The 115,343-nt window shown below is 39.5% G+C and carries 109 protein-coding genes, 3 pseudogenes and 2 riboswitches (2 of these 114 cut by a window edge); of the genes and pseudogenes, 76 read left to right on the top strand and 36 right to left on the bottom strand.

The window, feature by feature from the left end; all coding sequences use genetic code 11:
- Positions 1–527, bottom strand: partial view of an aldehyde dehydrogenase family protein gene (locus LQ203_RS10285; RefSeq protein WP_230157710.1) — the start only. 961 nt of this gene lie to the left of the window's left edge; the window shows 527 of its 1,488 coding nt (coding positions 1–527); it begins with the start codon at positions 525–527; the stop codon falls past the left edge of the window.
- Between the two features lie 273 nt (positions 528–800).
- Between LQ203_RS10285 and LQ203_RS10280 the strand changes: the two genes are divergently transcribed.
- On the top strand, positions 801–2,006 hold the full coding sequence (locus LQ203_RS10280) for an MFS transporter (protein WP_230157709.1): 1,206 nt from the start codon (positions 801–803) through the stop codon (positions 2,004–2,006).
- Positions 2,007–2,046: 40 nt separating this feature from the next.
- Here LQ203_RS10280 and thiE read toward each other — a convergent pair whose 3' ends face one another.
- Genes thiE through tenA form a run of 5 tightly spaced genes read right to left on the bottom strand, consistent with a single transcriptional unit; the run spans position 2,047 to position 5,473 of the window.
- Entirely contained in the window at positions 2,047–2,679 is a 633-nt protein-coding gene (gene thiE / locus LQ203_RS10275; protein ID WP_230157707.1) for a thiamine phosphate synthase, read from the bottom strand.
- Entirely contained in the window at positions 2,660–3,475 is an 816-nt protein-coding gene (gene thiM / locus LQ203_RS10270; protein WP_230157705.1) for a hydroxyethylthiazole kinase, read from the bottom strand. The genes thiE and thiM overlap by 20 nt, the downstream gene beginning before the upstream one ends.
- Positions 3,472–4,278 carry a bifunctional hydroxymethylpyrimidine kinase/phosphomethylpyrimidine kinase gene (gene thiD, locus LQ203_RS10265; protein ID WP_230157696.1) on the bottom strand — a complete coding sequence of 269 codons (807 nt, stop codon included), beginning with the start codon at positions 4,276–4,278 and terminating at the stop codon, positions 3,472–3,474. Before thiD ends, thiM begins: the two co-directional genes overlap by 4 nt.
- Positions 4,247–4,768 carry an energy coupling factor transporter S component ThiW gene (gene thiW, locus LQ203_RS10260; RefSeq protein ID WP_230157877.1) on the bottom strand — a complete coding sequence of 174 codons (522 nt, stop codon included), beginning with the start codon at positions 4,766–4,768 and terminating at the stop codon, positions 4,247–4,249. The genes thiD and thiW overlap by 32 nt, the downstream gene beginning before the upstream one ends.
- Before the next feature lie 15 nt (positions 4,769–4,783).
- Positions 4,784–5,473, bottom strand: coding sequence for a thiaminase II (gene tenA / locus LQ203_RS10255; RefSeq protein ID WP_230157694.1), 690 nt, complete (start codon positions 5,471–5,473; stop codon positions 4,784–4,786).
- Positions 5,474–5,570: 97 nt separating this feature from the next.
- Positions 5,571–5,675: riboswitch (TPP riboswitch) on the bottom strand.
- Positions 5,676–5,835: 160 nt separating this feature from the next.
- A riboswitch (SAM riboswitch) is annotated at positions 5,836–5,940 on the top strand.
- Between the two features lie 149 nt (positions 5,941–6,089).
- On the opposite strand from tenA, the gene LQ203_RS10250 reads away from it, so the two are divergent.
- Together LQ203_RS10250 and LQ203_RS10245 are read left to right on the top strand one after the other, a co-directional pair.
- Positions 6,090–6,302: a Fur-regulated basic protein FbpA gene (locus LQ203_RS10250; RefSeq protein WP_230157687.1), complete on the top strand. Its 213-nt coding sequence runs from the start codon at positions 6,090–6,092 to the stop codon at positions 6,300–6,302.
- 253 nt (positions 6,303–6,555) lie between these two features.
- On the top strand, positions 6,556–6,750 hold the full coding sequence (locus LQ203_RS10245) for an aspartyl-phosphate phosphatase Spo0E family protein (protein ID WP_230157685.1): 195 nt from the start codon (positions 6,556–6,558) through the stop codon (positions 6,748–6,750).
- 91 nt (positions 6,751–6,841) lie between these two features.
- On the opposite strand, the gene LQ203_RS10240 is transcribed toward LQ203_RS10245, so the two are convergent.
- Entirely contained in the window at positions 6,842–7,348 is a 507-nt protein-coding gene (locus tag LQ203_RS10240) for a GNAT family N-acetyltransferase (protein WP_230157683.1), read from the bottom strand.
- A 224-nt stretch (positions 7,349–7,572) separates the two neighbouring features.
- Between LQ203_RS10240 and LQ203_RS10235 the strand changes: the two genes are divergently transcribed.
- The 4 genes from LQ203_RS10235 (at position 7,573) to LQ203_RS10220 (ending at position 10,331) form a co-directional block, all read left to right on the top strand.
- The gene (locus LQ203_RS10235; RefSeq protein WP_230157681.1) at positions 7,573–8,274 is read left to right on the top strand and encodes an SGNH/GDSL hydrolase family protein; all 702 of its coding nucleotides are present in this window, start codon (positions 7,573–7,575) and stop codon (positions 8,272–8,274) included.
- A 262-nt stretch (positions 8,275–8,536) separates the two neighbouring features.
- Positions 8,537–9,043, top strand: a complete 507-nt coding sequence (locus LQ203_RS10230; protein ID WP_290370564.1) for a DinB family protein — start codon at positions 8,537–8,539, stop codon at positions 9,041–9,043.
- A gap of 149 nt (positions 9,044–9,192) precedes the next feature.
- Complete coding sequence (locus LQ203_RS10225; protein ID WP_230157875.1) at positions 9,193–9,657, top strand: M15 family metallopeptidase; 465 nt, start codon at positions 9,193–9,195, stop codon at positions 9,655–9,657.
- Between the two features lie 131 nt (positions 9,658–9,788).
- A complete protein-coding gene (locus tag LQ203_RS10220) occupies positions 9,789–10,331 on the top strand; it encodes an acyl-CoA thioesterase (RefSeq protein ID WP_230157678.1) in 543 nt (180 codons plus the stop codon).
- A 220-nt stretch (positions 10,332–10,551) separates the two neighbouring features.
- On the opposite strand, the gene LQ203_RS10215 is transcribed toward LQ203_RS10220, so the two are convergent.
- A complete protein-coding gene (locus LQ203_RS10215; protein ID WP_230157677.1) occupies positions 10,552–11,187 on the bottom strand; it encodes a Bax inhibitor-1/YccA family protein in 636 nt (211 codons plus the stop codon).
- 494 nt (positions 11,188–11,681) lie between these two features.
- Between LQ203_RS10215 and LQ203_RS10210 the strand changes: the two genes are divergently transcribed.
- From LQ203_RS10210 to LQ203_RS10180, 7 genes are all read left to right on the top strand, one after another.
- Positions 11,682–12,707 carry an ABC transporter ATP-binding protein gene (locus LQ203_RS10210; RefSeq protein ID WP_230157676.1) on the top strand — a complete coding sequence of 342 codons (1,026 nt, stop codon included), beginning with the start codon at positions 11,682–11,684 and terminating at the stop codon, positions 12,705–12,707.
- Positions 12,685–13,611 (top strand): ATP-binding cassette domain-containing protein, encoded by a 927-nt coding sequence (locus tag LQ203_RS10205; RefSeq protein WP_230157675.1) that lies wholly within the window; start codon positions 12,685–12,687, stop codon positions 13,609–13,611. The genes LQ203_RS10210 and LQ203_RS10205 overlap by 23 nt, the downstream gene beginning before the upstream one ends.
- 15 nt (positions 13,612–13,626) lie before the next feature.
- On the top strand, positions 13,627–14,592 hold the full coding sequence (gene opp4B, locus LQ203_RS10200; protein WP_230157674.1) for an oligopeptide ABC transporter permease: 966 nt from the start codon (positions 13,627–13,629) through the stop codon (positions 14,590–14,592).
- A 16-nt stretch (positions 14,593–14,608) separates the two neighbouring features.
- A complete protein-coding gene (locus LQ203_RS10195; protein ID WP_230157672.1) occupies positions 14,609–15,514 on the top strand; it encodes an ABC transporter permease in 906 nt (301 codons plus the stop codon).
- Between the two features lie 19 nt (positions 15,515–15,533).
- Positions 15,534–17,297, top strand: coding sequence for an oligopeptide ABC transporter substrate-binding protein (opp4A, locus tag LQ203_RS10190; protein WP_230157670.1), 1,764 nt, complete (start codon positions 15,534–15,536; stop codon positions 17,295–17,297).
- A gap of 112 nt (positions 17,298–17,409) precedes the next feature.
- Positions 17,410–17,598, top strand: coding sequence for a hypothetical protein (locus tag LQ203_RS10185; protein WP_230157668.1), 189 nt, complete (start codon positions 17,410–17,412; stop codon positions 17,596–17,598).
- Positions 17,599–17,858: 260 nt separating this feature from the next.
- A complete protein-coding gene (locus LQ203_RS10180) occupies positions 17,859–18,899 on the top strand; it encodes a M42 family metallopeptidase (RefSeq protein WP_230157873.1) in 1,041 nt (346 codons plus the stop codon).
- A 202-nt stretch (positions 18,900–19,101) separates the two neighbouring features.
- Here LQ203_RS10180 and LQ203_RS10175 read toward each other — a convergent pair whose 3' ends face one another.
- Positions 19,102–19,524 carry a pyridoxamine 5'-phosphate oxidase family protein gene (locus LQ203_RS10175; RefSeq protein ID WP_230157666.1) on the bottom strand — a complete coding sequence of 141 codons (423 nt, stop codon included), beginning with the start codon at positions 19,522–19,524 and terminating at the stop codon, positions 19,102–19,104.
- Positions 19,525–19,707: 183 nt separating this feature from the next.
- Between LQ203_RS10175 and LQ203_RS10170 the strand changes: the two genes are divergently transcribed.
- Together LQ203_RS10170 and cphA are read left to right on the top strand one after the other, a co-directional pair.
- Entirely contained in the window at positions 19,708–20,520 is an 813-nt protein-coding gene (locus tag LQ203_RS10170) for a cyanophycinase (protein ID WP_230157664.1), read from the top strand.
- Positions 20,517–23,138: a cyanophycin synthetase gene (gene cphA / locus LQ203_RS10165; RefSeq protein ID WP_230157661.1), complete on the top strand. Its 2,622-nt coding sequence runs from the start codon at positions 20,517–20,519 to the stop codon at positions 23,136–23,138. Before LQ203_RS10170 ends, cphA begins: the two co-directional genes overlap by 4 nt.
- A 199-nt stretch (positions 23,139–23,337) precedes the next feature.
- Here cphA and LQ203_RS10160 read toward each other — a convergent pair.
- The 6 genes and pseudogenes from LQ203_RS10160 to LQ203_RS10135 all read right to left on the bottom strand — a co-directional run.
- Positions 23,338–23,484: pseudogene (locus LQ203_RS10160) on the bottom strand (IS5/IS1182 family transposase); the annotation flags it as partial.
- A gap of 352 nt (positions 23,485–23,836) precedes the next feature.
- Positions 23,837–24,115: a hypothetical protein gene (locus tag LQ203_RS10155; RefSeq protein WP_230157659.1), complete on the bottom strand. Its 279-nt coding sequence runs from the start codon at positions 24,113–24,115 to the stop codon at positions 23,837–23,839.
- A 93-nt stretch (positions 24,116–24,208) separates the two neighbouring features.
- Entirely contained in the window at positions 24,209–25,168 is a 960-nt protein-coding gene (locus LQ203_RS10150) for an amidase domain-containing protein (RefSeq protein ID WP_230157656.1), read from the bottom strand.
- Between the two features lie 911 nt (positions 25,169–26,079).
- The gene (yidC, locus tag LQ203_RS10145) at positions 26,080–26,865 is read right to left on the bottom strand and encodes a membrane protein insertase YidC (protein ID WP_230157653.1); all 786 of its coding nucleotides are present in this window, start codon (positions 26,863–26,865) and stop codon (positions 26,080–26,082) included.
- 27 nt (positions 26,866–26,892) lie between these two features.
- Positions 26,893–27,180: a hypothetical protein gene (locus LQ203_RS10140; protein ID WP_230157652.1), complete on the bottom strand. Its 288-nt coding sequence runs from the start codon at positions 27,178–27,180 to the stop codon at positions 26,893–26,895.
- 299 nt (positions 27,181–27,479) lie between these two features.
- On the bottom strand, positions 27,480–28,304 hold the full coding sequence (locus tag LQ203_RS10135) for a glycerophosphodiester phosphodiesterase family protein (RefSeq protein ID WP_230157650.1): 825 nt from the start codon (positions 28,302–28,304) through the stop codon (positions 27,480–27,482).
- Positions 28,305–28,548: 244 nt separating this feature from the next.
- Between LQ203_RS10135 and LQ203_RS10130 the strand changes: the two genes are divergently transcribed.
- Entirely contained in the window at positions 28,549–29,865 is a 1,317-nt protein-coding gene (locus tag LQ203_RS10130; protein WP_230157649.1) for an MFS transporter, read from the top strand.
- 56 nt (positions 29,866–29,921) lie between these two features.
- Here LQ203_RS10130 and LQ203_RS10125 read toward each other — a convergent pair whose 3' ends face one another.
- A complete protein-coding gene (locus tag LQ203_RS10125; protein WP_290370563.1) occupies positions 29,922–30,338 on the bottom strand; it encodes an organic hydroperoxide resistance protein in 417 nt (138 codons plus the stop codon).
- Positions 30,339–30,532: 194 nt separating this feature from the next.
- Between LQ203_RS10125 and LQ203_RS10120 the strand changes: the two genes are divergently transcribed.
- The 3 genes from LQ203_RS10120 to LQ203_RS10110 are packed head-to-tail and all read left to right on the top strand — an operon-like array spanning position 30,533 to position 33,727.
- Positions 30,533–30,895 (top strand): GntR family transcriptional regulator, encoded by a 363-nt coding sequence (locus LQ203_RS10120; protein WP_230157642.1) that lies wholly within the window; start codon positions 30,533–30,535, stop codon positions 30,893–30,895.
- Positions 30,892–31,791, top strand: a complete 900-nt coding sequence (locus tag LQ203_RS10115; protein WP_230157640.1) for an ABC transporter ATP-binding protein — start codon at positions 30,892–30,894, stop codon at positions 31,789–31,791. Before LQ203_RS10120 ends, LQ203_RS10115 begins: the two co-directional genes overlap by 4 nt.
- Positions 31,766–33,727, top strand: a complete 1,962-nt coding sequence (locus LQ203_RS10110; RefSeq protein WP_230157638.1) for a DUF6449 domain-containing protein — start codon at positions 31,766–31,768, stop codon at positions 33,725–33,727. Before LQ203_RS10115 ends, LQ203_RS10110 begins: the two co-directional genes overlap by 26 nt.
- A gap of 116 nt (positions 33,728–33,843) precedes the next feature.
- Here LQ203_RS10110 and LQ203_RS10105 read toward each other — a convergent pair whose 3' ends face one another.
- Positions 33,844–34,047 carry a cold-shock protein gene (locus LQ203_RS10105; protein ID WP_230157636.1) on the bottom strand — a complete coding sequence of 68 codons (204 nt, stop codon included), beginning with the start codon at positions 34,045–34,047 and terminating at the stop codon, positions 33,844–33,846.
- A gap of 449 nt (positions 34,048–34,496) precedes the next feature.
- Between LQ203_RS10105 and LQ203_RS10100 the strand changes: the two genes are divergently transcribed.
- From LQ203_RS10100 to nhaC, 10 genes and pseudogenes are all read left to right on the top strand, one after another.
- Positions 34,497–34,640: a hypothetical protein gene (locus tag LQ203_RS10100; protein ID WP_230157634.1), complete on the top strand. Its 144-nt coding sequence runs from the start codon at positions 34,497–34,499 to the stop codon at positions 34,638–34,640.
- A 312-nt stretch (positions 34,641–34,952) separates the two neighbouring features.
- Positions 34,953–36,527 (top strand): peptide chain release factor 3, encoded by a 1,575-nt coding sequence (locus tag LQ203_RS10095; protein WP_230157632.1) that lies wholly within the window; start codon positions 34,953–34,955, stop codon positions 36,525–36,527.
- A gap of 1,221 nt (positions 36,528–37,748) precedes the next feature.
- On the top strand, positions 37,749–39,350 hold the full coding sequence (gene dcuS / locus LQ203_RS10090) for a DcuS/MalK family sensor histidine kinase (protein WP_230157630.1): 1,602 nt from the start codon (positions 37,749–37,751) through the stop codon (positions 39,348–39,350).
- The gene (locus LQ203_RS10085) at positions 39,347–40,054 is read left to right on the top strand and encodes a response regulator (protein ID WP_230157628.1); all 708 of its coding nucleotides are present in this window, start codon (positions 39,347–39,349) and stop codon (positions 40,052–40,054) included. The genes dcuS and LQ203_RS10085 overlap by 4 nt, the downstream gene beginning before the upstream one ends.
- Before the next feature lie 295 nt (positions 40,055–40,349).
- A complete protein-coding gene (locus LQ203_RS10080; protein ID WP_230157626.1) occupies positions 40,350–42,044 on the top strand; it encodes an NAD-dependent malic enzyme in 1,695 nt (564 codons plus the stop codon).
- 121 nt (positions 42,045–42,165) lie between these two features.
- On the top strand, positions 42,166–43,113 hold the full coding sequence (locus tag LQ203_RS10075; protein ID WP_230157624.1) for an AEC family transporter: 948 nt from the start codon (positions 42,166–42,168) through the stop codon (positions 43,111–43,113).
- Between the two features lie 317 nt (positions 43,114–43,430).
- Positions 43,431–43,718 (top strand): annotated as a pseudogene (locus LQ203_RS10070) (peptide chain release factor 3); the annotation flags it as partial.
- Between the two features lie 740 nt (positions 43,719–44,458).
- The gene (locus tag LQ203_RS10065; protein ID WP_230157622.1) at positions 44,459–48,658 is read left to right on the top strand and encodes a S8 family serine peptidase; all 4,200 of its coding nucleotides are present in this window, start codon (positions 44,459–44,461) and stop codon (positions 48,656–48,658) included.
- A 69-nt stretch (positions 48,659–48,727) separates the two neighbouring features.
- Positions 48,728–49,990 (top strand): helix-turn-helix domain-containing protein, encoded by a 1,263-nt coding sequence (locus LQ203_RS10060; RefSeq protein WP_230157621.1) that lies wholly within the window; start codon positions 48,728–48,730, stop codon positions 49,988–49,990.
- 205 nt (positions 49,991–50,195) lie between these two features.
- Positions 50,196–51,575 (top strand): Na+/H+ antiporter NhaC, encoded by a 1,380-nt coding sequence (gene nhaC / locus LQ203_RS10055; protein ID WP_230157619.1) that lies wholly within the window; start codon positions 50,196–50,198, stop codon positions 51,573–51,575.
- A gap of 126 nt (positions 51,576–51,701) precedes the next feature.
- On the opposite strand, the gene LQ203_RS10050 is transcribed toward nhaC, so the two are convergent.
- Positions 51,702–52,895 (bottom strand): FtsW/RodA/SpoVE family cell cycle protein, encoded by a 1,194-nt coding sequence (locus tag LQ203_RS10050; RefSeq protein ID WP_230157617.1) that lies wholly within the window; start codon positions 52,893–52,895, stop codon positions 51,702–51,704.
- Positions 52,896–53,544: 649 nt separating this feature from the next.
- Between LQ203_RS10050 and LQ203_RS10045 the strand changes: the two genes are divergently transcribed.
- The 4 genes from LQ203_RS10045 to LQ203_RS10030 all read left to right on the top strand — a co-directional run bounded on the left by LQ203_RS10045 (position 53,545) and on the right by LQ203_RS10030 (position 58,803).
- Positions 53,545–55,104 (top strand): aldehyde dehydrogenase family protein, encoded by a 1,560-nt coding sequence (locus tag LQ203_RS10045; RefSeq protein WP_230157616.1) that lies wholly within the window; start codon positions 53,545–53,547, stop codon positions 55,102–55,104.
- Between the two features lie 260 nt (positions 55,105–55,364).
- Positions 55,365–56,138, top strand: coding sequence for a TerC family protein (locus LQ203_RS10040; protein ID WP_230157614.1), 774 nt, complete (start codon positions 55,365–55,367; stop codon positions 56,136–56,138).
- A gap of 656 nt (positions 56,139–56,794) precedes the next feature.
- Entirely contained in the window at positions 56,795–57,541 is a 747-nt protein-coding gene (sigI, locus tag LQ203_RS10035) for an RNA polymerase sigma factor SigI (protein ID WP_230157612.1), read from the top strand.
- On the top strand, positions 57,538–58,803 hold the full coding sequence (locus tag LQ203_RS10030) for an anti-sigma factor domain-containing protein (protein ID WP_230157611.1): 1,266 nt from the start codon (positions 57,538–57,540) through the stop codon (positions 58,801–58,803). The genes sigI and LQ203_RS10030 overlap by 4 nt, the downstream gene beginning before the upstream one ends.
- A gap of 56 nt (positions 58,804–58,859) precedes the next feature.
- Here the strand turns inward: LQ203_RS10030 and LQ203_RS10025 are convergent, their stop codons facing one another.
- Entirely contained in the window at positions 58,860–59,054 is a 195-nt protein-coding gene (locus tag LQ203_RS10025) for an alpha/beta-type small acid-soluble spore protein (protein WP_230157610.1), read from the bottom strand.
- A 232-nt stretch (positions 59,055–59,286) separates the two neighbouring features.
- Here LQ203_RS10025 and LQ203_RS10020 point away from each other — a divergent pair, with 232 nt between their 5' ends.
- From LQ203_RS10020 to LQ203_RS09955, 14 genes are all read left to right on the top strand, one after another.
- Positions 59,287–60,639: a TrkH family potassium uptake protein gene (locus LQ203_RS10020; protein WP_230157609.1), complete on the top strand. Its 1,353-nt coding sequence runs from the start codon at positions 59,287–59,289 to the stop codon at positions 60,637–60,639.
- Between the two features lie 141 nt (positions 60,640–60,780).
- Positions 60,781–62,175: an ATP-binding protein gene (locus LQ203_RS10015; RefSeq protein WP_230157608.1), complete on the top strand. Its 1,395-nt coding sequence runs from the start codon at positions 60,781–60,783 to the stop codon at positions 62,173–62,175.
- A 125-nt stretch (positions 62,176–62,300) separates the two neighbouring features.
- The gene (locus LQ203_RS10010) at positions 62,301–63,530 is read left to right on the top strand and encodes an acyl-CoA dehydrogenase (protein WP_230157607.1); all 1,230 of its coding nucleotides are present in this window, start codon (positions 62,301–62,303) and stop codon (positions 63,528–63,530) included.
- The gene (locus LQ203_RS10005) at positions 63,527–64,300 is read left to right on the top strand and encodes an SDR family oxidoreductase (protein WP_230157606.1); all 774 of its coding nucleotides are present in this window, start codon (positions 63,527–63,529) and stop codon (positions 64,298–64,300) included. Before LQ203_RS10010 ends, LQ203_RS10005 begins: the two co-directional genes overlap by 4 nt.
- 37 nt (positions 64,301–64,337) lie before the next feature.
- Positions 64,338–65,948, top strand: coding sequence for a long-chain fatty acid--CoA ligase (locus LQ203_RS10000; RefSeq protein ID WP_290370572.1), 1,611 nt, complete (start codon positions 64,338–64,340; stop codon positions 65,946–65,948).
- A 71-nt stretch (positions 65,949–66,019) separates the two neighbouring features.
- Positions 66,020–66,583, top strand: a complete 564-nt coding sequence (locus LQ203_RS09995; RefSeq protein WP_230157602.1) for a TetR/AcrR family transcriptional regulator — start codon at positions 66,020–66,022, stop codon at positions 66,581–66,583.
- A gap of 44 nt (positions 66,584–66,627) precedes the next feature.
- Entirely contained in the window at positions 66,628–67,512 is an 885-nt protein-coding gene (locus tag LQ203_RS09990) for a 3-hydroxyacyl-CoA dehydrogenase family protein (protein ID WP_230157599.1), read from the top strand.
- Entirely contained in the window at positions 67,512–68,291 is a 780-nt protein-coding gene (locus tag LQ203_RS09985) for an enoyl-CoA hydratase (RefSeq protein ID WP_230157597.1), read from the top strand. The genes LQ203_RS09990 and LQ203_RS09985 overlap by 1 nt, the downstream gene beginning before the upstream one ends.
- A 15-nt stretch (positions 68,292–68,306) precedes the next feature.
- On the top strand, positions 68,307–68,708 hold the full coding sequence (locus LQ203_RS09980) for a thioesterase family protein (RefSeq protein ID WP_230157596.1): 402 nt from the start codon (positions 68,307–68,309) through the stop codon (positions 68,706–68,708).
- A gap of 30 nt (positions 68,709–68,738) precedes the next feature.
- On the top strand, positions 68,739–69,800 hold the full coding sequence (locus LQ203_RS09975; RefSeq protein WP_230157595.1) for a phosphotransferase family protein: 1,062 nt from the start codon (positions 68,739–68,741) through the stop codon (positions 69,798–69,800).
- A gap of 4 nt (positions 69,801–69,804) precedes the next feature.
- Positions 69,805–70,563, top strand: a complete 759-nt coding sequence (locus LQ203_RS09970; protein WP_230157594.1) for a 2-phosphosulfolactate phosphatase — start codon at positions 69,805–69,807, stop codon at positions 70,561–70,563.
- 29 nt (positions 70,564–70,592) lie between these two features.
- The gene (locus LQ203_RS09965) at positions 70,593–71,372 is read left to right on the top strand and encodes an SDR family oxidoreductase (protein WP_230157593.1); all 780 of its coding nucleotides are present in this window, start codon (positions 70,593–70,595) and stop codon (positions 71,370–71,372) included.
- A 19-nt stretch (positions 71,373–71,391) separates the two neighbouring features.
- On the top strand, positions 71,392–72,171 hold the full coding sequence (locus tag LQ203_RS09960; RefSeq protein ID WP_230157592.1) for an enoyl-CoA hydratase: 780 nt from the start codon (positions 71,392–71,394) through the stop codon (positions 72,169–72,171).
- Between the two features lie 16 nt (positions 72,172–72,187).
- Positions 72,188–73,165: a quinone oxidoreductase gene (locus LQ203_RS09955; protein WP_230157591.1), complete on the top strand. Its 978-nt coding sequence runs from the start codon at positions 72,188–72,190 to the stop codon at positions 73,163–73,165.
- A gap of 85 nt (positions 73,166–73,250) precedes the next feature.
- On the opposite strand, the gene LQ203_RS09950 is transcribed toward LQ203_RS09955, so the two are convergent.
- On the bottom strand, positions 73,251–73,586 hold the full coding sequence (locus LQ203_RS09950) for a DUF3905 domain-containing protein (protein WP_230157589.1): 336 nt from the start codon (positions 73,584–73,586) through the stop codon (positions 73,251–73,253).
- 121 nt (positions 73,587–73,707) lie between these two features.
- On the opposite strand from LQ203_RS09950, the gene LQ203_RS09945 reads away from it, so the two are divergent.
- Both LQ203_RS09945 and LQ203_RS09940 read left to right on the top strand, forming a co-directional pair.
- On the top strand, positions 73,708–73,866 hold the full coding sequence (locus tag LQ203_RS09945; RefSeq protein ID WP_230157588.1) for a hypothetical protein: 159 nt from the start codon (positions 73,708–73,710) through the stop codon (positions 73,864–73,866).
- The gene (locus LQ203_RS09940) at positions 73,866–74,012 is read left to right on the top strand and encodes a hypothetical protein (RefSeq protein WP_230157587.1); all 147 of its coding nucleotides are present in this window, start codon (positions 73,866–73,868) and stop codon (positions 74,010–74,012) included. The genes LQ203_RS09945 and LQ203_RS09940 overlap by 1 nt, the downstream gene beginning before the upstream one ends.
- A gap of 41 nt (positions 74,013–74,053) precedes the next feature.
- On the opposite strand, the gene LQ203_RS09935 is transcribed toward LQ203_RS09940, so the two are convergent.
- Together LQ203_RS09935 and LQ203_RS09930 are read right to left on the bottom strand one after the other, a co-directional pair.
- Entirely contained in the window at positions 74,054–75,814 is a 1,761-nt protein-coding gene (locus tag LQ203_RS09935) for a B12-binding domain-containing radical SAM protein (RefSeq protein ID WP_230157586.1), read from the bottom strand.
- 204 nt (positions 75,815–76,018) lie between these two features.
- The gene (locus LQ203_RS09930) at positions 76,019–77,044 is read right to left on the bottom strand and encodes an acyltransferase family protein (protein WP_230157585.1); all 1,026 of its coding nucleotides are present in this window, start codon (positions 77,042–77,044) and stop codon (positions 76,019–76,021) included.
- A gap of 275 nt (positions 77,045–77,319) precedes the next feature.
- Between LQ203_RS09930 and LQ203_RS09925 the strand changes: the two genes are divergently transcribed.
- Positions 77,320–79,482, top strand: coding sequence for a PAS domain S-box protein (locus tag LQ203_RS09925; protein ID WP_230157583.1), 2,163 nt, complete (start codon positions 77,320–77,322; stop codon positions 79,480–79,482).
- Positions 79,483–79,902: 420 nt separating this feature from the next.
- Positions 79,903–80,145: an aspartyl-phosphate phosphatase Spo0E family protein gene (locus LQ203_RS09920; protein WP_230157581.1), complete on the top strand. Its 243-nt coding sequence runs from the start codon at positions 79,903–79,905 to the stop codon at positions 80,143–80,145.
- Positions 80,146–80,413: 268 nt separating this feature from the next.
- Here the strand turns inward: LQ203_RS09920 and LQ203_RS09915 are convergent, their stop codons facing one another.
- From LQ203_RS09915 to LQ203_RS09905, 3 genes are all read right to left on the bottom strand, one after another.
- A complete protein-coding gene (locus tag LQ203_RS09915; RefSeq protein WP_230157579.1) occupies positions 80,414–81,145 on the bottom strand; it encodes a ZIP family metal transporter in 732 nt (243 codons plus the stop codon).
- 135 nt (positions 81,146–81,280) lie between these two features.
- Positions 81,281–82,504, bottom strand: coding sequence for an MFS transporter (locus LQ203_RS09910; RefSeq protein ID WP_230157577.1), 1,224 nt, complete (start codon positions 82,502–82,504; stop codon positions 81,281–81,283).
- 109 nt (positions 82,505–82,613) lie between these two features.
- Positions 82,614–84,110 (bottom strand): ATP-binding protein, encoded by a 1,497-nt coding sequence (locus LQ203_RS09905; protein ID WP_230157574.1) that lies wholly within the window; start codon positions 84,108–84,110, stop codon positions 82,614–82,616.
- Between the two features lie 157 nt (positions 84,111–84,267).
- On the opposite strand from LQ203_RS09905, the gene LQ203_RS09900 reads away from it, so the two are divergent.
- The 3 genes from LQ203_RS09900 (at position 84,268) to LQ203_RS09890 (ending at position 88,043) form a co-directional block, all read left to right on the top strand.
- Positions 84,268–84,705 (top strand): MarR family transcriptional regulator, encoded by a 438-nt coding sequence (locus tag LQ203_RS09900; RefSeq protein ID WP_230157572.1) that lies wholly within the window; start codon positions 84,268–84,270, stop codon positions 84,703–84,705.
- A 263-nt stretch (positions 84,706–84,968) separates the two neighbouring features.
- Positions 84,969–86,663 (top strand): M3 family oligoendopeptidase, encoded by a 1,695-nt coding sequence (locus LQ203_RS09895; RefSeq protein WP_230157570.1) that lies wholly within the window; start codon positions 84,969–84,971, stop codon positions 86,661–86,663.
- A gap of 339 nt (positions 86,664–87,002) precedes the next feature.
- Positions 87,003–88,043 carry a hypothetical protein gene (locus LQ203_RS09890; protein WP_230157568.1) on the top strand — a complete coding sequence of 347 codons (1,041 nt, stop codon included), beginning with the start codon at positions 87,003–87,005 and terminating at the stop codon, positions 88,041–88,043.
- 46 nt (positions 88,044–88,089) lie between these two features.
- Here LQ203_RS09890 and LQ203_RS09885 read toward each other — a convergent pair whose 3' ends face one another.
- Together LQ203_RS09885 and LQ203_RS09880 are read right to left on the bottom strand one after the other, a co-directional pair.
- Positions 88,090–88,716: a hypothetical protein gene (locus tag LQ203_RS09885; protein ID WP_230157567.1), complete on the bottom strand. Its 627-nt coding sequence runs from the start codon at positions 88,714–88,716 to the stop codon at positions 88,090–88,092.
- A gap of 195 nt (positions 88,717–88,911) precedes the next feature.
- On the bottom strand, positions 88,912–89,088 hold the full coding sequence (locus tag LQ203_RS09880; RefSeq protein WP_064505160.1) for a DUF2187 family protein: 177 nt from the start codon (positions 89,086–89,088) through the stop codon (positions 88,912–88,914).
- A 442-nt stretch (positions 89,089–89,530) separates the two neighbouring features.
- On the opposite strand from LQ203_RS09880, the gene LQ203_RS09875 reads away from it, so the two are divergent.
- Positions 89,531–89,725, top strand: coding sequence for a hypothetical protein (locus tag LQ203_RS09875; RefSeq protein ID WP_230157566.1), 195 nt, complete (start codon positions 89,531–89,533; stop codon positions 89,723–89,725).
- A gap of 45 nt (positions 89,726–89,770) precedes the next feature.
- Here the strand turns inward: LQ203_RS09875 and LQ203_RS09870 are convergent, their stop codons facing one another.
- Together LQ203_RS09870 and LQ203_RS09865 are read right to left on the bottom strand one after the other, a co-directional pair.
- Positions 89,771–90,265, bottom strand: a complete 495-nt coding sequence (locus tag LQ203_RS09870; protein ID WP_230157565.1) for a sigma-70 family RNA polymerase sigma factor — start codon at positions 90,263–90,265, stop codon at positions 89,771–89,773.
- A gap of 725 nt (positions 90,266–90,990) precedes the next feature.
- Complete coding sequence (locus LQ203_RS09865) at positions 90,991–91,815, bottom strand: thermonuclease family protein (RefSeq protein ID WP_230157564.1); 825 nt, start codon at positions 91,813–91,815, stop codon at positions 90,991–90,993.
- Positions 91,816–91,995: 180 nt separating this feature from the next.
- On the opposite strand from LQ203_RS09865, the gene LQ203_RS09860 reads away from it, so the two are divergent.
- From LQ203_RS09860 to LQ203_RS09830, 7 genes are all read left to right on the top strand, one after another.
- A complete protein-coding gene (locus tag LQ203_RS09860) occupies positions 91,996–92,625 on the top strand; it encodes an ATP-binding cassette domain-containing protein (RefSeq protein WP_230157870.1) in 630 nt (209 codons plus the stop codon).
- On the top strand, positions 92,625–93,410 hold the full coding sequence (fetB, locus tag LQ203_RS09855) for an iron export ABC transporter permease subunit FetB (protein WP_230157563.1): 786 nt from the start codon (positions 92,625–92,627) through the stop codon (positions 93,408–93,410). The genes LQ203_RS09860 and fetB overlap by 1 nt, the downstream gene beginning before the upstream one ends.
- A 214-nt stretch (positions 93,411–93,624) precedes the next feature.
- Positions 93,625–93,891, top strand: a complete 267-nt coding sequence (locus LQ203_RS09850; protein WP_230157562.1) for a phosphocarrier protein HPr — start codon at positions 93,625–93,627, stop codon at positions 93,889–93,891.
- A complete protein-coding gene (ptsP, locus tag LQ203_RS09845; RefSeq protein WP_230157561.1) occupies positions 93,891–95,606 on the top strand; it encodes a phosphoenolpyruvate--protein phosphotransferase in 1,716 nt (571 codons plus the stop codon). The genes LQ203_RS09850 and ptsP overlap by 1 nt, the downstream gene beginning before the upstream one ends.
- Before the next feature lie 316 nt (positions 95,607–95,922).
- Positions 95,923–96,708: an SDR family oxidoreductase gene (locus LQ203_RS09840; protein WP_230157560.1), complete on the top strand. Its 786-nt coding sequence runs from the start codon at positions 95,923–95,925 to the stop codon at positions 96,706–96,708.
- A gap of 37 nt (positions 96,709–96,745) precedes the next feature.
- Positions 96,746–97,618 (top strand): NAD(P)-dependent oxidoreductase, encoded by an 873-nt coding sequence (locus tag LQ203_RS09835; RefSeq protein ID WP_290370560.1) that lies wholly within the window; start codon positions 96,746–96,748, stop codon positions 97,616–97,618.
- Between the two features lie 65 nt (positions 97,619–97,683).
- Positions 97,684–98,049, top strand: coding sequence for a hypothetical protein (locus tag LQ203_RS09830; RefSeq protein WP_230157559.1), 366 nt, complete (start codon positions 97,684–97,686; stop codon positions 98,047–98,049).
- A gap of 92 nt (positions 98,050–98,141) precedes the next feature.
- On the opposite strand, the gene LQ203_RS09825 is transcribed toward LQ203_RS09830, so the two are convergent.
- Positions 98,142–99,284, bottom strand: coding sequence for an aminotransferase A (locus LQ203_RS09825; protein ID WP_230157558.1), 1,143 nt, complete (start codon positions 99,282–99,284; stop codon positions 98,142–98,144).
- A 159-nt stretch (positions 99,285–99,443) separates the two neighbouring features.
- Between LQ203_RS09825 and corA the strand changes: the two genes are divergently transcribed.
- Both corA and LQ203_RS09815 read left to right on the top strand, forming a co-directional pair.
- The gene (gene corA, locus LQ203_RS09820; protein ID WP_230157556.1) at positions 99,444–100,418 is read left to right on the top strand and encodes a magnesium/cobalt transporter CorA; all 975 of its coding nucleotides are present in this window, start codon (positions 99,444–99,446) and stop codon (positions 100,416–100,418) included.
- A 556-nt stretch (positions 100,419–100,974) separates the two neighbouring features.
- Positions 100,975–101,880: pseudogene (locus LQ203_RS09815) on the top strand (chemotaxis protein).
- 51 nt (positions 101,881–101,931) lie between these two features.
- On the opposite strand, the gene LQ203_RS09810 reads toward LQ203_RS09815, so the two are convergent.
- Positions 101,932–102,438, bottom strand: a complete 507-nt coding sequence (locus LQ203_RS09810) for a YkyB family protein (RefSeq protein WP_230157555.1) — start codon at positions 102,436–102,438, stop codon at positions 101,932–101,934.
- Between the two features lie 294 nt (positions 102,439–102,732).
- On the bottom strand, positions 102,733–103,074 hold the full coding sequence (locus tag LQ203_RS09805; protein ID WP_230157554.1) for a hypothetical protein: 342 nt from the start codon (positions 103,072–103,074) through the stop codon (positions 102,733–102,735).
- A 119-nt stretch (positions 103,075–103,193) separates the two neighbouring features.
- Between LQ203_RS09805 and LQ203_RS09800 the strand changes: the two genes are divergently transcribed.
- Positions 103,194–103,574, top strand: coding sequence for a CrcB family protein (locus LQ203_RS09800; RefSeq protein ID WP_230157553.1), 381 nt, complete (start codon positions 103,194–103,196; stop codon positions 103,572–103,574).
- Positions 103,571–103,933, top strand: coding sequence for a fluoride efflux transporter CrcB (gene crcB / locus LQ203_RS09795; RefSeq protein ID WP_230157552.1), 363 nt, complete (start codon positions 103,571–103,573; stop codon positions 103,931–103,933). The genes LQ203_RS09800 and crcB overlap by 4 nt, the downstream gene beginning before the upstream one ends.
- A 170-nt stretch (positions 103,934–104,103) precedes the next feature.
- Here crcB and LQ203_RS09790 read toward each other — a convergent pair whose 3' ends face one another.
- On the bottom strand, positions 104,104–104,970 hold the full coding sequence (locus LQ203_RS09790) for a metallophosphoesterase (protein WP_230157551.1): 867 nt from the start codon (positions 104,968–104,970) through the stop codon (positions 104,104–104,106).
- A 163-nt stretch (positions 104,971–105,133) separates the two neighbouring features.
- On the opposite strand from LQ203_RS09790, the gene LQ203_RS09785 reads away from it, so the two are divergent.
- From LQ203_RS09785 to LQ203_RS09770, 4 genes are all read left to right on the top strand, one after another.
- On the top strand, positions 105,134–106,990 hold the full coding sequence (locus LQ203_RS09785; protein WP_230157550.1) for an SLC13 family permease: 1,857 nt from the start codon (positions 105,134–105,136) through the stop codon (positions 106,988–106,990).
- 198 nt (positions 106,991–107,188) lie between these two features.
- Complete coding sequence (locus LQ203_RS09780) at positions 107,189–108,394, top strand: EAL domain-containing protein (RefSeq protein ID WP_230157548.1); 1,206 nt, start codon at positions 107,189–107,191, stop codon at positions 108,392–108,394.
- Positions 108,395–108,468: 74 nt separating this feature from the next.
- Positions 108,469–108,696, top strand: a complete 228-nt coding sequence (locus LQ203_RS09775; protein WP_230157546.1) for a hypothetical protein — start codon at positions 108,469–108,471, stop codon at positions 108,694–108,696.
- 185 nt (positions 108,697–108,881) lie between these two features.
- Entirely contained in the window at positions 108,882–109,355 is a 474-nt protein-coding gene (locus LQ203_RS09770; protein ID WP_230157544.1) for a DUF3993 domain-containing protein, read from the top strand.
- A gap of 102 nt (positions 109,356–109,457) precedes the next feature.
- On the opposite strand, the gene LQ203_RS09765 is transcribed toward LQ203_RS09770, so the two are convergent.
- Both LQ203_RS09765 and LQ203_RS09760 read right to left on the bottom strand, forming a co-directional pair.
- Entirely contained in the window at positions 109,458–109,691 is a 234-nt protein-coding gene (locus tag LQ203_RS09765) for a glutaredoxin family protein (RefSeq protein WP_061462251.1), read from the bottom strand.
- A 92-nt stretch (positions 109,692–109,783) separates the two neighbouring features.
- Positions 109,784–110,743: an MBL fold metallo-hydrolase gene (locus LQ203_RS09760; protein ID WP_230157542.1), complete on the bottom strand. Its 960-nt coding sequence runs from the start codon at positions 110,741–110,743 to the stop codon at positions 109,784–109,786.
- Between the two features lie 183 nt (positions 110,744–110,926).
- On the opposite strand from LQ203_RS09760, the gene LQ203_RS09755 reads away from it, so the two are divergent.
- The 4 genes from LQ203_RS09755 (at position 110,927) to LQ203_RS09740 (ending at position 113,627) form a co-directional block, all read left to right on the top strand.
- Entirely contained in the window at positions 110,927–111,166 is a 240-nt protein-coding gene (locus LQ203_RS09755) for a YkuJ family protein (RefSeq protein ID WP_034314086.1), read from the top strand.
- Positions 111,167–111,289: 123 nt separating this feature from the next.
- Positions 111,290–111,436 (top strand): hypothetical protein, encoded by a 147-nt coding sequence (locus tag LQ203_RS09750; RefSeq protein ID WP_230157541.1) that lies wholly within the window; start codon positions 111,290–111,292, stop codon positions 111,434–111,436.
- Between the two features lie 123 nt (positions 111,437–111,559).
- Positions 111,560–111,997, top strand: a complete 438-nt coding sequence (gene cbpB, locus LQ203_RS09745) for a cyclic-di-AMP-binding protein CbpB (protein ID WP_230157540.1) — start codon at positions 111,560–111,562, stop codon at positions 111,995–111,997.
- 130 nt (positions 111,998–112,127) lie between these two features.
- Positions 112,128–113,627, top strand: a complete 1,500-nt coding sequence (locus LQ203_RS09740; RefSeq protein WP_230157539.1) for an MDR family MFS transporter — start codon at positions 112,128–112,130, stop codon at positions 113,625–113,627.
- Between the two features lie 51 nt (positions 113,628–113,678).
- On the opposite strand, the gene LQ203_RS09735 is transcribed toward LQ203_RS09740, so the two are convergent.
- Entirely contained in the window at positions 113,679–114,416 is a 738-nt protein-coding gene (locus LQ203_RS09735; RefSeq protein WP_230157538.1) for a sulfite exporter TauE/SafE family protein, read from the bottom strand.
- A gap of 112 nt (positions 114,417–114,528) precedes the next feature.
- On the opposite strand from LQ203_RS09735, the gene LQ203_RS09730 reads away from it, so the two are divergent.
- Positions 114,529–115,343 carry the 5' portion of a LysR family transcriptional regulator gene (locus LQ203_RS09730; RefSeq protein ID WP_230157535.1) on the top strand. Its footprint extends 70 nt past the window's final position, so 815 of the gene's 885 nt are visible here — the first part of the coding sequence; the start codon lies at positions 114,529–114,531; the stop codon falls past the right edge of the window.

Genomic DNA, 115,343 nt, shown 5'->3' with positions numbered 1-115,343 from the left:
CACATCGCCATAAGAAGCGGGAAGTTCCAAGGGATGATTTGGCCAACAACACCAACGGCCTCGTGTTTTGTGTAGTTAAAATAGTTTCCGCTTACCGGAATGGTCTGTCCAACGATCTTGGTGGACCAGCCAGCAAAATATCTCATATGTTCAATAGCTAAAGGAATGTCAGCGTTGGTAGTTTCACTGATTGGTTTTCCATTATCCAAAGTTTCTAATTGAGCGAGTTCAGTTTTATTTTCTTCCATTAAATCTGCTAGTTTGTACATTAGCCTACTGCGGGTAGCTGCGCTCATTCTTGACCAAGGTCCTTCATCGAATGCTTTGCGTGCGGCTTTAACGGCTAAGTCAATATCTTCTTTATCTGCTTCATATACATCGGCAAGTTTTTGTCCTGTAGCAGGATTTGGTGTGGAGAAGGTCTTTTTTGAAGCACTTTCTACAAACTGACCATTAATAAAAAGTTTCTTTGGTCCTGTTAAAAATTTTTGCAGCTTTCCACTTACTTCTAACGTTAGATTTGTCATAAGTACCCTCCTGAATATAATAATTATCTTGGGCAAAACATGATGACTTATTGATAACGCTATGATTTATGCCAACTTTTATAATAAATGAAAAAAAAGGAATATTCAATCTTTATTATTCGACATAATATTTCAAACTGATTCATTCACCATTTAAAAAAGGTGAAGTTTTTTGTCTTGACATGTGTAAATACTATAGCAAAAATGAAAGTTAATAGTTAAAATGAATAAGGATAAAATAACTAGAAGGTCTAAAAGTTTCAGGAGGATCATATGGGAAATAACGCTAAAACGATATCGCAGCGTAAATTACTTGGTGTTGCGGGTCTTGGATGGATGTTCGATGCACTAGATGTCGGCATGCTTTCTTTCATTATTGTTGCTTTGAAACAGGAATGGAGCTTAACCAGCGAGCAGGTTGGCTGGATTGGGAGCATTAACTCCATTGGGATGGCTGTTGGAGCTGTTGTCTTTGGAGCGATGGCTGACAGGGTCGGACGGAAGAATGTCTTTATCATTACATTATTATTGTTTTCAATCGCGAGTGGCCTGTCTGCAGCAGTCAGTACACTCAGTTTGTTTTTGATTTTGCGATTTTTGATTGGAATGGGACTAGGGGGAGAACTACCGGTTGCCTCGACATTGGTCTCTGAAAGTGTTGAAGCAAGTAAAAGGGGGAGAGTCGTCGTCCTTCTTGAAAGTTTTTGGGCAGTTGGCTGGATATTGGCAGCGCTCATTTCCTTTTTCGTCATTCCAGCTTATGGCTGGCGGATTGCATTGATATTAAGCGCCGTTCCCGCTTTATACGCGTTGTACCTGCGCTTGAAACTACCAGATTCACCTAAATATACGGAACTTGAAAAAAAACAGAGACCTACTGTATTGAATAATATGAAAAGTGTCTGGAAAAAGGAATATTCTCGCCAAACCCTCGTCTTGTGGATTCTATGGTTTTGCGTGGTCTTTTCATATTACGGGATGTTTTTATGGCTGCCAAGTGTCATGGTCCTAAAAGGGTTCAGTATGATTCAAAGCTTTGAATATGTTTTGATCATGACGCTTGCACAGTTACCAGGCTATTTTTCAGCTGCATGGCTGATAGAGAAGATGGGACGTAAATTCGTTTTGATCACATATTTGATTGGTACGGCCATCAGTGCTTTTTTCTTTGGTTCAGCAGATGGGTTAGTACCACTGATCGTATCGGGAATGTTCCTATCCTTCTTCAACTTAGGGGCATGGGGGGCGCTTTATGCGTATACTCCTGAGCAGTATCCAACCGCAGTTCGTGGTACAGGCGCTGGTTTAGCTGCCGGTATAGGCAGGATTGGCGGTGTCCTGGGGCCATTGCTTGTCGGGTATTTAGTTGCTGCAGGCACCTCGATTTCAACCATTTTCACTGTATTTACAATTGCTATTCTAGTGGGGGCTGCTGCCGTTGCTTTTGGGAAAGAAACTAAGAATACTGTTTTGACATAAACAAAAGGGAGGGGACTGAAATTCAGTCCCCTCCCTTTTGTTACTTAAAGTCTTTAATTATTTCTAAAAGGAATTCCGAGGCATTCTTCGGATTATCTGCATTCATGATGGCTGAAACGACTGCGGTACCCGCTAGCCCTCTATCAGAAAGTAAGGAAATATTATCAGCCGTAATACCTCCGATGGCTACGGCAGGAATTGAAACGCTGCGGCAAATTTCCTCCAAATCCCCAATTTCCATAAGGGTTGCATCTTGCTTCGTCTTTGTAGGGAAAACGGAACCAACCCCGATATAGTCCGCTCCATTTCGTTCGGCTCTCTGAGCTTCTTCCAGGGTGGAGACGGAGACACCGATAATCATATGGTCAGGAACCATTTGTTTGACGACAGGAAGTGGAAGGTCATCTTGCCCAATATGAATTCCGTCCGCTCCAACAGCAAGTGCTATATCCACCCGGTCATTAATGATAAGGGGAATGGACATTTCGTTCAGTAACTGTTTTAATGCAGCAGCTTTTTTATAAAAGGAGAGGGAGGAATTGTTTTTCTCTCGAAGTTGTACGATCGAGACTCCTCCTGAAACCGATTCTGCTATGATTTTGGTCAAATTTTCTATGGAGATCGATTCTTCTGTAACTAAATATAGGCTTAAATCAATTTGGGACTTCTTCATTTATTTTCACCTCATTCAGCCAAATTTCCTTATCCATTCTCGATATTGCATCGATTAATCGCACACGAAACGTTCCAGTTCCTTCATCTTTTTGAAGCTTTGCAGCAGCTAGTTCCCCTGAAATGCTCATGGTCGAGATCCCTGCAACTGCTGCAGAATAGAAATCGTCCGTAACTCCGGAAAAGGTGCCTATAAGAGCAGTGGCCATGCATCCCGTACCTGTAACATTAGTTAAAAGTAGATTCCCGTTATGGATAATAGACGTATTTTTCCCATCGCTGACAGCATCCATTGCTCCGCTGACTACGATAACACTATTTAGTTTATTTGCAGCGCATGCAGCCAGCTCTGCATTGCTAATCTGAAGTTCCCCTGAATCCACTCCGCGTGTAACGATATCCCCACCCATCAATCGAAGGATTTCACTAGCATTTCCGCGGATGATTTGGAAGGTAACCTTCTTCAGGAGCTCTGCGACTTTCTCTGTACGATAGGAGGTGGCACCAACTCCTACCGGGTCCAAAATAACCGGGATATTTTTGGCATTTGCCGCCTTACCGGCTATCTCCATTGCCTCCAAGGCTTTATCATCTATCGTACCGAAATTCAGGACCAATGCATCTGCTAAATTGACCATTTCCTCCACTTCTCTAGGGCTGGATGTCATTACAGGTGAACCACCGATGGCAAGAGTGGCGTTTGCACAGTCGTTGACCGTAACGAAGTTGGTGATTTGGTGAATGAGTGGTTTTCTTGCTCTTACCTTCCCGAACAAGTCAGCTGCTGAAACCTTCATATTAAGTCACTCCTTTCTTTTTTTGAAAACGAATGAAAATGGTGGACAGGTCCATGACCCTTACCGATTGAAAAGCTATTACGTATCGCTTCAGAAATGTAGGTTTTGGCCTGTTCAATCGACTCTTCCATTGATAGTCCATTTGCCAGGTTGGATGTAATGGCGGAAGATAGGGTACAACCTGTTCCATGTGTGTTTTTTGTATGAATGCGTTCTCCCTCGATCCAGTGGAAGTCCGTCCCATTATAAAAAAGATCGTTTGGATTACCTGCTGCATGGCCTCCTTTAAGTAAAACGGCTTTAGGCCCTAGTTCTTGTATGGACATGCATGCCTTGTAAAAATCTTGCTTCGTTCGAATCGACAAGCCAGTAAGAACTTCAGCTTCAGGTACATTAGGGGTTACAAGTGTTGCAATTGGAAGCAATTCGGTTTTTAGAGCAGTGACAGCCTTTTCGTCGAGCAAATGGTGGCCGCTTTTGGAAATCATGACAGGATCAAGGATAACGATGTCAGGTAAGAAGGTTTTAAGAGAAGCAGTGACTGTTTCCACAATTTCTTTTGAGCCTAGCATGCCTATTTTTACTGCATCTACATGAATATCTTCAAAAATAGCTGCGATTTGATCTGTGATGATAGCGGTTTCGATAGCCTGAACTGAACGCACTTCCATTGTGTTTTGTGCCGTTACGGCTGTAATGACAGACATGCCAAAAACCCCATGTGCAGAAAATGTTTTTAAATCTGCTTGTATTCCGGCACCGCCCCCTGAGTCAGAGCCTGCGATGGTTAATGCTGTTTTCATAAAAAAACCCCTTCATATAATTATTTTTGAATAGTATTTTTAGTAATATGAAAGCTAAAATGGCACCCGCAAAAGAACTAAGCATAAAAGCTGGCAAAAACCCAAAAAGGGCTGCTTTATCTCCCAAAATGAGAACCGCCAGTGGATAGCAAGCTAGGGACCCAAGAATCCCAGTTCCTATCACTTCCCCTAAACAAGCGAATTTTAAGCTTTGAGTTTTTCGATATAGAACGGCAGCCAAAAGTGCACCGATCATGCTGCCCGGAAAGGCGAAAATTGAACCGGTACCAGATATGTTTCTAATGATGGAAACTAAAAAAGCTTGTGTTACAGCATAAGCAGGTCCCAATAAAACGGCTGTCATGACATTTGCGAGATGCTGAATAGGAAAGATTTTTGCAAATCCGGCAGGGATGTATATAAAGGAACTGGTTAGAGTCGTGATGGCCGTGATCATGGCGGTCAGCGTCATTTTCTTGATTGGATTCATCATCATGTTAACGACCTACAGTGGCCAATCCTGCTCGTTTTGAACCATTTCCCAAAATAAATATTCATAGCGGGAAGTCACCAAAAAGTGCTTTTCTAATCTAAGAAGTTCATTTTCAGGCATGCCTTCGATTAATTCTTCCAACAAAGCAATCAGCCACTTGTGTGCTTCACCGAATTCAGGAGATGAATAGGATTTAATCCAATCGGCATAACGATTATTATCCAATGCTTCACCATTTTGTGCTTTTAATTTCAAACCGATTTCATAATAATCCCAAGCACATGGTAGGAGACAGGCGATCAGGTCTGCCAAAGTCCCATGCTGCGCGGCATTTAGCATGTAACCTGTATAGGCTAGCGTGGTTGGAGTTGGTTCTGTATTTTCTAATTCCTTTGAACTGATACCGAATTCCAAAGCATATTGTCGATGGATGTCCATTTCCACTTGAAGGGTTTCATTCAAGATACTCGCAAACTTTGCCATGGTTTCGACATTATGAGCTTTAATGACACCTAAGGCAAAGAGCTTGGAATAATCCATGAGATAGATATAGTCCTGCTTCAAGTAATAGGCAAATTTCTTTTCAGGAAGAGTGCCGTTGCCAATTGCCTGGACAAAAGGATGTGAATGGTTCCTTTTCCAAATTCCTTTTGCACGTTCGTGAAGTCTATCACTGAAGGTTCCTAATTTAGTATTCTCCATTGTTCATCCTCCTTTAGAATGGTCCCCTTTGCTTTAATCCAATAAAAAAACCCGCTCCTGAATAACGGAACGGGGTAGATGGATAAAGTCAGTGTACGGACGATATCATCCACTTCCCTCCGCCGGTATGAGCCGGTTCAGGTTCAAAGGGTCCGGAACAATTTCCATCTCAGTCTTAAAAAAGACTCCCCTAGTGGTGTGAATTGTATGTAATTACTGACATCATATCAGAAAGCGAAGAAAATGCAACCCGAATTTGCATGAAGAAACCATATATCGCCTTGAAATAAGGGAAAACAGGGCAATTGACTTTTGTTGATAATTGGGATAAAATCATGTCTACATCAATTATATATAAATAATTCTTATCCAGAGAGGTGGAGGGACTTGGCCCAACGAAACCTCGGCAGCAGACCCATTTTGGGAACTGTGCTACTTCCAACAAGCTAACGCTTGGAAGATAAGAAGAGCCGTACGGACACTGCAGCCTCTTCTTGAATTAGAAGGGGCTTTTATTTTTGTGAAATAACGTTTAGTGACATAATAGAAAAGGTATATATAATTTGGTGATAATGAAATCTGTTACATTTTAGCTCAATTTGAAGCAGGCTCTAAGATGAATAAGAAAGGAGCCATTTACATGGCAGAATTAATTAAGAGGATCGAACAGAGGAAGACATTGCTGATAGAAGCGTTATTGGCAAAGGGAGTATACAAAACCTCTGATGAAAGGCACCTTTATGATGCCCCGTTAAAAGTACTGGAAGATGAATATAAAATTGTTATAAATAGACCTAATAACGAGACACCTTCGGAATGGATGACATAGTAAACGATAGATTATCTTGGGATAAGGGATATTTGAAAGCATTCGCAGTGTAACAAGGGGTGAATGCTTTTTTATTTATGTCTATATAGAGGGATGTCACAAAAAATACATATATTAAGAAAAAAGTAGGCTTTTTGTCACATTTAACATACAAAATAACACATTTAAATTCCCAAAAATGGTTGATTTTAACTATAAGTTTCATTATAGTGATAAGTGTAAAAAAATTGAATTAATGGGAGGTGTGTATAGAATGCATTGTCGAAAGGTAACTGTTGAAAGAATAGAAGAGAAGAGACAGGAAATGATTAAATTGGCAGCAATTTATGGATTTACCAGTTTTCTAACTATTCAAGCAAGTCAAGAACTGGATACCCTGTTAAATGCATTAGCCAAGAAAAGAGAATCTGAATATTTCGCGCTTCAGAATGTTTATAAGCATTTTTAAACTCGCCGTTTGGGGTTAAGCTTCATAATAGACTCCTGCGTTTAAACTAAAAAAACTACTGCTGAAGGCAATAGCTTTTAAATAATTATATTTAAATATCGATACGTTTACCAAGAATGACCAAGTCCCGTTCAATGCCATCCAGCTCGGCAACTTGTGGTAAGTTTGCCCATTTTTCAAAACCAAATTTTGAAAAAAGCTTCAGGCTCGGTATATTGTGAGCAAATATGAAACCTAATAGAGTCTTCACCCCTAATTTTGGGCTCACTTCTATTGCCTTTTGAATCGAAGTTCGTCCAATTCCTTTTCCCCGGAAATAATCATCAATATAAATGCTGATCTCTGCCGTAGAATTATAGGCGGGCCGACCATAGAAAGATTGAAAGCTCATCCATCCTGCAGTTTTTCCTTCTATAGTAATGATATACAGCGGTCGACTTTCTGAGTTATGATTCTCAAACCATTCAATCCTCGATTGTACGGAAACAGGTTCCGTATCTGCAGTAACCATTCTTGAAGCAATTGTGGAATTATATATTTCTACAATTTTGGGTAAATCCGACCGTTCTGCTTCCCTAAACTCTATGTACTCGTCCATCATTTAAACTCCTATCTATCATATATTTTCAATATCCGGAATAAAGAGTCATCATCTCACAAATTATGAAGGAAAGGTGAGCGAAACCTAATCCATTGAAAGTTTTATATTATCATACACTTTTTACTCTTTATCTGACAATTTTTTTTATTGTTAATAATGCAGATTTTTGGGTATTTAAAAAATGAAATACTTCATAGTGAATATACAAAGGAGAAACACAAATGAAGAAAATGGCAGGTTTATTAATTATTGTACTAGGTATTTGTTTTGTTGCATATAAATTTCAAGCTTCCGAGTCGAAGGATGTGCAAAGGGTGATGGCTTTTGGAGATTCATTAACCTATGGAAAAGGTGATAAGGATGGGGAAGGCTATGTAGAGGGTCTGGAGGATGAATTGAATAATCCTGACTCCAAACAAAAAGTGACTTTTTGGAATTACGGTATAAAGGGACAGGAAACGGATGGTGTTATTAAACAGCTTGATGACTATCGCATTAACACGAAACTTGATAAAGCAAGTACTTTCATCGTTTATATTGGAACGAATGACTTTATCAATAGTAACGGTGGGAACTTGGAGAAAATAAGTGATTGTAAAATCGATAAGGGTAAACGGGAGTACATCAAGCACCTGAATAAAATTACCTCAACTCTAATGAAGGAAAACGATAAAGCGAATATACTAGTGGTAGGACTCTATAACCCATTTAAAGACAATCAAAAACTTGAAAAGCACATCCAGGACTATAACCAATCAATAAAGAGGATAGTGGAAAAGGATAAGAACATGATATACATTTCTACCAATGATCTTTTTGAAAATAAAAAGAAATCGGAGTATTTCAGTGATAAGATTCATCCGAATGAAAAAGGGTATCAGGTCATTACGAATCGGATTTTGGAAAGTTACGATTTCAAGTAATTCCATGAACAGAATTCTTTCTGTGTATTTGCCGCTTTTGCTAGTTCAATGATCTCCTCATCTGTATCAGTTTTTTCTTTTACGATGTTATCACGAATTCAACCAGTAAATAAATGGATAGTTAGTGGAGGTTCAAAGGAATCTCCTTTGTCACTGAGTTTTGGTTGTTTCTTCAAATTTCAGTGATCCGCTCTAAGGCGCAAAAAAGTATTATTATTTTACACATTCATATATAACATGGAATAATTAATGCAGACTAACCATGCCTAGAAAAGGGGATGCTAAAATGAATGAAAATGAAAAAATCAGAGAAGAACTGTTAAATACTGTTACCGGACTATCGGATGAACAGCTGAACGCCCATCCAGAAGAAGGCCGCTGGAGCATTGTACAGGTATTGGATCATTTATATTTAATGGAGAGGGCCATAACAAAAAGCATTGCCGATAAATTGCAAAGCGATGAGAGGATTCCTGCTGGAGATAAACCGATCGAGCTCACTTTAAATCGCGAAGTGAAGGTACAGGCCCCGCCATATGTCATTCCGTCAGAGTCATTTCAAACTTTGAATGAGGTTAAGGATAAGTTATCTGACTCCCGTAAAGCATTTCTACATGTCGTTGACCATGCAAAAGAAAATGATCTCGAACAAAAGTCTTTTCCCCACCTGCTGTTTAAAGAATTAAGCTTGAAGCAGTGGATTCCATTTGTGGGACTGCATGAAAAAAGACATTTAAAGCAAATAGAAGAATTGAAATCAAAGTTATAAAGGAAGAAAAACTCATCCGTCTTTGGTTGAGTTTTTCGCTTTCAGACAGTTATTCGTAAAGGAAGGATCATTCAGTGAATGTTAAATGGTTAAGGGCCTGTCTTGTATTGGGGTTATTCGGATTGTTGTTGGGACTCTTGATCAAGTTTATGCTGCCACCTGATCTAGATGATATCAAACTTACTGACGAGCTGCAGCCGATCGTTGCCGAAAAACAAGATGAACTCATTCAACAGGCTAATGCATTAGGCATCACGGTAATCATTACAGCAGGGTTCCGTTCTTTAGACGAGCAAAATGCACTCTATGAAAAAGGTCGTTTAACGAAGGGGAACATCGTAACAAATGCAAAAGGAGGGGAGTCGCTTCATAATTTCGGCTTGGCAATAGATTTTGCCCTCCTAAACAAACAGGGCGAGGCCATTTGGGATATGGAATATGACGGCAATGATAATGGGAAATCGGATTGGATGGAAGTCGTCACAATCGCTAAAGGGTTAGGTTTTGATTGGGGTGGGGATTGGGCAGGGTTTAAGGATTATCCTCATTTACAAATGACATTTGGTTTGAGCCTGCGAGAGCTGCAGCAAGGTAAGCAGCCAAATGGACAGTGAGTTAGGGGCTGCTTTATTTTATTTCGAATAAATATGACTGAAAGCAGGAAAATAAGCATGTGAATTGCTTTACAGGTAAGAATTCGATAAAGTGGACTAGTGATAAATAGACATAAAGGAGTGCAGTCACCATGGAAGAAATAAAAAATTGCCGGGACTCTTTGGTCATAAAAACAAGCCTTGTCCTCCCGCCTGATACAAATAATATTGGTACGATGTTCGGAGGCAAATTAATGGCATACATTGATGATGTAGCAGCTATTTCCGCCATGCGTCATGCGAGAAGCAACGTTGTTACGGCATCAACTGATTCTGTCGATTTCCTGCACCCTATTCACGAAGGAAATGCAGTTTGCCTGGAAAGCTTCGTGACTTATACGGGCAGAACATCAATGGAAATCATCGTAAAGGTGATTGCAGAGGATTTAGTTACAGGGGACCGGAATTTATGCGTCATTTCCTTTTTGACCTTTGTGGCCATAAATGAAGAAGGTAAACCAATACCGGTTCCACGTTTGGTTCCTGAAACAGAGATGGAAATGAACTTAAATGAATCGGCAAAACAACGGGCACAAGTAAGGAAAAAGAGAAGAGAAGAAACACAGTTCATTGCAAGTACCTTCGGTGTGAAACTGCCGTGGACCGATCAATCAAATCCAGGATTATATAAATAAGAGACGCACATTTCTTGTTTAATGAAAGAAACCGTACCAATTGAAGACCAAATTGTATTGTGATTTGGTCTTTTAATCTTGTCATGGTAAGTAAAATGGCTTGATGGATATTCTTATCAAAGACGGATGCTTGGCCAGTATTCGAACATTTACGTGAAAAGACGCTTGGTTACAGTCCAAGCGTCTTTACTTACTATATCCTTTATCATTCACTTCGTATTTAGTCATCGCTTGCTAAAATACCAAAGAAACGTAAGATGTTAATGAAAAGGTTAATGAAATCAAGATATAGATTCAAGGCCATGAGCGGCACTTCTTCAGCTGTTACTCCGTAATGCTTCATTCGATTGAAATCGTATAAAATATATCCACTGAAAACTAATATCCCAATAAATGAAAAGATCAGCATCGCGGTGGAGCTTAAAGGCGAGAAAATGTTAAAAATACTAATGACCACTAAAGCAAGCAAGGCCGCAAATAACATTCCTCCCAAGAAAGAAAGGTCCCTTTTGGTGGTTGTAGCATAAATGGCTAGACCGCCAAATACAACAGTCGTCGTAATACCGGCTAAGATAACCACATTAGCCCCTGCAGCTGCTAAGTAATGTGCAATTATCGGATAGGTGGTAATTCCTGAAATAAATGTAAAGCTATACAAGAATGTGTAACCGATCGCTTTTTTCCTCCGCATGATGAATGCTCCGATCAACATGGCGATTTCGAGGATCGCTAAGGGAAGAAACAAAGATGGCGGAACAATAGTGCCTAGTGCCATCCCTAATACGGATACTGCAAGAGATAAAGCGAACGTCCGCATGACGGAGGGCATATATGTTTGTACAGTTTGAGAATACATTCAATCACCTCATCATTTATTTTATACCGTTTTCTACGAATTAGTTTTAAAAAGGTTTCATTGCCTGTAATGAAATAAAGGTGTTTTTTTCTAAGTCTTGAAATATATATGAAAGAAATATTTATTTATGTTTATCCTACCTTCGAACTAATTTTTCTGAAATATTAAAATATTTGATCAGTTTTTATATTAATTGCAGAGGGAGCAACAAGTTCAATTGGTTCATGCAAAGAGTGTTTTTTAATATCTTAAAATATTAAATTTAAAAATATTTATTCTATGCATTTTTTATGACTGCATAACTTTACTGTATAACAGTTATAAAGGAAACGATTTTTTATATCAGAAAATTATTCCTAAAGTTATAAAAAATGAAATAAATGTAATTAATTTGCATAAAAACTATTGTGTAAATGTTAAAAATTGATTAAAATCTTAACTAATTATCAGAAGATTAATTATTTTCCCGATAAAATAGTTTAGGGGGAGCAAGGATGAATAAAGCTATATTGCAAATAGAAAACTTAACTACCTCTTTTCGAATCCGGAACAAATATCATGCAGCGGTGGATGATGTTTCGTTTACGGTGAATGAAAATGAAATTGTAGCCGTTGTTGGAGAATCAGGTTGTGGAAAGAGTGCATTGGCCTTATCTATCATGCAATTACACAATAAACAAAGGACCAAATCCGAAGGAACCATAAAGTATAAAGATCAAAATCTACTAACGTTGAATGAAACGCAAATGAATAAGGTCCGGGGGAAGGAAATGGGGATGATATTCCAGGAACCTTTAACGGCTTTGAACCCACTAATGACAATCGGAAAACAAATCGAGGAAAATCTCGATTATCATACTGACCTTTCCGGGGATGAAAAAAAGAAAAGGACGATCGGACTTTTAACACAAGTAGGAATTCCTTATCCTGAGCGGACTTACAAGCAATATCCCCATGAGCTCTCGGGTGGCATGAGGCAAAGGGCAATGATATCGATTGCCATTGCTTGCAATCCAGCCCTGGTCATTGCCGATGAACCAACAACAGCCCTGGATGTAACGATTCAAGCGCAAATTCTTGATTTGCTGAAAGATATCCAAAGCAGGACTAAAATGGGGATTATTCTAATTACACATGATCTGAGCGTCGTAGCAGAAGTCGCTGACAGGATTGTTGTCATGTATGCAGGTCAGGTAGTGGAAACGGGAAGTGTTAAAGAGATTTTCAACAATCCGCTGCATCCATACACGAGGTCGTTATTAAATTCAATTCCTTCAGCTACAAGTGAGAAAAATCGTTTACATGTTATTGAGGGAATCGTTCCATCAATCGCAAAAATGGATAGGGTTGGATGCCGTTTCCAAGATAGGATCCCATGGATTCCTAAACATGCTCATGAGGAGAGGCCTCAACTTCATGAAGTGGGCAAGGAACATTTTGTACGTTGTACCTGCTATAAAGAATTTTATTTCCAAGCTGAAGGAGATGCATTGACCCATGACATTACTCAAAGTAGATAATTTAAAAGTGCATTTTCCAATAAGGGGCGGTTTTTTCCGAAGTGTGGTCGATCATGTAAAGGCCGTGGATGGTGTTTCCTTTGAGTTGCAACAAGGGGAAACGTATGGTCTGGTCGGGGAATCAGGAAGCGGGAAGTCAACGACTGGTAAGGCAGTTGTCAAGCTGAATGATGTGACATCGGGACAAATCCTGTTTGAAGGCAGGGATTTAGCAGCTTTAAGTAGAAAAGAGATTAAACCATTCAGAAAAGATATCCAAATGATTTTCCAAGACCCATATTCATCATTGAATCCAAAGAAAAGGGTGCTGGACATCATAGCTGAACCGTTGAGGAACTTTGAACGGTTATCACCTGCAGAGGAAAAGAAAATCGTTCAGGACTTCTTGGACAAAGTTGGACTTAGTCCAGAATCGATTCACAAGTATCCACATGAATTTTCGGGAGGGCAGCGCCAGCGGATTGGGATTGCCAGATCATTGACATTGAAACCTAAACTGATCATTGCCGATGAACCAGTATCAGCCCTTGATGTTTCCGTTCAAGCGCAGGTATTGAATTTTCTCCAGGATCTTCAAGCTGAGTTCAATTTGACTTATTTATTTGTAGGACATGATCTAGGCGTAATCAGGCATATGTGTGATCGGATGGGTGTTATGTATCGAGGAAGATTAGTAGAGGAAGGCAGAAGTGATGAAATCTATGAAAATCCCCAACATATATATACGAAACGACTGATTGCCGCCATTCCTGATTTAGAGCCTGAAGTTCGTGGGGATAAGGTAAAGCTTAGGAAAAAACTTACGGCAGAATATGAGTCTTCCTATTCAAAATTTTTCGATGAGAATGGACGTGCTTACGATTTGAAGCCAATCTCATCAACACATAGAGTCGCATTACTATAAGGAGGTGGAAAGAATATGTGGAAGTTTATCCTCAGACGTTTATTAGTTATGATCCCACAGCTCTTTTTATTGAGCATCATCGTTTTCATGATGGCAAAAGCAATGCCTGGAGATGCCTTATCAGGCCAGGAAATCAATCCTAGGGCAAATCCTGCCGAACTTGATAGGATCAGGGAAGAGCTGGGTTTGAATGACCCTTGGTATCAACAATATTTAAGGTGGGCATCCAATGCTGTACAGGGGGACTTCGGTATTTCCTATACACATAAAACACCTGTTATGGATGTTATCGAAGACAGGCTTTGGAACACGGTGTTCCTGGCGTTGGTCACTCTGATCTTTACATATATGCTTGCTATTCCATTAGGCATACTCAGTGGTAGGTATAACGATACCTGGGTGGATAAAACCGTTACAGGATATAGTTATGTAGGGTTTGGCACACCGATTTTCATCTTTGCGTTAATCATGTTATTCATTTTCGGCTTTGCCCTGGATTGGTTTCCCTCTGGTGGCAGTGTCGATTCAAAAGTGGATGAAGGAACATTCGCCTATGTTGTTAGTAAGATCAATCATTTGATTCTACCAGCTTTAAGTACAGCGTTAATTGCAACAACAAGTACGATCCAATACTTACGAAATGAAATCATCGATAATAAAATCAAGGATTTCGTAAGAACTGCGCGTTCAAAGGGAGTACCTGAATCAAAAGTATATTCACGTCATATTCTTAGAAATTCCTTTTTACCGATAGCAGCATTTTTGGGGTATGAAATTACTGGATTGATCGGGGGCGCTGTCATAATCGAGACCATTTTCAGTTATCCGGGACTTGGGCAGCTTTTCCTTAGTTCAGTCAGTCTGCGGGATTTCAGCGTTGTCACGGCTATCGTCATGATGACGGGATTTGCCACTCTGCTTGGCACTCTTCTTTCAGACATCATACTTAGTGCGGTCGATCCGCGCATACGGATAGAATAGGGGCGGGGTGAGTCGTATGGAAATGAAAGTAGAAACCGGAAAGAACATACAAGTGAAAGATGTGAGCCCTTCAGGAATGAAAATCATTTGGCAGGAAATCAAAAAGGATAAACTTGCCATGGGCTCATTGATTATATTAGTGGCTATATTGGTTTTCGTTTACGGTGCCTCATTCTTCATGGATGCCAAGGAAATTGCTAAGGTCGATTTCCTCTCCATTTATTTGGAACCATCTTCAGACTATTGGCTCGGTACCGATTATGGTGGACGGGATGTATTCGGTCAATTGATCATCGGTACAAGGAACTCATTCACGATCAGTTTGTTCATCACCTTATTCACGGCAATCATCGGTTTAACATTAGGGCTTCTATCTGGTTACTTTGGCGGGGCCACCGATAATGTGATCATGCGTATTATCGATTTCGTGATTGCCCTTCCGCAAATGATGTTCATCATTGTTGTAGTCACGATTGTACCAGTCTTCAACGTATATGTTTTCATCATGATCATGACGCTGTTTTTATGGACAGGAAAGGCACGGCTGATTCGTTCAAAAGCTTTATCAGAGCGTGAGTTGGACTATATCCATGCCTCAAAGACACTTGGGACGCCTCATTGGAAAATCATTCTTTTTCAGCTTCTGCCCAATGTCAGTTCACTGATCATCGTTAACTTTATTTTGAACCTCGCAGGCAATATTGGCCTAGAATCCAGTTTGACTTTCTTAGGATTCGGTCTTCCAGAGAGCACACCGAGTTTAGGGACGCTCATCAGTTATGCTCGTAATCCAGATGTTCTGGAAAACAAGTGGTGGATATGGGTACCCGCATCACTCATGATATTAGTGTTGATGCTGAGTATAAATTTCGTTGGTCAAGCGTTAAAACGCGCCGCCGATGCAAGACAAAGAAGAGGATAAAAAAAGGGGAGTGTATGATTTGAAGATCAAAAGCTATAGTAAGGTATTAAGTGCATTGGCCATTTCGTCTCTACTGCTTGCAGCATGTTCGGATGATACGGAGAAATCGTCAACGAAAGAGAAAAAAGGGAAAGCTGTCGAACAGGTCGATGCTTCTAAATTCCCGACAAAGACAACTAATCAAGGAGAGCCGATCAAAGGCGGCCACCTGACATATGGATTGGTATCAGATACCCCGTTTGAAGGGATATTAAACAAAGTTTTCTATCAAGGAGAACCGGATAACCAAGTTATCACATTCTTTGATGAAGATCTATTGGATACAGATGAAAACTATGTGTTCACGAATGATGGTGCCGCTACTTATGAGATTTCAGATGATCATAAAACGGTGACGCTGACGATTAAGGATAATGTAAACTGGCATGATGGGAAACCTGTGACAGGTGAGGATTTAGAATATGCATATCTTGTCATGGGAAGCAAGGATTACAAAGGTGTACGCTATGATGAACAAATGGCTTTAATCGAAGGTATGGAAGAGTATCATGAAGGCAAAGCGGATAGCATTTCAGGCATTAAGGTGGACGGAAAGAAAATCATTTTCACATTCAAGAAAGCGAATCCTTCCGTTACGACTGGATTGTGGACATACCCGCTTCATAAAGAATACTTAAAAGATGTTCCTATAGCAGATTTGGAATCTTCGGATAAAATCCGTAAAAATCCGATTGGTTTTGGACCATTTAAAGTGAAGAAAATCGTTCAAGGGGAAGCGGTCGAATTTGAAGCGAATAAGGATTATTACCGCGGTGAACCTAAATTGGACAGTATCACATTGAAAGTCGTGAATCCGTCAGTCGTCGTTAAGTCACTTGAAAATGGTGACCTCGATGTAGCCGAGGTCTTGGCTGAGCAATATGATCAGGCTAAGGAATTGGATAATATCGAGTTATTGGGGAAAGTTGAATTGGCTTATTCCTATATTGGTTTCAATTTCGGCTACTATGATAAAGAAAAAGAAGAAAATATTATGGATGAGAATCCTAAATTCGGTGACAAACGCCTTCGTCAGGCGATGGCATATGCCATCAATAATGAAGAAGTGGGCGAAAAGATGTACAAGGGCCTTCGTTTCCCTGCCAACTCGGTCATTACACCAAACTTCAAATATAACAATAAAGATGTAAAAGCCTATGAATATGATCCTGAAAAAGCAAAAAAACTTTTGGATGAAGCAGGATTTGTGGATACAAATAAAGATGGCATTCGTGAAGATGCGGATGGGAAAGAGTTTAAAATCAATTTTGCTTCCATGAGCGGTTCCGATGTTTCCGAGCCGCTTGCAAGGTATTATATCCAACAATGGGAACAAGTAGGTTTGGACGTTGAATTGCAGGATGGTAGGCTGCATGAGTTCAATTCATTCTACGACCTATTGAAAAAGGATAATGATAAAGTGGATGTTTATTCAGCTGCATGGGGAGTCGCTTCTGATCCGGATCCATCAGGTCTATGGGCTAGGTCTGCGGAATTTAACTATACTCGCTGGGTGAATGATAAAAATGATGAGCTTCTGGCGAAAGGGATTTCAGAGGAAGCATTTGATGATCAATATCGGATCGATACGTATAATGAGTGGCAAGAATTGATCCATGAAGAGGTTCCAGTCATTCCGACATTATTCCGTTATCAATTGGCGGGAGTGAATGAACGGGTTACGGGTTATGATTACCTTGCAGGTCGCCAATATCAATGGCATAATGTGGGCGTAACCAAATAATATTATTGAATGATTTCAATCGGCTGCCTGTATAGGTGGCCGATTTTTTGCATTTCAAAGGTGTGGTTTAAGGCTATATACATAATAGTAAGTAATTGGAAGGGTGATGTGGTTGGAAGTGAGAAATCCTAATGAAACAAAGAGAGAGTTAGAAATATTGTTTACTGAATCGATTGGTCGATTGCTGAAACCTCTTGAAGAGGAAATCATTGCAGACATTGTAGCCTATCCAGACGAAAAGAGAATTGCCTTCTTGGAATATATGAAGGAAATGTCCAACAACCAAAGACAGTTAAAGTAAATTGAACGTTCGTCATGGAGGAGGTTTCTTTATGAGTAGTGAAGAAATGAGCAGATATAAGGTATGGCGTGAAAAGTGGAAAAGGAATATGGAGAATGAGGCGTAATATGGAATTTCAACATAAGTTATGGCCATCATACCTGTTCTGGCCCATATGAGATAATTCAATCAAAGGACCGTCTTTTGGCGGTCCTTTGTATGTTAAAAGTTGGCATGAAAAGATATAATAAACAAAAGAGGAAAGGAGAGATAGCATGAGTATAATCAAAGAAAAGGAAATCGTATCATACATAAAAGATTTAGTATCCATACCTAGCCCCTCCGGCTATTCGGAGCAAGCCATTAAATATGCAGCCGAATTCTTGGAGAAAAGGCAAGTTGCATACAAGATTACGAATAAAGGCGCACTACTTGCCACATTAAAAGGCGAAGATGATAGCAGACATCGATTGCTGACTGCACATGTCGATACTCTAGGAGCGATGGTCAAGGAAATTAAGTCGAATGGCCGCCTGAAGTTGACCATGATCGGAGGTTTCCGCTGGAATTCTGTTGAAGGGGAGTATTGTAAAATCCATACGGCTGACGGGACAACTATCACCGGGACCATTTTAATCAATCAGACCTCTGTTCATGTATATAAAAATGCAGGAGATGCCAAGCGTGATGATGAGACAATTGAAGTCCGTATAGATGCTGTCGTGAAAACTAAAAAGGAAACGGAGGCCATTGGTATTTCTGTTGGCGATTTTGTCTCTTTTGAACCAAGAGTGGAGGAGTCGGATACAGGCTTTTTGAAATCAAGGCATTTGGATGATAAAGCAAGCGTTGGCATCCTCCTTCATATCATTGACCTTATTTCTGCAGGAAAGATAAAATTGGCATATACGACCCATTTCTTGATATCCAACAATGAAGAAATCGGTTATGGAGGAAATTCCAATATCCCAGAGAAAACAGTCGAATATCTGGCCGTCGACATGGGAGCGATCGGTGATGGACAATCAACGGATGAATTTAGCGTTTCAATTTGCGCAAAAGACTCCTCAGGTCCGTATCATTATAAATTACGTCAGCATCTTGTCGCACTTGCCCAAGCCAATGCTGTTGACTACCGCGTCGATATATATCCGTATTATGGATCGGACGCCTCTGCTGCGATCCGGGCAGGATACGATGTCGTACATGGTTTGATCGGACCGGGAATTGATGCTTCCCATGCCTTTGAGAGAACTCATATCTCTTCATTAAAGCATACAGCCAATCTGATTTTGCATTATATCCAATCGGAGTTGGTGTAATCGTGAAAAAACCCGCACTCATTTATGAGTGCGGGTTTTTAATTCGCTTTTTCATCAATATTTTTATTATAGTCGTGAGTTTTTAGCATAATACCAGTGAATTTCGGCGTTTTACTCGTAAGTTAAGGCGTTTTACTCGTGAATTTCGGTCATTTACTCGTAAGTTTTGCCTTATTACTCGTGAATACTAAATAATAGTAATTTATAATGATAATTCTTGTGGAGGTTCACCATTGTTGTTCATCAATCGGATGCTTTCAGGCTTAATCTGAAGAAGAATATAGTTTGGATCCTTCGGACCGTCAAACCAATTTTCAAATGACTCATTCCATAATTTATCCTTCAGTTCCTGTGAATCGTTAATTTTAGATGTCCCTGAGATTTCTAAGTAAGAATCGCCTAACCCTTCATTTTCGTAGCCAATCAGGATGTGAACATTAGGGTTCTTTTCAATTTCATCAATTTTTTCCGTTTTAGCACTCGTTGGTGTGTATAAAGTTAATTCGTCGTTAAAAAAAGTCATATAGCGTGAATGTGGTTTGTTATTTTCTACAGATGATAAAACTCCTATTTTATGATCACCGATGATGTTCAATGCTTTTTCTTTTAATTGGTTTTGGCTCATCTTTGCACACTCCTTATATTTTTTACTCTATTACTTTTCCTCTATTTTCATTAAGTTAAACAAATTTCTACAGTTTGCCAATTTTATGAATGAAGACTAAGACAAGATGCCATACTAGTCATTATGTGTTCTTTAAAGAGCCATTTAATGATCTTAATCCATATGTAAAGGTGAGTATGAGGAATGAATTGTGGTGAGTTACTTATCATTGGCGGGGCAGAGGATAAGTGCCTTGAGGGTGAAGTATTAAATAAATTTGTCGAGCTTTCAATCCGCTCAGATGGCGGAATAGGAATACTGCCGACAGCAAGTGAAATTCCTGAAGAAGTGAGTATGGAGTATATCAAGATTTTTAGAGAATTAGGCGTGGGAAGGGTGGAAGTAATCAAGTTGGATTCTAGGAAAGATGCGGATGATCCGGCACTTTGTGAACAGCTGATTTCTTATTCCGCCATCTTCATTACAGGAGGAAACCAAAGCCGGTTATCTGAATTGATCGGACAATCCAAATTCCACCATGCCCTTTCTAGAGCTTGGCATAATGGAATGGTGATAGCGGGAACTAGTGCGGGTGCTTCCATTTTAGGTAAAGATATGATTGTCGCCGCTGATACGATGCTGAATGATGATAAGTTAAAGGTTGAGCTTGGGCAAGGTTTCGGATTCCTGGATGGCCTGATCATTGATCAACATTTTTCACAGCGTGGACGCTTTGATCGTCTATTAAGCGCAATAGCGGCAAATAAAGAAATTATGGGTATTGGCATTGATGAAAATACAGCTATTTTAGTCAATGACGGCCATTTTGAAGTATTTGGACAACATCAAGTTTTAGTGCTTGATGGCAGCAAAAGCAATTATATCAATATCACATCTTCTGAAAATGGCAGTGAAGAGCTGACTCTCTCGGGATTTAACCTTCATGCACTTACCAGGGGCTATCGTTTTGACCTGCTTACCAGGAAATTGTTGATGAAAAAGGGGAGCCAACCATGATAATCAATCGAGTCCGTTATTTAAAAGGACCCAATTATTTTGCTTATACACCAACGATTTGCATTGAATTGGATATAGGGGAACTGGAAGAGAAACCATCTGATACCATTCCCGGGTTCAATGAAAAATTGTTAAAGATTCTCCCTAATATTGGAAGTCATACATGTTCAAAGGGGTATCGAGGAGGGTTCGCTGAAAGGCTCAGAAACGGTACATGGATGGCGCATATATTGGAGCATATGACAATTGAGCTTCAAAACTTGGCCGGAATCGATGCCATTCGAGGAAAAACGATAATGATGGGAAAGAAGGGTCATTATTATGTTACATATGACTATCAGGAGCAAGAATGCGGTCTACAAGCTTTTTTGGCAGCTAAAGAAATCGCGGAAGCCATCCTGAATGATGAAAACCATATAAATGTACAATTATATGTAAAACAAATTGAACAAATCTATTATCAAAATAAACTAGGGCCAAGTACGGAAGCCATTTTTAAGGCAGCACAAGCAAAAAATATTCCTGTCGAACGAATGGGTGATGATAGTTTACTGCGTTTAGGAACAGGTTCAAGGCAGAAGTATGTCCAGGCGACAATTTCAAGCCAGACTTCGAATATTGCCGTGGAGAACTCATGTGATAAATCATTGACCAAAGCGATCTTGAAAGGGTGTGGCCTTCCTGTACCTGAAGGGGAAATTGCCCATTCCATTGAGGATATCTTTGACTCAGCGGACAGGCTTGGTTTTCCATTGGTTATAAAGCCGTATAACGGTAGGCAGGGCCAAGGGGTCATCACCCATATCAAGAATAAGGATGAACTCTTCAATGTAATCAATTGTTTGGAATCGCATGTAGAGAAGTATATTGTCGAACGACATTTTGAAGGACATGACTACCGGTTATTGATTGTCAACGGAGAGCTTATAGCATCCAGTTTGAGGCTTCCTCCCTATGTTATTGGAAACGGTAAAGAAACGATACGGAGATTGATAGAAAAGGAAAATCGTAATACGTTGCGGGGAGAGGGCCATGAAAAGCCGATGTCAAAAATTCCGCTTACACACACCGTGACTTGTTATTTGGAAAAGTCGAACAGGACGCTTAATACTATTCCGAAGGAAGGAGAATTGGTACAAGTTGTCGGCAATGCAAACCTTTCAACAGGTGGGAAGGCAATCGATGTAACCGATCAGATCCATCCAACCATTAAGAACATGGCGGTTGCTGCCGCAAGAGCAATCGGGTTGGATATTGCCGGAATAGATTTTATCTGTGAGGATATATCCAAACCAATCGACCATTCTCGGACAGCGATCATTGAAGTGAACGCTGCGCCAGGAATTCGAATGCATCACTATCCGAGTGAAGGGGAAAAAAGGGATGTCGGCAAAGCCATAGTCGATTATTTATTCCCGACTAGGGAAGAGGGAGCTATACCAATCATCGCAGTGACAGGAACAAATGGTAAGACGACAACGACTCGATTGGTTCATTACTTTCTTTCAAATGAAAAAACAAAGGTCGGAATGACGAATTCAGATGGAGTATATATCGGTGATGAGGTATTGGACCAAGGTGACTGCAGTGGCCCGATAAGTGCAAGGATGGTATTGGCCCATCCTGAAGTCGATTTGGCTGTTTTGGAAACGGCACGGGGAGGAATTTTGCGTGAAGGTCTGGCTTTTCGTCAATGTGATGTGGGCATCATTACAAATGTGAGTGAGGATCATCTCGGAAATGATGGAATTGATACATTGGAGGATCTTGTAAAATTAAAGCGGCTGGTTGCCGAAATCGTTCTGAAAACGGGATACTGTATACTGAATGCGGATGATCCGAATGTAGCAGCCATGGAAGCTTATACAGATGGGCAAGTCATCTACACCTCTACGGATGCCACTCAGCCACTGGTGAAGGCCGCGATTAATGAAGGATGTAAGGTATGGTATGTCAATGAGCAAGGGATGATTCTTCATGCATCAGATGGTATCATCCATCAATTTATGGATTGCAATAAGATTCCAATAACGATCTCCGGCATGGCACGTCATAATATCGCCAATTTACTTCAGGCGTTAGCCGCAGCTCATACACAAGGCATTTCCATGGAAGAACTAAGAAAGAAGGCTGTCTCGTTTATGCCTGATACGAATTTATCCAAAGGACGTTTCAATTTAAAAAAGTTAAAAGAGCGAACCATCATCATTGACTATGCACATAATGAAGCAGGATTAAAAGCCATATTCGAAACGGTCAGTGCCTATAACAGAAATCGTCTTATCACTGTTTTGGCAGGGCCAGGGGACCGAATTGATGAAGAGCTTATCAGGCTCTCTAAAGTGGCGGCAATGCATTCTGATTTGTTCATCATTAAAGAAGACGATGATCTACGGGGAAGGGAACCCTTTGAGGTAGCAAAACTGCTTCAGGAAGCTGCGATAGAAGAAGGGCTACATAAAGATCGGACTTGTCTCGTGCTTAACGAATTGGATGCCTTCGTAAAAGCCTGGGAAACATCACAACCAGGTGACCTATTATTATTCTTTTACACGGATTTCGGATATGTTGAACGGTTTTTCGAAAAAGTTTCAAAAGATCCATTGCCGAAGAAATAAAAGACCGTGCATTTCGCCATGCGGAATGCACGATTTTATTTTATAATGTCCCCATAATGAAGCAGTCAAGTTGAACAACCAAATGGATTCTACGGTACATTAGTCTAAATTGATTTATCATTTGCATTACTTTTCCTTTGTATATGTTCCTGAATGAAAAAAAGCTAATCTATTTGGATTAGCTTCAGTTGGATTTGGATGATTTGTACTCACGATTGCCGTCTTTATTTGTTGTTGTGTACTTTATAACCTCGCCCGATGGGCATAGATAACAATCAAAATGTGCGTCGTCCACATAGTCAGGTTTGCGGAAGACTCCTTCTTTTGTTTGAGAACGTGTATAGGGTAAAGCTGGTGTGATTTGTTTGCGAAAAATGTAGTTAGTATTGACTAGTGTTTTTAAGCTGCATCTGTGGCAACAGCTTCTGGTTTTCCAACTTTTTCAATCACTTATTCAAGATGCTCAAAGATCCGACTAATATGCGTAATTCGAGCGCAGGGCGCTTCTCATCAAGCAGGTCTTACCACTCAGTTGATGATACAAAATCATTTTCTGTTAACTAACGCTTAACAGGTCCTGATACTAATTTAGAAACTACCACCTTGTCATTGCTTAATCGAATAAACTTATTAACATCAGAAAAATTTCAATGATTCTAGGTTGATATATTCCCATCTTATTAGAAATATCTATTATACTACTCTTTATTGACACCGATAGATAAGTAATTTGTTTCTGCAATAACGTCAATTTTGTGATTATCTTTTTCGTAAGTTGTCAAAGCGCCCTCCTGGAAGGTTTTTTTCCATCCACTCGCTTTGATATGCAAACGATATATTAATGGAAGTCCATCTTTCTTTGTTTCAGAAACGGCTAAGCCTGAATAAGATGAAAAACCTTTGCGGCTATTAATTACTTCAGCATTTTTAGGAATTGGGAAACCATTAAATTTTTCTGACTCTTCATAAGAAAACACAGTCCAAAGTGCAAATGTAAATACACATAAAGTTAGACCTGAAATTAACCAAATACTTTTTTTCTTATTAATAATAATAATTAGCCTCCTTTATTACATTTTCACAATGCGATATGATGAATACCCTGTTATAGCATTGAAACTCCTATTCCAATAATTACTAGTATGACCTGAAAGTAAAAGATTGGATGATTGTTTTTCATAAATCCACATTGCATGAGAGTAACGGTCTGCCCCAGATTTCTTAAATTGTATCACATCTCCAGATTTCGCATTCTTAATTATGGAAGATTTACTCGTACTACTATATCCAACTTGTGTTCTAACTAGGTGAGAATACAAATCAGTTACAACCGTCCAAGATGTACTTCTACTAAAAGTATTATCTGGACGTTTCATTATAAACCAAGACTTAGTATCTGAAACTAAAGTTGCAGTAGTGGTTCCTACCTTTTTTCTCCCGCCTGCAAATAAAATTTGAGAAACAAAGTTCGTACAATCATTACTGTATTTAGGATAACTAGTATTATAACTTGAATAATACTTTTTAGCGTATGATCTGGCATTGGTCAGATTGATTGTTCCTGTCGCCGTGGGTACAATGCTTATTATTTTTTCTAGTTCTTTAACTGCTTCTTCTTGTTGTATTTCGTCTTTCATTTCCCCTAACGTTGTATCCTTTACTTCATCACTTAATTCAAAAGTAGCTGTATCAATTGTGTTATCTAGACCTTGATCGTAATTTTGAGTTTCTTCTAGAGTCAACCTATGAAGGTATTCTGCAAAATAAGCACAAATTAACTGGTAATCTTCACGGTTGGCTAACTCTTTATCTGAATCATTGTTCATTTGTTCAACTACAAAGTTAATATACTCTTCAGTTCCAACTTCAAGGTTATACCCTTTTTCATTCAGATAATCCACTAAAATAGTTTCAACTTCTCCGAAAGTATAATCATTTCTTACTTTTTCAGTAGCTGAAGCTGAGTCCTGATAAAGGAAAAAACCAATAAATAATGTAAATGAAAACATGTAAAAAGCAATTTTTTTCAAAAAAGCATCTCCTCGCAAATGAATTTTTTTACAGTACATCATTATTAATAGTTTTTCAACGTACCTCCTTTACGGTGAGTAACTACATTTTTTTTGGTACTTTTAACCTTACTCTTCGTATATTATTCGATTTTTTTGTATAAAATCCTTCTTTATTCCTACGTTAAATCTGTTTATTTGTATGAATCCCTTCTTTTTACTCAAAGGTCTAATGTTTTTGTCTAAGACCTTTGGTTTATTAGGTGCTTTTATGAAATCGGTTAAATTGAAAAAAATTGATGAAGCAAAGAGGACTTACTTCAATAAGGACAAGAAATTAAATTGTAAAAAAATCAAAATTAGTAAATAATCATAAAAGTTAAAATAAACAAAGAGATTCAATAAAGATAAGGAGTTATTGAAAATATGATGTGGCGCTTACTTAGACAAGGAGTTGGGGGGATTTTCAAGTAAACTGAAGTTTTATTATCAACAAAAGCCACCAGACAACCGTTTTAATCATTTGATCAGAAAGCATTTATCAGTCATTATATTTACCTAATTTAGTAGACATCTACCGATTAAGAGAAATAGTACACTAATAACCATAATGAGAATAATATGAATGAAATATGCTCGTGTTTCTTTATAAACGATTTTCTTTTTTAAATTTCCGCTTATGCGCACTGGCGTTCACATGTGTGGAATCAAAAAATACATGCTCTGCACTTATCGGTTTTTTCGGGGAAAGAAGGCAAAAGGAGTTCTATCTAACTGTAAAAACAGAGTTGGTGGAACGGAAGGTACAAGACTCCAGCAGAAGGTGAGTGCCTGGTGTGGAAATTAACGGTCAAATTTTAAAACCCAAAAAAAACTGTAGACAAAACTCCATTATTATCGAGTTTGTCTACAGTCTAAAGCTGATCCAAAGATTAGCTTTTTTTCAAAACCGTTTCATTCCCAGCAGGGACATTGGCGTGGTCTTTTTTATATACTCGTTGCAGTACGATGGACTGAGCAATCATGAACAATCCTCCAATTGACCAATACAGTGGCAATGCAGCGGGAGCGGAGAAAGAAATGAATAAAATCATTGCTGGTGAGAGCAGGCTCATCAGCTTCATTTGTTTCTGCTGTTCTTCCGGCATTTGTCTCATGGAAATGACCGATTGGAAATAATAGATGATACCAGCAATAATCGCCATGGCGATATTCGGCTGGCCAAGGCTGAACCAAAGAAAACTATGTGTCGCAATTTCATGGGACCCTTGAATCGCATAATAAAAGCCCATTAAAATCGGCATTTGTATTAAAAGGGGCAGACAGCCCATATTTAGTGGGTTGACTCCATGTTTTTGGTAAAGCTGCATCATTTCCTGTTGTAGGGCCTTTTGTTTAGCTGGATCTTTCGTTTCTTTAATTTTTTGCTGGATTGCTGCCATTTCCGGTTTCAGCCCATTCATCTTCGTTTTCATGCTGAGCTGTGTTTTATATTGCTTTGCAGTCAGTGGAAGTAAGACAAGACGGATGAAAAAGGTCATCATAATGATGCTTAAACCATAGTTACCATTAAATAAATCTGCATTGAATTCGAGCAATTTTGTCATAGGGTTAACCAATGCAGTGTGAAATGGGCCGCTAGTAGCTGCGGAGCATCCTGTCAAAAGGGTTGTTGCTAGAAATAGTACGGTCATTAGAAACATGTTTTTCTTCTTCAAAATAATTCCTCCTCGAATTGTTAATGATTAAACAACTAGAAGGAGGCTTGGCTCATCAGGATCATCGGGTGCATCCTTTTTCCTAATAAATGTGAAAAAGCGCTGTGCACCGCGCCAGTCAAAAATGCTGCCTGCATGAACAGGGGATTTACTTTTATCTGAATGAACGGAAGCTTGATGTCTATCGTTCAAGAGTGATTGATTTTTATTTAAGAAGTATAACGCAGCCAGTGGAAAGACAAAGGTAAATAAATAACCTGCCAATACCGCATGGCGAACGGTTTGATAATCGAACTCTAATAATAATTCCCACATAGGAATCCCTCGTTTTTTCTAAGATTAGAAAATTTAGTTCGGTTGGCCTCTGAATAATAAAACAGTTAGGGCCTGGATAACTTTCGATCTTACTGAACTTAAATCATTAAGAACACTATATCAGATTCTAATGTAAGAAAGCTAAAAAATATAGGGATATTTTCAAAAAATACACAGGTAATATTTTCTGATAGAAGAATTTGATGCTAAAAGTGCATATAGAATCAAGCTTCAAGTACTACGAGCTAAAGTGCACACATGTAAAAAAAAGCATTGTTTTTGCTTCTAATTCAAGAGTTTCAATCCAAAAGATAATCAGGGTAATCAGAAACGATGCCATCTAACTTCATCTTCTTGAACTTGCGCATTTGTTTTTTATTGTTGACGGTCCATGTATATACTTTCATTCCGTGCTCTTGGATTCGCATTTGCAGCTTTGTTTTCAAAATCGTATGTTTAGGATTCAAAAATGAAGCAAACTCTGCTATTTCTTTTAATTTTTGGTCAGTAATACGCCGCTTTATCAAAACCCCTACTTGGATGTCAGGCATTAGTTGATGGAACCTTTTCATGGATTCCATATCGAACGAATGAACCATGATCCTATTATTATTTGATGGGTACTCGTGGAATTTTCTTAATTCTTCTGCAAGTTTCTTTTCAATGCCGGGATAAAAAGAAGGATGTTTTATTTCGATCAAGATTCCAACTTCTGACCGGAAATTTTCCAATACCTCACTTAGTAAAGGAATCCTTTCGTTTTTAAAACGAGTGTGATACCAACTTCCAGCATCCAATTCCTTTAATTCGGCCGCTGTGTAATCACGGAGGTTCCCTTTACTGTTTGTCGTCCGATCCAGCGTAGGATCATGATGGACTACAAGTACACCATCTTTACTAAGGTGTATATCCACTTCCAGGAAGTCTGCTCCCAATTCAACTGCTTTATTATAAGATGCCATTGTATTCTCTGGGCAATATCCGGATGCACCTCGATGTCCAATTTTGAGGGGGGGATGTTGCTTAATGATGAAGTCCTCAGGGGAATCACGCTTCGTTCTATTAATGTAAAGAATGAACAAGCCAAGGATGATTACCAAGATAATAAGAAAAAATGTGATCACCTTTTCACACTCCTTTTAGACACATGATTGGAAACTCTTCGATATCCTATACTCTAACTTAAACGAAATAAAAAAAGTTTGTACTTTAACATCCTCACTTCATAATTTTACATGTTAGGCTGGGAAAAATCATGTTTTGATTCCTGTTTCAAGGAAATGCGGTTATCCATTTTCAGACTTAAAAGGATTTATTGGAAAGGTATGGAATACTTATAAATTAAGTATCAATAAGGGGGGAAAGCAGATGGAATTGCAAGTGAAACCGAAGTCTAAAAAGTGGAAGGGGAATCTTGGATTATATTTTTCCCTGCCCATTCTTTCTTGGGCCTTTTACGATTTTGCCAACACGATTTTTTCTTCTAATATCAATACGATTTTCTTTCCGTTTTTCCTCCAGGAACAGATTGGGGAAAATGCTGTCCTTGATCAGATTGCGAGCACCTTCATTTCTTACGCGAATGCAATTGCCAGTTTGTTTCTAGTTTTGTTTTCCCCACTTTTTGGGGTGATGATCGATCGAACGGGAAAAATGAAAAAACACATCATGATTTTCACACTCATTTCCGTTGCATGCACATTTACAATGGGGATTTTTGGGGGATATTCCTTCGATGGGAAATTTCTTGGCATTCCCATTTCGTTAGCGGTCGTCATTCTTTTATTTGTGATTGCTAAGTTTTTCTATCATTCAAGTCTTGTTTTCTATGATGCGATGATGAGTGATCTGGGAACGAAACAGCAATTGCCGCTTATTTCTGGGTTTGGGGTGGCTGTCGGTTATCTAGGAACGTTAGTAGGGCTGTCCATCTATCCATTTATAAGTAAAGGGAGTTCACATGAAGCCTTTATGCCAACAGCCATTTTATTTCTGGTTTTTTCCCTTCCCTTATTCTTTTTTTTAAAAGAGACTCCAAAACAGCAAAAAGCAAAAGAACCTTTTATTTCAGGTTATAAGGAAATTATGACAACATTTAAAGAGATGCAATCCTATCGATTGGTATTTACATTCATGATTGCATATTTCTTTCTAAACGACGCAATTGCGACCACGATTGGCATGATGGCCGTTTATGCCAAGACTGTTGTTGGATTTTCTTCAAGCGGATTCATTTTGCTTTATTTGGTATCGACAGTATCAAGTATTGTCGGATCGTTTCTGTTTGGATACATCACTCAGTCAAAGGGACCGCGGCTCGCTGTGACTTATGTGGGCATTCTCCTCTTAGTCGCTTTATTTGTAGCGGTATTTGCACAAACTGCTCTTTGGTTCTGGGTTGCGGGTAGTATGTTCGGCATTTCGCTTGGTTCGATGTGGGTGACATCAAGGACCTATATCATTGAATTGACTCCAAAGGAGAAGAGGGGACAGTTTTTTGGGCTATTTGCATTCTCTGGCAAAGTTTCTTCAATAATCGGCCCTCTTTTGTATGGAACGATTACGCTGATTTTCCATGACCTGGGTACATTGGCGAGCAGGATGGCATTAGGGTCATTGATCATCCTGGCGGTAATAGGACTGGGCTTTCTTTTGAAATTGAAAAAGTTGGAAGAAGTGAAATGAAAAAAAGGGAATGGAGCAAAGCCTAATGCCGGGTCCATTCCCTTTCATTTTAATCCTTATACCAAATTTAAGGTGACGTCAATATTCCCACGAGTTGCTTTTGAATAGGGGCAGACCATGTGAGCCTTTTTGACAAAGTCTTCGGCTTCTTCCTTGCTTAGGTCAGGAATCGAAACATCCAATCTCACAGCCAGTTTAAAGCCGCCGTCTTCCTCATCTTTACCAATTGTGACATTTGCCGTCACGGATGTATCAACTTTTTTCTTTTCTTTTTGCAGAACAAGATTCAAGGCACTGTCAAAGCAGGCCGCATAACCGGCTGCAAATAACTGTTCAGGGTTTGTTGCACTCTCGCCGGAACCACCTAACTCCTTCGGTGACCTTACATCGAAATCCAGGATTCCGTCCTCTGACTTAACATGTCCTTCACGACCACCGTGTACGGTGACTGTAGCTGTATATAATGGTTTCAATGAAAACAACTCCTTTGTCTATTCTTATTATCATTAGTTCCCCACTGTAAGTCTGATTAAACAAAATGAAAGAGAGTTTATGGAGGTTTTGCTTAAAAGTATTGTTTGAAAATGGTTTTAAATTGGAAAAATTTGCTTTATAATGAACTGTATTAGGAAGAATAATACACCCATTATATAGGGGGAGGTCGATTATGTTTGAGTTGGATGTAGAAAATAGTAAACCCATATATGAGCAACTGATGGATAAGTTTAAGGAACTAATGATTAATGACGTTTTACAGGAACATAATCAGCTTCCATCCATTCGAATATTGGCTCGGGAATTGACTATCAATCCAAATACAATCCAAAAGGCATACAAACAACTTGAATCTGACGGGTATATTTATACCTTACCAGGCAAAGGTAATTTCGTTGCCCCTCCTACATCTTTGAAAAATTCATTAGAAGAAAAGATTAGAAACGATCTTGAAAAGGTTTTTGCTGAAGCTCTGTATATCGGAATCGATAAACATGAAATTTATAGACTATTAGAAAAGGGGGGAGATTCATGATTGATATAAAACAGGTGAGTAAACTATATGAAGGAAAAGAAGCTATCAAGAACGTCAGCTTGGTCATACAAAAGGGCTCCATATTCGGCTTGTTAGGTTCGAATGGGGCAGGGAAAACGACCCTATTAAAGATGCTTTCAGGTAATTTGATTCAAGATGCCGGTGAAGTTCTTATTGATCGATCACATGTGTTTGAAAACCGTGAAGTGAAAAATCGTTGTTTCTTCCTGCCTGATACGCCTTATTTCTTGGCTAACTATACGATTTTGCAGATGGCGGATTTTTACAGCCAGGTTTATAGTCATTGGAATCAAGAACGTTTCTATCAATTACAGGAAGTATTCCCGATACCCTTACAATACAAAATACATAAACTATCAAAGGGGATGCAGAGACAGGTTGCTTTTTGGCTCGCTCTCTCGACGATGCCGGAAGTTTTGATCCTAGATGAACCTTTTGACGGGTTAGATCCGGTCATGCGTAAAAGTGTGAGACAGTTGTTGATTCAGGATGTTGCTGAACGGGATATGACGATTTTGATTTCGTCCCATAATCTCCGGGAAATTGAAGATTTAGCCGATCATGTAGGCATATTGCATAAAGGGCAGCTTGTTATCCAAAAGGATTTGGACGATTTAAAAGCGGATGTACACAAAGTGCAGATTGCATTTAAACATAAAATTCCCTATGGGCTATACCGCGGAATTCAAATTCTTAACAAGGAAAGACGTGGCAGCGTGATCGTTTGCATTGTGAAAGGTAAGGAATCCTTGATTAAATCGCACTTTAATCAGTTTCAGCCAGAAATATTCGATATTCTCCCCCTTACTTTAGAGGAGATATTCATTTATGAAATGGGGGATATAGGTTATGTCATCCAGAATAACCTCGTTTAATAAAGAACTGATTATCTATATTTTCAGAAGCACAGGCTGGATTGGTTTCCTATATTTCATCGGCCTCATATTTGCTCTGCCTCTGGAGATGTTAACGATCATTTTGAATGAGAATAATGAATATGTGAAATTAGAAAACCTTTTTTCCAGTCAGCAGATGATTCAATTTGTCTTGGTCATTGTTATTCCAGTATTACTTGCCATCTTTCTTTTTCGATTTTTACAGATAAAACAAGCCTCAGATTTTATTCATAGTTTACCGATTACTAGACGCAACATTTATTTTCATATGATTGGGACGGGGATTGGCTTCATCGTTTTGCCTATTTTACTTACAGGCTCAATATTGATGTTGTTCCACTCGGCAATAGATATAGAAAGGCTTTATACCATGGCGGATATTTGGTCATGGATGGGAATTACATTCATTTTGGAAGCTATTATCTTTTCTGTTGCCGTATTAATTGGAATGGTGACGGGATTATCTGCATTGCAAGGCTTGCTGACCTATGTTTTTCTTGCACTTCCGGTGGGTTTATTTATATTGATTACAGCCAATGTGAAGCTTTTGTTAGCAGGGTTTTCTGCAGATTATTATCTAAGTGGCAATATGAAAGGCATTTCACCCTTATTAGCTGCAACTGAGATGGAGAAAATTTCATTTTTATCGGTTAATACATTAATCTACGCTGTATTGACCTTGCTCTTTTTACTTATTTCTCTTTTTCTATATGAGAGGAGAAAGTTGGAGCATGTATCGCAAGCATTTGTTTTTCCAAAGATTAAGCCATTATTTAAATTCGGCCTGACCGTATGCATGATGCTGTTTACAGGCTTTTATTTTAGCGAAACGACAGGGAAACTCGGATGGATTTTATTCGGATATGCCGTCGGTTCTTTGCTTGGGTATTACTTAGGGGAAATCGTCTTGCAAAAGACATGGCGAATAAGCTTCAATCTGAGAGGCTATGTAACATTTACGGTTGTGGTTATCGTGCTGGCGCTCATTTTAAAAATAGACCCCATTCGGTTTAAGTCCAAGATTCCTGAGGAGAAAATGATAAGCCAAATTTATATTGGCAATGCTCCTTTGTTTATTGATGATGAAACAACGGATATTGCACCCACATTTCTTAAAGATAAGGAAAATATAGAAGCGATCAGGTTACTGCATCAGCAAATTATCGAAAAGGGAAAAAAGGTTTCGATTGGTGAATTGGATGACGGACAATCCGTATTTCTAATGTATGAACTCAAGAATGGAAAAAGGTTAGCAAGAGAGTATCATCTGCATAACTACGACTCATACTTGCAGCTATTGGCGAAAATTTATGAGTCCAGTGAATATAAAAAAACGGTGAATGAGCTATTGAATGTGTCAGCCAATGACGTTTCGCAAATCACGATAACCGCGAGCGGACAAGTGGACAAATCCGTATCGATTACGGATGGTCATCAGCTACAAGAAGCCGTGCAGGCATTGTCGGAGGATCTGTATAATCAGTCGTTGGCTCAAATGACAAATCCTTTTGGTGATTATGCCTCTATTGACATTCTTTTGAATAATAACAAAAGCATTAATTTGAATTGGGATTCTTCTTATTCTCGGTTTTCAAAATGGATGGAACAAACCGGGCAAGCCGAAGAAGCGCGGTTAATGGCTGACGATATCGATTATATTCTTGTGGTAAAAACCAATCCGCAAATTTATAATTCGATTTCTGAAAGTGAACTTGTACAACAGATTGAACAGCATCGGAATCGCTTGAAAATCAACACGGCTTCGGAAATCGAAACGGCCATTGATCATGCTCAAATCAATTGGGACGGAGAGTACGCAGCTGCTTTTTATTATAAAGATAGCAGAGGTGTGGATATCAAGAGCTTTTCTAGCGACCAGGTTCCCGGCTTTATTTTGGATCATTTTAGCGAATGAGAGGGAAGGGGAAACCCTTGATAGAGCAAATTTTTTTGATGAGTCCATAAAATATAAAGGATGCCACCGAAGTCGGTGGCATCCTTTATCAGTGCATATGTTTGTGTGTCTATACTTTATAGTTTTACGACGTTTTTAGCTTGAGGTCCGCGGTTTCCTTCTTCGATTTCAAATTCAACCTCTTGACCTTCATCAAGTGTCTTGAAACCCTCTCCCTGAATGGCGGAAAAATGTACGAATACATCGTCTTCGTTTGGTACTTCAATAAATCCAAATCCTTTGTCACTATTAAACCACTTTACTTTACCTGATACTGTCATTCTATGAATCCTCCTAAAAAATAAAAAAATATTAATGGTGATGATTTTCCTTTTTTTGAAAAAATCAATTTCACACATTATCAAGAACCCTCATTCAATTTGAAATTATCATACGAAGATGCTTGATAATATGTGAATGCTTACTGGATTCACATACAAAATACATATGTTTTATCTCTGGTCGAATTTCCAATTTTTTAGTATATACCCACCTTTATAAAGGATAAAACAAATGGAAGTAATTAATACATTTCCATTTGGTGATATAATATTAGGGAGGTTTTATGATGGGAAGGATAACGGCCATGATGAATATGATTTTCCTATAAGGAAAATTCGACCGGGGTTTTTCATGTTTAAAGGTAAAAGTGATGTTCAAATCATAAAAACAATGTGATATTAAAGTTTTTAGGGGAAATAATCGGGTATAGGTATGAAAGAAAGGACTGATGAATAATGAAGAAACTCTTAAAAAGGGCCGTCATTTTTGCCGCTCCCATCATTTTCAAAGAAGTAAAGAAGCGCTGGAAAAACAAACGAAATCAAAAAGCAATGAAAACAGCAAGATAGACCGTGAAATCATGAAAAAATGAACGATAATTATATGGATCGGGATAAGGGGCGCTGATGAGGCGTCTTTTGTTTTGTTCGCCGACCAAATCCTCTTACTGTGATTCATTCACCTCTACATCTTTCCTTCATATCGTGTTAAAATAGTAAGGTTGATTGAAATGAATGCCGAGTAGCCAAGGCGAAAGCCTTATGATATATTTCTTCTTACATATATTGTGTATGATCAGGAATTTTGCATACAAAGAAAGGTTGACATTCCAATGTAAAAATACAATTTACCCTCCAATAAATTTTAAATAAATTGATTACTTCAATAACGAAAGGAACATTTTATGACTACATTAAAAGACGAGGTTCAATCCCGACGGACCTTCGCAATCATCTCTCACCCGGATGCCGGGAAAACGACTCTGACAGAAAAATTATTGCTCTTTGGTGGCGCGATTCGTGATGCCGGAACGGTTAAAGCAAGAAAAACAGGGAAGTATGCAACTAGTGACTGGATGGAGATTGAAAAGCAACGGGGAATTTCCGTGACGTCTTCGGTCATGCAATTTGATTATGATGATTTCCGTGTTAATATTCTCGATACACCTGGTCACCAAGACTTCAGTGAGGACACATATCGTACGCTTATGGCTGTTGATAGCGCCGTGATGATCATCGATTCGGCAAAAGGGATTGAGGATCAGACGGTTAAATTATTCAAAGTTTGCCGGATGAGGGGTATCCCGATTTTCACGTTTGTCAACAAAATGGACCGACAAGGTAAAGCGCCGCTCGAATTACTTGCCGAACTTGAAGAAGTATTAGGAATTGAAACATACCCAATGAACTGGCCAATTGGTATGGGAAAAGACTTCGTGGGCATTTACGATAGGTTCAATAATCGGATTGAACAGTTCAAGACGGACGGTGATGAGCGTTTCCTTCCTTTGAATGAAGACGGTGAACTCGAAGCGGAACATAAACTTAAAGATTCCCAGTTGTATGAGCAAACTCTGGAAGAAATCATGCTATTGACGGAAGCAGGCAATCAATTCTCAGAAGAAAACATTGCGAACGGTACACTTAGTCCCGTATTTTTCGGAAGTGCATTAACGACATTCGGTGTTCAGACGTTTTTGGATGCTTATCTGCAATTTGCACCAGCTCCACAAGCCCGGATGACAACATCAGGTGAAATGAGTCCTGTCAGTAATGATTTTTCTGGCTTCATTTTCAAGATCCAAGCGAATATGAACCCAAAACACCGTGATCGGATTGCTTTCCTTCGAATCTGCTCCGGTAAATTCGAGCGTGGAATGAGCGTCAACTTGAGCAGGACAGGTAAACCAATCAACCTTTCTTCTTCCACCCAATTCATGGCTGATGATCGGAATACCGTAAACGAAGCAGTAAGCGGAGATATCATCGGTTTATATGATACAGGGAACTACCAAATTGGTGACACGATTACGACAAGCAAAGACTTGTTTCAGTTTGAAAAGCTGCCTCAGTTCACTCCGGAACTATTCATGAGGGTAACAGCCAAAAACGTCATGAAACAAAAACATTTCCATAAAGGAATTAACCAACTTGTACAAGAAGGGGCAATTCAGCTCTTCAAAACGGTTCGGATGGAAGAATATCTGCTTGGTGCAGTTGGGCAACTTCAATTTGAAGTATTCGAGCATCGAATGAGGAATGAGTACAATGTTGAAGTCTTGATGGAGCGTATGGGCAGTAAAATCACACGCTGGGCTGAAGATGAAAAGCTTGATGAGAATCTTCATAGCTCAAGAAGCATTCTTGTTAAAGACCGGTTTGATAAATATGCATTCTTATTTGAAAATGAGTTTGCACTTCGTTGGTTCCAGGATAAAAATCCTGACGTTGAATTATATAATCCAATGGATTTGAAATAATGGAGAAGCCCGTGTGATGCACACGGGCTTTTTCATTATGCATTGTTTAAGTATCGAAAGGTGTGGAATGAAAAGACCTTACAAAATCATGTGGAATATACTGCCAATGGGGAAAGCCGCAAATTTGGAAAGAAGATAAAAAATCAATCGGGCTTCGACTTATCCTGTTAAATCAAAATCACTTAGGCGGAGTATCGGTTTGGTACATTGGATCAGAAACCCCTGACATTTGGGATGTATATCAATTTAATCAATAGTTTAACTGAAAAACTTCGGATAGTGGAGGTTGTTCAGCTTGTAGAATAAGGTCCCTTTTAGGGTCTAAATCTGCAAGCTTTTTTTGTATAATCAAAAATAACAGATTCCAGATAAAAGTAATAAAAACAATAAAGACTGATGTTATAAATACATAAGTAGGATTTGCATGTTTTTTCGATTTATAGGTTTCAATTGCCCCGCATCCGCACTGATGTCTACAATTACTGAACCCTATTTCATAATCATTAACATATCTCTAGCAATTAAATGATCTTTTCTATGTTTAGGTCATTTTACACAATTGATGACTAAGTCTAAATATCGAGTACTTAATTACTTAATATTTGTTGATTTGAAATCTGTTGAAAATGCGGGTATTTTAATCATTGCCCCCTGTTTTAAACATGTCGATTTTAGATAAACGGAAACAGGGAGATAGAAGATGTTAGACTGCTGTATTTTTGAAAATTAAATAGTAACTAATTGGAAAGGTTAAATAAGAAAATCGTAGTAACTTTTAGCAGTGTAAGAATTGCTGGGATATTTCGCTAAACTTCTTATGAACTGTATCATACTAATAGAAAACTTGTGGCTTTAACCCTGGTGCAGGAGGAGTTTAGCAAAATAACTTATATTGATCTACCGAGGTATGTAGGGGATAAGATGTGAAAGGAGAATAATGACGGTGCGAGTAAGATTTTGAAATTTATTTCCAAGCCTACGAAGGTATAGTCTGTTTTAATATTTGGAAAATATTGCAGATGAATCAGTATTTTTAAGGATACCATGGGCAAATGGTTAGGTTATATATATATTATCTCAATTGATTTAAATCACTTGGCTATCTTTTTGGAACTTGATTAAGTACCGAATAATTGTGTGATGTAAGCAAAATGAACATACTTAACAAAAAGTATCATCCTTAAAGTTAATAGAGTTTTTAGACCAAAGAGGTGTGTAGCAGTGAAAAAAGGGAAATGGAGTCTACAGTTTACTATTATGATACTGGTGTGTGGGGTAGTAGCCCTATCATTATTTATTACAGATATTCTTATTAGCCAAACAGTAGCGGATACAATAGAGAAGAGCCAGACTGAAAAAGCAGTAAACGTAGCACGCATGGCAGCACAAACGTCGCTTGTAATCGAAGCGTTAAGTGGAAGTGGGAACAATCAGGAAGTTCAGCAATTTACCAATAGGATAAAAAAATCGACAGATGTAGAATTTGTAGTAATAATCGATAATAATGGAATCCGGAAAACTCACCCCGATCCAAGTAAAATAGGAAAAAAATTTGTTGGAGGGGATGAGAAAGATGTATTAAAAGGTAGAGAGCACATATCTATTTCCAAAGGAACTTTAGGCAGGTCTTTGCGTTCTTTCACCCCTGTTTATGATTCAGAGAATAATCAAATTGGAGCCGTGGTGGTCGGTATTTCTCTTCAAAAAGTTAATGATGCTGTATTAAAAAGCCGTTTAAATATTTATGTAGGAACAGTTTTTGGAATATTAACCGGAATTGCCGGCGCAATACTTTTGGCAAGGTATATTAAGAAAATATTATTTGGGCTGGAACCTTTTGCTATTGCGAAGGTTTTAAAAGAGCGAAACGCCATTTTACAATCAGTTCGGGAGGGAATTATAGCGGTAGATCAGAGTTCAACCATTACTCTCGTAAACAAAGCAGCTTTAAAGATATTTAAAAAAGCGGGCATTAATGAAAATCCAACGGGTAAAAAGGTAACTAGTTACATGCCTGACTCAAACCTGGATAGAATCCTGGAGACCGGTAAGGTCGAATTAGATAAAGAGCAGGATTTAAAAGGTAGTGTCTTACTAGTGAATAGGGTACCAGTATTTGTGAAGGATGAAATCGTAGGTGCCGTGGCTACATTTCGTGATAAAACAGAAATACATCTGCTGGCGGAACAGCTGACTGGAGTCCGTTTATATGCTGAATCGTTAAGGGCCCAGTCGCACGAATTCATGAACAAACTTCATGTAATACTTGGTATGGTGCATATGCATTATTATGATCAGCTTGCGGCATATATTAGTGATCTTGTTGACCACAGAGAAAACGAGATTGGCTTTATTACCAAAACCGTTAAAGATCCAGTACTAGCCGGTTTTTTAATTGGAAAACTAAGTTATGCCAGGGAAGCAGGTGCTAAGCTGGCATTATCCTCTGACTTTCAATTGCCAGAACCAGAAAATGCTTCTATTACTCATGAGCTAATTACGATAATAGGAAATTTGATTGACAATGCTATAGAAGCAGTGGAAAAAAGGCCCGTTAAACGAATTGAATTAAAGTTTGATTATGCAGATGATATTTTAACTATTGAAGTTCATGATACTGGACAGGGAATATCTGATGCCAATCTTAATCATATCCTTCTAAAAGGATTTACAACAAAAGGAGAGGACAGGGGGATTGGTTTATATTTGGTTAAGGCAAGCCTGGATAAGCTAGGTGGAGATCTCGATATTAGTTCAAAAGAAGGTCAAGAAACAACGTTTGTGGTTTATATACCATACAAAAGCAAGGATGATGTAGGATGATTAAGGTAATGATCGTAGAAGATGACCCGATGGTTGCAGAGTTCAATAAGCGCTATTTGAATCAAGTCGATGGCTACGAATTAGCTGCTGTCTGTTCCTCAGTGGATCAAGCTCTGAATGTATTGGAAAATCAAAGAATAGGGTTAGTTCTATTAGACATTTTCATGCCTGGGAAAAATGGACTCGATTTACTCTCACAAATTCGAGAAAGTGAAAAAGAGATAGATGTTATTGTCATTTCTGCTGCGTCGGACATTGAGAGGATTCAGAAAGCATTAAGACTAGGTGCTGTTGATTATTTAATTAAGCCGTTTGAATTTGAGCGTTTTAACGCGGCCTTATCAGCATATCGGAACAAATCAGCTTTTATTCAAGATAAAAATATGCTAAATCAAGAAGAATTGGATTATCGAATATTGCATCAAGAAGAAAATCATTTACCAGAGGAATTACCGAAAGGATTGGCTCAAGATACCTTAAAGATTATATGGAATGTGATCCTGGTATTTAAAAATGCTCCCTTTTCAACAGAGGAAGTCGTAAATTTGGCGGGTATATCCAGGGTATCAGTAAGGAAATATTTAAAATTCATGAAGGATATCGGGGTCCTTGATGTTAAGGTAATTTATGGAACGGTAGGCCGACCAGTCTCCCAACACAAATTTAATGATGACAAGAGCCATATTATTCAACGTTATCTGTAAGCAGCCAAATGGCTGCTTACTTTTTTTAATTACATAATACTAAAATTAGTTAAATAAGCTAGTGTCCCCCGTAAATGACTACTAAGATATAGACTGGCGATTGAGTTATTTATAAATTTTTCACAAGATTGAACAAAAAAGCAGTAATGAGGAAATATTTACGTTTTTATGTGCTGTATATTTATTTTCCTTTTTCAGTTTTCTTTTAGTAATTACACTTCCCCAGGGAAGAATATACTCTATTGCCTGGTAATGATCATTTTTAAATATACATTTTTAGGAAGAGGGTACGTCTATGACAGCTTATGATAAGACAAAAAAGGGATTGGAAACAACTTTAAGAGGAAAAGGTATTCTGTCAAACCCTTTTATTAATAAAGGGGTTGCTTTCACTAAGGAAGAAAGAAATGAACTAGGATTGGTAGGCTTGCTGCCATCCCAGGTGCTTACTCTTGAGGAACAAGTAAAAAGAGCTTATGAACAATTCTCCACTCAACATAGCGATATTCGGAAGAATGGAATGTTATATGATTTATTTAATAGGAATGTGGTCCTGTTTTACCGCCTACTTAAAGACCATCTAAGTGAAATACTTCCGATCATTTACACACCTACTGTAGGAGAGGCCATTCAACAGTACTCCCAAGAATATCACCGTCCAGGAGGTCTATACCTATCTATTGATAATTTGGAGGGAATGGAAGATGCATTTAAAAACCTGGACCTTTCATCTGATGATATCGATTTAATAGTTGTTACAGATTCTGAAAGTATTCTCGGAATCGGAGATCAGGGAGTTGGTGGAATTAACATAGCCATTGGTAAATTGGCAGTCTACACGGCAGCTGCGGGAATTGATCCAAGCAGGGTGCTACCTATTGTCCTGGATGTTGGGACTGACAATGAAAGCCTGATTAGTGATCCACTGTATATTGGTAACAGGTTTGGGCGTGTTCGCGGTGATGAATACACCGAATTCATTGATTTATTTGTTGAAAATTCTCAAGCCTTCTTCCCAAGGGTATTACTACACTGGGAAGACTTTGGAAATATAAATGCACGAAATATAATCGATAATTATGGCGAAAAGATCCTCACTTTTAATGATGATATACAAGGTACAGGTGCAGTAACACTAGCCGCCGTAAAGTCTGCATTACAAGTAACTGGTGTTCCTTTAAATGAACAAAGAGTTGTTGTTTTCGGTCCAGGTGCAGCAGGAATCGGTAATGCTGATCAGATGGTTGAAGCCATGATCCTTGATGGTATTTCCAGAGAAGAGGCATATGGTCACTTTTGGGCCGTCGATTATCGTGGCTTGTTGATAGATGACATTCCGGATGTTTTGAAATTCCAAAAGTCGTATTGCCGGAAAGCTGAAGAAGTCGAGGAATGGGCTCGGAATGAAGCCGGAATTATCCCATTATTAGAGGTAATAAAAAAGGTTAAACCAACCATCTTAATCGGCACTTCTGGTCAAACTGGGGCTTTCTCAGAAGAAGTTGTAAAAGAAATGGCAAAGCACGTGGAACATCCTATTATTATGCCGATGTCAAACCCGACTCCCTTAGCGGAAGCTGTTCCTGAAGACCTTATAAAGTGGACTCAAGGTAAAGCCTTAATAGCGACAGGAAGCCCGTTTGATGATGTTGACTATAATGGTGTGATTTATACAATCGGACAATCTAATAATGCATATATTTTCCCAGGACTTGGTCTTGGTGCAATTGTCGCAGAAGCAACAATAATCTCTAAGGGCATGCTTGCAGCAGCCTCATCTGCTGTTTCAAGATTATCGGATAGCAGTAAGCATGGTGCTTCTTTACTCCCTTCAATCAAACAATTGCAAGAGGTTTCTAAATCTGTAGCCATTGAAGTGGCAAAGACAGCCATTGAAGAAGGAATTGCGAAAGCGGATATAACAGATATTGAAAAAGCGATAACAGAATCCATGTGGAAGCCGGAGTACAAAACTATTCATGGAAAATAAAGCCAGCTAGTTTTGTTGTCTCAAATGAAAGGGGATCCGTTTTAGGGGAACCTCCGTATAAGTCAGCCGTAGTAGAATCTTTTAAATTGGACAATTTTTTGGAAAGAGAAGTGCATCTCGAGTGAATATTGGGAATATATTTTTAACATTAATACCAATCTTTTTTACAATTATTATTGGTTATTTGGGTGGCTATTTTAAAGTTTTTAATTCAGAATCATCCAAAGGGCTTAATACGTTAGTTACAAAATTTGCATTACCTGCACACTTATTCATTGGGATCACAACAACCTCAAAACAAACCTTAATTAATCAATGGTCATTTTTCTTAACTATGACCATAGGTGTTATTGGCTTTTACATTATCCTTTTAATAGTGGCTCGTTTGGTGTTTAAATACGATTTAACTAAAGCATCTATGTTTTCATTAAACGCAACTCAGCCAGCCTTTGCTTTTATGGGGATATCTGTATTAGGCAGCTTGTTTGGGGCGCAAGAGATAGCTATACCTATTGCGATTACCGGTATTGTGGTGAATGCCCTTCTGGATCCATTAGCAACAATAGTTGGTACGGTCGGACAATCCAGATTGGGTAAATCTAAAGATGAAAAAACAAACATTATGGGTATCGTTTTGCATGGTCTTAGCGAACCGCTTGCATGTATTCCCTTACTTGCTGTTGTATTGACACTATTAGGGTTCCAGGCACCGGATATCATAAAAAATGCGCTCGATCAAATTGGGTCAGTGACATCTGGGGTTGCATTATTTGCTGTAGGTGTAACCGTGGGTATCCGTAAGATTAGCTTACGACCAATTGCTTTTGGTATTTCCATTTTAAAAGTTGTAGCTATTCCATTATTTATGATTCTGGTTGCTCATCTTATTGGCCTTGATCATGCAGATACAATTAAAGCTATTTTGCTAGTATCATTTCCAGGATCTGCTGTAGCAGCCATGATTTCAACTAGATTTGATTCGTTATCAACTGAAACAGCATCTTCATTTGTAATTAGTACCATTCTATCTTTAATTACATTACCTATCTATATATCCTTGTTAATGTAGCCTTCTAAGTATCCATCCTTCTTGGATGGATACTTTTCAACGGAAGTTTGTGAAATGCTTAACAAACTTATTGTATAACATTAACCTTTTTTTGAAAAGAGGAGATGTTGGCTATTTTTATTTAAGGCAATGTTAAAGGTAAATTAAATAGATAGATAGTTTTTTTTGGATGGCGTTTGAATAAAGGTGGAAGCCCAGGAAAATGCGTCGCAAAAAGTATCAATTGTAGAAATCGCTATTAATCAAAATAAGATTATAATAAAAGGGTTTGTGTAATTACACATACGAATGTAGCAGTTGATGAAATTTAAAATCTAAATCTAGAATATCTGCTTGGTGCAGTTGGGCAACTTCAATTTGAAGTATTCGAGCATCGAATGAGGAATGAGTACAATGTTGAAGTCTTGATGGAGCATATGGGCAGTAAAATCACACGCTGGGCTGAAGATGAAAAGCTTGATGAGAATCTTCATAGCTCAAGAAGCATTCTTGTTAAAGACCGGTTTGATAAATATGCATTCTTATTTGAAAATGAGTTTGCACTTCGTTGGTTCCAGGATAAAAATCCTGACGTTGAATTATATAATCCAATGGATTTGAAATAATGGAGAAGGCCGTGTGATGCACACGGGCTTTTTTCTTTAACTCAGTAGACACTCTAAGGATCATTTGCACTTTCTTTAATCTCCTTGTTTTTTACCTGATAATTTATCTGGCGAAAAAGGCTTCTTTACATTGTTTTCACGATCTTGATTTATTACTTCTTGAAGGCGTCCTTGATAGGCAAAGTTGATTGGAACAAGTTTTCGATATTCCTGCGGGAAAAGCGGGTCCAAGGGAGACCCCGCAGGCGCACAGCGAGTGCCTGGAGTGTAATAACAACATTCGATTTACAAGTCCTCAAAAAAACTGAAGGTAAAATCCATTATTATCGAGTTTGTCTACAGTCTGGAAGCCCCGTGTGATGCACACGGGTTTTTTTTATTATCTGGATCTTTTTTAATATTCAAAGTTTCTTTTCGTACATTAAACAATGTACTATAACTTCAATTGTCTAACATTATGTCCTTCCTGTATGTTGGCACTTGTAACGTCCTTTCGGAAATGTGGGGTAATTTCCTCGATTGACATAGATCCATCGGCCTGATGGGAAGCGTGCTAGTGAAAAATGGATGGATAGATTCACATCAAAACCCTCCAATTGTCATGTTAATTAAGGGGTTTTTTCTCATTCCATAGGGAGATACAACCAAGATTATTACCCCAATTTACAGCATTAACATTTATCCTCTATTATTTAACAGAAGATAATAAATATTCTAAAAAAATAAGGAGGAACGGAATAATGAAATTTTCTAAAAGGAAACATGTTTTATCAGGCACCCTTGCTGCTGGGCTTCTTCTATCTACAACCTTTTCGATTCATCCATTGGCGGAGAAACCAGAAGTGACGGTTACCCATAAAAATGTTGAAGACATTCTATCGAACTTATCCAAGGAGCAACGACAAGCGCTTCAGAAGCTAAACGCTGGTCCTAACTTCACCATTTCTCCAGATATAAAAACAAATAGCCCGGAGCTGGTTTCTGTAATTGTTGAGTTCGAACAAGCTCCTGCGCAGGTCGCCGTCAAAAAACAAACGGTGCTTGGGAAAAAAATGACGATTGATTCCGCAAAAAATAACGTAGATCAGTCACATCAAGAATTTAAAAGCTATATTAACTCTTTGAAAAAGAAAAAAGATTTTTCCAAGTATGATTCCAGTAAATTAATGATAAACAGAGAATATAAACATGCATTTAACGGCGTTTCCATGACGTTGCCAGGAGTTGCGGTAAAAGATTTACTTCAATCAGGGGCAGTTAAACGAATCTGGAATAATGCAAAAATCCAATTGGAGCTCCCGGTTCATGAAAAAGGGATCACTTCAAAAATGGCTGATAGCATTCCTCAAATTGGAGTAGATAAACTTCATGAAGAAAATATAAAAGGAAAAGGAATCAAAGTTGGTGTCCTTGATACTGGCATCGACTACAATCACCCAGATTTAACCAATGCATATAAAGGATACCGAAGTAAAAAAGGCGAGAACCCTAAGGACATTGAGCCTTCTTCGGTTAAGGGCTGGGATTTCGTCGATAATGATGCAGACCCGATGGAGACAACCTATGAAAATTGGAAATCATCCGGTCAACCGGAATTCAGCAGCAGTGGTTCCGCTTACTATACAGCTCATGGCACACATGTTTCTGGAACGATCGCCGCAACAAAAACAAATGAAGTGGATTATGCAGTGAAAGGTGTTGCTCCTGAAGCTGACCTCTATACATACCGTGTGTTAGGACCGTATGGTTCCGGTTCCAATGAAGGTGTAATAGCAGGAATTGATAAAGCAGTCAGTGATGGTATGGATATCATGAATCTATCACTTGGATCATCTGTCAATGATCCGCTTGACCCTACTTCTGTAGCGATCAACAATGCAATGCTCTCTGGGGTTGTCTCCGTTGTGGCTGCCGGTAATGCGGGGCCAGGTGCGAAAACTTTAGGCTCTCCTGGAACAGCTGCCCTTGGCATTTCAGTTGGGGCAAGTGATTCTGCCATGAAGATCCCTACCATAACTGCAGAGGCTGGAAAGTATACATTTGAAAACATGAAACTTTTAGGTAAAAACTTTTCGGATCGGATTGAAGAATTAACTGGTCAATCGCTTCCGGTCGTTTATACCGGCATTGGACAGGAAAGCGACTTTAAAGGGAAAGATGTTCGAGATAAAATCGCTCTTATTGAGCGAGGAACGCTTACGTTTGATGTGAAAATAAAGAATGCAAAGGCAGCTGGGGCAAAAGCAGTTATCATCTATAACAATGTGGATGGCGAAATCACCTCATATGTTGGGGAAGGAATGGACTTTATCCCTACTTTCCGATTAACCAAAGAAGAGGGGGAAAAATTAAAAGCTGTCGAAAATGGATCCCTTACATTTAAAGATACAGGGAATACAAAAACAGTCGGAGATAATTTGGCAGACTTCAGTTCCAGAGGTCCAGTTAACGGAAATTACGATATTAAGCCAGATATAGTTGCGCCGGGCGTGGCCATTTTCTCCACTGAGCCGGAATATATCAATAGTCCAGATGAAGGAATTGATTACACAACATCTTACGGACGTATGCAAGGCACTTCAATGGCTACACCGCATGTTACGGGTGTTGCTGCTTTAATATTACAAGAACACGGGGATTATGACCCATTTGATGTGAAAGAAGCACTCATGAATACATCCGTTGATTTACAAAAAGATCATTCGGTGAATGAAGTTGGAGCAGGCCGTATCGATGCCTATGATGCCGTGCATGTGGATACTTCGATAAAAGTATTGGATAAAACCGAAATTGTCGAAGGTGATAAAACGACAGAAATTAACGAGGAAACGGGCTCACTTGCATTTGGCCGGGAATATATAAGAGACAATGATGAAGCGATTGAACTCACGAAAAAAGTGGAAATTGAAAATAAGGGGAAAAAGAAAAAATATACCATTGATGTTGAATACCATAAGAATATAAAAGGGGTACAAGATGCCACTGCAAATGGTGTAAAGGTAAAAGTGAAGAAGTCGGTCACTGTAGCCAAAGGTAAGTCCAAAGTAATTGAACCAACCATCAGCGTACCCGCAACAGCAAAAGAAGGGGCATATGAAGGATACCTTCACATCACTAATTCTGAAAATGATGAAGAAACGTATCAAATTCCATTTTCGATCACCGTAACAGATAAAGGAATTGATTATGTAGAAACGGACAGTCCATCAATTGCTAATGATTTTCCGTTTTGGCAATACTATAACCCATTTATGAATGCAATGTTTCAGTTGAAAAGCCCAATGGAAACAGTGGACGTTATCCTAAAAGATACGAATTCCGGTAAGCCATTAGGGTACGTAGGGAGCCTCAATGCTTCTAGGTTCGAACCTGATAAACCATATTATATTCTTTTGGCGTTTACTGGTCATGTATATCCATTTACAAACGATCCAGAGCATCCGATTTCCGATACGTATAAGAAACTTCCAGAAGGGGACTACACTCTAGAGTTCATAGGAAGTGATGAGTCGGGAAAAACCTACTCAGCTGGTACTGCCGCAATAGTCGATAACACCCCTCCAGACGTAAAATGGGACAAAGAACCAGGCGTATATGAAATAAATGACTCGATGTTTACAGAAGAAGATGGTCAGAAGGCTTTCTATGTACACGGAAATGTCAATGATGCGACAGTAAAAGTACTTCAAGATAAAGGTTTGGACTATGACCAAACTTCCAATACTATGTTTTACGATACGAGCAAATACGCATATTTTGGCAGGGAATTCCCAATCGATCCTGACGGAAATGCGAAATTCGGAATCGAAGAAAGTGATATTGCAAATGATGCACTTTATCTAAGGTTGGCAACTACAGATATGGCAACAGCAATGAATCCTCAAGATTATGTGTTTTTAAAAGAAGGGACTGAATATCTCACATCAAACTATGATAAAGAGGTGCTGAAAAAGGATGATACATTTACCATGACTTTATCAGTCAATAATGTAAAACAGTTCCTCTCAGGAGAATATTCGATCAAGTTTGAAGGTGACCTTTATCAATTTAAAAATGCTAAACTTTCTAGTGAAATAAAAAAATATGCAAAAGAAAAAGGGTTGGATGTTTCTTTAACCAAGCCTGTCGTTAATGATGCTGATTATTTTAATGTAGTCAAAGTTGGCGCGGAATTAACAGGAAAGGCATTTAAAGGTTTAAACGGAGATATGCCTTTACTAGATGTATCCTTTAAACTTGTCGATGATACCTTTTATCATTTATATGCGGGATTGGATGTAGAAGAAGCTTCTTATATAAAACAAGGGGGCAATATTGCAACCGATCTTCCACATTACAGCGTTGACCGATATAAAATCATTTCTAAGCACTCAACTTTAAACGGATCGATTTCTCCAGAAGCGTTTTTAAGTGAGGAAGGTTATATAAAGCCAGGAAATATCACCAAAATCGGTGTGAAAGTTTATGCGCAATCAAAAGCAGGGAAAAAATATCCTGGAACACTTGATGATTGGGGACAATATATAGTCAAAGGGATTCCTGCATCAAACCAAGAATATACGCTTGTCGTTGAAACGCCATCACATCTTAAGAGCTATACAAACTTCGTTCCAGGTAAAGAAAAAGATGGGACAATTCTAGGACAGAATATTAGAATCAGGCCGAATATGAATCTAGCAGGAGATATCAATAAAGATAAAGTCATCGACATTAAAGATATTCAGGTAGTCGTTGATGCATATGGTATTAAAGATAACTCCTTAGTGAAAGAAGATATCAATCAAGACGGTATCGTTGATGAATTGGACGTCCGCTATGTCGAGAGAAACTTTTTGACGAAAGGGCCGGATGCACCAAGTAATAAAGTGCCGAAAGAAAAAATCGGCAATAAAGGTTTGGACTACTTTTTACGTCTCATAGGACTAGAAACGAATCAATAGCATTTGCCCCAGGAAAGAAATTTCCCTGGGGCTTTTACTTTTTTTGCTATAATAGGAGGAAAAAGTTACGTGGGGGAATTTTTGGTGGAGGGTAAAATCATTAAGTTTTATCGGGAAAAAGCTCAAATGACACAAAAGGAGCTTGTACAAGGAATTTGTTCCATTACACATTTAAGCAAGATTGAACGTGGGATTACCGAGTATTCCAAAGAGATGATAATCCTGTTATCCGAGAGGCTGCATATCAATATAAAAGAAGAGGTCAGAAAATATCATCTATTGGGCCAAAAACTTGATGAGTGGCAGAATGCTTTGATTTCACAACAGACGGAAGACTCCGCTAGGTTAAAAAAAGAAATAGAAGATGAGCCGCTTAGAGAGCTTCCTGATTTTCATGCTTCCTATAATTTAATCCTCTCAAGGTATCATCTATTCATGAACCTTCCGGAGAAAGCGTTTGAAACGATACAAATCATCCAAGGGAAAGAGACACAGCTCTCATCATACGAACGCAATTATTTAAAACATATTATGGGCATCTATTATTTTCTGACTGGACAATTCAAGGATTGCATCAACATCCTTACGAGCATTGATCATTCCGGATACCATCACAATGAATATTATTATCACCTTGCACTGGCACACCATTCAACACATTCCAATATTGCATCCTACTATTACGCTGAAAAAGCGCTAGCCTATTTTCAGAAAACATTGAATGTACTAAGAATCATCGATACCGAAACAATGATGCTTGTTCAGTTGAACACAAGGGAACTTCACGACTTTGATGATACCAAGAAAAAATACGATTCCTTAATAAAAATGTGTGATACGTGTCAGGCATATGATCGTAAATCCAAGCTCCTTAACAATCTTGCTTTCGAATGTTATAGAAGGAAAAGGTTTGATGATGCAAGAAAATTATACGAAAGGGCGCTTCAACTCGTTGATGAAGATAATCCTTTTTACACGATGTTTTTGGATGGATACATCAATAACGCGATAAAAGGAAAGCTATTGAATGATACAGACCTCACGGACCTAGCTAAAAAAGGATTGAGACTTGCCCGAAAACATAAAGGCATGCCACCCTTTTATTTTCAATTGCATCTATATGCAATCCAGGATGAGGAAGAAAAATTCTACCGTTTAATAGAAGAAGAAGCTCTGCCCTATTTCCGAAAAACAGGCTACATAGTCCTGATCGATCATTATGAGAAAAAGCTGTTTCATTATTTAGTAAAGATCAATGAGACAACCAAGGCATTGCAATTAGCCCAAATAATTATCGAATCACATAAAAGTCATTATGATGGAATGAACTGAACATATATTCATGGAAGGAGCATGGAAAAGGTAAATATCATTGCAAAATTTAAAATCTACTAAATTAATCCTTTGACAATCTCCCGAAACTCCTTTATATTTAGCTAGTACTTTAGTGCTTAAAAGCGTTTCAGTAATTATGATGAGTGAAAAGGTCCAATCCTTACCTCAGAGAATACACAACATGAAAGCGGGGAATTACATCATGCGTCTTGAAGATGCAAAGCTAAAACTCTCCTTACCTGAAGCAATCGGGGTTTTGGCAGTTCTTTTATTAATTATTGCAACTGGTATCATACATTTTGAACTGGCCCCCCATATTCCAATAATAACGGCTATCCTATTTCTATTTGTTTATGGAAAGATCAAGAAGCTGCCATTTTCGATTATGGAGGCGGCTATCGTCAAAGGTGCAGTTTCTGGTATGGGGGCCATCTATATATTCTTTTTCATTGGAATGTTAATTTCGATCTGGATGGCAAGCGGGACGATCCCGACCATCATGTACTATGGGTTTGACTGGATTTCTGGTGAATATTTCTATGCGGTCACATTTCTGGTGTGTTCGCTAATTGGGCTCTGTATCGGGAGTTCACTTACAACATCAGCCACGATCGGCGTTGCTTTCATAGGTATGGCGGCGGCGATGGATTTATCGTTGGCGATTACAGCGGGTGCAATCATTTCCGGTGCATTTCTTGGGGATAAAATGTCTCCATTATCAGACTCGACCAACCTTGCTTCGGGAACGGTTGGAGTAGCATTATTTGAACATATTAATAATATGCTGTGGACAACGATTCCAGGTTTTATAATATCCCTTATCATCTTTTACTTCCTTTCACCGAATGTGAAACTGGATCGTGTTGAGGAGATTGAAGCCATGACCAAGGCATTGGAAATGGAAACGAACATTAGCATATGGAGTTTGATTCCGTTTGTCATCGTTCTGGTCATGGCTTTGAAAAAGGTGTCAGCGATTCCGACATTGTCAGCAGGAATCATTTCGGCGGCTGTCATTACTTTCATACAAACGCCAAGTGTGACGGTTGCAAAACTAGCAGATATTTTATACGGCGGCTTTGTACTTAAGAGTGGAATGGATCAACTTGACTCAATCCTATCGCGGGGCGGCATTGAAAGTATGATGTTCTCCGTTTCGATGGTGTTGTTGGCATTGGCGATGGGCGGACTATTGTTTGAATTAGGAGTCATCCCTTCTATTTTAAATGCGGTCCAGGATTCATTGACGAGTGTAGCGAAAGTGATTTCAGCTACCGTATTTGCAGGAATCAGCGTAAATTTCCTAGTGGGGGAACAGTACTTGTCAGTTATACTTCCTGGGAAAGCCTTTCAGCAGAAATATGAAGATTTAGGCTTGCAGCCAAAAACGCTTGCGAGGGTACTTGAAGATGCGGGAACAGTTGTGAACCCTCTAGTTCCTTGGGGTGTCTGCGGTGTATTCTTAACACAGGTATTGGGTGTCCCCACTCTTGAATATGCCCCATTTGCCTTTTTCTGCCTTCTTTGTCCTTTGCTCAGTTTGATTGCGGGCTTTACGAAAATAGGTATCCATTATAAATGAAAAAACAGGCGGTCGATTCGACTGCCTGTTTTTTTTCATGGAAACCTTTCATCATCAAACCTTATTGTAAGAAAAGTATAACGAAAAACCCCTGACATGAATAAATATGTCAGGGGATTTGATCGTCTATTTTGAAGAAGCAATCTCATCTTTTGGAATGGACAGGACCTTTTCTTTCTTTTCTAGTAAATTCATTCGCATTACGACATTCTGGAATATGCCCATTGAAAGCATGAGCAATAGTAAGGAAGATCCTCCATAGCTGATGAACGGAAGGGTGATTCCAGTAATGGGAATGAGCCCTGTCGCACCGCCGATGTTGATGCCAACTTGAATGCCGATCATGGATGAGATCCCGATCAATAATAGGCTTCCAAATGGATCTTTACATTTTGCTGAGAGTATAAAACCCCTAAGGACGATAAACCCAAGTGTCAATAGAACGAAGCCTACACCGAATATTCCAAGTTCTTCTGCAATGACGGCAATGATGAAATCCGTATGTGATTCAGGCAGGTACCCGTATTTTTGTACACTGTCACCAAGTCCCACGCCTGTAAGGCCTCCTGATCCTATTGCATACAAGGAATTCACGAGCTGATACCCATCTCCTCCCTCTTGACCAAAAGGATCTGCAAACCCGGTAAAACGAGACACTTTATTTTCAGAGAAAACGGATGACAAATTTCCTGTCACGATTACTCCCAATGCAAATATTGTAACGAATATCGCAATAATCAATGAGAGTTTGAAAATACTCTTAAAAGTCATTCCGGATGAAAAAATCATCGTACTGGAAATTAGGAAAATGACGGCTGCCGTTCCATAGTCAGGTTGAATCCCGATTAAAAAACAAATAAATACGAGAAAGAAAATCGGGGGGATGACGGCTTTATCAATGCTATTGATTCGATCCTGCCTTTTTCCGTAAATGGCTGCCAGATAAATGATCATGGCCAACTTGGAAAATTCCGCAGGTTGAATCGATTTTGTCCCTAACTTGAACCAGCTTGTGGCATTTCCTGCTGTATGGCCGAAAATAAATAGCAGCAAAAGGATACCGGCCATTCCAAACATCATAGACATCAAGAAAATTTTGTTTTTGTACATCTTATAAGGAAGAATCATCGTCACGATCATTGCCAGGAATGAGATGATAAAAGCCGTTTTTTGCTTTTCGAAGAAGAAATCCATGGGCTGGCTGTACCGAGCAACAGCCGTAATCATGCTTGCACTATAAATCATGACTATACCAAACAAACAGAGTAATACGACAGCGATGAAAATAGGGAAGTCGTATGCTTTAATTATTCTTTTCACTTGTGCGCTCACCTCAAATATGTATGCGCGAAAAATTCGCCTTCTTATATAGTAACGGAAAATCAGTTATATAGATAATAATATTTATTCGATAACATGAATTTATCCTTCAAGAGCCAATAGTAAACATTAAATCTGATAAACTAGTCTAACGGATTTCCTTTTTGCTTATAGTCGAATTTGGATTCCTAATACATTACCTTCGATAGCAAACGTGAATACTCCTTTTAATAATGAATATTTTTTTACTATATATTCCATTTTAGCAGTGCTATAGAGATTACTATAAAAGTTTATTGCTGACAAGGATGGAGTTCATGGGTTTCACCAATTGAGTTGTAAAACGTGCTGTAATGTCGCGAATCCTGTATATGAATTTGTTTAAAATGAGTAACTCATTTTAATAGGTATACTTATTTTAGCTCCGATTATGTGGCAGGGAATCGGACAGGGATTTTATGAAGAGAGGGAAACGGTTGTGAACCTGGTTCCATTCGATTATATTATACAGGCTGCTGCGACTCTGGCATTATATAAAGAGGGTTCAGGGAAAAACCTAGTACAGGTAGTGAAGTTTATGAACGCTTCTTTGAAGTATAAAAATGATAGGGAGCACTAATAAAAATAAGGTAAAGCAAGGGGAGTAGTTATGGAAGAATTAAATGACAAGTTGGAAGTGTTTTCTCCAGCAACAGGTGAGAAGATTGCGGAAATCGTCCCAACGCCATTGAAGTCAATTCCTCATATATATAAGAAATCAAGACATGCGTTCCTAACATGGTCGAATCTTCCCATCAATGAAAGGCTGCACTATTTAAAACGTCTTCGTTTATTGATGGTTGAAAAAATGGATGAAATAGCTGAAGCCATTTCAAAAGATACGGGAAAAGTTAAAATCGAAGCGCTAGTTGCTGATATCATGCCGACTATTGATGCGATCAAGCATATAGAGAAACATGCAGTGAAAGTTCTTTCCGGACAAAAAGTCACCACCCCACTCTTGTTAATTGGAAAAAAGTCATATGTCCATTACATGCCACGCGGAACGGTTTTTGTCATTTCACCATGGAATTATCCTCTGCAATTGGCGATGGTGCCCATTCTTAATGCACTTGCAGCAGGAAATACAGTCATCGCCAAACCATCTGAGGTGACTCCTTTGGTTGGGGTGTGCATGGAAAACCTGTTTCTTGAAGCTGGTTTTCCTGAAGGAACTATACAGTTTGCCCATGGGGGAAAAGAATTGGGTGCAGCGTTAACTGAACAAAAACCAGACTATATATTTTTTACTGGTTCTGTAAGGACCGGAAAAATGATAGGGGAGGTTGCAGCAAAACAGCTAATACCCACAACCCTGGAGCTTGGCGGGAAGGACCCTATGATCGTGCTGCGTGATGCTAACCTGGAACGGGCTGTGAACGGGGCACTCTGGGGAGCTTTTACAAACAGCGGCCAGGTTTGTATGAGTGTTGAAAGGGTTTATGTGGAGCGTCCGGTTTATAAGGAATTCCTGGCGTTGCTTAAAGAAAAAACGATGTCCTTGAGGCAGGGGATACAATTAAAGGATGATATCGGTTCAATGACTTTTCCTGCTCAAGTTGATATTGTGGCTGGACACCTGGAGGATGCATTGAATAAGGGGGCGGTACTTGAGGCTGGAACTTCACCTAAAGAGTGGAATACGGGGCAGACCCATTTCATTCCGCCGACGATTCTGTCCAATGTCGATCATTCCATGAAAATCATGAAAGAAGAAACGTTTGGACCGGTGTTGCCTGTTATGCCTTTCGATACGGAGGAAGAAGTGGTCGCTTTTGCAAATGAGAGTGAATATGGACTCAATTCGAGCGTATGGACGTTGGATGAGGAAAAAGCAATTCGGATTGCGTCACAGTTAATAACAGGAGCGGTGACGATCAATGATGTGCTGATAACGGTCGCTAACCATCATTTACCATTTGGCGGTGCGAAACAAAGTGGCATTGGCCGTTATCATGGCGAGCAGGGATTGAAGATTTTTTGTCATGAAAAAGCGATCATGATCGACAAAGGTAAAAAGAATACAGAAATACAATGGTATCCTTATGAGGGGAAATACACGAGGTTTTTATCGCTGTTCCAGAACTACTTTTCTGCAAAACCTAACTGGGTAAAGTTTGGGCAAGAATATTTGCAATTGATTAAAATATCCAAAGGGAAACGAAAATGATGGTTCCGTTATAAAAAAGATTGTTATTTTCATAATGTCCGCGTATACTATTAATATACTTAATAACTGATTTTCCTTTATCAAAGGGGAGTAGCGTTAGGGTTCGCCCTAAAACAAAGTCGTCATTACGTGAATGGAAACATTCATCGGCTTTGTTGACATGTTTTCATGTTCAGCAAGACCTTTGCCTATACGGCAGAGGTCTTTTTATTTTGCCAATGCCGATAGGAGTGGGAATAAAACTATTGGAGGTTGAATGAATGGAAGCATCAATATTATTGGAATATGGCTGGGTCCTTCTTATCTTGGTTGGTTTAGAAGGAATACTCGCTGCGGATAATGCAGTTGTCATGGCTGTCATGGTTAAGCATTTACCAAAGGAACAACAACGTAAAGCTTTGTTTTATGGTTTGATGGGAGCTTTTGTTTTCCGTTTTGCAAGTCTATTCCTTATTTCCTTTCTTGTCGACGTGTGGCAAGTTCAAGCAATCGGTGCCCTTTACTTACTTTTCATTGCTTTTCAGCATATTTACAAGAAATACGCTGGTAAAGGTGAGAAGGAAGTCACTAAACCTAAGAAGCAATCTGGCTTCTGGATGACAGTAGTAAAAGTTGAAGCTGCCGATATCGCTTTCGCAATCGATTCCATGTTGGCTGCCGTGGCGCTGGCTGTGACACTTCCTGCAACAGGCTGGATGAAGGTCGGCGGTATTGATGGTGGGCAATTTGCTATTATGTTCCTCGGTGGTATGATTGGATTGATCATTATGCGATTTGCAGCTAATGGATTCGTAAAATTGCTTCATCAGCGTCCTTCACTTGAAACGGCAGCATTTTTGATCGTAGGTTGGGTTGGGGTGAAATTAGCGGTATATACACTTGCACACCCTTCGCTAGCTGTTATCGATCACCATTTCCCTGAATCAGCTCTTTGGAAATCGATTTTCTGGGTCGTATTGATTGGAATAGCGGTAGGTGCATGGATCGTTTCAAGCAAAAAAGAGAAAAAAGAAAAACATATACAAGAAGCATAAAAAATGGGTGTGCTTGCCACGCCTCAGTTTGTAGACAAAAAGGTTACGGAATGGTTCCATTCCGTAACCTTTTTGATTTTTTATTGGATGTTAAGCAGTTAATGGCTGGTGCTTTGTAAGCAGCATCTGCGGTAACAGCTTTAGCTTTACCAACTTTCTCATTCACTCCTGCGGGAATATGCGTCCAAGGGAGACTCAGCAAGCGCAAAACGTGCCGAGGGCAGACCGCCCGCTGAAAGCGAGTGCCTGGAGTGGAACAAATTTTAAAGCCCTAAAAAATTTAGACACAATTATTATCGAGTGCTAGTCAGAGTCATTATCTTTATAGATCAAAACAGTTTTTTAATATCGATTTATGGAGATTACCCACAAAAGTCCATGCATGTTTACGAATGATATGTTTAGATGTAAATATTAAATTCCGGTTATAAAAATGACAATTGTCCCATGGATTTGTAAAAACGGCGGAAAAAGATATTTTACTGTAATTGCACTGTAATAAACGAGAAAAAACTAAGTATTTTATCATGTGGATATATTATGTGATTTTATTTATATCGCAAAAATAGTTCTTTTGGTACTGTCTTTTAGTCTCCCTCCGCTTAAGATAAATATGTTGATGCGTATTTTATGTTCAACAGGAGCGAGGTGAGCAGATGCTTGGTTTGTTGTTTACAGCATTCAAAAAAAAGCGTTCTTTAGAAGAAACCGTATTGAAAATTCAACAAGGCGATTTAAGCCTTCGTAATGATACAATAGAGTCATTCAAACCATTTATAGCAAAAACCGTCTCATTAGTTTGCAAGCGTTACATATACGAATCAGATGATGAATTTAGTATAGGAATGATTGCTTTTAATGAGGCAATCGACAAATATTCCCCGGAAAAAGGCCGTTCTTTATTGGCATTTGCCGAAACCCTCGTTAAACGAAGGGTTATAGACTATTTAAGAAGCCAGTCGAAACGCAAAGAAATCCTTCTGGATCTATCTTTGAATGATGATGATGATAATCAAAGCCACATATATATCGATAATGAAAATTCGATTCATGAATACGAGAAGCAAAAAGAAACGGAAAAAAGGAAAGAAGAAATTCAGCTTTATATAAACCATCTACAGGATTTTGGTCTGTCATTTGAGGATCTCGTTGAAAACTCTCCAAAACATGCGGATGCTAGGAAAGGAGCTATAATGATCGCTAAAATGTTAATGGACGATGACGAACTGAAAGAAATCCTGTTTGCAAAAAAGCGACTGCCAGTGAAACAGCTTGAAGGAAAAGTGGATGTAAGCAGAAAAACGATTGAACGGAACCGAAAGTACATCATTGCTGTGGCAATCATAATAAACGGAGATTTTTTGTACTTGAATGATTATATTAAAGGGGCTATCAATGGATGAAAAAAGGAGTTATTCTTTCAGTTAATAAGAGTTTTGTTACCCTATTGACCCCCGAGGGTGAATTTCTAAAAACCAAAAGACAGGAACGTGTATATGAAGTGGGTGAAGAAATCACTTTTGCACCTGTTAAACAAAAGGTCTCTTTTTCCTTGCCCAGCTTTCATTCATCTTTCAAAAAAAAGGCCGTGATAAGCATTGCCTCTACCTTTCTGATTCTTTTTTTGATTCTTCCATCGTATTTCTCTGGTCATGTGTCGGCATATATGACAATAGATGTGAATCCTAGTATTGAATTGGAGCTTGACGATCATTTAGAAGTGCTCAAACTTACCGGCTTAAACGCAGACGGCAAGCTTGTGATTGATCAGCTGAAAAATTGGAGAGGTAAGGATATTAAGGCGGTTACAAATCGAATCGTTGCAACGACGAAGCAACTTGGATATTTGAAAGGAGAAAAACAAATAGTTGTTTCCACAACTGTATTGGATAAAGATAAAAAATTCGATAAGAACTTAAAAGAAGAGATAAAAGAAATATCTGAGCAGGATAATGTTTCAAAAACAAAGATGAAAGTGATTGAGGCAACAAAAAAAGATCGGGAGCAAGCAAAGGAACAAGGAATATCCACAGGTAAATATGTCGAAAAGAAGTTGAATGAAGATACAGAAAAGGTAAAAGTGAATAAGAGAGAACCTGTACCAGCAGCACCTGAAAAAAAAGTTGAGGAAAAGGTCGATAGTTCGACTGAGAAGAGTGCAGCGCAGAGCAATAAGAGCAGTTCGGACGAAGAAAAGAAAAAAGAGGACAATTCAAATGAAATAAAACAAAAGACTGTAAAGGAAGCCAAACCAATGGTACGGCAAAATCTAGAAACGGTTCCTGCCCCAACTAAAGAAAAAACCAATAGTGAAGATAAAAATGAAAACCGGAATGAGATAAATGACTTTAAGAAAAAAAATAAGGAGCCAAAAAGGGAATCAGTTAGTAAGCACAGCACCCAAAGTAACCACAGCAGTCAAAGCACCCGAAATAATCACAATCTCCAAAGTAACCACAGTAACCAATTAAGGGACAAACAGAAAAATGAAAAGGCAGATAAAAAGCTTGTTGAGAGACGATATCCAGACAAAGAAAAGGGAAGAGAAAAAGAAAAGAATAAAAACGATCATAGTAAGCACGAAAATAAAAAAGATAAACAAGAGAGGGATAAGTGGAAACGGGGTAATGGGAATGATGAAAACAAGCATGGACGCAATAATTAAAAAGAGTCCAGCACGGAGCTGGACTCTTAGCCATGGATATTCAATTGTGTTTTGAATTATTGACCTTTAAGTTGTGATTGAGCTTGTGCTACAAGTCGTTTCGTAATTTCTCCGCCAACTGACCCATTTGCACGTGATGACGTATCGGAACCTAATTGTACACCGAATTCTGATGCAATTTCATATTTGATTTGTTCTAATGCTTGTTCAATTCCAGGAACTAGAAGGTTGTTGCTGCTGTTGTTAGCCATTTTAAATCTCCCCTTTACTTTTCAACGGCTTTTGCCGCTGTAATGATAGTATAAGTAGAATCAAGAGTTTTACTTACATGAACAGCATCAAATTTATTGGTAAACCTGCCTTATTGTTGTATGTAAGTTAGTTTCAAAAGAGATTGGAAAAAAGAATGAAAAAAGGGTAAACTAGAGTTTCAATGGTTATGTGATCCACATAACCATAAAGGAGTAAGAAAGGAAACTCTTAATGGTTGCTATTAAACAAATATTATCAAAGTTAACACCAGCACAGCTTATCGTCGGTTATTATTTTTTAGCTGTGAGCATCTCGACAATATTGCTGAGTCTGCCGGTTGCTCTAAAACCTGGGGTTGAGTGGAAATTCATTGACGCACTATTTACAGCTGTCAGTGCAGTCAGTGTTACAGGCTTAACCGTAGTCAGCACGCCTGATGTTTTTAGTGAGGCTGGGTACTTCATTCTGATGTTCGTTCTCCAATTTGGCGGGATTGGCATCATGACACTCGGAACCTTTTTCTGGCTGATATTGGGCAAGAAGATAGGCCTGAAGGAAAGGCAATTGATCATGACGGATCAAAACCAATCGAATCTGTCGGGTCTTGTTAAATTATTGATCCAAATCATTCAGATATTTGTCGTAATTGAAATGATTGGCGCCCTTGTTTTAGGGGTTTATTTTTTGAATTATTTTCCGAACTGGAAAGACGCCTTTATAAATGGTTTATTTTTGGCTATCAGTGCCACTACGAATGCTGGTTTTGATATCACCGGTATATCGATGATTCCTTTTAAAGGGGATTATTTTGTACAGTTCATCACGATTATTCTACTTACTCTTGGAGCCATCGGGTTTCCGGTCTTGATTGAGTTGAAAGAATTTTTATCCAATAAGGCCCGTACTTATAAGTTTCATTTTTCTTTGTTCACGAAACTGACATCGGTCACTTTCTTTTCCTTGATCATTGGGGGAACGATTCTGATATTCCTGCTGGAAATGAATGGGTTCTTAAAAGATAAGAACTGGCATGAGTCGTTCTTCTACTCTTTATTTATGTCATCCAATACGCGAAGCGGCGGGTTAACAACAATGGATGTGAGCGATTTTTCGGAACCAACCCTTTTAGTGATGAGCATACTGATGTTCATTGGAGCATCCCCAAGTTCAGTCGGTGGGGGGATCCGTACAACCACTCTGGCTATTATGATTCTCTTCTTATGGAATTTCATGAGGGGGAGGCGCTCCATTAAAGTATTCAAACGGGAGATTCATCCTGATGATATCAGAAAGGCGACTGCAGTTATGATTATGGGGTCGCTCCTATGCATAATGGCCGTCTTCATTTTAACGATTACCGAGAATTTTACCTTAACTCAAATTATTTTTGAGGTATGTTCGGCTTTTGGATCAGTTGGACTTTCGATGCAAGTAACGCCTGATCTCAGTAATACCGGTAAAGTTGTCATTATGATCATTATGTTTATTGGACGGGTCGGGATCACGTCCCTCCTGTTTATTATAGGCCACAAAGAAGTTACGGAAATTTATCATTATCCAAAAGAGCGCGTCATTATTGGGTAAGGAGATAGCAGAACAGAGACCTTTCCATCGTGGAAAGGTTTTTTGTCTTATTAGCAGGAATCAAAGATAAAATGTTGAAATTTACCTATAAGTGAGTTATCTAACGTATTTATATACTTTATGCTCAATTTGAACCCTTACTTGCCTGGAATTCGATCGGATGAAGTTTATATCATTTTCGTAAAGGAGGTGGAGGAAATAAAGAAATATATTGGAAGGATCATTGTTCCTGCCCTGTTCTTCATATTGTTATTGCCCTATTTAGGATGGCTGGATCATGAAGAACGCAGGTTTTCCGCCTTTGAAGGAATATACTTAATCGTCAGTTTATCCATAGCTTGGTGTTTGGGTGCTATCTATGATAATAAACGGAAAACAATTGCTTTATTACAAGATAGCGAAGGACGCTATCGTATTTTCTCCAAGTACTCCAAAGAATTGGTCAATAGCTTCAATGAGGTTATTTTCCAAACGGATGAAAAAGGAAAATGGCTGTATTTAAACCCAGCATGGAAATCGATGAGTGGTGCAACTGTAAATGAATCTCTCGGGCTGCACTTTTCTAAACATATGGATAACACTTCTTATCAAGCCGTATTAAAGGCGTTTGCGGAATCATTTCATCAAGGAAATAAATATTTTCGAGTGGACATTAAACTGAATGATTCAAAAAAGGGGACAAGTTGGGTTGAAGCATTCGTAAAACTGATTTACGATGACGCAGGGAAATTCATAGGGACGGCAGGAATATTATCGGAAATTAATGAACGGAAACATGCAGAAGAAAAGCTTGTAAGCCTTAACGAACATTTGGCGATCACCTCAAGCAAGTTATCAACAGCTGCCCAACTTGCGGCAGGGATTGCACATGAGGTCAGGAATCCAATGACAGCTATATTAGGATTTGTAAAGTTGATTAAAGATGGCAATGCCGATAAACAGGAATACTATGAAATAATTTTTTCAGAAATAAACCGGATCGAGCAAGTTCTTAATGAACTCTTGTTGCTTTCGAAACCGACTGGAGCGTTTTTTCTTGAGAAGGATTTAAAAGAAAGCTGCAACCATGTCGTAACACTGTTGGAGACAAACGCCGTACTGAACAATATTCAAATTCATAAAAATTATGATACAGAACCTATTTTCCTTTACTTTGATGAAAATCAAATCAAACAAGTACTAATAAACATGATAAAAAACTCGATAGAATCGATGCCGAACGGCGGAAATATATTTGTTAGTGTATATGAAAAAAATGGGGAAGTTTATGTAAGCATTTTGGATGAGGGGGAAGGTATTCCGGAAAACTCCCTTAAAAAAGTGGGAGAACCGTTTTTCACTACCAAATCCTCAGGAACAGGATTGGGTCTTTCCGTTTGTTTTAAAATCATCGAAAAGCATGGTGGCAAAGTTTTCATCACAAGTGAGCTAAAAAAAGGCACGAAAATCGTATGTGTATTCCCTGCCGTCCAACCAAAGGATATAAGCGGGAACAATACTGTCCAGGGAAAGGAGCTTGAACAATCAGGAAAATAAATAATTAATTGTCTGAAAAATCGGAAAATAAGTAACTAATTATTGGAAAAAACGGAAAATTGCGTGTATACTGTAAAAGTGACAACATACTAACCGGTTAGTTAGTTTAAAAGGGGGAATTCATTTTGAATTTTGAACATTCTCAAAAGGTGAAAAGTCTGGAAAAGAAGTTAAGGGAATTCATGGAAAAGTACGTCTACCCCAATGAATCCGTATACAAAAAGCAACTAGAATCACAGGGAAGCCGATGGAGTGAAATACCGCCAATTTTATTTGAATTAACCGCAAAAGCAAAGGAAGAAGGATTATGGAATTTATTTTTACCTGATAGCAGTCATGGAGCGGGTTTAACAAATCTAGAATATGCACCGCTTTGTGAAATCATGGGAAGGTCGATGATTGGACCCGAAATCTTCAATTGTAATGCGCCGGATACCGGAAATATGGAAGTGTTGGTGAGGTACGGTTCAGATGAACATAAGGAACGCTGGCTGAAGCCGTTACTTGCTGGGGAAATCCGCTCATGCTTCTCTATGACAGAACCAGACGTAGCTTCTTCAGATGCGACCAATATTGAGTGCAGGATTGAAAAGTCAGGAAATGAATATGTCATAAACGGCCGGAAATGGTGGTCCTCAGGAGCAGGCGATCCCCGTTGCAAGATTGCCATTGTCATGGGCAAGACGGATCCTGAAGCCACCAAGCATGGACAACAGTCCATGATTCTTGTACCGCTAGATACACCGGGTGTCAAAATCGAGAGAATGCTTCCTGTTTTTGGTTACGATCATGCACCGCATGGCCATGCTGAAATCAATTTTGAAAATGTGAGGGTTCCTGCTGAGAATATTCTATGGGGGGAAGGCAAAGGGTTTGCGATTGCCCAGGGAAGACTCGGACCTGGGAGGATACATCATTGCATGAGGCTGATAGGGGCTGCTGAAAGAGCACTTGAAGAATTATGTAAGCGCATTCAAGGTCGTGTCGCGTTTGGAAAACCTTTGGCTAGACAAGGTGTGATCATGGAATGGGTGGCTGATTCACGGATTGAAATCGAACAAGCAAGGCTTCTGACTCTAAAGGCTGCCTATATGATGGATACTGTCGGGAACAAGGAAGCGAAGGCGGAAATAGCCATGATTAAAGTGGTTGCACCGAATATGGCATTGAAAGTGCTGGATCGGGCCATTCAAGGGTTTGGAGCTGCGGGGATCTCCGATGATTTCCCTTTTGCTGCACATTGGGCAAATGCCCGGACGTTGAGGCTTGCTGATGGTCCGGATGAAGTGCACCGGTCACAAGTAGCTAAAATAGAACTTCGAAAATACCAACAGAAGCATGAGGTGAAGATATGAAAGTTACCGACCTATTCGATTTGACTGGTAAAACGGCAATCATAACCGGTGGGGGGAGGGGGCTGGGAGAACAAATAGCGACCGGCTTTGCCGAAGCAGGTGCCAATGTCGTTCTTTGTTCCAGGAAGAAGGAAGCATGCGATGAAGTTGCCTCTCGCTTGCAAAGTATTGGAGTCAGGGCACTTTCCTTCAAGTGTGATATCACCAATCCTTCAGATGTACAGGAAGTCGTTAACGAAACTTACCGGGAATTTGGTTCCATTGATATTTTAGTGAACAATAGCGGGGCATCTTGGGGAGCTCCAGCTGTCGACATGCCACTGGAAGCCTGGCAGAAGGTGATGAATGTCAATGTAACTGGAACCTTTATCATGAGCCAGACTGTAGGCAGGGTCATGATTGAACAGGGACATGGAAAAATCATAAACATCGCTTCTGTCGCTGGATTAGGAGGGACGGACCCGAGGGTGCTTGATACGGTCGGATATAATACGAGCAAAGGGGCGGTCATTGTTTTAACAAAAGATTTAGCTGTAAAATGGGGCCAGCATAATATCAATGTTAATGCAATCGCACCTGGATTCTTCCCGACAAAAATGAGTAAAGGGGTGCTTGAACAAGGGAAGAATCCGATCTTGGATTCCACTCCGCTTAAAAGGTTAGGGAGTGAGGATGATTTAAAAGGTGCAGCGGTTTTCCTAGCTTCAAAAGCATCTGATTATGTGACTGGTAATATCTTGATTGTTGATGGGGGTTCGCATGCAATGTAATGAAAAGTAAGTAAATATGGCTGGAGGGTATGGAATGATGAACGAAAAAAAATGGCTGTCCGTTTATCCTGATTCAATATCAAAGGAAATAAAGGTTCCTGAGTTTCCGATGCAAAGAATTCTTGAACATGCATATGAGTCCTATCCAAACAATACAGCTATTACTTTTTATGGTCGGAAGATTTCTTATCAGGAACTTTTTCATGCGTCGCAAGCCTTTGCTTCAGCCCTTCAAAAAAAAGGTGTCCAAAAAGGCGATCGCGTCGCCATCATGCTGCCTAACTGTCCCCAATACGTCATTGCGTATTATGGATCTTTGACCACAGGAGCGATTATCACACAAATCAATCCAATGCTGGTTGAAAGAGAGTTGCAGCATATCCTACAGGACTCCGGGGCAGAAACGATTGTGGTATTGGACGGTTTATATCCGAAAGTCAAAAGTGTGCAGCAGCACGCAAATGTGAAAAATATTATCGCAGTGAGCCTGCAGCCATCGGAAGCAGATTTCCAACCTGATGCATCCTTTGATCAATTCATGAAGTCAGGAGACGGAAAAATCAATCCAGTAACGATCGACCCGGAAAATGATATAGCCGTTCTTCAGTATACGGGAGGAACGACAGGCCGTTCAAAAGGGGCAATGCTGACGCATGGCAATATTCTGGCTAACGTTGTTCAATCGTATGAATTCTTCAAGCATGAATTAAAAATGGGCTCAGAAAGAACGTTGTCGGTCATACCGCTTTTTCATGTTTTTGGAATGACCTCGGCCATGAATTTATCCGTGTATATAGCGGGGGATTCAATCATGCTGCCACGATTTGAAATAGAGGAAGTGCTTGAAACGATAAAGCGTGAACAGCCGACGACTTTTCCTGGTGTACCAACCATGTATGTAGCGTTGACGAATCATCCTAAAGCAGAAGAATATGGAATGGGCTCCATACAGCTCTGTAACAGCGGAAGTGCACCTATGCCCGTGGAACTCCTACGTGAGTTTGAACGGAAATCAGGTGCGAAGATATTGGAAGGCTATGGTCTTACGGAAGCTTCGCCAACAACGCATTGTAACCCCGTATTTGCCGAAAGAAAGCCTGGGAGTGTCGGGATTGGTATCCCTTCGACTGATTATAAGGTGATGGATCTAGGTGACGGGACAAAAGAGGTGGCCCCCGGCGAGATGGGGGAATTGGTCGTCAAAGGACCACAAGTGATGAAAGGTTACTGGAATATGCCAGAGGAAACGGCTGTGACTCTTAGGGATGGTTGGCTTTATACGGGTGATATCGCCAAAGTTGATGAAGAAGGATATCTCTTTATTGTCGACAGGAAAAAAGATTTGATCATCGCAAGTGGTTATAATATTTATCCTCGTGATGTGGAAGAAGTTCTCTATGAACATCCTGCTGTCCTGGAAGCGGTTGTCATCGGAGTTCCGGATGCGTATCGAGGAGAGTCGGTTAAAGCGGTGCTAGTACTTAAAAATAATCAAAAGGCAAGCGAACGGGAAATCATCGATTACTGCCGAGCAAACCTATCGGCATATAAAGTTCCGCATGTCGTCGAATTTCGTGAGGAGTTACCGAAAACAAATGTCGGAAAGATTTTAAGGCGTGCTTTAAGAGAAGAATTTTCCAGGAGATAAGTGGATTTGATAGTACGAAAGCGTATGGTTTCAATTCAGCTGAAATTTTAACAGATTGCGAGGATGCTTACATGAAAGAAAAAATGACAGAACATAGCATACGCTTATTCGAAAAGAAGGGCTTTAGTGAAACGTCGATTACTGATATCGTCGAATCGGTTGGGGTTACGAAGGGAACGTTTTATTATTACTTTACGAGTAAAGAGCAGTTGCTAATGGATATTCATCTCGCTTATATTGACGAGTTGCTTAGTGAGCAGGAAAAAATCATTTTGGACCCTGAAAAAAGTTGTAAGGATAAGCTTTTTGATATGGTGTATATGCTTTTAAAAAGCATTAAGACTAAAAAGTCAAGCGCAATGGTCTTTTTCCGCGAAATGAAAAATCTAAGTGATGAAAAACTGGCACAAATCCTGCCTAAGCGAGATCTGTTCCGTAATAAAATCGAGCAGGTACTGATTACTGGCATCGAGAGCGGAGAACTGCGGTCCAATCTCGATGCATCCATCATCTCTTTTGCAATATTGGGTGTGGTCAATTGGAGCTATCATTGGTTCGACCCAGAAGGGGAAAAAAATGAACAGGAAGTGGCACGTATTTTCATGGAGATGATTCTACAGGGGATTGAAGCGTGATAGAGGTTACATACTAACTAGTTAGTAGAGGGGAGATAGATGACATGACCAACAAGCAAATTCAATCTATAACCGTAATTGGAGCTGGCCAGATGGGGCATCAAATTGCGATGCTCGCTGCACTTGGAGGTTACGAGACGATTCTTCAAGATGTTCAAGAAAAAGCATTGAATGAGGCCAAGGAAAAATTGGATGTTATTTTGACTAAGTGGGTTCAAAAAGGAAAATTGTCTGAAGATCGTAAATTGGCAGCTTTTAGTCGACTTCAATATACGACGGATTTGGAGAAAGCGGCCAGTGGAGCTGATTTAGTCATTGAAGCGGTTGTCGAAAAGCTTGAAGTGAAACGTGAAGTTTTTGCTAAACTGGAGGAATTGGCACCAGCAGAAACCATTTTTGCTACGAATAGTTCAACGATTGTCAATAGCTTGCTTTCAAGTGTGACAAACCGTCCGGATAAGTTTATTAATATGCATTTCTTTTTTCCACCTCTAATTATGGATTGTGTTGAGGTTGTCATGAGTGATCAAACATCAGAAGAAACAGCAAAGCTAGCGATGGAAGTCACCCAGAAAATGAATAGGACAGGTGTTTTATTAAGGAAAGAAATATCGGGATTCGTAGCCAATCGGATATTGGGTGCACTGCAGCGTGAAGCTTTATATTTGTATGAAGAAGGAATTGTGGACTATAAGGATATCGATCTAATTTGCAGAAAAGCATTAAGCCATCCCATCGGCCCTTTTGAACTGATGGATTTATCAGGAATTGATGTGGGGTATTTTGTCATGCAGCAGCGATATAATGAAACAGGGAATCCAGAAGATAAGCCAAATGCATGTATAGAAGAAAAAGTGAAACAGGGACATTTAGGAAGGAAAACTGGTAAGGGTTGGTATGAATATCCGAATCAAGGAGTGAAGAATTGATGCCAAAGTTGATTAGATTGGAAAACGAAAATAAGCTTGCAATCATAACCATTGATAATCCTCCATTAAACGTAATCAGCAGACAAGTATTCAGGGAATTGGGAGAAATATTCACAGAACTTTCAAATGATGATGAAATTGTAGCAGTACTGATAACTGGTGGAGGCAATATGGCTTTTGCGGCTGGTGCAGATATAAAAGAATTCCCAACCATGATGGGAAATCCGAATATCAAAGAAAGAGTCAAGGAAAGTCATGCGGTCTTAACCAAAATCGACCAATTCCCTAAACCTACGATAGCCGTATTAAACGGGTTGACTTTAGGAGGCGGATGCGAACTGGCTTTGGCCTGTGATTTGCGCGTTGCCGAAACACAGGTTCAAATTGGCCTGCCGGAAGTCAAATTAGGGTTATTTCCAGGAGCTGGTGGTACACAGCGATTGTCCAGACTTGTTGGAAACGCCAAAGCAAAGGAAATGATCTTTACCGGTGATCCAATTGATGCTAAAGAAGCGGAAAAAATCGGGCTCGTCAATAAAATCGTCGAGCAAGGCTGTGGCTTATCAGAGGCGAAGATTTTAGCCTCAAGAATGACGAGGCACTCCCTTCAATCACTGTCGAGAATCAAGAAGGCGATCAATGAAGGAAGCGAGGCAACGCTTGAACAAGGTCTAGAAATTGAAACGGATCTTTTTGAAGAAATCTTCCAAACTGAAGATGTGAAAGAAGGGGTCTCTGCATTCTTGGATAAGCGTAAACCTGCTTTCGTTCATCGATAATCTAGGAGGGATTTTATGCATGAATTAGAAGTCAACGTCCGTTTTTCCGAAACGGATGCTTTGGGACACATCAATAACACAAACTATTTCATATACCTGGAAGAAGCACGTATAAGATTTTTTGAAGCTTTGGGTCTGACGACAAATGCCGAATCATGGAATTTTTTGTTAGCTTCCACAAAATGCGATTTTATTGCACAGGGATATTTCAATCAACTCTTGACCATTAGAACTTCTTTGACAAAGGTAGGTACGAAAAGCTGTGATATGGCCCATGAAATCCTTTGTTCACAAACTGGTGCGTCCATTGCCAAGGGGAGTGCGGTTTTAGTCTTTTTTAATTTTTCGAATCAAAAAAGCGAACCTATTCCGGAAATGATTAAAGAAAAGCTCATCTTACATCTTGTTCATAATTAAAATGGTAAAAGTCTAAAGGGGTGGAATAATATGGTTGGTGATGCAATTCCAGTTCGGCCTGGCGAGGAGCTTAATCTTGATGCATTAGAAGATTTCCTCAGAAAAAATGTGTTGGACCTTCCCAAGGAAAAGTTAGAACTGCAACAATTTTCAACGGGCTATTCCAATTTGACCTATCAGCTGAAAATGGGGGAGTGGGAGGCTGTACTGAGAAGACCTCCGCTTGGTCCTGTTGCTCCAAAGGCACATGATATGAAACGTGAACATCATATCCTTTCACGAATCAACCCGTATTTTCAAGCTGCTCCAGAGCCTATCCTTTTTTCGGATGATGAATCAATTGCTGGTGCCCCTTTTTTCCTGATGGAAAGGAAACATGGAATTGTAATAGATACTGAATTTCCCGAGGGAATCGAGCCTACTTTTGAACGATGCCGCCAGCTTTCTAATGTATTGGTCAATCGGCTGGCAGATCTACACTCCATTCCCCATGAGAAAACGGGATTAGCGGAAATCTCCAAACCTGAGGGGTTCATCGAAAGACAAGTATACGGCTGGATTTCCCGATATGAGAGAGCAAAGACTGATGAAATCAAAGAAGTGGCGCCGCTTATCAATTATTTGAAGCAGAATATCCCAAAATATAGCCAGACCTCCATTATCCATTATGACTATAAGATCAATAATGCAATGTTTAATCAAGATCTTAGCGAAATGGTTGGACTATTCGATTGGGAAATGTCCACAGTTGGCGATCCACTGGCAGATCTAGGAGTGGCTTTAAGCTATTGGACGGAAAGTGGTGATCCAGAATTAATCAAATTCGGTTTGGGCCAAGCGTCCATCACTACTTTAAATGGTTTTCTGACACGAAAGGAATTTATCGAATCGTATGCAGCGAGAAGTGGAAGGGATGTTTCGAATGTCGATTTTTATTTAACCTTTGGTTACTTTAAGTTAGCTGTCATCCTTCAGCAAATCTATTATCGATATAAAAAAGGCCAGACAAGTGATCCCCGCTTTTCCAAACTTGGAAAAACCGTAAAAAGCTTGCTCACCCATGCAGCAAATGTAGCAGTGGAGGAAGTTTAATAAAATGGGGCATGTACAACACATTCATTTGTTATTAAAAAAAGAAGAGATAGATAGGGAAAAGCTACAAGAAGGGGAGAAAGTGGCAGTCATCCTGGATGTCCTGTTAGCGACTACGACGATTATTTCAGCACTTCATAATGGAGCACGCCAGGTGATACCTGTCATGGATCCAGGAGATGCCCTATTGAAAAGCCAGGAATTGAAACAAGGAGATTTTCTAGTGGCAGGGGAACTGAAAGCAAAGCCTGTTGATGATTTAATCTATCCCAGTCCGACGCTATTGAGTAAGTTGGTACGTGATAAAACGCTAATATTGTCAACAACTAACGGAACGGTTGCGTTGAGAAATTCTGCAGCCGCTAAGAAAGTATATATCGCCTCTTTGCTGAATAATCCATCTGTTGCAGAAAGAATAAAAAAACATCATCAAATAGAAACGATCATCATCGTATGTTCAGGAAACTCAGGTGAATTCAGTCTGGAAGACTTTTATGGGGCAGGTCATCTGATAGATTGCATGATTGCTGGATCACAAGAAAGGTTCATACTCAATGATGCAGCAAGGGCTGCAACCACACTTTATCGCACGAACATCGATAATGCTTTCGATATTCTGCAATCATCTTATGTCGGACAGCTATTCGATAAACACAGCTTGGTCGCAGATTTGAAATTGGCTGCACAAAAGGGTTCGATTGACCTTGTTCCAGAGTTGGTGGATGGACGAATCGAAGCTGAATTGAAAAAGCAGGAAACGTAGTATCAAAATCATGATAAGGGGTGAGGGGCATGAGGTTTTCACAAGCAATAGCGGTGGTGACTGGTGCTGGATCTGGGATTGGGAAAGCTACAGCGCTGCGCTTATCGGACGAAGGGGCAAAGGTATTATTGGTAGGGCGGACGAAAGGAAAGCTGAAGGAAGCGGCGGCTGAAATCAATGCCCGGCATACTATTCCCATGGCCGATATTTTCCCTGCAGATGTGACGGACGAGGATGATGTAAAAGATCTTGCCATGTATGTAAAGGAACAATATCGTGACCTTCACATTTTAATCAATAACGCAGGTGGATCAAAGTCCTCGAAGCTTTTGGATACAACTGCAGATGATTGGGAAATGATTCAGCATGTCAATCTGAAAAGTGTCTTCCTTGTTTCCAAGTACTTGGGGAAAGTGATGGTAGAGGGAGCGAGCGATGGAAATGAAAAGCCCGTCAACCGGGCAATCGTGAATGTCGCTTCACTGTCAGGACATCAAGCAGGAGCATTCATCCCCCACTACAGCTCGGCTAAAGCCGGCGTAATCAGTTTAACGAAATCATTGGCACTGGAACTGGCATCAGCTGGCATTCGGGTCAATTCCGTTTCACCAGGTTTTATTGAAACGCCATTAACAGAAGATGGATTGCAAAATGAAAAATTTGTAAAGTCGATTCAACGAAACACGGTACTGGAAAGAGTGGGGAGAGCTGAGGAAATTAGTAATGTCATTACATTTGCTGCTTCCCCGGAAGCGTCATATATGACAGGGTCCGATATTTTGGTGGATGGTGGCTGGTTGATCAAGTAGAAAAAAAGGGGATGGGTAAATGTTAAAAGAACACTTATTAACAGAAGTAATCGATAACGTATTGATCCTGACTTTAAATCGTCCTGAGAGCTTGAATGCCTTTAGCCCGGATATGATTGCAAACCTAACGAAAGAGATAAGAGATGTTAAACAAAAGCCCCATATAAGGGCCGTAGTCATCAAAGGGGCGGGACGATCATTCACGGCAGGAGGAGACGTGAAGTCGATGGGGAAGGCCTCTGCAAGTCAATTGTATGATCATGTCGGCAGAATGAATGAATGCATTTTGGCCCTTGATGCTTCTGAGGTTCCCGTAATCGCTGCCGTCCATGGATTTGCGGCAGGGGCCGGTTTCAATTTGGCACTCGCTTGTGACTTGATCGTCGCTTCAGATGATAGTCAATTTGCCATGAGTTTTTCACAGGTAGGCCTGATTTCAGATGGAGGGGGTTCGTATTTTTTACCAAAGTTAGTTGGCCCACATCTTGCAAAGCAACTCTTCTTTTCAGCGGAACCGATTTCTGCTGAGCGCTTATATACGTTAGGTATCATTAATTATATATATCCACTCCATCAACTTGAAGAGGAAGTGCTAAAACTTGCGAATAAGCTTGCAAACGGCCCGACAAAAGCATTTGGAATGATGAAAAAACTCGTCAGCCATTCATTTACGGCTACACTGGATGAAATGCTCGAACAGGAGCGAATTACGCAAACCTTGATGGCCTCCACAGAAGATCATCTAGAGGGAGTAGCTGCATTCAAAGAGAAACGAAGACCGGAATTTACCGGAAATTAATAAGGGAGGGACAAGGATGAGAGCCATTCAATTTGAAAAATACGGCGGACCGGAAGTACTGAAAATGACGGAAAAGGAAAAACCCGTACCAACTGGCCATGAAGTGCTGATAGAAATAGATTGTGCCGGCGTCAATTATGCAGATACGGCCAGAAGGGAGGGGCAATATGTAGTACCTACGCCGCTTCCGTTCATTCCAGGTGCAGAAGTGGCAGGTGTAGTGGTGGAAGTTGGTGGGAAAGTGACCAAAATCAAACCAGGTACAAGGGTCGTGAGTTTAATCGAATCTGGTGGATATTCTGAATATGCCCTATCTGATGAATTCTCTGTCATTCCGCTTCCTGATGCCATACCGTTTCATGAAGCTGTTGCCCTCCCCCTTCAAGGTCTTAGTGCCTATCATATTCTAAAGACGATGGGACGTCTGCAGCAAGGGGAATCCGTTTTGGTACATGCTGCAGCAGGCGGAGTGGGAACGATTGCTGTTCAGCTTGCCAAAATCTTCGGTGCTGGAAAAGTGATAGCAACCGCCAGCACCGAGGAAAAGTTGGAATTAGCTAAAAAGATGGGGGCAGATGAACTAATCGATTACACTAAAGAAGGCTGGGAACTAAAAGTGCGTGAGGCCACAGGTGGGAAGGGCGTTGATGTGGCCCTTGAAATGGCTGGAGGAGACATTTTCAATAAAACATTGAAATGTTTGGCGCCGTTTGGCCGCCTTATCGTTTTTGGTAATGCCAGCCGGGAGGCTTATAAGATGAACCCGCAGCAATTAATGAGGCGGAATCAATCCGTCGTAGGTTTTTTCCTGCCGCAGATCATGAAAACCCCAGAATTGCTGTTGCCTAGCATCGAGGATCTTTTTTCTTACGTGATGTCTGGCAAGCTTAAACTGACTATCGGCGGTATTTATCCGTTTGAAAAGGCAGCAGAGGTTCATGAAGAAATGAACACCCGTCAAACGAAAGGAAAATTGATTTTGCAGGTTAAATAAAGTAAAGGGGTGTACACCGAATGGGTGATACACCCCTTTGGTTTTAATGGAGATTTCAGGGGTCCCATTGTCCATCGGTTGCCACTCAATCTGTATCAAAGCTAACATCTTTATCAGGATGCATAAAAGGAGGTTGAGGAGCTTTTTTAGCTTCTAAAAGTTCGCGGTTTTCTGTTGAATTCCAGCCAATATCATTAGTGGGGTGAATCCATTCGTCGCCAGCCATGATTTCCGGGTCTGTTTCTTCGCTCCAATTTTCAAGTGGTGAGTTTTCGGATGCATATTTACTATCACCGATGACAACCCCATAATCATTAATAAATGGAGCTTTTGGTTTTATACCTGTTCCTTTAAAGCTTGGTGCATTAATTTGGTGGGGTTGTGTATCAGCCATGATTGGCGAATCCAATTTCTTTTTCATATTGTCTCTCCCTTTTCGTTTTATTTATTTTTCTCGTCTGTCCCTATATTATCCCTGAATAATTTTCGGCCGTTTTACCCCATTCTAAAACGTAAAATTTATTAAAAAGGGTGGATGTCAAATGAAACGGAAAGCAAATGTGGATGGTGCTATCAAAGCAAGTAAGACACCAAAAAGAAACCAAGCCGAAAATGAGTTTTCCAATGAGTTCGCTTTAGAGGAAAACCCAATGAAAGGTGCCAACCGCAATTCAAAGCAAGGCAGAAAAGGAAGAAGTTAATGGATAAAGCCAAACGGAATTCCCAGGAAGAACAGCTGGGAGAACATGTTCGGACTGAATTTGGTATCGAATTCAGCGGCGATATGAATGCAACTAAAATTTATGAAATATTGGCAAAAGAAAATAAAAAGCGTGATAGTAAATAAATGAATAAGGACGGACCCAATTTTGGGATCCGTCCTTATTCTTAAATAATGATGCTCCCAGATTTCGAGAAAGCGAAAATGGATGAGCCTTTACCACTCGGATCAAAATAGGCTAGCATGATCGATGGGTTTTCAACGATTGTTCCCTTCGTTAAATAAGTTTCCAAATCAAAGGGAAGGGCTTCAAGCAATGTGTGTTTGTGTATCTCTTTTTCATTAAGGGCCAAAGCAGTGAAAGTAGGTCCAAGCTGTTCAGGTTTATTTAGGATAGCTTCATAAATCTCTTTCCGTCCCTGTTTATCCAGTGAAGCTTCCCACCATGGTTTACGTGGCTTGTATTTTTGATTTTTGAAATAATCCAACTTCATGAGTCCGATAATGTTTTTCAGCTCGGCTGATTCCCTGGAAGCTAGAAACTGCTGTAGGCGTCGGAACAGGTCTTCAAGTTGATGTCCGATTCGTGACCAGCCTTGTTCATCCCAATAGGTACCGAAATCTTGAAAAAAGTCGAATGGCGATTGAAATACCGTTCTAACCAGATACTCTGTTGTATGATCCATTCTATGGTCGTTCCAGTATTTTTCGAGGACATCTTCTACTTGCTTAATGCGGACAATATCATCGAAGGCTAATACGTTATTTCCAAGAATTTCATAAGGAGCATGATCACTGTAAATATATTGGTGCTCATCGGCACGTATCCTTAAGCCAGTTCCACGGAGCATTTTTAAGAAACCAAGCTGCATTTCTTCAGGCCTTAGTTCGAATACATCATTGAAGGTCTTTCTGAAGGTTTGATAATCTTCTTCAGGTAAACCGGCAATCAGGTCTAAATGCTGATCGATTTTCTGCCCTTCTTTAACCATTGTAACGGTCCGGGTCAGTTTATCGAAATTTTGTCTCCTCATCACAAGGTCATTCGTATGGTCATTCGTTGATTGTACACCGATTTCAAAGCGGAATAATCCTGCAGGAGCATTATTGTTCAAGAACTGGATAACTTCCGGACGCATGATATCAGCTGTTATTTCGAACTGGAAAACCACGCCAGGAAGATGTTCATCAATTAAAAATTGAAACATATCCATGGCATAGCTTCGGCTAATATTGAAGGTTCGGTCAACGAACTTAATGGTCTTTGCACCATTTGCCATAAGGTACCTGATATCTTCTTTAATCTTTTCACGGTCAAAATACCTGACTCCCACTTCAATGGATGAAAGGCAAAATTGGCAACTGAACGGACACCCGCGGCTAGTTTCGATATAAGTGACACGTTTAGATAGATCGCCACGGTCTTCTTCCAAACGATAGGGTGTAGGAAGTGACTTCAAATCAACCTTACCGTTCTGTGGCTGGATGATTTTTTTTCCGTCTTGTCGATAGGCGATGCCGCCGACCTTCTTATAATCGTTTGCACCTTCAATTTCAGATAAAAGGGCCTTGAAGGTAACTTCACCTTCGCCAATGACAATAAAATCGGCCCCGGGAATCTGATCAAGCCATTCACCAACATCATATGTGACTTCAGGTCCTCCGAGAATGATAACCAATTCTGGATTGATCTTCTTCAGCATGGCTACGACTTTCATTGTTTCTTCGATGTTCCAAATATAGCAGCTGAACCCGATGACATCAGGTTTTTTGGAGTGAAGGTCACCAACGATGTTCATAATCGGATCTTTTATTGTATATTCAGCCAGCTGAACATCATAATCCGGCTGGGCATAAGCCTTTAAATATCGTATGGAAAGTGAAGTGTGAATGTATTTTGCGTTAAGAGTACTGATTATTATATTCATGTTAAAGGGCGTAAAAAAACGCCTGTCTCCTTTCGTGTACATGTCTTTTTAAGCAAACAAGCACTAACGAGTAATTTTACCATAGCGCGCTCCATTTGAAAAATTAGTTATTGGTAATGAAGGGGAATCTTTTCAGCTTGCGAAGTATAATGAAAAGACTTCGAAAAAAACGGATAAAGCAGAAAATGCTTTATCCGTTTTATTTCAAAATGCCTGTTTTAAATACTCTTTTGTTTTAATCATGAATCGTTTTGTTTTGGTCGTCTTCAATTCGATGATTGGCTGGGCCATCGTAGCGATCATTTCGCTTGATAATAACACAGTGATCAAGAAAGAGAGGCCGGCGAGCATGATGAAGCTCTCTGTATTACTGAAGTAGTCATGTATAGTGCTTTCACGGAAGAAACGAATGAAGAAGCCGTGTAGCAAATACACATATAAAGTTTGTTTACCCCAATTCGTAAAGAAATATTGTCCGCGTGGGATGAAAGATAGAAAGCTAAACACTGAAAGTATGCTCAATCCGTAAAATCCCAAACGTTTAAACATGGACACGATCGTCGCATCTTCAAGATCGGCATACGGTTTTGAACCGAGAAGCCATTTATAATTGATATCGGTATTTAAATAAAAACCGATAAAAATTACTAACATGATACCTAGTGAAGCCAAACGAACTTTGGGTGTGAATAATTTTTTTAAATGGTCTTTGCTTAAATGGTACCCGATTAAAAACATCGGGAAAAAAACGAAAGTCCTTGAGAGACTAAGATAATTGGAGATATTGTCAATATACCCAATCAATAAAGCGATTAATAAAGATAAAACTATGCCTACTGAAGGCTTAAGCTTTGAAAAACCAAGCAGCATGATGTTCCAACAGAATAAACTGATCAAGAACCAAAGCGACCATTGGGGATCGAGCAAGTCTACAGTGATGGCAGACCGTTCATATAAGAAATAATAGTAAACGGTATATATCAATTGGAAAATAACGTAAGGCAGGATTAATTTTTTTGTAATTTTAGCTAAATATCCTTTTTGATAAAAGCCTTTTGCAAAGAACCCTGATACAAGGATAAAGGCTGGCATGTGAAAGGAATAAATGGTTTTATATAAAGCGTAAATCGTTTCACTGTCATGTATATACGTATTCAGCAAATGACCAAAGACGACAAAGGCCATGAGAATGAACTTGGCGTTATCGAAGAAAAAATCACGTTGTTTCATATTTGCCTCCATATAATAAATTTTTAAGGTAGCTAGAAAGCATTGTTATTTCTATACCCTAAATACGCAATGCGTAATCTTATTTATTAAATTTATTATAATTCCCTTAAATTAAGCTTAACGCTAAGTATTAAACGATTCAACATACTATAATTTGACATAGAGGAAAATTTAGGTTTTCAATAATTGCTCCGATTTTCGAAAATACCGAGGAAATTCAAGATGGGCGTCGAATAAAGTTTGGTAAGTAGTGGGTTTGGAAAAGGGGTGTTAATATGAATATCGGTTATGAAAATGAAACGGAATATAAACGAGAGATTATAAAATTGAATAAACAGGTTAAAGGATTATTGGACATTTTCAATTCAATGTCCGAGCCTTATATTAGGGTTGATGAGAAACTAAGGCTTACATATGTCAATGATGCCGCTTGTTCCCTGCTGGAAACATCGAAAAATCAGCTGGTTTCGATGAAGATAACTGATTTTTTCGATGCCATCCCTTTAAGTAATCAGGAAGAGTCGGGTTCCCGAAAAAAAATGGATGGAAGAGAAAGAAAGATGATCCAGCTTCATACGGGGGCCCTTAAGCAAATTGAATTTGTGCTTATGGGTGAACTTTCCGAAGGGCAGCAAATTTATCGATTGGAAGATGTGACATTGGATGTTTCTTTCTCCAAGGAAACAAGAATGTCTAGGCAGATGTTTTTGGACATATTTGATGCAGCGGTAGAAAGTATCGTCCTTTTCGATAGTTCGGGAATCATCATGGAAGTGAATCATGCATTTATCCACTTTTTAGGGATCCCAAAAAAAGAGATTGTCGGAAAGAATATGATGGATCTCATATCCCCGGATTACAAGACCTATTGGGAAGAAAGCATACAAAGTGTCTACGCAGAGTCGAACTTCAAAGGAGAGGTAGAGTTAATGGTCCGGGATGTACCGCATCATTTTACATTTTCCATTAGTTCTACGGTCGGAAATGAATTATACATGTCGGTATTAGGAAGACTTACAGAATCAAATTTAATAGAAAAGAAGTTAGAGACGAGCGAACGGATTTTTGCGGAACTATTCGACCAGTCAATGGATGCGATTATATTTTGGAATGATGACGGGATTATTTTTCGAGTCAATCAATCAGCATGTAAAATATTTGAATCCAGCCGGGAGGAATTGATAGGGAGTTATATCTGGAAATATGTGTACAGCAACAATCATCATTTTGTCCAGATGATGGAAACGTTTGAAAGGGACACCCAAGTGAGGGGCGAACTGATTTATAAAATGCCGAATCATCAAATTAAATTACTTGAATTGACCGCAAAAAAACATGAAGGTGATGGGTATAACGTAACAATTTTTCGAAATGTCAGCGAACGCTGGCTGATTGAGAAGGAATTAAGGGATAGTGAAAAGAAATTCAGGAAAATTTTCGAGGGAACTTTGGACGGCTTGATTTTATGGAATCATGAAGGGTTCACGGATATTAATGAAGCAGGTCAGAAAATATTGGAAATATCGAAGGATAAACTACTTTCTTTGTCTGTAAAGGGATTCATTAAGAAAATTCCTGGAAATGCACCTGACGTGAACGCACACATTGAAAATGTATACAAGCATGAGGTCTACTCATCCATCATTCCGATAACATTTGAAGATGGGCGAGTTAAGCATATCGAATTCTTAACGAGGAAAAATTTATATTCGAACCTGAATCTAAGTATTTTCCGTGATGTGAGTAAAAATCTTGAAATGCAGGAACAGATCCGTAAATCGGATACATTGAATGTCGTGGGTGAACTGGCGGCAGGGATTGCCCACGAAATCAGGAATCCAATGACGGCTTTAAAAGGTTTTATCCAGTTGCTTGAGGATGGTGTTAAGGGGGATTTTACCACCTATTTTCATGTGATTACATCCGAAATTAAGCGAATCGAAACCATTATCACGGAATTTTTGGTATTGGCAAAGCCACAGGCGCTAAAAGTTTTTAAACAAGATGTTCATACCATTCTGAGAGAGACACTAGAATTGCTTGCAGCTCAGGCACTGCTGGAAAATATCCAATTTGAAACAGACTTCGAAGAAGAAGAGTTTACTGTTTTATGTGAAGCGAACCAGTTGAAACAAGTATTCATTAACATCATTAAAAATGCATTGGAAGTCATGCCGGATGGTGGAGCTGTTCGGATTAAAACAAGCAGATATTCAGAGAAACACATTTGTATTTCAATTACTGATCAAGGTATGGGGATATCGACGGAAAAGCTGAAAAAGTTAGGTGAACCTTTTTATACGACGAAGGATAGGGGAACGGGGCTGGGGCTCATGGTCAGCTATAAAATCATAGAAGAGCACAATGGTTATATAGAAGTCGAAAGTGAAGTAGATAAAGGGACGTGCTTTCATATATATTTGCCATTCGAGTATTGATAATAGAGTGGGGAGAATAACATTGCCCACTGTTCAGTTAATCAATTTGTTAATGGGGATCCTTTTTCAAACGGATTCCTTTTTTTTATCTTATCTTTATGATGCAGCAATAAGTTGTACCAATTTTGAAAGGATGAAACTCAAATTTGTACTTATTATCTATGATTGTGAACGGACGAAGGATTCTAACGCACAGTGAAAATCAAAGGGGAGAACTTTCGAATCAGGTTCGAAAGGGCAACATATCAGGTCAACCGTATCAAGAAATTTCCGTCATATCCTGTCTGCAGGCAGGTCAAGCTTTATCGCAATTTAAGAAGTTTTGTCTTTTTTTGCGAATCTATTTACATATAAGGCATATTTTGTAATACTTCATTATTATGATGTAACTTTAAAAGGGCAGGAGTAGTGAATGTAGTTATGAATTCTAGGTGTGCAACGGAAATTTGTTCTGAGATTCGAATGAAGCGTTGGGAAATGATGGAGTTGGCAAAAATGTATGGGATAGGTCATGAGTATACCCTTCGCCAAAGCGAGCAACTTGATAAACTTATAAATGAGTATTTGATTCTTCAGCATCATTCGTCAGTGGAAGTGAGAAACAAGCGAGAAGATATGGTTGTAATTGTTCAGAAGCCCTTCCATGGGGATATTACATTTTAAATAGAACTAAAATGCATGCACGACCAAGCGGTAGGGAGAAATTCACTTTTGGTTAAATGATTAGTTGTTCGTTACAAACGGAAACGAACTTGAACTTTATGAAGATTTCTGAGAATAATTCAAGAAATATACATATACGGTTTGAAGCCGAAATTCAACTGAGTTGAATACTTGTAAAATCTTTTTGTACAAGCCGTGTATGGAATCCAAAGCATTTTAAGAAGAAAGGGCTGACTCACTTTAAGGAGCCAGCCAGACGTGTCGGAAATTACAAAACTTCCAATAATATAACCATGAACAATAGACCGACAATAAAGGAATAAGTGGAAGTGCGCTCATTTCCATCCCCATGACTTTCAGGGATCAATTCCTTATAAACAATGAAAAGCATGGCTCCTGCGGCGAAAGCAAGGCCGTATGGAACAAGGAAACCAATGTAAGAGGTTAAATAAAAACCTAATAAACCCGTTATTATTTCGATGGTACCAGTTAAGGTGGCTATGAGGAACGCTAGTAATTTTCCGATTTTTTGGTTGATTAAAAACAAGGCGACTAGTAAACCTTCCGGGGCATTTTGCAGGCCGATGGCAAAGGCGATCAAGTTACCCGTATCTGCCGTATCCGAGGCGTAACTGACCCCAACAGAAAGCCCCTCAGGAATATTATGGAGAGTAATGGCAGTGATGATAAGCAATGCCTTTTCATCGAACTGAATACCACTTTTCGTATGGCTGAGATCGATATGCGGAATATTTTTTTCCATGATCGTTAATGTCATTACCCCGAGAAAAACCCCAATGACAAGCTGTATATACCCTCCGGTGGCAAGGGACTCCGGAATCAGGCTCAATAACGAAGCAGCCACCATGATACCAGCGGTAAATGCCAGAAGCGTGTCTCTGAATCGATGTGTGATCGAACCATGAATGAACAAGATCGGTAACGCACCGAAACCTGTAGACATTGCAGATAAGATGCTGCCTAATAAGACTCCACTCATAAATTTCTCCTTTGTATGAAACATATCACTACCTATTTGAAAATTTTGGGTGAAACAATAATTTATTGTATTGAGATCATAATAAATAGGTTCCAAGGAAAAATCCGTTTTAAAGTTATGCATGGTTTATGTAAATCATTCTTCGGCATACCATTTTTTCAATGTTAGATCTGACGGCAGCAAGAAGCCGATGATTCCCAGCAATGGCAAGAATCCCACCAGCTTAATCATGGATTCGATTCCGATCATATCCGCAATGGTCCCTAATGATACGGATCCGATGGCCCCCATCCCAAAGGCTAACCCTACTGTCAAACCGGCCATCGTTCCGACTTTACCTGGTACCAATTCCTGTGCGTATATTACAGTGACCGAAAAGCTGCTCATTATGATGAATCCTGCTATCAATAGCAAGATAAAAGCAGCTGTAGGAGGTACGAATGGTAAAAGTGCGGTTAGCGGCGTACTGGCAGCGAAAGAATAGAAAATCACATTTTTGCGTCCGAATCTATCCGCAAGCGGTCCGCCGAAAAACGTACCTACAGCCCCAGCGGCTAAAAAGGCAAATAGGAAAACCTGAGCGGATTTAATCGTGAATGAATGCTGCTCAATTAAATAAAAACTGTAAAAGTTCGTCATGGCTGATACATACCAGGAACGTGCAAAAATAATGAACAAAATTAAAACCAATGCTTTGGCCACTTTATGTGACCGCTCTTTATTGATGACTTTTGCAGCCAGCTTTTTCGGCTGGAAGTGAACAAGTTTGTGAGAATACCACTTGGCAATATACAGTAATAGAATAACGGCCGTTAAGGCAACCAGGGCGAACCAGAGTGCACCTTTTTGTCCAAATGGAACAAGCACGATGGCAGTGATGAGTGGGGCAAGGGCCTGCCCGCTATTCCCGCCAACCTGATAAATCGATTGTGCCAGGCCTCTCTTTGGACCTCCTGCCATGTAGGCAACCCTAGAGCCTTCCGGATGGAAAATGGCAGACCCGAAGCCCATCAGGATGACTGCACCGAGGATAATGGTATAGCTTGGGGCAATAGCAAGTATGATGACCCCAATTAGTGTGCTGGTCAATCCAATTGGCAATGCATAGGGAAGGGGTTTTTTATCCGTATAGAACCCAACAGCAGGTTGCAGAAGTGATGATACGATATTCAGGCAGAATGCAATCATCCCCAGCTGTGTATACGTTAGCGACATTGATTTCTCGAGGATAGGGAACATGGCCGGTACAACGGCCTGAAGAGAATCATTCATTAAATGGCAAATGCCTATGATGATCATAATTTTCAGAGTCATATCTTGTTTGTTTGTGTTTGTTTTAACGGCAGAGATACTTCCCATATGTATATTTCCTTCTTCCTGTATAAATATGTCTACATTACCATATGTAGGTTCGTCAATCATGAATCGTTTGTCCTGTCTCTTATAAAGAATATACTTCAATGAATGCCTAAGGATGTTCTTTTATTAGTGGTAAGCAGATTGTAACAGTTGTACCCTTTAAAGGCTTACTTGTAAGCTCGATGGTTCCATTGAATGAATCAATAATTCGTTTACACACAAATAGCCCTAATCCTGTACCTTCTTTTTTCGATGTATAGAAGGGCTCGAACACTTTGCCGATATCTTTTTCATTAAGTCCTTTCCCAGTGTCGATGATTACGATTTTCGCCCGTTCATTTTCATGGTAAATTCGTATCCTTAACTCTTTTCCAACCTCCATGGCCTCGAAACCGTTTTTGGCAATGTTAAGAATGACTTGTTTGAGTTGGTCCTTCGTACAATGAACCCTGATCGGTTCCTTTATGATATTCCATTCCACTTCAATATTAAAGTGACGTGCTTCAGATTCTATTATTGGTCTCAATTCAGCAATAATACTGCGAATATCATATAAGGATAAAGTCTGGGCCATGGGCTTCCCTAAAATTAAAAACTCGCTGACGATACTATTGATCCGTTCTATTTCTTTATTGATGACAGAATAATAAAACTGATCTTGTTCTTCAGGGTGCTTTTCACCCAGTAACTGTACCAGTCCTTTTATGCCTGTAAGTGGATTTCTTATTTCATGTGCAGTACTCACAGCCAATGTACCGACAAAATCTATTTTTTGCCTATCGATTAATAACTTTTGGTTTTTCGTATTGCTACGGACGATCAGTTCCTCAACGATGGTATAGATCATATGAGTAAAAAAGAAGGTGAAAAACACAAACATCAAGAAGACATTCATGTTATTTGTGTTAAGCGCGTCAGGCATCTTGACGGAAAGGGTCCAATCCACTTCGGTCAAAGGAACATCCACCCATGGCGAACGTCCAGCAAAGTCTCCAGCATTTATATCTAAAATTCGTGTTTTATCGCTTGATTCCAGCATCAAGGTCTGATTAGGGATGAGCATTTTTAATGTCTTTTCCATATGGTCCAAACTAATTTGGACCAATAAAAACCCTTGGGCCTTTTTATCATGATCCAGAATGGGAGCGAAAATGGTGAAATAATGTAAACTCGGGTTATTTGACTCCTTAGTTCCTACAACAACGGCTTTCTGAGTTTTTACTGCACGGTCCATATCATCCTGTCCAATTAAATAGGAATGAAAAAAATCCTGATTCGTCCCTGATATGGAAACGCCATCCTGATTTAGCCAATATACTCCTGCATACCTCGGATCTGTATCCTTGATCCATTTCATAAGATGCTCGGTTTTTTTATCATCCAAATAAAGAACAGAGCTGCTAAGGCTCAGCAATTCAAGATTTTTTTTCGTTTCACTAATTACTTTGTCTATGTATTCTTGATAAACCGTTCCCGCCCATTCAGCTTGTTCCAGTCTTTCTTTTTGGATGGAACGTTCTAAATGCATCCAATAAATGATGGATAGAATAAATAATGGTAAAATAACAATAAATAAATATGTGCTGAATTTATGCCTTATTTTCATGTTTGTCACTACTTTAACTTTTTTTCAAGTATATCAAACTGTGTAATTAAACAATAGTACATACTATTGAAGGGCAAATTGACAAACAAGCCATAATGTCATATAATAACTTTTAATTCAAGATATTTTAATTAAAAACTTTTAAGGTTGTGAAGTTATGGAGAATAATAACATCCAACAGTCTTTGAAACTGTTCATTGTGATGTCTAGAGCTCATCGATCAATTAATGATGTGGTAAATAAACATATAGCCGAAGAGGGTTTAAATCCCACTGAGTTTGCCGTACTGGAATTACTTTATCATAAAGGCGATCAACCTCTTCAACAAATAGGTGGAAAGATCCTGCTAGCGAGCGGCAGCATTACCTATGTCGTGGATAAACTTGAACAGAAGGAATACCTTCAGCGAATAGCATGTAAAGAGGACCGCCGTGTAACCTTTGCCAAAATAACGGAAAAAGGAAAGGCCTTTATTGAAGGGGTATTTCCGGAGCATGAAAAAAGAATCGATGATATCATGAGTGTACTTACGCAAGATGAAAAGGCTACCGTGATAGAATTGCTTAAAAAAATCGGCTATTCCGCTCAAAATTAGCTAATGAACCAGCACCCTCGTTTTATATTTGGTGCTGGTTTTTTATGTTTAAGTGCATGAGGGTGCGATGAAGATCATGGCTAGTAAATCCTGATTTGATTCTAGGACTTGAAGGTTTTTAATAGTTGATTGGCGAATTTAAGTATATTACGAAAATCACCATTAAGGAGAATATGTCTAAAAAATAATGATTTTTTGAGTGTTAGCGTCAATCTGGATTTCGAAGAAAAAAATGGTGTTAAATCGTGTAAAGGAGTGTACATATGAAATTTAATGAGTATGAATATAAACGTCCTGAAATGGATGTAATTAAAATCCGTTTCATGAAGGTTTTAGAGGAATTTGCGGGTGCTAAAAATGCAGATGCACAAATAAAAGCCATGGAAGAAATTAATGAAATTCGAAACTATGTAGGTACGATGTTTAATTTGGTTTATATTCGACATTCGATTGATACACATGATGAATTTTATAAAGCGGAGAATGATTATGTAGATGACTTCTCCCCTGAAATGGAAGAATTGACTTCAAAATTTTACAATGAACTTGTTCAATCAAAATATCGTAAGGAGCTTAAGGCGAGATGGGGTAATCAACTGTTTGACTTGGCGGAGGCCCAACTTAAAACCTTTTCGCCTCAAATCATCCCACAACTGCAAAAAGAAAATAAATTATCAAGCGAATATTCGCAATTAATTGCTTCCGCAAAAATTCACTTTGATGGGAAGGAACTAACTCTTGCTCAGCTTCAGCCTTTTATGGAGTCGGCGGACCGTGAATTAAGGAAAAATGCAAGTGAGGTATATTATGGCTTCTTTGAAGAAAAGCAAGGGGAATTGGATCGAATATTCGATGAACTCGTCAAAGTGAGGCATGAGATTGCGATAGCGCTAGGTTATGTGAATTTCGTGGAACTTGGGTATTATCGAATGACAAGAACTGATTATGATGCAAAAATGGTCGCTGCATTCCGAAAACAGGTGAAAGAGCAAGTGGTACCGCTTGTTACCCGGTTGAAGGGCCGTCAGCGCGAACGCCTTGACTTAGACAATCTGTACTATTATGATGAGAATTTTCATTTCAAAACGGGCAATGCCATTCCTAAGGGAGATGCTGAGTGGATCATCGAAAATGGGAAAAAAATGTACCAAGAGCTTTCGCCTGAAACGAATGAGTTTTTCAATTATATGATAGAAAATGACCTGATGGATCTTGTGGCGAAAAAGGGAAAGGAAAGCGGGGGCTACTGTACTTTTATAGAAGATTATAAAGCACCATTCATCTTTTCTAATTTCAACGGGACTTCCGGGGATATAGATGTTTTAACACATGAGGCAGGACATGCATTCCAAGTGTATCGGAGCCGTAACCTCGATATTCCAGAGTACTACTGGCCTACATATGAAGCCTGTGAAATCCATTCGATGAGTATGGAATTCCTTACGTGGCCATGGATGGAGCTGTTTTTCAAGGAAGATACGGAAAAGTATAAGTTTTCCCATTTAAGTGGGGCACTTACATTCCTCCCTTATGGGGTAGCCGTTGATGAATTTCAGCATTTTGTCTATGAAAATCCTGATGCCTCCCCTCTTGAAAGAAAGCAGGCTTGGCGTAAAATCGAGAAGGAATATCTGCCGCATCGCGATTATGAAGGCAATCAATTCTTGGAGAATGGCGGGTATTGGCAGCGACAAAGCCATATTTATCAGTCACCTTTTTATTATATCGACTATACATTGGCCCAAATATGTGCATTCCAATTCTGGAAAAGGTCGGCTGAAAAAGATGAAACGGCCTGGAAGGATTATTTGAATTTGTGCAAACTTGGAGGAAGCAAATCTTTCCTTGGACTCGTGGATACTGCGAATTTGGAATCTCCATTTTTTGAGGGGACAGTTCAGTCAGTTGTGAAGGGAATAGACGGATGGCTTTCCAATGTCGATGATAAAGCATTATAAAAGGTAGGGATTTACTAGATACCGGGTTTTATCAATGCTTCAAAAAAACGCTTGAGGATGCTTCCTTAAGCGTTTTTATCTTTCCCATACCAAGAGAAAGGGCGTGTTCGCTTTAAATTGGCTATCATCCCCCAAAATCATTACGAAGGCCGTTCGGGATTACCCATAGAGTGATATGCCGAAAGGAGTGGATAGGGAATGTTTGAACTCAACATGTTAGAAAGAAAACTTGTTTTTTAATGCCTTTAAGCCAAGAAAAAAACTGCTATTTCAGGAATATTACTTGGCTTGTCTTAAATGTATCTTCCTTACATATAAATGTAGGGAGGAGGGGAGAGTATGCTGTCAAGGTGGTCAGGGATTTTTCAGATTGCAGCCGTATATGTAGGGACAGTGGTGGGTGCGGGTTTTGCAACTGGAAAAGAGATTGTCGAGTTTTTTACCCGTTATGGCTTTTATGGCTTTATTGGGATTTTAATAGCAGGTTATATTTTCATTTTTACAGGAACGAAAATCATGCTCATATCCTCGAGGATCAGGGCATCTTCTTATGAGGAGTTCAATCAATTTCTTTTTGGCAAGAAAATGGCCGGGATCATCAATATCTTTTTCCTTATCATGCTGTTAGGGGTGACAGCGGTCATGATTTCCGGTGCAGGTGCCGTTTTCGAAGAACAACTTGGCTTGCCGAAAAGTATGGGAAGCTGGTGTACGATCATCCTGGCAACCTTGGTTTTGATGATGGGAATGCGCGGTGTATTCACTGTAAACTCATTTGTTGTACCAATCATGATCTGTTTTAGTTTGATCCTTTTTTTCTCGACCTTGGGAAATGGAGATTTCTTTAAGAACCTTACAATGGTTCCTGATGAAGTGATCACATTGAAAACAATTTTGTCACCATTTGCCTATACGGCCTTTAACCTTGCTTTGGCACAGGCTGTATTGGTTCCGGTTGCGTATGAAGTCCGGGATGAGAAGGTCATCAAACACGGTGCGATTCTTGGAGGCATATTTCTAACCATCATTTTATTAACGGGGCATTTTTCACTTATGACACTTCCAGACGTGAATAGTTATGAAATTCCTTCAGCTGTTATCATGAGAACGGCAGCCGGGCAGTTATATTGGATGTTTATTTTGGTGATATACGGGGAAATATTCACTTCAGTCATTGGAAACATATATGGATTACAGCGCCAAATCAGCAGTTATATTAAATTGCCAAGCATGCTGATCATCGCTTTGATTTTTTTTATAGCTTTGATCATAGGTGAATTCGGATATGGAAGGTTATTAAGATATATTTATCCAGTTTTTGGATACATAAGCCTGCTTTTTTTAATGCTGGTCTGGAAAAGTAAGGCAGGGAAGGAGTAACGAAGAATGGGGGGCTTTGCTCTCCTTCCCGGAATTTAATGGGGGATCATTCTTTCAGCAGTGTCTTGGCCATCTCTAGAAAAGCATCACGGTAATCCTTATCTTTTTTCGTGAACATTGTTAAGCGGACGGGTGCTTTTTCATCCTTGAGCAATATGGAAGTAATCACATCATCCCCACTTTCCACTTCAAACCCAGTGTCGTTTTCCACATTAAGTGCTGGCTCCTTAATCGTTTCTGAGAGACTTTTTAGTTGTGCTTGAACATTTTCTTCCACTTCATCCCAGTTGACATCCTCCCTCAACAATTCGATTCTCATATAAATGGAGTCATCTTCAGTGAGGAAAACGATATCTTTTCCTGGTTCTTCAGCACTTAACTTAAATTGTTGCAAAACGTAGAGGCTGAACGGTTGATTATCACTTTTTTTTAGAAAGGCAGTTTTTTCTTTCACTTTCCCATTACTCGTATATTGCAAGTTTTGCTCCATCAGTCTTACTTTGTTGTTTTTTCCGATATTGCCATTGTCCCCATGAGAAGAATGGTTTTCATTTTCCTCTTTTACTGAATCCTCCTGTTGCTCCTCTGTGAATTCGTCTGTGGTTGATCCACAGCCAGTCAGCAGTAAAGCTGCTAATGTGGCACTGCCTAAATAACGTGTCCAAATAAACATCTCTTTTGATCACTTCTTTCTAATGTCATTATCAATGTAAACATTTCCTGTAATCTTACGTATCTTTCACCTTTAATGAATAGACGGTATGAAATGAAAATTGTTACAAAAAATAACAGAGAAACAAAAAAGGATGATTACTAAAAATGAAAACGGAATGGTTATTGAGAAACCATTCCGTTAGATTACATTGAGTTAACCTATAATTTTATAATTTTTATGGTTGACGACGGTTTTTTGTTCAAGTTCCAAATCACGATAATTTTCCATATACGTGACGTCCACGATCACTGAGTTTTCGTTCACTTTCTCGACGATTCCTTTCAAGCCTTCTCTAAATTCAATGATATTTCCAACTTCCGCTTTCTTCATGGTAATCATCCTTTCCCATTTTGTTTCCAATGATCAAAAAGTAACTATGGAGTAATTGGATTATTCGAACATCTTGCCTTTTAGATTTTGACGTTGGGAGTGCAAGTAAGAGAATAAGATATCTCTACTGTCGGTACGGTAAGCTAAACATTTAAAGGGGGGAGTGCAGTCTTGTAATGAATTGGCATCATTTGGTATAACTTGTAAGCGCAGCTATGCTGCCAGTATGTAATCCTATGTACAAAAAATACCAATCATTTTACATTATGATATTTTACTATACAGTTTGCACTATTTTATAGCATTCGTAAAGAATAATGTAGCAAGTGCTCCCCAAAAAATTCCGATTTATATTTAAAGCCAAGCTTATGATAAAATGGAAACGGAATTTCTCCTGTCTGAATACGGATAGAAACAATTGATATGTAAGGAGGATAATATTTTGAATGCAGAAGAAGCAAAAGATGTACTCGATAAACTGGCAAATCGTGAAATGGATGAATTCAGGATATCAAAGGAAGATTTTTTAGGTTTTCGAGAGGTTCTTGTGAAAAGGGAAGACTTTAAACATTTTCGGGGAAATGCTCACCATAATGGAGAGATAATCTATACGTATTTACAAGAAGCGAGAAGTTGATGAAAAGGAAATTCGGGGTGGCTCATATGATGAGCCACCCCATTGTTATTTACAATGGAAAATCACTTGCTTTTTTAATTTTCTTAATGCGGAATTTCTCCAAGATTTGACGGCTGCGGCAGTTACCTGATATATCTCGGCAATTTCTGTCACTGTTTTATTTTCCAAGTACGTCTGCAAGAGCCAGCGCTGCTGATTCAGTGTCAAGCCTTCCGTGTAGTGGAGGAAATTATCGATGGCGAAGGCTTCTTCGAGCTTTGAAAAAGGGTCTTTAATCTCTAGGGTGGCGGAATCAATGGGTGTGTTGCGGGTTTCATATTTATGATGACGTTTTAATTCGTTTAGAATTCGGCCTTTGATTACAGTATAAGCGTAGTTATGGAATTGTCCGTATTCCTTATTGAAATTTTCATTTGACTCCCATAAGGCAATCAACCCTATTTGGTAATATTCATCCTTGTTTTTATAGATGGAAAGTGATCGGATAATATGATGGATCATCGGAGTGAATTCTGTTGCTAGAGCTGAGAAATCTTCCATTATGCATGGCTACCTTTTGAAAAGTGCACTTTCGTGTATTCCCGGGTGCTTCTACCGTATATAATTTTTTCGGCTATAGCGAAAAGGCATAACTGAAAAATGGAAGGAATAAAAGGGGGGTTTTCAGGCGGCAAATCAAAAGTTTATGAATTGAAAATGGACATTCAAGTGATCTTGAATGTGGGGGTGACCAAATGAATAACACATCCTAAAATTGGATGAGCCGAAATAATTCATTCATTCTTCTTCCGATGGATTTTAAGTTCTTTGACGTTGATTTCCCCCCAGGCACTCGCTTTCCGCGGGCGGTCCGGGAGCCCTCCTCGGCGCTGATACGCCCTTGGCCGCGTATTCCCTCAGGAGTCTCATATGCCTGTTCCTATCAACTTTGTTTTGAAATTTAGATGGACCTTCTTTTGTCTACAAACTGAGGGATGGAGCAATTGCTCATCCTTTTCTACTGAACTTTTCATTTATATGAACTACGTAAAAAAAACCTACGTAAAAAAAGAGCCCTTTCACCATAAAGCTAAAAGTGAAGGACTCTTGTCTTTTATCGAATTTCAGTTTGGCCAAAGCATCCGCCCATGCAGTATTGGCGTGCCCTTTTATTTTTTTTGAAAAACCAGGAAGTGGGGGAGAAAAGCTAAAACGAAATGCTTCATTGTCACTCATTTTGATTTCCTCTAACACTCCAAGGTAGACAAATTGCTCAAACCATTTTGTTAACTCTGTGATTTTCTGAATCCGGCATCCTGTGCGTCTTGTTCTGTGCAAAACATTTCTTCTGGTTTAGTTATTTCGTAATATTGGCCAGAAGGGATGTGATAGATTTTATTGCCTTTAGAGTTTATATTCCCTTTAATTTTTGGATTGTTGCAAGATGAGTTCACAGTTGTCTTTTCCACTGATACTTCTTTGGACTTCGAATCATCAAAGCCTTTTGATGTTGCGTAGTTTTCAATTGACCAAATACCGATTTGGTCTTTTTGGGCTTGTTTCTGAATATTTTCCAATTCATCAAGATATTTAGTGTTCGGTGCATAAACATAGGCGACCCTGGCCAGTCCTTTTTCAAGCAGGAGTTTATTCACCATTTTTCCATCTACATAAAAATAGGCCAGCAGCCGGCCATATTTATCTCTTTCACCAATACCAGGTTCTACTTCCACTTTCGAGCCGGCAGGCATTAAATCCTTGGTGAACTTGCTCGCTTCAGGGCCGAAAGGCTGAACGGGCTTGGATGGGTGCACGGTTTCCGGGGTATCTATCAATAGAAGCCTGACCGTTTCTTCATTTCCATTAGGCATTTTGATCTTTACTGTATCTCCGTCAACAACCCTGATGATTTTGGCTGTGAATGTATGGCCCTTTTCTTCATTAGAAGAATCTTTAATGGATTGGATATCTTTATTGGATGTCGAATTTTCCTGTTGGGATTCATCATTCAGGATATCCGAGGCGCCCTGGCAGCCAGTCAAGATGAGTAGGGAAATGGCAGTTAGGAGTAGCACATGCAGACAAGAAGGTAAAAAGGAATTTCTGTTCATTGATAAAATGCCTCCATTTCAAAGGTGTTTTCCATGTTTGTCATGGATATAATCGCCAGGAATAATACTACCCTATTAAAAAGGGAAAGAAAATGAAAAAATTTACATTCATTGCTACCACATACCATGATAGTTTCTTATAATGATATGGTGAAGTATGAGAGGCAGGCGTGAGAAATGATGTTTAGACTCGAAAAGATTAGATATAAAGGCATTCTACATATTGATAATTTGACTATATCGGCAGGAATGGTTACTTGCTTGACTGGGGAAAGCGGAGCAGGAAAAACTTCACTGCTCCGTTTATTGAACAGGATGGATGATCCGGATAGCGGGTCTATCTTTTATCAAGATCAATTGCTGGAAAGTCTCAATCCGATAGAGCACAGACGTAAAGTCACAATGTTGTCTCAGACACCGTTCATTTTACCGGGAACGATTGAAGAAAATCTCCAAATGGGTTTGGAATTGACAGAACGGGAAAAGAAGGATGAAACTGAATTGGAGAAGGCACTCGAAACGGTCCAGCTGCAGAAGGCTTTAACCGATGGTGCGGAGAATCTTTCAGGCGGGGAGAAACAAAGGCTTGCACTAGCGAGATTACTTTTGTTAAAACCCGAAGTGTATTTACTGGATGAGCCGACAGCAGCTCTCGATGAGGAAACCGAACTGAAGGTTATGAGCCGATTTTTAGAAGAAGTGAAGCTTGAAAAAGGAACCGTCATCATGATTACCCATTCAAGACAACTTGCTGACATATGTGCTGAAAAGATGATCATTATGAAAAAGGCGAAGGAGGATGACTATTAATGGAGGGGAATGGGATAATAGATATTGAGTTCTGGCGTCTTTGTGCGGCCTACGTCTTTGTTGTCGTTCTGCTGATTATCGTGAAATGGAGAGGGATTTCAAGGGAAAAGCAAATCATTCTCGCTACGGTGCGGATGACAGTCCAACTTATTCTTGCCGGTTATGTTTTGACATATATCTTTGAAAATCCCCACCCTTTACTTTCCTTAGGATTTTTATGTGCGATGGCCCTGTTCTCCATCCATAATATTTTTAAGCAAGTGCCCTATACGCTCAACAAGAAAATCAAAAGGATGGTTATCCTAAGTATGTTGACAGGTCCCATGGCGGCCTTGTTTTATTTTAATGTGGTGGTGATCCATTTCACTCCTTGGTATGAGCCAAGATATTTCATTCCAATAGCAGGGATGATCGTGGGGAATGCTATGACTGGAGTGACGTTGGCGCTTAAAAACCTCCATGATGGGATATGCAGTAATCGTGAAAAGGTAGAGGCGATGCTGATGCTGGGAGCGACTCCGAAAAGGGCTGTCAAGAAATATGTAGATGCTGCATTCGATTCGGCAGTACTTCCAACTTTGAACAATATGCTCGGGATGGGGATTATTTTCCTTCCAGGAATGATGACAGGTCAAATTATGTCTGGGATAAGTCCGCTCATCGCAATAGAATACCAAATTGCCATACTTATCGGAATTCTCGGGAGTGTTTCATTAACGGTGGTTCTTTTCATTATGTTGAGTTTCAGAGCCTTTTTTACCAAAAATGCTCAATTGTCCATATAATTATTAATAAATCTGAAAAGTAATAGTTGCAGTTCCATCTATATTTTTGTACTATTTTTTAGGTACTAGATAGTTTTGGTTTGTTTGTTGGGAATGATAATGCTATTCTGTTAAGGAAAAGGGCATTTCTTTTTTCAGTTCTTTCCTGAGTGGAAATAGAAACCCCCTTACATAACCTATTTTTGTTAATTTATCTTAAAGGAGATTGATTTATATGGTAGAAAAAACATTTACAGTAACTGCAGAAACAGGAATTCATGCTCGTCCGGCTACATTGCTTGTACAAGCTGCTGGAAAGTTTGATTCAGAAATAAATCTTGCTTACAAAGAGAAAAAAGTGAACCTTAAGTCCATTATGGGTGTAATGTCCCTAGGTATCGGCAAAGGGGCAGAAATTACGATTACTGCCGAGGGAAGCGATGAAAATGATGCATTAAACACACTTGCTGAAACATTGAACAGAGAAGGATTAGCAGAATAATGTCCACTTTGATTAGTGGAATAGCAGCTTCAAACGGAATAGCCATCGCTAAAGCCTATCGACTGACTGAGCCAGATCTATCGATTGAAAAAAGAAGCATAGAAGATGTCGGGGCGGAAATATCCCGTTTTAAGGAAGCTATTCAAAAGTCAACAAATGAATTGGAAGTAATAAGGGAAAAAGCAGAAAAGGATTTAGGGGCGGATAAAGCCGCTATTTTTGACGCGCACCTACTTGTTTTGGCTGACCCGGAACTTATTACTCCTATACAAGATAGAATCCAATCCGAAAACGTCAACGCTGAGTTTTCCCTAAATGAGACAGCAAGTATGTTCATTACAATGTTTGAACAAATGGATAATGAATACATGAAGGAACGTGCAGCGGATATCCGTGACGTCACTAAGAGGGTGTTGTCACATCTCTTAGGTGTTCATATTCCAAATCCAAGCTTGATTGCTGAAGAAGTGATTATTATTGCGGAGGACTTGACTCCTTCCGATACAGCACAGTTGAACCCGGTTTATGTTAAGGGATTCACGACCGATATCGGGGGACGTACATCTCACTCAGCAATAATGGCACGTTCATTGGAAATCCCTGCTGTCGTTGGTGCAAAATCAGTAACATCGTCCATTGAAAATGGTGACATGATCATTATTGATGGGTTAAAGGGTGAGGTTCATATCAATCCTACTCCTGAACTCGTAAAACGCTACGAAGAGGAACAAGTTTCCTATGCTATGCAAAAGGCTGAGTGGGCTAAGCTCGTTCATGAACAAACGGTTACAAAAGATGGTCATCATGTGGAATTGGCTGCCAATATAGGCACACCGAAAGATCTTGAGGGCGTTCATCAAAATGGTGGTGAAGGAATCGGGTTATACCGTACAGAATTTCTTTATATGGGCAGAAATGACTTTCCGAGTGAAGAAGAACAGTTCGAGGCATATAAAGCCGTGCTTGAAGGAATGTCAGGAAAGCCTGTAGTCGTCAGAACGCTAGATATAGGCGGTGACAAGGAGTTGCCGTACCTAGATCTTCCTAAGGAAATGAATCCTTTCCTTGGTTACCGTGCGATTCGGCTTTGCCTAAATGAGCAGGAGATTTTCAGGACACAGCTCCGTGCCCTGCTTCGTGCAAGCATTTACGGTGATCTGAAGATCATGTTCCCGATGATTGCCACATTAGCTGAATTCCGCGAAGCTAAAGCTGTATTGGCTGAAGTTAGGCAGGAATTGCTTGATAATGGTATTCAGGTTGCTGAAAAAATTGAAGTTGGAATTATGGTCGAAATCCCTTCAACTGCAGTGATGGCGGACATATTTGCTAAGGAAGTCGATTTCTTCAGCATAGGGACTAATGACTTGATTCAGTATACGATGGCCGCTGACCGAATGAATGAGAGAGTATCATATTTATACCAACCATATAATCCATCGATTTTACGCTTGGTTAAAATGGTCATAGATGCAGCTCATAAAGAAGGAAAATGGGCTGGGATGTGCGGAGAGATGGCTGGAGATGAAGTGGCTATCCCGATCCTGATCGGAATGGGACTCGATGAATTCTCAATGAGTGCAACCTCGATTTTAAAAGCACGTTCTTTAATTAGCCAACTTACGCTTGAAGATATGAAAAAACTATCTCAAGAAGTTTTAATGATGGATACGAATGATAATGTGAAAGAAGCGGTAGTAAACGCTTTGAAATGATAATTAAATAGTGAAAAACAGCCCCCTCCATAGAATCTTCGTTGGGGGGGCTGTTTGTAATTTTTTTAGGAAGAATGTTTATTCCAAGAAAATGGGGGTATTTAAAAAGCAAGCACAGTTGTTTTGCTCTAGTAGGGCAGCTGACATTCTCATTTCCCCCTTTGACGCCGGTTGGGCTATCCAACCGGCAATTTTTTTGGGTTAACAATTTAAAACCAAAGAAAAAACAAGGATGATTATTCAGATTTTTCACTTTTCAGCATTAACGATATAATGGATATATATATTTTTATTTTACGAGAATGGAGGAAATCATATGGAATTACATTTGAACAAGAAAAATGCTTTGATTTTAGCTTCAAGCCAAGGTTTGGGGAAGGCGATAGCAGCAGAATTGGTTAAAGAAGGAGCAAATGTCATGCTTGCCAGCCGTGATGGAGAAAAGCTTGCCGACGTGCAAAGGGAGTTAGCGCAGCTTGGGGCGGGTAAAGTTGCATATAAGGCAACGGATATAACAAAAACGGAAGATATTAAAAGCTTGGTTGAGGAAACAGCTGCAGAGTTCGGCAGTATCGACATTCTTATTAATAACGCCGGAGGTCCTCCAGGGGGATCATTTACAGATTTCAATGATGAAGATTGGCAACAATCTTTTGAACTTAATTTACTAAGCTACATCAGGACAATCCGTGAGAGCCTGCCCCACCTAAAAAAACAGGGCGGTAAAATCATCAATATTGCATCTTCATCCATCAAGGAACCGATTCCGGGACTGATATTATCGAATACATTCCGGACTGCAATTGTTGGATTGTCAAAGACGTTGGCTACTGAGTTAGCTCCAGATCAGATTTTGATCAATACAGTTGCTCCTGGCAGGATCGCCACAGACCGCGTTCAGCACCTTGATAATATGAATGCAGAGAAACAAGGGGTCACTCCTGAGGTGATCACTGAACAAGCCATTAATAAAATCCCTCTTGGGCGGTACGGGGAACCTGAGGAATTTGCTAGGTTCGTTACTTTCCTTGTTTCGGGTGCCAATACATATTTAACGGGCCAGTCGTATTTAGTAGACGGAGGAATGGTAAAATCAATTTAAGGGTTATTTTCCACATAATGATTGGGAGGAATTTGCAGTGAAGCAATCGAACGAAGCAATCGGATTCATAGGTTTAGGGGTCATGGGGAAAAGCATGGCCAGAAATCTGCTTAAGGCAGGATATGAGGTATTTGTTTATACAAGGACGAAAGATAAGGCAAGCGATCTGCTGCAACTGGGAGCAAAGTGGGTAAAGGCACCTAAGGACATCGCACAGAACGCTAATGTAATCATTTCCATGGTAGGGTATCCTAGCGATGTTGAAGAAATTTACCTAGGAGACGATGGGCTTATCGAGAATGGGAAAGCGGGTACCTATTTAATCGATATGACGACCTCCACTCCATCTTTGGCTGTGAAAATAGCCGAGGAAGCCAAGAAAAAAGGAATGGAATCATTGGATGCACCTGTTTCAGGTGGAGATATCGGTGCACGTGATGCGAAGCTTACGATCATGGTCGGCGGTGATAGCGAGGCGTTCGAAGCGGTACGTCCCATTTTTGAAATCATGGGCAGTAATGTAGTCCATCAAGGCCCGGCTGGATCTGGACAGCATACGAAAATGTGCAATCAAATCGCCATAGCATCCAATATGATCGGAGTGACTGAAGCGATTTCTTATGCCAAAAAGGCGGGATTGGATCCACACCGCGTTCTGCAAAGTATTTCATCGGGTTCTGCTGGGAGCTGGTCACTGTCCAATCTAGTGCCGCGTATGGTCAAAGGGGATTTTGAACCAGGCTTTTATATCAAGCATTTCATTAAGGATATGAAGATCGCACTTGATGAAGCAGAAAGAATGGGAATGGATGCGCCAGGATTAAGCCTGAGCAAATCCCTATATGAAGGCCTGGCAGAAGCTGGGGAGGAAAATAGCGGCACCCAGGCGTTATATAAACACTATAATTAAGTGCTACCGTTCCTTTTTCATGAATAAGCTGATAGCGACAGCCTTTACAAAAAGGAGTGATCGTTATGGGTGAATTCGATGACATCAATATGAAATTTCAGGAATTGGAAGATGGTCGATATATTGTCAGGATTGAAGGTTTTAAACGCGAAAAAACCATTCATCAAACTAAGCCCATACGTTGGGATCTTAAATTAATGAATGAAAGTCCGCTAATCTTGCCGGTGAAATTCAGTCATATCGAAACGAATGCCGGTTTCCAAATCCTGATGCGCGAATTGAAAAGTTTAGGTCTTTCAAAACCGCGCTCCTCAAAGGAATTTGAAGATGTGATGGCCGATTTACTTGGATCCATTGTTGAAGTGAGCCTTACCACGACAAATAAGGAAGAAGGATATCGGGAAATTCGTTTTTTACGTAGATTGTATTAGCAGTATCTAGCATGGTGAAAAAGAAATTTTGGGAAATGGAAAAAGCGGCCTTCAATGATTCTATTGAAGGCCACTTTTTTTTTCGATTAACCTTAAGCTAAAAAAGCTTCAATTCGATTCAAAGCTTTTTCCAAGGTTTCCATGGAATAGGCATAAGATATCCTGAAGTACCCTTCGCCGAGAGGAGAGAACGCGTCTCCAGGGACTACAGCCACTTTTTCCTGTTTAACGAGCTTGAGGCAAAAGTCAAGAGAAGAGGTATACCCTTCAGGAAGCTTTATAAAGAAGTAAAAGGCACCATTTGGCTTGACTATTTCCAAATTCATTGCTTGTAAGCGATTGTATACATATTCTCGTCTCCTTGCATACTCGTTCTTCATCGGAATGGCATCATCCTTGCCCGCTGTCAATGCAGCCAAGGCAGCTCTCTGAGATATGGAAGAGGCACAAGTTACATTGTATTGATGGACCTTCAGGATATGCAAAGAGATGGATTTGGGCGCAAACAGAAGGCCAATTCTCCACCCTGTCATGGAATGAGACTTGGACAAACCATTCAGGACGATGGTTTGTTCTTTTAAGAATGTGGCAATCGATACATGTTCCTGATCAAATACAAGTTCACTGTATATCTCATCAGCCAATATGAAGATGTCCTTGCCCCGTACGAGTTCGGCAATATCCAATAATTCTTCGGCAGATAATGTGACCCCAGTCGGATTCGATGGATATGGCAAAACGATGCAACGCGTTTGATCAGTTATGTATTTTTCAATAATATCTGCCGTCAAACGAAATCCATTTTTGGTTGTATCGGCATAGATGGGAGCTGCACCGCACATTTTAATGATGGGTTCGTATCCTGGATATACCGGTCCTGGTAATATAACTTCATTCCCAGGGACGAGGATCGTTCGGAATGTAATATCAATGCCTTCACTAGCACCAGAGGTCACTATGACTTCATCGGCTGGATCGTAGGTTAGTTTGTATTTATCCTTAATATATTCCGATGCTGCTTCCCTTAATTCGAGATAGCCGGCATTGTGAGTATAAACGGTATAATCATGATCAATGGCTTGTTTTGCCGCTTCTTTAATATGCATTGGAGTTGGAAAGTCTGGCTGTCCGATCGTTAAAGAAATGGTGCCTTCGATATCAGCTACCATATTGTAGAATTTACGGATTCCTGATATTTGAACGTCTTTTACTAGAGGGTTAACTAAATGCTCCATCTATGAATATCCTCCCTTTTCAAACTTCATGAGCTTATGTACTATGTTTGACGGATCCATTCTATTTTATCATTTAGTTTGGATGAGGGAGAAATACTTTTTGAGATTAATGAATTAAAGGTATAATGAAAGATAAGAAAACTTTGAGGGTTGATACATATGATAAGGACTTGTGCGATAACTTCAAACCAAGAAGTCAGTTTTGATTTACCGCTATTAGAAATGAATAATCCGGATATCGAGTGGTATTGGGTTGATTTTTCCAACCCGACAAACAAGGAAATCGAACTTTTATCCACTCATTTTCACTTTCATCCGCTGGCAATAGAAGACTGCCTGGATGACTTTAACCAACGCCCTAAAATGGATTTTTATGAAAACTATCAATTTCTTGTGATACATGCTCTCAGGCAAAAGGTATTTAGAGCCGTTGAATTGGATATGTTTGTTGGAGAAAAATGGATAATCACTTTTCATAAGGAAGAAATGCCTGAAGTTGAAAAGGTGTGGGAAGAAATTTCTGGAAATAAAATGTTGAAGCAGGGTCCCTTTTTCTTGATGCACAGGCTAATTGACAGGATCGTCGATGAATTTTTCCCTCCTGTTTATAAAATGGAGAGCGAATTGGGGAGCATTGAGGACAATACTGAAAATGAAACGATAAACGACCTGATGGATCAGCTATTCGATTTGCGTACGGATATGTCAAGGCTCCGCCGGACCATTTTACCGATGCGTGATTTGTTGTACAGAATGATTTCATCTGAGCGTCTCAATTATTTAAAAGATCAGCACCTTTATTTTAATGATGTGTACGATCATCTTCTTAAATTGACTGAAATGCTGGAATCCTATCGAGATTTCTCCTCCGATATCCGGGATAGTTATTTGTCTGTGAACTCTAATAATATGAATTCAACGATGATGACTTTGACTGTCATCACTACCATTTTCATGCCGCTGACTTTCATAGTAGGTGTATATGGGATGAATTTTGAAAATATGCCTGAGTTAAATTGGCACTATGGCTATTTCCTCATCCTTGGATTGATGGGTGGAATTGCCTTGATGATGTTTTTATACTTTGTTAAAAAAGGTTGGCTCAATCCAAGGAAAAGATCGCGAAAGAACTGAAAACAGGGCGGATTTTGGTTGGGCTTTGGCCCGCCCATCATTGCTGGAAGCATCATATGGATACCCGCTGGAATCGTATCCTATCGGTTTTTGAGAGTATCTTTTGAAGTCGCCCCACGACATCAGTGGCTAAAATACTCCTGGATTTAAAGTGACGAATTTAAAAGGAGGACGAATAGGGTTTGTAAGGGCTGCAGTGCGGTATATAGCGACGATCCGGCATGTCTATACAATGTCGGTTAAATCGTGGAGTTTGTTTCATTGAAGAAACAAACTCCACGATATGGTTTCCGCGACGTTGGTAGCCGAACAAAAAAGGGGGCTTGATAGAGGCTCCTTTTTTTGTTTGGTTGAAGAGCTAATTTAATAAATAGTCCCTTCTTATTCTTTTTTTTCCTTTGCCCTAAACAAAAGACATAAGTAACCGAATTATTAGGTATGAGTTCATAGATAAAATCATGATAGGCCTAGTTAACTGACAAGCAGGATTTTCTGCTTTAGTAAAATGGTTTATGGAACTAAAATTGAAAAAGTAAGAGAAGGGCGAGATGAACCAATGGAAGCAAACAAAGGGATATTATTGGAAAGTGGAACGAATGAGCTGGAGATAGTGGAATTCGGCATCGGAAAGAATAAATTCGGCATTAACGTAATCAAGGTGAAGGAAATCATTAATCCTGTACCCATCACACTTGTCCCCCATTCCCATCCAAATGTTGAGGGGATCATAGAGCTCCGCGGAGAAGTCCTGCCTGTTGTGAATGTGGCGGATGCTCTAGGGTTTCCTCCATCTGAAACTCCTGAGCAGGATAAGTTCATTGTCGCGGAATTCAATCAGCAAAAAGTGGTTTTCCATGTACATACGGTTACACAGATACACCGTATTTCGTGGTCCCAAATCGAAAAGCCTTCGGATATGTATCAAGGACTAGAAAGTCAGATTATCGGGGTCATAAAATTAAATGGTGAAATGTTACTGTTACTCGATTTTGAAAGAATAGTGGTCGAAATCAATCCGGAATCGGGAATAAACATCCAGTAGGTTAAAAAGCTCGGCATCCGGCAAAACTCAGACAAGAGAATCCTGATTGCAGAAGATTCCCCATTATTGAGAAAGCTGCTGTTTGATACATTGTCAGAGGCTGAATTCAAGTACTTGGAGTTTTATGAAAATGGTCTTGATGCCATGAATTATTTAGAGAATTTGATTGAATCTGGAAAAGTGGTCGAAGAAGTAGTGCAATTGGTGATTACTGATATTGAGATGCCTCAAATGGATGGTCATCATTTGACTAGAAGAATAAAGGAAAGTGGTGAGCTCTCAATATTGCCGGTCATTATTTTCTCTTCTTTGATTACGGATAGCTTGCGCCATAAGGGGCAGGTGGTAGGGGCTGACGCACAAATCAGCAAACCTGAAATTGCGGAGCTTATAAAGTTGATAGACAGACTTGTATTATAAATGTGAAAACGGGCCGCTGAGGAATTACCTCAAGGCCCGTTTAATTTATCCTTAATACTTGGAACCTTTTCCCAAAAACGAGGATGGGAAGGGATTGTGAAAAGGTTGCTTGACAGAACTGCGTCCGTAAGCCCTTTTCTCGGTTTTGGTGGAGTTCGGTTGCTTTTCACCAGCTTGTCCAACGTAAGATTGGAGGATTTGTTTTGCCTTGGATAAAGACAACGCAGCTTTAGGGTTCCGTATGGATGCTGCCCGGCTGCCGAGGTGGGGTAGTTTTTTCAAATCTTCCTTAGTGGGAGGTAGATGAAAAACATATGATCCGCATTCTACAATCACGTCGGATTGTTGTGCTGCAAACCGAGGGTTATCAGAGAAATGAAGTCCAATCTTCTTCGCTTTTCCTTCTTGCATAAGCTTGCTTAATGCGAGCCTTTTTAAATTATATAAATTTTTAGGCTCCAACGCAGTCTTTGCATGTTTGTTAACAATAAACACGGCTTGGGCAAGGGAATTAATCGAAAACTCATCCCTTTCAGAATGTCCTTTCGTTTGGTTCATTGTGGAAACTCCTTTTCTTAATAAGGTTAGAAGGAACGATGAAGCCTTCCTTCAATAAATACCTGTTTTTATATTGATTGATATAGAGACGGATGTGCTACTTTGGCTGATTATCGTAAAAAATATAAATGCATGTACATCTCTTCGGTATGTCAATCATTTCCCAACACTTTACCATCTATGCATTTCATATTATACCACTTCAAAATATATAAGAAAGTAAATTTCAATCAGACACCTTTTTGGAAAAGAAAAAGAAGGCGTTGAATGACGCCTTCGCCTTCTATCCGTTCCTTATCGATTGTATATATTGATATTTTCAGAAACTCCAGCCTGTGCGCCGAATTGTTGGGGGGAGCCCTGAAAACCTTGATATGGAGGGTAAGCAGGATAAGGAGGGTAAGCGGGCGGGTATGGAGGGTATGGCGCATAGAATGGTGGACGGTTATTGAATAACAATGGTCCAATAGCTAACCCTGCAACAAATGCTACAGGCGCTAATAGAGGAAAGAAAGGAAAGAATCGCTCGTCATTCCAATATTCTGGATCATATTCATTCCTATATGCATTTCTATATTCGTTCTGGAGCATTATGGTTTGTGGATAGTGGTAGTAAGGAAAATACTGTGTTTGCATAATTAGCCTCCTTTTTTTTCAAATTCTTTATATAGTATGGTTTTTTTTTCGAAAAGAGCCTGTTTCATCTTAATCTGTTATAATGAATCTACTTGTGAGAAAAATTTGAGGTGACTACAATGGGCCGGTTTAAAAGCATTTTTGCCGTTGGTATTGGAGGAGCAGTGGGAGCTTTATTGCGTTATTGCATAATCTTGACGACTGACCATTCCTTCTTCCCGTTTGGTACCCTCTTAATAAATATAGTAGGCAGCTTTTTACTTGGATTGATAAACGGCTATTTCGCCTCGAAAAAGAAATCGCTTATTTTTTTAGCATGGGGCAGCGGGTTTTGTGGAGGTTTCACTACGATGTCTACGTTTTCCCAAGAAATGGTGAATTTACTACAGACATCGATGCTATATGCAGGTCTGTATCTTGGGGCCACGCTTTTATTTGGTTTGGTTGCAGGATTTCTTGGACTGGGCCTTTTTAATAGACGGAGAGGTGAGACCCTTTGATTTCTGTTCTATCAGTTTTTATCGGAGGCTTTTTTGGTGCTGCCTCTAGGTATGTTTTACAGAATATTTTTAATAGGCTATTGCCAGCTGGTTCAATACCTATTAGTATTTTACTGATTAACCTTATTGGTTCTTTCGGTTTGGGAATTGTCTTTCCTAAGGAAGAAAGCTGGGCTTTCTCTTTACAAGCATTTGTGGCAATAGGTTTCTTCGGAGCCTTTACGACCTTTTCCACATTCAGTATGGAAACACTCGAACTTATTGGAAAACACCGTTACATAGATAGCCTTATCTATGTAACGGTGTCGGTTTTAGGTTGTATCGGCACTTTTCTGTGTGGTTACTTAAGTATGGTATAACCTAGTCCCACTTTCCACCGATCATTGGTAAATAAAACCTGGTTTTCTCAATTATACTTCTAATGCTATAATTCTTAAGAATCCATTATAAAATGATACATGGAAACAAGTTGTTTTTCGTTGCACAGGTTTTGTTAATAAGTCTGGCAGTTTTCCCCTGTGTTCTTTTCCTATCTTTTTTCTGCCTTGAATTCGTAAACCGTTAACTCAGGGCGTGAAAGAAAGCGATATGGAAGACGGGTAGTGCCAAGACCTCTATTAACATGTAACGTTAACGAATCAATTTCATACGTGCCTTCACGGTACTTTTCAGCGTATGGGGGTGTTACAAGGGCTCCGGCGAACGGAATTTGTACTTGTCCACCATGACTGTGACCGCTTATTTGATACTGGATATCGTAAGTACTTGATGTGTCCGCTAGGTCAGGGGCATGTGAGAGCATAATGGTAAACGCTTCTTCTGGAATGCCTTCAAGGGCTTTTTCAAAATCGGGTTTTCCAAGCATTGCATCATCAATACCTGCTACGAATATTTCTTCAGCCGTTAATAAGGAAATCTTGGTGGAGGTATTTTGCAACATGGTAAAGTGGGATTTCTTCATGATATCGCTGTAAATTTCAGAGCCATATCCCCCATGATCGTGGTTACCGTAGATGCTGAACTTTCCAAGTGGCGCTTTGAGCTGATTCAAAACAGAAGGGATTTTCTGTTGAGACTCATATTTGTTAGGCTGGTCCATTAAATCTCCGGTAAATAAAATAACATCCGGATCCAGTTGGTTTATCTTATTGACAATTGCTTGTAAATCTTTAAGCTGAAATTGAAAGCCTAAATGCGTATCACTGAATTGGATCATTTTCATGCCATGAAAACCTTTAGGGATAAGAGGATGGCTGATTACCATATGCTTGGTTTCTAACCACTTAGGCTCCAAATTATGGGCATAATAGTTTCCGCCAATACCTAAACCCGTTACGGTAGCCAATGCACCGAGGCTTTTTTTTAGAAATGTTCTTCTGGATATGTGTTTATTCAAATTAATCAACCTATCTAATAATAAAATGTTACTTCCTCATACTAACAAACAATATACATAAAATGAAGAAAATAGCTTCTATACGCATATGCAAAACATGTAAACTGGTGTTTAATGAAACCTTATCCGGTTTGAAATTGAACATCTATACGGAGGTAACATGATGACCGAACCAATGTTTATTACACTGATTATACTTCTATGCGCTATTGCGCTTTTTATACAAGGAAAATTTCGCGCTGATTTAATTGCACTTAGTGCACTATCCATACTAGGGTTACTTGGAATACTTACATTGGATGAACTTGTGGCCGCTTTTGCGAATCAAGTGGTAATTATGCTGGCAGGACTATTTATCGTAGGTGCCGGCCTGTTAAATACAGGAATCGTGGAAAAGGCAGGAAATAAGTTGTTAGGTTTATGTGGGGGCAGTGAATGGAAATCGCTGCTTATCGTCATGCTGACGGCTGGAATATTAAGTGCATTTTTAAGCGGCACAGGAATTGTTTCCATTCTGCTTCCACTTGTTATGAGCATGGCTTTACGACAAAAAACAAGTCCGACAAGGTATTTATTGCCTCTTGCCTATGCGAGCAGTATTGGCGGACTATTAACACTTACTGGTTCGCCCTCCAATATGATCGTTGCTGATGTTTTAAGGCAAAACGGTATCGTTACATTATCATTTTTTGACTTTACACCAATCGGCTTAATTGCTTTTGCAGCAGGTTTATTCTTCATGTTGACACTTGGCCGCCTGTTGCTGCCGGAGAAAACGATTGCCGCGAACAATAGTGTCAAGGGATTGTCGGCAGGAGAGCTTGCCGGCATGTATAAAGTGTATGATCGATTGCACTATCTGCATATACCCGCCTCTTCCGATATTGTGGGAGAAAGGCTGTCGGATCTTCAGCTACCTATCCAGTATGAATTGACTTTAATTGAAATTCAGCGGAAGCCAAAGGATAAGCAGTTGCCGCTGTTGCAAAGACAGCTGACGATTTCAGCAAGAGCGGATGAAGTGCTGCATCCTGATGATATCATTTTGGTGTTTGGAGAAGAAGAAGCTGTTGAGAGATTGGCACTTAACTATGAACTGGAGTTCAAACATTTCAATACAGAACAAATAAAAAAACATTTTCTTAGCAGTAGATTTGGTTTGACGGAAATATTGATCGTTCCGAATTCCGATTATGAAAATCAAACCTTGATCGATGTACATTTCCGAGAGAAATACCAATGTAATGTGCTTGCGATCAATCGCAATGGTGAATATATTCAAGCGGATGTCGGGACGGAACGACTAAAACCCGGCGATGCAATCCTGATACATGGAGAATGGGAGAACATTGAAAGGATTTCCTCTGATTTGCAGGACGTCATCGTTATTGGAAGTACCTCGGAGGATGGCTCACCTGTCCAATCAAAGGGCAAAGCATGGATTGCTTTGGGCATCACTGCATTGATGGTCGTTCTTTTGTCGATCGAATCCATCCCTGCTATGCTATCGGTATTGACGGCCGCATTGTTGATGGTGATCACAGGCTGTGTCCGTTCAATGGAAGATGCATACCAAAAGATTAACTGGGAACCTGTTTTATTAATTGCATCTATGTTTGGAATTACGGCTGCCCTTGATAATACGGGTGGTGTGAGAATGATAAGTGATTGGCTTGCCGTTATATTCAGTAATATCGGGGCACATGGTACATTAGCCGTCTTTTATCTCCTGACACTGATCCTGAGTCAATTCATCCCGTATGGAGCGGCGGTGGTTATCATGACGCCCATTGCCCTGACATCCGCAGTAAATCAAGGAATCGATCCTCTTCCTGTGTTTCTATGCCTTGCTGTTGCTGGCAGTTTGGCGTTATCCACACCTAGGGTTGCCACAACCAACGCTCTTGTCATGACAGCTGGTGATTACAAGTATAAGGATTTCATCATGATCGGGATATCCATACAGATCTTCATTGGCGTTATCATGGTCATCACGATTCCATGGTTCTTCCCTTTCTGAAAGCTAAAGGCATTGTTCCATTTGTGGACAATGCCTTTTTCCATGAGAGATTCATTAAGAGGAGTGGTTGATGGAGGAATTTTTAAAGGGCTGAAAAAAGATGTATAGTATAGGAATTTAAATTATTTATTATCAATGCTAGAAACTAATGGTATAATTTTTCATATGTGTGTTTCGTAATTAGGGGGAAGATGCATCATGGATACAGAAAAGATATTAAAGAATTTAGACAGGGTGACACCATTCTTTCAACCGATTTTCAGTGCAGATCAACATCAGGTAATCGGATATGAAATTTTAGGGCGCTACGAGGAACAATCTGAATATAAAAGCCTTGGCTCTTTTTTTCACGATTCTACTGTGCCCGAAGAGTATAGGGTGGAAGTGGATAATTACGTTCTTGAAATAGCCTTGGAAAGAATAAAAGACTATGGTGAAGATTTTCTTATATTTATTAACAGAGATCCAAATTTGCTTATGCTGGATCATGGCGAGGAATTCATGGAGATTTTACATCGTCATTTTCAACCTGAGGAAATGCACCGGATTGTGCTGGAATTATCAGACACAATCAGTCCGGAGAACTTTGATCCTTTACAGCATGTGCTCGCTTATTTTAAAACATATGGTATTAAAATAGCTTTCGATCATTTAGGACAAGATACGCAATTGGACCGAATTGCGCAGATTTCCCCGAATATTTTAAAAGTTAACCTGGACCAGCTTCGCATTTCTGGTGGAGATGCCTATCAGGTCATCTTGTTTTCTCTAAGCATGCTTGCACGTAAAATCGGCGCAAATTTACTATTTGAGAACATTGAGTCCGAATACCAGCTTCGCTTTGCATGGAAGAACGGGGGACGGTATTATCAAGGGTATTTTTTGGCGAAACCGGCAGGCGAGTTCATTAATAAAGATTTACTTCGTGAAAAGTTCCATCAAGAATGTCAGTCCTTCATTTCACTTGAAACCAAGAAGCTTGAAGCCGTTTATCAAAAGACTTTGCAATTCAATGAAAATATGCAAACCTTCTTAAAGCAGCAAAAGAGTGTAGGTTCCCATGAAGAGTTTATCGGTATTTTAGCGAAAAAGTTGGATTCCATATGTTTTCGTCTTTATATTTGTGATGAAGAGGGGTATCAAAAATCACCCAATATCCTTCAAAAGGACGGGCAATGGTTAGTCCAACCGAGTTATATGAATAAAAATTGGAGCTGGAGACCTTATTTTCTCGAAAATATAGTAAAGATGCGCAATGAGAAAAAAGGAATTTTATCCGATTTATATAGTGATATCGAATCGGGCGAAACCATCAGGACCTTTTCATATCCTCTTAATAATAAGGAATACATTTTCTTTGATCTTTCTTATAGTTATTTATATGAAAATGACGCACTTTTATAGAAAAACATCCATGCATATAATCGCTCGAAATGTGTAACGATAAGCAGAAATGACGCGCTTGGAGGAGACATATTTTGAGCACCTACATTTGGATATTACTCATAATCGTAACAATCACGGCTTTATATTTGCTCTATTATACTTATTCAGTAGCAAGGGCACAGAAAGTGAAAGCGAGATATGATTCAACTCTTGATGATTCTGTTAAGGAACACCCTTATTTAAAAAACCCGGTATTCGTTTCTCTTTTTGTTGGAACGATTTTGGTTGCCGGTTTTATTTTTTACTATGCATTTCAATAAATGTAAGAAGGAGATTTCACTTCCATGGAATCTTCTTTTTTTATTGTGAAGAAAAATCATCTGTAGCAGGATCTCATAAGACATTGGCATTTTGTAGTTTGGCTTTGTTCTGGACGGGTATTGAAATACATAGGCAGTAATAGGAACCATTAGGAGATAAATACTATAACTAGGAGCTGATAGGAATGAGTAAATATTTAGTTGCATGTCTAGCCAGTGTTCTTCTTTTTTTAGGAGGCGGGTTCACAGCTTCAGCGGAGGGCCTACATAGAGAGGAAGTACTTTCTTTAGTGCAAGATGCAATGGATAATCAAGGCTCGATCAGTGAGGAAATACGGACGAAAGAGGCGATTAAAGGGAAGTTGGATAAACATTTCACAGATGATTTCATCGAAAAGTTTGTTCAAGCTAATGTAGTGAAAGTCGATGGCGGGTATACTGCATTTGGATCGGATTTTGCACCCTATTATATCCCATTTTTCAGTTACGATGAGAATACAGAAGTTGTATATGGGAAAAATGGAGAATTCATTTATGTTCAGGAAGAATTCCAAGAATCTGGGGACGGCCCTGTATCAATGGAAAAACATGTTGAATCAGTGACATTGAAAAAAGAAAATGGTGTTTGGAAGGTAAATAACGTAAAGTATGAAAAGTGAAAAAATGAAATGAGGTTTTTTAAAGGGAAGCCCGTCAAAGTTGAGAACATGGAGAGCGAAAACAAAAAGTCTAGAGGAGGGTAGCCTTCTCTAGACTTTTTGTTATATATTCAGTTCCTTTTTTATTTCGTCAAGTTCAAACCCAATAATGGCTTTCCCATCGATGACGACCGTTGGTGTGGAATAAGCGCCATATTTATTCGTTAGTTCTTTACGTGCATGTCCATCTGCTTTAATATCTTTTTCTTTGTATACGACATTATTATCATCAAAGAACATTTTCATGATTTTGCAGGGAGGGCAATCAGGCTGGGTATAAAGCGTAACGTCTTTCATTTCATTCCTCCATGTTTGCTTTAGGTATGGTTTACTTTCTCATTATAGAGAAAGCCAAGACATTTGAATAGGAAAAAAACTTGAAGACTATTCTACTTTTTACTGTCCTGTTTTACCAGATAATCTATCAATCCCATGGAACAAACCTTTAAGTCCATGGCGATGATTTCAAAAACAGGATGGTCAGATGTAATTCCTTTTTCCCCTAAATGAACCGTGACCTCCGTGAAAAGATTTTTACTGGTTGCTGCGACCTGTTCCTCAAAGGAGTTATAATCCCTATATGCCGATTTTGCAGTCTCGACGAATTTAGGCAACCAGTAATGAAGCTGTTTATATACTTCATTTGGATTTTCCGACACTCCGTAATGGCCAAAATATATCCGCTCGACGCCGAGGCTTTCATACAATTTTGCTGCGGCAAGCATTGCTTCAGGATTAAATTGATTTGGTGATGTGGATGGTAAATAAAATTCCAAACCGTCATCATCGAGTTCACGATAGTAGATACCTACGGTGTCACCTGAAAATATCCCTTTAGAAACGGAATCGTAAATGCTTAAATGATGGTTTGCGTGCCCTGGGGTGTCATAAAAAATCAACGAGGAATTATCGCTGATTTGTAGGGTTTCCCTATCATGTTTAGTCATCATTCTTTCAAATGGTATAGGTAAAATCGGATTGAATAGCTCGTTGAATTCTTCGCCATAGACAGCTTTGGCCCCTGCGATCAAACGTGTTGGATCTTCAAGATGCCTTGCTCCTTTTGGATGAACGATCACTTTGGCGTTCGGGCAATGTTGTAAAAAAAGTCCAGCTCCACCTGCATGGTCCAAATGAATATGGGTAAGAATGATAGATGTAATATCCTCGAGGGCGATTCCCAGCTCATTTAGCCCTTTTATTAAATGGGGGATGGAAGGGCTGGCGGAAGTTTCAACTAAAGTGATGTCTGTATCTGCAATTACATATGTTCCTGTTCGATTTCTTCTATCCAAATCAAAACCGTCAATTAAAGAAATGCGATAACCAAGTTCACTAATGTTTTGCAATGGAATCTACCTCCAGAAAATTTTTCATGTACAAAATCCATTCCTTATTTTATTCTGTTAATAGTGCCATGTAAAGAATGAAGTTTTAAATTATTCTGAATTTATTTCAGCGTGGATACTGGATAGAAAAGTGTGGTATAGTGAAACCTATCGAAAAGGTTTTATTCAGAAAGGAGAGGGAGTATGTCTCAATTACAGGGCATTCTTACCAGATTGAAAAGTCTTCAAGAGCAAGCAAAGGAATCTGAATCTGCTCAACGTTTTTTTGAAATAGATGGTGTGAAAAAGTGCCAAGTTACATATTTCAGCAAAACAGAAATGTTCGAGCTTGAAGTATACAGTGATAAAGGGAAATCATCAAAATATCAATTCGATAATATTGATATGATTACCATTGAAATCTTTGATCTTCTTCAATCCTAAAAAAATCACGAAAAGCCGACTTCCTTTTGGAAGCGGCTTTTTATTTTATATGAAGCCGTTCCCTTTTCACTTTTTGAATGAAGAAGTGATTTTAACGACATCTTATTAATTGGAGGGATGTAAATGAAAAATCCAATGGTAATATGCCCTGCTTGCGGTGAGGAAAGGGAAATGGAACATGTATTGACGGCACAATCCAACCAAAATGTGATTTATCAATGCCCGGAATGCGGTTTTAAACAGGTTAACATTAAAACTAGTAAGGGATAAGGATCTCTTGCGAAAATCCCACAGTTTGGGATTTTTATTGGTCTAGGAATGAGCCTTTTCTGCTTACATATGTTAAACTATAGAAAGAGCTGTATATAAAAACATATGGTAAGGGGTTTTAACATGATCGGTACTCATGATGGGGATTTATTGGAATCCAGCGTTAAAGATTTAATGATTTCTTCTGAACGCGTGGCCCACGTGCAGGTAACCAATAATTTAGAACATGCGCTATTGGTATTGACAAAGAGTGGATATACGGCCATTCCTGTTTTAGATCCGATGTATAAATTGCATGGCTTAATTAGCACACCAGTCATTCTTGATTCAATCTTGGGACTGGAACGAATTGAATTTGATAATCTTGAGAATAAAAAAGTTTCGGAAATAATGAATATAGACATACCTCGCCTGCATATTGAGGATACATTGACTAAGGGTGTGGAATTGTTAATAGATCATCCTTTTGTCTGTGTGGAGAATGACGATCATGTATTTGAAGGTATCTTAACGAGAAGAGCAATCTTGAAAAAGGTATTTAAACAAAATACAGCTGAATGAATATGCATGGCTAAACATTATGGGTAACCTCACGACTCGCCAATTGGCGAGTTTTCTTTTTTTACATATTTATTCCAGGTGTAGGTAAAACCTATAAACTGCTATTGCAAATTTGGAAAGGATGCGAAAATTGGTACAAGCAGTGGATCGTACAAAAGTACAGAATAAAAAATTGAAACGTCCATTCATTTTAGCTGCCATCATGTTGGCTATGTTTATGAATGCTATTGAAGGAACGATCGTTTCGACAGCCATGCCGGCGATTGTAAGTGATTTGGGAGGTTTTTCTCTTTACAGCTGGGTGTTTTCAGGTTATTTGTTAATGAATGCCGTGACAGTCTTGATATATGGAAAGTTATCCGATATTTTGGGGAGAAAACCTGTTTTATTATTCGGAATCGTTGTTTTCTTAATTGGCTCCCTTCTTTGTGGCATTGCCAATTCCATGACTGAACTCATTATTTATCGCTTCGTACAAGGCTTTGGGGCGGGGGCTGTAGCTCCTGTAGCTTCCACGATTGTAGGTGATATCTATAAAAATGAAGAGCGGGCACGCGTTCAAGGGTATCTATCAAGTGTATGGGGCATTTCTGCGGTCATGGGGCCGGCTTTAGGCGGCTTGCTTGTTGAGTCCCTTACTTGGAAGCTTGTATTCTGGGTGAATATACCTCTGGGCTTACTATCTTTTATTGGGATTTGGCTTTTCCTTCACGAAAATATCGAAAAGAAAAAACGTGAGATCGATTACCTGGGTGCGACGCTACTGACTTTATCCATATCTACTCTTATGGTGATCCTTGTAGAAGGAGGGGTAAAATGGCCATGGGCTTCAACTCCGGTCATTTCCTTAGTATCAGTGGTCATCATCGCCTTTATTATGTTTATTCTTCAGGAAAAGAAAGCAGCCGAACCGATGATGCCATTTGAAATCTGGCAGGAGCGCTCCATCTTGATCGCAAATCTTGTTTCTCTGACAACTGGGATAATGATGATTGGATTGTCGAGTTTTCTTCCAACATTCGTTCAGGGTGTGATGGAACGTTCGCCAACTGTAGCTGGTTTTACATTGACGGCCATGTCAATTGGCTGGCCAATCGCATCGATGATTTCAGGCAGGTTATTGATGAAAATAGGTTTCAAATCGACTTCACTGCTTGGAGGGGGGGCATTGATCCTTGGGAGCATAATACTAGTATGGATGAAGCCAGAAGCAGGGCCGATTATGGCTGCCATGGGATCTTTCTTTGTGGGAGTGGGGATGGGATTGACTTCGACTTCATTCCTAGTCGTCATTCAGAAAACTGTCAGCTGGGAACGCAGGGGGATTGCGACAGCATCTAATATGTTCATGCGTAATTTAGGAAATACGGTAGGCGCTGCTTTACTTGGAGGAATCATGAATACGAGACTTCAAGCCTATTTAAACGAGCACGCACCAGCAGGCTCGGGGGTGACGATTGATACGGCAAATAAACTGTTGAACAGTGAAGAACGCAGGTTGCTTCCTGAAGATGTAGTAAAGGTTTTACAGGAAGGACTCACCCTGTCTCTACAGACGATTTATATCATCGTTCTAATCTTCTCTGTAATCAGCTTCATATTACTAACGAGACTAAGAAAGAATCATTAGCGAAAGGAGAAAAAGGCAGTCTAATAAAAGAGCTCGCCTTTACTTCTTTTGTTAAGGAAATACGACGCGGATGATCAATTGAATCAATAAGGCGATCGTGACCATATGTAAAATGAATTTCAACTGTCGAGTAGAAATTTTCTGAGCCACACGTAAGGCTAGCTGTGATCCGATAAGGGAACCGATCGTGTAATAAATGGCAATCTCCCATGCGATGTTACCGGCAATGAAATAGGTGATAAATGCAGCTGTACAGCTGATGAAAGTTTGAAATCTGGTAAAGGCCAGGGATTGAAGGTAAGTGGCTCCATTTCTTAAAAAGGTATACATAAGCATGGTGGCCTGTCCTGGTCCGAACATTCCGTCGTAAACACTGATTCCGAATAGGGATGGATACACTCTTTTTGGAAGGTGCCAAATCGGTTCAGTAGAGGGTTTTGGTTTCTTGATGAAGTTCATGATCAAAGCGATCGACAAAAGGCAGATGGCTAACAAATTCATCATCTTTTCAGAGAATGAATTAGCAAGCAGACCACCACAAAAACCACCGAGTAAGGCAAAGGGGATCAATTTGAGTGCATCCTTCAGTTTTAACTGTTTTTTCTTGAATAAAATATAAAAACTGGAAAAAGAAGAAAACATATTCGAAAACTTGACGGAACCAATAACCTGGTGGATCGGTAACCCTATCAATAGGAGAGATGGCATGCCAATAAGACCGCCGCTGCCAGCCAAGGTGCCTACAAAGGATGCTGCAAAACTGATGACCAGCAATAAAATGATCGTCAATGGATATCACTCCTTTTCTTTTCCCTTGTATTATAAGCGGACTTTGTTGATAATTAAATTTAAATAATTTAAATCATCATCATAAGAATTAATTATCAAGAGGCTGGTGTATATGTCGTTTTCAGAATTTCATTTATTATCCGTACTTGCTCAGGAAATGAATATGAGAAAAGCTGCTGAGCGGTTGTTCGTTTCCCAACCGGCGTTATCACAGCGTTTACAATCAATAGAAAAGGATTGGGGCTCGAAGCTGTTTCTTCGTTCACAAAAAGGACTATCGTTGACGCCTGCAGGAGAAGCGGTGATTCGTTTGGCCAATGAGGTAATCGAAAAAGAAGAAAAAGTAAGGGAAAGTATCCAAGCCATGGATCATGAAGTATATGGCACTTTGAAAATTGCCTGTGCTTCGATTGTCGGTCAAAACTGGCTGCCACAAGTATTGAAAAAGTTTGTCCAAAAATATCCGTATGCCAAAATTTCTTTAATCACAGGCTGGAGCAGTGAGATTTTAAAGTCTTTGTATGAAGGCCAAGTACATATTGGCATCATAAGGGGAGCCCCGGATTGGAAAGGGGTAAAACAGCATTTGTTTACAGATATGCTTTATTTGGTCGATACTGAAATGAAGGAATTGAATCAGGTGTTCGAAACGGACCGGCCATTCATTCAATTTAAAAGTGACTCGAATTATTATCAGGAAATTCAGGACTGGTGGCATCGGCAATTTAAAACGACACCAAAAAACACCATCGTCGTGGATCAAATCGAAACGTGCAAACAAATGGTGTTCAATGGTATAGGTTATGCGATCCTGCCTGCCATCACTTTGCATGATAAAGATACGAATATTTTTAAAATCCCACTTTTAGATGAGCATAACCATTCTATAGAACGGGATACATGGCTTTGCGGCTATGAATCTGCTTT

The sequence above is a fragment of the Peribacillus sp. Bi96 genome (genome assembly GCF_918698115.1).
Lineage (GTDB): Bacteria > Bacillota > Bacilli > Bacillales > DSM-1321 > Peribacillus.
This window is presented reverse-complemented; position numbering and strand designations above follow the sequence as displayed.

Excerpts from the sequence above, each read along its gene's own strand:
- LQ203_RS10030 (WP_230157611.1), top strand. The coding sequence starts at position 57,538 with ATGAAAAAAGGAGTTATTCTTTCAGTTAATAAGAGTTTTGTTACCCTA.
- LQ203_RS09975 (WP_230157595.1), top strand. The coding sequence starts at position 68,739 with ATGGTTGGTGATGCAATTCCAGTTCGGCCTGGCGAGGAGCTTAATCTT.
- LQ203_RS09965 (WP_230157593.1), top strand. The coding sequence starts at position 70,593 with ATGAGGTTTTCACAAGCAATAGCGGTGGTGACTGGTGCTGGATCTGGG.
- LQ203_RS10215 (WP_230157677.1), bottom strand. The coding sequence starts at position 11,187 with ATGTATTCTCAAACTGTACAAACATATATGCCCTCCGTCATGCGGACG.
- LQ203_RS09840 (WP_230157560.1), top strand. The coding sequence starts at position 95,923 with ATGGAATTACATTTGAACAAGAAAAATGCTTTGATTTTAGCTTCAAGC.
- LQ203_RS09890 (WP_230157568.1), top strand. The coding sequence starts at position 87,003 with ATGCTGTCAAGGTGGTCAGGGATTTTTCAGATTGCAGCCGTATATGTA.
- LQ203_RS09945 (WP_230157588.1), top strand. The coding sequence starts at position 73,708 with ATGAAACGGAAAGCAAATGTGGATGGTGCTATCAAAGCAAGTAAGACA.
- LQ203_RS10240 (WP_230157683.1), bottom strand. The coding sequence starts at position 7,348 with ATGGACGAGTACATAGAGTTTAGGGAAGCAGAACGGTCGGATTTACCC.
- LQ203_RS10220 (WP_230157678.1), top strand. The coding sequence starts at position 9,789 with ATGGAAGAAATAAAAAATTGCCGGGACTCTTTGGTCATAAAAACAAGC.
- LQ203_RS10040 (WP_230157614.1), top strand. The coding sequence starts at position 55,365 with ATGGAAGCATCAATATTATTGGAATATGGCTGGGTCCTTCTTATCTTG.
- LQ203_RS09885 (WP_230157567.1), bottom strand. The coding sequence starts at position 88,716 with ATGTTTATTTGGACACGTTATTTAGGCAGTGCCACATTAGCAGCTTTA.
- LQ203_RS10230 (WP_290370564.1), top strand. The coding sequence starts at position 8,537 with ATGCCTAGAAAAGGGGATGCTAAAATGAATGAAAATGAAAAAATCAGA.
- LQ203_RS10175 (WP_230157666.1), bottom strand. The coding sequence starts at position 19,524 with ATGAGCCAAAACCAATTAAAAGAAAAAGCATTGAACATCATCGGTGAT.
- LQ203_RS10205 (WP_230157675.1), top strand. The coding sequence starts at position 12,685 with ATGACATTACTCAAAGTAGATAATTTAAAAGTGCATTTTCCAATAAGG.
- cphA (WP_230157661.1), top strand. The coding sequence starts at position 20,517 with ATGATAATCAATCGAGTCCGTTATTTAAAAGGACCCAATTATTTTGCT.
- LQ203_RS10105 (WP_230157636.1), bottom strand. The coding sequence starts at position 34,047 with ATGACAGTATCAGGTAAAGTAAAGTGGTTTAATAGTGACAAAGGATTT.
- LQ203_RS09865 (WP_230157564.1), bottom strand. The coding sequence starts at position 91,815 with ATGAACAGAAATTCCTTTTTACCTTCTTGTCTGCATGTGCTACTCCTA.
- LQ203_RS10115 (WP_230157640.1), top strand. The coding sequence starts at position 30,892 with ATGATTGATATAAAACAGGTGAGTAAACTATATGAAGGAAAAGAAGCT.
- LQ203_RS10080 (WP_230157626.1), top strand. The coding sequence starts at position 40,350 with ATGACAGCTTATGATAAGACAAAAAAGGGATTGGAAACAACTTTAAGA.
- LQ203_RS10020 (WP_230157609.1), top strand. The coding sequence starts at position 59,287 with ATGGTTGCTATTAAACAAATATTATCAAAGTTAACACCAGCACAGCTT.
- LQ203_RS09870 (WP_230157565.1), bottom strand. The coding sequence starts at position 90,265 with ATGGAAGATTTCTCAGCTCTAGCAACAGAATTCACTCCGATGATCCAT.
- thiW (WP_230157877.1), bottom strand. The coding sequence starts at position 4,768 with ATGAATCCAATCAAGAAAATGACGCTGACCGCCATGATCACGGCCATC.
- LQ203_RS10210 (WP_230157676.1), top strand. The coding sequence starts at position 11,682 with ATGAATAAAGCTATATTGCAAATAGAAAACTTAACTACCTCTTTTCGA.
- LQ203_RS10110 (WP_230157638.1), top strand. The coding sequence starts at position 31,766 with ATGTCATCCAGAATAACCTCGTTTAATAAAGAACTGATTATCTATATT.
- LQ203_RS09985 (WP_230157597.1), top strand. The coding sequence starts at position 67,512 with ATGCCAAAGTTGATTAGATTGGAAAACGAAAATAAGCTTGCAATCATA.
- LQ203_RS10250 (WP_230157687.1), top strand. The coding sequence starts at position 6,090 with ATGAATAAGAAAGGAGCCATTTACATGGCAGAATTAATTAAGAGGATC.
- LQ203_RS09915 (WP_230157579.1), bottom strand. The coding sequence starts at position 81,145 with ATGAGTGGAGTCTTATTAGGCAGCATCTTATCTGCAATGTCTACAGGT.
- LQ203_RS09905 (WP_230157574.1), bottom strand. The coding sequence starts at position 84,110 with ATGAAAATAAGGCATAAATTCAGCACATATTTATTTATTGTTATTTTA.
- LQ203_RS09910 (WP_230157577.1), bottom strand. The coding sequence starts at position 82,504 with ATGGGAAGTATCTCTGCCGTTAAAACAAACACAAACAAACAAGATATG.
- LQ203_RS10280 (WP_230157709.1), top strand. The coding sequence starts at position 801 with ATGGGAAATAACGCTAAAACGATATCGCAGCGTAAATTACTTGGTGTT.
- cbpB (WP_230157540.1), top strand. The coding sequence starts at position 111,560 with ATGATCGGTACTCATGATGGGGATTTATTGGAATCCAGCGTTAAAGAT.
- LQ203_RS09960 (WP_230157592.1), top strand. The coding sequence starts at position 71,392 with ATGTTAAAAGAACACTTATTAACAGAAGTAATCGATAACGTATTGATC.
- LQ203_RS09880 (WP_064505160.1), bottom strand. The coding sequence starts at position 89,088 with ATGAAGAAAGCGGAAGTTGGAAATATCATTGAATTTAGAGAAGGCTTG.
- LQ203_RS09825 (WP_230157558.1), bottom strand. The coding sequence starts at position 99,284 with ATGGAGCATTTAGTTAACCCTCTAGTAAAAGACGTTCAAATATCAGGA.
- LQ203_RS09950 (WP_230157589.1), bottom strand. The coding sequence starts at position 73,586 with ATGAAAAAGAAATTGGATTCGCCAATCATGGCTGATACACAACCCCAC.
- LQ203_RS09830 (WP_230157559.1), top strand. The coding sequence starts at position 97,684 with ATGGGTGAATTCGATGACATCAATATGAAATTTCAGGAATTGGAAGAT.
- LQ203_RS10245 (WP_230157685.1), top strand. The coding sequence starts at position 6,556 with ATGCATTGTCGAAAGGTAACTGTTGAAAGAATAGAAGAGAAGAGACAG.
- corA (WP_230157556.1), top strand. The coding sequence starts at position 99,444 with ATGATAAGGACTTGTGCGATAACTTCAAACCAAGAAGTCAGTTTTGAT.
- LQ203_RS09765 (WP_061462251.1), bottom strand. The coding sequence starts at position 109,691 with ATGAAAGACGTTACGCTTTATACCCAGCCTGATTGCCCTCCCTGCAAA.
- LQ203_RS09800 (WP_230157553.1), top strand. The coding sequence starts at position 103,194 with ATGGGCCGGTTTAAAAGCATTTTTGCCGTTGGTATTGGAGGAGCAGTG.
- LQ203_RS10120 (WP_230157642.1), top strand. The coding sequence starts at position 30,533 with ATGTTTGAGTTGGATGTAGAAAATAGTAAACCCATATATGAGCAACTG.
- LQ203_RS10095 (WP_230157632.1), top strand. The coding sequence starts at position 34,953 with ATGACTACATTAAAAGACGAGGTTCAATCCCGACGGACCTTCGCAATC.
- nhaC (WP_230157619.1), top strand. The coding sequence starts at position 50,196 with ATGCGTCTTGAAGATGCAAAGCTAAAACTCTCCTTACCTGAAGCAATC.
- LQ203_RS10085 (WP_230157628.1), top strand. The coding sequence starts at position 39,347 with ATGATTAAGGTAATGATCGTAGAAGATGACCCGATGGTTGCAGAGTTC.
- LQ203_RS10045 (WP_230157616.1), top strand. The coding sequence starts at position 53,545 with ATGGAAGAATTAAATGACAAGTTGGAAGTGTTTTCTCCAGCAACAGGT.
- LQ203_RS09955 (WP_230157591.1), top strand. The coding sequence starts at position 72,188 with ATGAGAGCCATTCAATTTGAAAAATACGGCGGACCGGAAGTACTGAAA.
- fetB (WP_230157563.1), top strand. The coding sequence starts at position 92,625 with ATGGAGGGGAATGGGATAATAGATATTGAGTTCTGGCGTCTTTGTGCG.
- tenA (WP_230157694.1), bottom strand. The coding sequence starts at position 5,473 with ATGGAGAATACTAAATTAGGAACCTTCAGTGATAGACTTCACGAACGT.
- LQ203_RS09895 (WP_230157570.1), top strand. The coding sequence starts at position 84,969 with ATGAAATTTAATGAGTATGAATATAAACGTCCTGAAATGGATGTAATT.
- LQ203_RS10100 (WP_230157634.1), top strand. The coding sequence starts at position 34,497 with ATGAATAATGAAGAAACTCTTAAAAAGGGCCGTCATTTTTGCCGCTCC.
- LQ203_RS10140 (WP_230157652.1), bottom strand. The coding sequence starts at position 27,180 with ATGTGGGAATTATTATTAGAGTTCGATTATCAAACCGTTCGCCATGCG.
- LQ203_RS10225 (WP_230157875.1), top strand. The coding sequence starts at position 9,193 with ATGCTGCCACCTGATCTAGATGATATCAAACTTACTGACGAGCTGCAG.
- LQ203_RS10000 (WP_290370572.1), top strand. The coding sequence starts at position 64,338 with ATGAACGAAAAAAAATGGCTGTCCGTTTATCCTGATTCAATATCAAAG.
- LQ203_RS09755 (WP_034314086.1), top strand. The coding sequence starts at position 110,927 with ATGTCTCAATTACAGGGCATTCTTACCAGATTGAAAAGTCTTCAAGAG.
- LQ203_RS10235 (WP_230157681.1), top strand. The coding sequence starts at position 7,573 with ATGAAGAAAATGGCAGGTTTATTAATTATTGTACTAGGTATTTGTTTT.
- LQ203_RS10170 (WP_230157664.1), top strand. The coding sequence starts at position 19,708 with ATGAATTGTGGTGAGTTACTTATCATTGGCGGGGCAGAGGATAAGTGC.
- opp4B (WP_230157674.1), top strand. The coding sequence starts at position 13,627 with ATGTGGAAGTTTATCCTCAGACGTTTATTAGTTATGATCCCACAGCTC.
- LQ203_RS09785 (WP_230157550.1), top strand. The coding sequence starts at position 105,134 with ATGACCGAACCAATGTTTATTACACTGATTATACTTCTATGCGCTATT.
- ptsP (WP_230157561.1), top strand. The coding sequence starts at position 93,891 with ATGTCCACTTTGATTAGTGGAATAGCAGCTTCAAACGGAATAGCCATC.
- LQ203_RS10005 (WP_230157606.1), top strand. The coding sequence starts at position 63,527 with ATGAAAGTTACCGACCTATTCGATTTGACTGGTAAAACGGCAATCATA.
- thiE (WP_230157707.1), bottom strand. The coding sequence starts at position 2,679 with ATGAAGAAGTCCCAAATTGATTTAAGCCTATATTTAGTTACAGAAGAA.
- LQ203_RS09920 (WP_230157581.1), top strand. The coding sequence starts at position 79,903 with ATGAATTCTAGGTGTGCAACGGAAATTTGTTCTGAGATTCGAATGAAG.
- LQ203_RS09935 (WP_230157586.1), bottom strand. The coding sequence starts at position 75,814 with ATGAATATAATAATCAGTACTCTTAACGCAAAATACATTCACACTTCA.
- LQ203_RS09900 (WP_230157572.1), top strand. The coding sequence starts at position 84,268 with ATGGAGAATAATAACATCCAACAGTCTTTGAAACTGTTCATTGTGATG.
- LQ203_RS09930 (WP_230157585.1), bottom strand. The coding sequence starts at position 77,044 with ATGAAACAACGTGATTTTTTCTTCGATAACGCCAAGTTCATTCTCATG.
- thiM (WP_230157705.1), bottom strand. The coding sequence starts at position 3,475 with ATGAAGGTTTCAGCAGCTGACTTGTTCGGGAAGGTAAGAGCAAGAAAA.
- LQ203_RS09925 (WP_230157583.1), top strand. The coding sequence starts at position 77,320 with ATGAATATCGGTTATGAAAATGAAACGGAATATAAACGAGAGATTATA.
- LQ203_RS09995 (WP_230157602.1), top strand. The coding sequence starts at position 66,020 with ATGAAAGAAAAAATGACAGAACATAGCATACGCTTATTCGAAAAGAAG.
- LQ203_RS09970 (WP_230157594.1), top strand. The coding sequence starts at position 69,805 with ATGGGGCATGTACAACACATTCATTTGTTATTAAAAAAAGAAGAGATA.
- LQ203_RS09980 (WP_230157596.1), top strand. The coding sequence starts at position 68,307 with ATGCATGAATTAGAAGTCAACGTCCGTTTTTCCGAAACGGATGCTTTG.
- LQ203_RS09750 (WP_230157541.1), top strand. The coding sequence starts at position 111,290 with ATGAAAAATCCAATGGTAATATGCCCTGCTTGCGGTGAGGAAAGGGAA.
- LQ203_RS09850 (WP_230157562.1), top strand. The coding sequence starts at position 93,625 with ATGGTAGAAAAAACATTTACAGTAACTGCAGAAACAGGAATTCATGCT.
- LQ203_RS09810 (WP_230157555.1), bottom strand. The coding sequence starts at position 102,438 with ATGAACCAAACGAAAGGACATTCTGAAAGGGATGAGTTTTCGATTAAT.
- sigI (WP_230157612.1), top strand. The coding sequence starts at position 56,795 with ATGCTTGGTTTGTTGTTTACAGCATTCAAAAAAAAGCGTTCTTTAGAA.
- LQ203_RS10065 (WP_230157622.1), top strand. The coding sequence starts at position 44,459 with ATGAAATTTTCTAAAAGGAAACATGTTTTATCAGGCACCCTTGCTGCT.
- thiD (WP_230157696.1), bottom strand. The coding sequence starts at position 4,278 with ATGAAAACAGCATTAACCATCGCAGGCTCTGACTCAGGGGGCGGTGCC.
- LQ203_RS09990 (WP_230157599.1), top strand. The coding sequence starts at position 66,628 with ATGACCAACAAGCAAATTCAATCTATAACCGTAATTGGAGCTGGCCAG.
- LQ203_RS10195 (WP_230157672.1), top strand. The coding sequence starts at position 14,609 with ATGGAAATGAAAGTAGAAACCGGAAAGAACATACAAGTGAAAGATGTG.
- LQ203_RS09860 (WP_230157870.1), top strand. The coding sequence starts at position 91,996 with ATGTTTAGACTCGAAAAGATTAGATATAAAGGCATTCTACATATTGAT.
- LQ203_RS09770 (WP_230157544.1), top strand. The coding sequence starts at position 108,882 with ATGAGTAAATATTTAGTTGCATGTCTAGCCAGTGTTCTTCTTTTTTTA.
- LQ203_RS10130 (WP_230157649.1), top strand. The coding sequence starts at position 28,549 with ATGGAATTGCAAGTGAAACCGAAGTCTAAAAAGTGGAAGGGGAATCTT.
- LQ203_RS09940 (WP_230157587.1), top strand. The coding sequence starts at position 73,866 with ATGGATAAAGCCAAACGGAATTCCCAGGAAGAACAGCTGGGAGAACAT.
- LQ203_RS10025 (WP_230157610.1), bottom strand. The coding sequence starts at position 59,054 with ATGGCTAACAACAGCAGCAACAACCTTCTAGTTCCTGGAATTGAACAA.
- LQ203_RS09805 (WP_230157554.1), bottom strand. The coding sequence starts at position 103,074 with ATGCAAACACAGTATTTTCCTTACTACCACTATCCACAAACCATAATG.
- LQ203_RS09780 (WP_230157548.1), top strand. The coding sequence starts at position 107,189 with ATGGATACAGAAAAGATATTAAAGAATTTAGACAGGGTGACACCATTC.